Here is a 115343-nt window from a genome sequence, read left to right as displayed (position 1 = left end):
GATCGGGTCGTCACCCAGCACCGACAGGTGATGGATACGCGCCCTGGGGGTGAGGTTGTAGCGCTTGAGTGCCGTGTGCGAAACCACCAGCATCGCCGCCGAGGCATCGCAGGTCTGGCTCGACACCGCGGCGGTGATCGATGGGAATTGGTCGCTGACCGGTTCCAGGCTGGCCATCTTCTCCAGGCTGCTGACCCGCGGCGTTTCGTCAAACGCCAGGCCTTCGCACGCGACGATCTCGCGGGCGAAATAACCGGCGTCAGCGGCCGCCAGGGCACGTCGATGGCTTTCCAGCGCGAACACTTCCATGTCCTGGCGGCTGAGCTGCCAGTGATCGGCGATACGCTGGGCGGCGTAAAACTGATTGACCGGCTGGTTGCCAAAGCGCGCCTGCCAGCCTTTGCTGCCGGAAAACGGGTCGCTGAAACCCAAGGGCTGGCCGGCCAGCATCGCCGAGGCGATCGGTATCTGGGTCATGGTCTGCACCCCGCCCACCGCCACCACGTCCTGCATGCCGCTCATCACCGCCTGGGCGGCAAAGTGCAGCGCTTGCTGGGACGAACCGCACTGGCGGTCGACCGTGGTGCCGGGTACGTTCAAGGGCAAACCGGCCGCCAGCCAACTGGTGCGGGCGATATCGCCCGCTTGCGAGCCGATGGCGTCGACGCAGCCAAAAATCACGTCGTCATAGTCTTCGGCGGGGATGCCATTGCGCTCGACCAGCGCCTTGAGCACATGGGCGCCCAGGTCAATGGCATGCACGTGGGCCAGGCCGCCCTTGCGCTTACCGGTGGGGCTGCGAAGGGCATCGACAATATACGCTTGGGGCATGGCTCAGTCCTCGAAGGTGGCGCCCGGCCCAAGCCGAGCTTCATCGCTGAGCACGTAGGCGGCGACGCGGGATTTGTGCAGGGCGCGGTCGCCCCATGACGGGTCCAGCGACCAGACGCGTTTCATGAACATTTGCAGGTCGACTTCCCAGGTGTAGCCCATGGCGCCATGCACCTGGATGCCCTGGCGCGCCGCCAACCAACTGGCGTCGCAGCACGCCAACCGGGCTTGCGAGACGTAGACATCGACGTTGCGATCGCCCTGGGCCAAGGCGTAGGCGGCGCGATACAGCGCAGGCTTGGCGAACTCGATCTTGCTGGCGACATCGGCCAGGTGATGCTTGACCGCCTGGAAGCTGCCGATCGGCTTGCCAAACTGCTTGCGCTGGGCCACGTAGTCCACCGACAGGTCAAGCATGCGCTGGGCCAGCCCGAGCAGTTGACCGGCCACCGACAAGGCGCCGCGGTTCAGGGTTTGCGCCCATAAGGCGCGCCCTTGCTCGCCGCCGACCAGCAGGGTGCCAGGGCCGGGCTGCCAGCTCACCCGGCCCAGGCGCCGCGACGCATCGATACTGGCATTGGCTTGCACGTCTACCTGCGAGCGTGGCACCGCGTGCACTTCATCGCCATGGCTGAGGATCAGCCACTCGGCCAGCGGCGCATCGGGCACCAGCGGGTTGATCGGGTGGCCGATGGCCAGGCGCACGCTGCCATCGGCAATGCGCGGCAACAGGCTGGCCTTCATCGGGCTTGCGTCCGGCAGGCCGTTGAGCAGGCCGGTGATCACGTATGCGGTGTCGGCCAGCGAGTCGGGGATGGCGTAGTAGCCAAGCTCCTGGGTCATCAGCGACCAGGCCACGTCGTCCATGCCCAGGCCGCCGAACGCTTCGGGCACCGACAAGGCGGTCAGGCCTTGCTCGGCGATCTTGCCGCGCAACTCGGCGCTGCGACCGGCATCGGTTTCCCAGATCTCGCGGAGCATCTCGGGCGCGGCCTCGGTCATCAGGAATCGACTGATGGCCTCGCGAAACGTGAGCTGATCATCGGTAAAGGTAAAGTCCATGGCCGGCTCCTATTTCGGCAGGCCGAGCATCCGCTCGGCGATGATGTTGCGCTGGATTTCGTTGGTGCCGGCGTAGATCGGCCCGGCCTGAGCGAACAGGAAGCCGTCCAGCCAGCCGCCCTCGATCGCCTGCGGGGCGCTGCTTAACAACTCGCCGCGGGCGCCAAGGATGCGCATGGCCGTCTCATGCATCTTCAGGTCCAGCTCCGACCAGACAACCTTGTTGATGCTCGACTCGGCGCCAATCTGCGCGCCGCGGCTCAGGCGCCCCACGGTGTGATAGGAAGACAGCGCATACGCTTCGGTACCCAACCAGGCATCGACCACCGCCTCGCGAATGCCGGGGTCACGATCGGCGCTTTCGCGGTGGGCGTGGTACAGCTGTATCAACTTGCGTGCCGTGGCCTGGAACCGCGCCGGCGAGCGCAGCAGCAAGCCCCGTTCAAACCCCGCGGTGGCCATCGCCACGTGCCAGCCCTGGCCTTGGGCGCCAATGCAGTTGTCCACCGGCACGCGCACATCGTCGAAAAACACTTCGGCGAAACTGTTCTTGCCGTTGAGCGCCCTGATCGGACGAATGCTCACCCCCGGGGTATCCAGCGCCACCATCACGAACGACAAGCCGTGGTGCCGGGTGGATGCCGGGTCGCTGCGAAACAGGCCGAACAGCCAGTCGGCAAACAGGGCTCGGCTGGACCAGGTTTTCTGCCCATTGAGCACATAGTGATCGCCATCGCGGATGGCCTTACAGCTGATGGCAGCCATGTCGGAGCCGGCGTTGGGCTCTGACCAGCCTTGGGCCCACATGTCGACGCTTGCGGCCATGCGCGGCAAGAACCGTTGCTTCTGCGCCTCGGTGCCGAACTCCATCAGCGTCGGGCCCAGCAGCAGTTGGCCGTTCTGGTTGATGCGCATCGGCGCGTCGGCACCGTAGTACTCTTCTTCGAAAATCAGCCACTCGATCAGGTCGCAGCCACGTCCGCCGTATTCCTTGGGCCACATGACCATCGACAGGCGTTGCTCGAACAGCTTCGCCTCCCAGGCCCGGTGCTGCTCGAAGCCTTCACGGGTGTCGTAGTTGGCCAGGGGCGCGGTCGGCTGATTGGCCGCCAGCCATTCGCGGACTTCCATGCGGAAGGCCTTTTGCTTGGGGGTATAAGCGAGTTCCATGGCGTTCCCTCAGAACTTCACGTCGCGTTTTTCGACGAACGCGCGGCGGGTTTCCGCAGAATCCGGACTGGTGTAGGCCTGCAGGGTGAAGCCCTGCTCCCAGCGGTACTTGTCTTCCAGGTTGCCGTCTTCGATGCCATTGAGGGCTTCCTTGGCGATACGGATCATCGCCGGGCTCTTGGCGGCGATCCTGGCGGCGATTTGCAGCGCGGTTTCGCGCAGTTGTTCCTTGGGCACCACACGCTCGATAAAACCGTACTGTGCAGCTTCGGCGGCGCCGATCTTGTCACCGGTAAAAAACAGATAGCGCACCTTTTGCACCGGGAATAAACGCTGCAAATGCGCGCCGCCACCCATGGCCCCGCGGTCCACTTCCGGCAAGGCGAAGGTGGCGCACTCGCTGGCCACGACAATGTCGGCAGCGCCGGTAAGGCCGATGCCACCACCGAGCACAAAGCCATGCACCGCGATGATCACCGGCACCGGCGTGCGGTGCACGGCCTTGAACGCCGCGTAGTTACCGGCGTTCACTGCAATGATGCGCTCGGGGTGGGCGTCCAGTTCCTTGATGTCGACCCCGGCGCAGAAGCCGCGCCCTTCGGCCCGAATCACGATGACTCGCACCTGGGGGTTGGCGCCAAGCGCCTCGACCTGGTGGGCAAGGTCCATCCACTCCTGGCTGTCCAGGGCGTTGACCGGTGGCTTGGCGAGCACCAACTCGGCAATGCCCGCGTCGATCTGTGTAGTAAATGCTTGACTCACGATGGTCTTCTCCAAGGGTCAGCGGGCCCGTTCAATAAAGGGTGCAGGTGTATGTTCCTCCTGCGCAGGCGTTCGCGCGTCGTGACGGGCCATCAGCGCGTCCAGGCAGTGCTCGGCTTGCCGGGCAATGTCTTCGATCACCTGCTGGCAACTTTTGAGTTCAGCGATGGCCGCGGCGACCTGGCCGCTGGGCAAGATGCCCTCGTCCGGCACGCCATCGATCATCGAGCGCTGCAACAGCACCGGCTGGTTGGCCGCCATCAGCGTTTGCGACACCGCGCCGGGATCCTCCTTGAGGGCCTGGCGCAACACCGTGAACAGGTGGCCCAGGCTCATGCCGGTCTGCTGTTTCCATTTCCAGGCGCTGCGCAAGGCGATGCTCAGGCGCCCCAGCGAGCCGGCCTGCTCCAGGCGGTTGATAAACGGGTTCTCGATCATCCGGTGGCGCATGCCATCGACCGCCAGGGTCACGCGCACCAACTGCGGGTCGGTGACCTTGAGGTAATGCACCAGGGTGGCCGAGGGCGTGGGCGAGTCACGGGTCATCAAGAACCGCGTGCCCATGGCGATGCCCACGGCACCGGCGGCCAGTGCAGCGGCCAGGCCCCGACCGGTGGAATAGCCTCCGGCGGCAATCACCGGCACCGACACCGCGTCCAGTACCTGCGGCAAGAGGATCGAACTGGGCACGCCACCGGTATGCCCGCCGCCCTCGCCGCCCTGGATAGTGATCATGTCCGCGCCCAACTCCACCGCCTTGAGGGCGTGCTTGAGCGCCCCCACCGTGGGGATGCACAGCACGCCAGCGGCCTTGAAACGGGCAATGGTCTGTTTGTCCGGGCCACGCCCATAGCTCACTGCGCGCAAGCGGTAGCGAATCGCGAGGTCGACGCACTGCCCGGCGTTTTCCTGGAACATGTGGAAGTTCAGGCCGAAATTGCTGCCCCCGGTGGCGGCGATCACCTTGTTGATCTCGCCTTCCAGGGCATCGGCGGCAAGGGTGGCGCCCGCCAGGAAACCAAAGCCACCGGCCTGGGTCGTGGCGATCACCAGGTTGGCGTCGGCGACCCACCCCATGGCGGTCTGCACGATCGGGTAGCGGCAACCCAGGGCCTGGGTCAGCGGCGTATTCATCCAGCGGCTCATGTCGGTTTTCCGCTGGCGGCGGCTTTATTGGCCTGGGCCATGGCCTTGGCATCGAAGCCGCCGAGCTTGTCGCCCGACAACAGTTCGCTGTGCACATGAGCAAACTGGTGCCAGGCAAAGGCGGCGTCCATGGCCGTGCGTTTGCCCTGCAGGTCTTCGACGTGGTTGATTGCCTGCTTGGTCAGGGCCAGGCCCATGCGCGGCTGCCGGGCGATCGTGGCGGCCAGCGCGTAGGTGCCCTCTTCAAGCATCGCGCGTGGCAGTACCCGATTGACCATGCCCATCTGGTAAGCGCGCTCGGCGCCCATGCGATCGCCGGTAAACAGAAACTCCTTGGCGATACGCGGGTTCAGCTCATAAGGGTGGGCGAAATACTCCACCCCCGGAATCCCCATGCGCACCACCGGGTCCTGGAAGAACGCGTCGTCGCTGGCCACGATCAAATCGCACACCCACGCCAGCATCAGCCCGCCGGCCACGCAAGCGCCCTGAACCATGGCAATGGTCGGCTTGGGCAGCTCGCGCCAGCGCCGGCACATGCCCAGGTACACCTCTTGCTCACGGGCATACAACTGCTCGCCGCCGGGCTTGTTGGTGTGGTCCCACCACAGGTGCGCACGCTCGAAGGGTTTGTTGATATCACGGCCCGGCGTGCCAATGTCGTGGCCGGCGCTAAAGTGCTTGCCAGCCCCTCGCAGGACGATGACCTTGACTGCGTCATCGTTGACCGCCTGGCGCAGCGCGGCATCCAGCGCATAGGTCATCTGCGAGTTCTGCGCGTTGTTGAAGCCTGGCCGGTTCATGGTCAGCGTGGCGATACCTTCGGCCACGCTGTACACCACCGGTTCCTGCGTTTCGTAGACCGAGTGGTCTTCACGCTGGACGAACTCACTGTCAGCGCTGTTCATGCTGGCTACCCTCGCCTTGCGCCACGCGAATACCGGTCGGGTTGCCCTTGATCGCCGAACTGCGGTAATCATGGGGGTCGAGCCGACGGATCAATGCCAGTTGTTCAGCCGTGGGGTGCACGGTTTCCTTGAGCGCTGGCGACTTGAGCAACGGGAAGCCGGTGCTCTGCTGCACCTGTTCAAAGCTCACCCCCGGGTGCAGGCTGCGCACCTGAACCGCGCGCTGCGGGCCGTCGAAATCCATCACGCACAAGTCGGTGACGATCAGACGGATGTCCATCAAGTCGCGGCGCACCCCTTCAGGCCAACGCTCGGCCTTGAAGCCGACGCCGGAGACCATGTCCACTTCGCCGCTGACAAACACGCGGGGGTTGTGGTTGGGCACGAAGAAGGAGTTGATATGGTTGATGCTGTTGCCGGGCAATCCGCGAACACCGAGCATCGCGGCCTTGGGCTTGTGGTAGTCGCCCACGCACGACAGGTTGCTCTGGCCCCAGCGGTCGATCTGGGTCGGGCCGATCATGGCGTGGCGGCGGCCGCCCCAGACGCACTCAAACACCCGCTCGAAGTTCAGCGAACCCGAATACTTGGGCACGTAGTCGCCACGCGGGCCCAAGGGGATCGGTTCTTCGACCAGGTAGGCTTCACTGTCGCTCATCAGCAGCTGCGGGCTGTGGCTGAGCTTGGCCAGGCTTGCGCCCAACCGCGGGATCACGCCCAGGCCCGAGGCGATCAACTCGCCATTGCCGCGCCAGGCTTCGCTGGCGGCGACGATCATCAGTTCGGCGAGGGTAAACTCACAGGCAGTCGACATTTTCATCCTCCTCAGAACACTGGCAGGGCCAGGGAGCCCATGCGTTCGGCACCGCCGTTTTGGTCTTGATAAGCCAGTTCGCCCGGCGCTATGTATTGCTCGACATAGGCTTGCCAGCCACCCTCCTCGCCCGCGCTGGCGGCATAGCGCTTGAGGTGGCTCAGGTCCCAGCCGTACTCGGGCTGGCAGGCGGTCGGGTGGGCGCCGTGCGGGGCATGGATCACGCCACTGACCAGGTAGCGCTCAAAGGTGTTGCAGCGCGCCTGGTCGGCGGTCAGCTCAAGGCGTTCGTGCAACTGCTCGCAGGACACGAAGCACTGCTGCGCGGCGCGGGCGAACAGATGATCGAAGTAGGGGTCCGGGCCGGTCAGCAGGGTGTTGCCCAGACGGTCGGCGACGTTGACGTGAATAAAGGCCACATCCAGGTTCAGCGCCGGCATGGCCAGCAGCACCTCGCCGTCGTCATAGGGTGATCGGATGGTTTTCAGCTCAGGGTTCAGCCGGGTGACATCGGTGGCCAGGCCGCAGCGGGTCGGCAGGAACGGCAAGCGCATGGCCGCCGCGCGCAGGCCCCACTGGAACATGCCTTCATCGACCTCCATCAACTGCAGCCCACCGGCTTCGCGCGCCTTGCGGTAGTAGGGCTCCAACGGGATGGCGTCGAGGGTGGCAAAACCGAACACCAGCTTCTTGACCTTGCCCGCAGCGCAGAGCATGCCCACTTCCGGCCCACCGTACGCGACCACGGTCAGGTCCTTGACCGCCGAGCGCAGGATTTCGCGGACCACCGCCATGGGTTTGCGCCGCGGCCCCCAACCGCCGAAGCCGATGGTCATGCCATCGCGCAGTTGCGCCACGGCATCGGCCGCCGTCATTTGCTTGTTCATTGCACATCTCCTTGCTGTTGGCCGACGGAAAAGTCATGCCCCCACAGGCTTACCCGGGTAAATTCGAAGGCTGAATGCTCAGCCCAATCCACTTGCAGGCCGCCGTAGCCGTACTCCAGGTCGAAGCCGGACGGGGTCTTCATGTAAAACGAGGTCATCTTGTCGTTGAGGTGCTGGCCGAGGGTGGCCGACAGCGGCACCTGATGCGCCTGGCGACGGTCATGGGCACGCCCCACTTCAGTCATCGAATCGACCTCGACCATCACGTGCACGCACCCCGACGGCACCGCGAACTCCGCCAGCGCCAGCGAGTGGTGGCGGCTATTGCGGCAATGCAGGAAATGGATACGGATGGGCGGCGCCGCAGGGTCCGGGCGAAAGTTGAAAATGTCCGAGAGTTCAAAGCCCAGCACAGTCTTGGCGAACGCCAGGGTCGCGTCGAAGTCGGGGGCCGGCAGCACGGTATGGCCCAGGCCCATGTCGCCGGTGAGAAAGCCCGGCACGCCTTGCGGGGACACAAACGGCTGGCAGTCGGAGCGATGGCCCCAGCTCAGTTCGTGACGGTTGCCGGAAGGGTCCGTGACGCTGACCAGTGCCTGCACGCCACGCTGTTCGATCTGCTCGGCGGTGCCCGCCTGCCAGCGCACGTCGTTTTGCGTCAGGGTGTGCAACGCATCGTTGAAGGCCCGCTCGCTGGCCAACTCCCAGCCTGAGGCCAGGTAACCGGCCTGGTCCCCCTCGACGATCAACATGCGAAACGGCCGCTCGTCCATCTTTACGTAGAGGCCGCCACCCGGTGCCGGCAGCACCATCATGCCCAGCACGTCCTCGGCATAACGTTGCCACTGACTGAGGTTGTTGATTTGAGCGACGAAGTAGCTCAGCCCGCGGATTTCCATCATGCCCTGCTCCTCAATGACTGGACCTTGGTTGGCCTTCATTGTGCTGAGCGCGGGCAGTGGCCTCATCGTCCGTTGAGACTAAACACCTGATGGATCTGGGAAAGAGAAAAGCTGGGGCGTGGGCAACAGGTAAGTAGCGGCGCCCCTTTCGTGGGTAAATCCGCTCCTACAGGGGATCAATGTAGGAGCGGATTCACCCGCGAAAAGGGCGCCGCGGTAAAGCGGGTGTTACATGTACAACATCACCAGGTCATTGATCACCGACGGCCGATCACTGCCCACCACATGGGTATTGACCTCCAGGGTCAACTGCATGCCGCGCTTGACCTGCGCCACCTGCTTGACCCTGGCCCGGGCGTGAATCCGCGCACCGGACGGCACTGGCGCGGGGAAACGCAAACGGTCGGACCCGTAGTTGACCAGGGTGCTGAAACCAGTGATCTCATAGCCCAGCGCCAGCTTGAACCGCGACTGCAACACCTGCACCAGGGCACCGTGGGCGATGGTGCCGCCAAACGGGCTTTGCTTGCGTGCACGCTCAGGGTCGGTGTGAATCCAGTAGTCATCGCCGGACAGCACGGCGAAGGCGTCGATCAACGCTTGGTCGACCACGATCTCGTTGCTCCAGCCACTGAAGGTTTCGCTGACCAGGCCCTGCAAGGCCACCTCATCATCCATGGCGATCAAACGCACCGGTGGCGCGTCAGGCGGCACTATCGGTTGCGCCTGGGGTGCACTGGCCCAACGCTGCAGCGCCGGGGCATCTTGCTCCAGGCCGGTAAAGCGCAGCAGCCGCGTGCCCTTGGCATCCACCTCGGCGAACACCGGCTTGAGGCGCATGCCGATGTGAACCTGATCTTCTTCAAGCCCCACCAGCGTGGTATTGATGCGCACGCCTTCATCCAGCTGGATGACCGCCAACATCTGCGGCATTTCATCGGCAAAGTCCGGCAGCGTGGCGATCCGCGCCACCGTGTAGCTGTACAGGCTGGCTGCACCGCTGACCTCGCGCCACGTCAGCGCGTGCGCCAGGCAGCGCGGGCAGTGCCTGCGCGGGTAGAACACCCAGTGATCGCACGCATCGCACTGCTGGATCAACAGCCGCTGTGCCTTCAGGCCTTCCCAGAAAGGTGCCGAGATCTCGGTCGGCACCGGCATTGGCTTATTGTTCGACATGCAGGTCAGGCTCCTTGAAGAATCAACGCGGCTTGCTCACTCATCACCCCACCGGTGCCGGAGACGTAGACGCTGTCGCAACGTTCAAGCTGACGCTCGCCCGCCTCGCCGCTGATCTGCGTCACCGCCTCGATCACCTGTGACATGCCCCCGGCAGCACCGGCCTGGCCGAAGCTGAGCTGGCCGCCGTGGGTGTTCATCGGGAAGTCGCCACGAAAGGTCAGGTCATGCTCGCGCACGAAGCGCATGCCTTCGCCCTTGGCACAAAACCCGGCGTCTTCCAGCGTCAGCAACGCGGTGATGGTGTAGCAATCGTAGATCTGCGCGGCATCGACATCGGCAGGCTTGACCCCGGCCATCTCGAAGGCGCGGCGCGAGGCGGGGCCAATCGGGGTGTTGAGCATGTCTTGGGCATACGAGGGTGACTTGAACGCCAAGTGTTCGCCAAAACCTGTGATGTACGCCGGGCGCTTGCGAGCACGCGCCGCGACTTCCTTGGAGGCAATGATCATGGCCGCGCCACCGGCCACCGGCATGACGATTTCAAGGATGTGCAACGGATCGGCAACCCGCTTGCTCGCCAGCACCTGCTCGACCGTCAACGGCTGGCCGTAGAACATGGCCTGCGGGTTGGCCAGCGCGTTGGTGCGCTGGTCCACCGCGATCTTGGCCATGGCCATCGGGTCGTAACCATACTGCGCGGCATAGCGCTGGGCGATCATGGCGTAGCCGGTGTTCTGGCCCATGTGCCCGTAAGGCAGGTCGAATTCGGCCTCCGGTGCGCCAAACGCCGTGCTGTGGCCGCCATAGCGCATGGCCCGGGCCATCGCGCCGGGGTCTTCCTCGGGGCCCATCGGCGCCAAGCGGGCCGGCAGCACGCACAGCACCGCCTGGCACAACCCCAGCTCGATGGCTGCGGCGGCGCGCCAGACCATCCCCACCGAGGTGCACCCCCCCAGGTCGACCACTTCGGCAAAGTTCAGGGTCAAGCCCAGGTATTCGGCGGCCATGGCCGGGACGAACACCGAAGCCTCATGAAAATGCGGGCCATTGATCACCAGACCGTCGAGGTCTTCGGCGCGCAATCCGGCATCGCGCAGCGCGCGCGCCGCCAGGTCAGCCACTTGCTCCAGGTGGAACATCCTCGGCGCCGTGGCGTACTTTTCCGGTTTGTATTGAGCGGCACCGACAATCGCCGCGTGACCTTTAAGACCCATGTATCCCCCACTCGAAGGTTTTTTATTGTCGTGCGAACATGCCACAGTTGTGGCCGCGCGTAATCGTTCATTTGACTCACTGCAAGCGCCGGCCGTGCCGGCGCCCGCCGGGTGATCAGAAACTGTATTTCACCGAGAACGTGCCGTAGTCACGGTCAGCCAGCAAACGCTTGACCGGGTCGGCATCCCCCAGGTAGCCGGTCACCCGCAGGGCAACCTCCAGGTTGCCCAGGTATTTGAAGGTGGTGCCCAGGCTCAGTCGACGGTCGCCTTGCATGCCCGAGATGGTCCCGGCCATCGGCGTGGAACCGCTGAACACGTTGGAGAAGTTGACCGGCACTTCCAGGTCCCAGCCCTGGAACACGCCTGGGTAGCTGAACGACGCCCCCAAGGTGTAGGCGCTGGAAGTTTTGCTGCGATAGCCCGACGCGTTGTTGTAGGTGTAGTCATCGGAGCTCTGCACCAGCGGGCGCATCTGTGCGATCAGGCTGTTGCCCAGTGCCTGCAGGTTCGGTGCCCCCGAGGTTTCCTCAACGCTGTCCACGCGCACTGACACGATCTCGGCGGTCAGCGAAGTCTGGTTGGCCCAAGGGCGGTCACCGAGGATGCGGATGGCTGAAAGCTGCATCTGCTGGCCTTTGCCCCGCGCAGGCGTGGGGCCCAGGCCGGTATTGACCATCACCGGGGCACCATCGCGATAGGACCACTCGGCACCGAACTGGGTCTCGCCGATCTTGGTCGAGGCACTGACCCCGGTCAGTTTGATGTCTTCAAAGTAAGTAATGCGGTAGCCATCGGGCGTACCGGCGAACACCCCCGGCGCGACCTGCGTGGCCTGGTACCCGACCAATGCGGTGGCCGGGTTCTTGTCATGATAATTGACGTGAAACAGTGACAGCTCCAGGGCCGGGACCGGACGGAAGCGTACCTGTACCCCCCACTGGCCACTGTCGCGGGGCTCATCGGTGCCTCGGTAGTTGATGCGCGAGCCATTGGCATTGAGGATAAATTCGCGCCCCGGGCCGACCACGTCGCTGGTGGACAGGTAGCTGCCCACTGGCGGCAGTTCGGTGCCCATCCATTCATATTGCACATAGGCACCAAAGGTCAGTTGCGGGTTCAACCGGTAAGACCCCGACACTTGCCCGACCGGCAACAGCACCTCCTTGACCTCGACCCCAGGTTGGGCCGCCTTGACCGCATCGGAGGGGTTCTGCACGCCGCTGACACCCGGGTAAAAAAGGCTTTCACCCCACGACTCGATATGCCGCCCGGCCTTCACGTCGAGCATCGAGTCATTCTCGAAGCGCCAGCCACTGAACACGTAGGCGTCGAGGAACTTGCTGCGCCCACCACTGTAATACCGGGTATCGCTGGTGAATTCGTTGTTATCGCCGTTCTTGTTGACCGTGCCCGGCGAGTCGTTGTCATTGGAGCGATGGTAGGCATCATCGTAAAACGTACTGGCGCGCAGCACGGCACCGTAGTTGTCCTTGCGCACAATCATCTCGGCCAGGGCGCCCATCCGGTTGGTCACCAGGCTGCCCTTGTCGAAGTTGCGGTCGCCATCATCGGCATTGCGCGTCAACAGCTTGCTGTCGGGGTTGGACAAGCGCACCCCCAGGCCGTAACTGGTGGTCACGGTCCAGTCGATGGTCGTGCCGTTGTCAAGTTCAATGGTTTCCCCTGACCAGGCAGGTGTCGACACCAATGCCAAGGCCCCCACCAGCGCCGATAATTCGAAGCCCGGAACCCCTGGGCCAGCAGCGTTTTTTTTGTTTTTATTAGTCATGTTGCCTCTCCGATTAACGACCCAATGGCCGCGCAAAAGTGCAAGAACCTCCAACTCCCCGCTCAAAGCTGCCCTAGCACAGAGCAAGCCGTGACACCGTGTGGCGTGCCTGTGTAACGGAACACGCCGGCTGTTTCTTCACGCACCAACCGCCCGCAGGCGATCAGGTAGTTGAGGTGCGCGAGCGTTTCGCCCAGCGCCATCAATTCATCGAACCGGCCGTTGACCTTGGGAAACAGCACGGCCATCAATTGCACGGCACTGCGCGGCGTCGCACAGGCCTCCAGCACCCGTTGCAAGTGCGCCAGGTGGTGGTCGCGCAACTGGTCCAGGCGCTGATGCAAGTTAAAAAACGGCCGCTCATGGGCCGGCAGCACCAGCACGTCGTCGGGAACCGCCCGCAGGTGTTCCACTGATTCGAGCCAGCCGCGCAGCGGGTCGGCATCAGGTTCGGTGACCTGCACGCAGACACTGGAGGTGATGCGTGGCAGCACCTGGTCGCCGGAAATCAGCAAACCGTCTTCGGCGCAATACAGGCAGGCATGCTCCGGGGAGTGCCCACGACCAATCACCACCTGCCAGCGTCGCCCGCCGATGGTCAACTGGCCACCTTCGCTCAGCCGCTGAAAGCTGGTGGGCACTTGCGGGCGAAAATGCGCGCTGCTGAGCAGTGGGAACAACGCCTCGGTCTGCTCGGTGCTGAAACCGGCCCGCTGGTAATGCTGGAAGAACGCCCAACTGCTGCTGACGTCGCTCTGGGCGCCCAACTGGTGCATGGCCTGGTATTCACTGGCACTCATGAACACCGGGCAGCGGAAACGCTCGGTCAGCCAGCCGAGCACGCCGACATGGTCAGAATGAAAATGCGTGCAGATCACCGCCACCAGCGGCAAGCCACCCAATATCGTGTCGAACAGGGCTTCCCAGACCTCACGGGTTTGCTCGGTGTTCAGCCCGGTGTCGATGGCGACCCAGCCCTGGCCATGGCGCAACAGGTACAGGTTGATGTGATCAAGCCCGAACGGCAGCGGCATGCGCAGCCACAGCAGGCCTTCGGCAATGTGTTCGACGGCGCCGTTGGCGGGCGGCTGTGGCCAGGGGAAACGCAAGCCTGCGCGCCATTCGTGGCCTTGGGCATCGAGGTTACTCATGGGCATCACCGGCAAAGGCTGGCAAGCCCACCCGGGCCAGCACCTCAGGGCTGTACGGCAGGTAGCTGCGGCGGCTTTCGTCGCGGATAAACAGCGGGTCGCTGAAAGCGCCCGGCGCATAGCCTTGGCGCTGCAGGTCGACCTTGCGCAACTTGAAGGTGCTGGTCAGGTCGGCCGCTGCGCAGACGCGCACGAACAGTGGCGCCGCATAGCGGGGCAAGCGCGCTTCGGTCAGGGCGTAGAAGGCCTCGGGATCGAAGCGCTGCCCCGGCTGCATCAACACCGCCGCCATTCCCGCGCGGCCCTCCTGGCCGGGCACCTGTACGCCGTAGATGTTGATCAGTTCAAGCCCCTGGAGGTCGCCCAGCGCCGCAGCCACCTCTTGGGTCGAGACGTTCTCGCTCTTCCAGCGGAAGGTGTCGCCGATGCGGTCGATAAAGTAGAGGTAGCCGTCCTCGTCATAACGCAGCAGGTCACCGGAGCTCCAATAGGCATCGCCTTCCTTGAAGACATTGCGGCGGATCTTGCTGTCGGTTGCCTCGGCCGAGGTGTAGCCCTCGAAGCGCCCGCCGCCGATGTTGGGGTGGTTGATGATAAAGCCCAGTGCTTCGCCCACCTCGCCCACCGCGCACCGTTGGTAAAAACCCTGTTCGTCGCGTGGATGGCTGTCGGTTTCCACGTCATAACGCACCAGGCGCAGGTTGCTCTTGTCCCAGAACGGCACGCGCCCACAGGCACCCAGGTAGTTGTCGACATTGACCAGGTTGGCATTGGACTCGGTCGACCCCCAGCCCTCGAACACTTGGATGGGCCCGAAGCGCTGCAGCCAGTTTTGCCAGATCTCCCGGGACAGCCCGGCACCGAGCATGCAGCGCAGCCCATGCTCCCGCTCACCGGCCACCGGTGGCTGATTGAGCAGGTAGCGGCAGATTTCGCCGATGTACTGGAACACGCTGATCCGGTGTTCGCGCACGTCTTTCCAGAACTCGCGCACACTGAACTTGCGGCGCACCACAATCGCGGCACCGGCTTTCAGTGCCGTGGACGTCACCGAGGTGGCGGCGGCGCCGTGGTACAGCGGCAGGCAGCAATAAAACACGTCCTGCGGCGTGGTCTGCAGGGTCACTTCCATGACGTCGCCCGTGCACATCCAGCGCATGTGGCTGTAGCGCGCCGCTTTCGGCAGGCCGGTGGTGCCCGAGGTAAAAATCAGCAGGCTGGGTGTCTCGGCGGCAAGGTCGGCGCGCAAGTCCCGCGGGAACGGCGTGTTCGGCGCTGCGGCCCGCGCTTGCGTCAAGCGGTTGTCGACCTCTGTGGGCAAGGCGTGCGGCCAAGGGTTTTCGGCGTCTTCGACCAACCACAGCGGCACCTCTGGCAGGCCCTCGGTGGCGAGGAAGTTACCCACCACCTCTTCACCAACGATCACCGCCTTGGCGCCGATCGCCTGCAAGGCATGCACCAGCGGCCTGCCGCTGACCTGAGTGTTGACGAAGCCCACCACCACCCCAAGCTTGACCAGGCCGAACCAGCAGCAGAAAAACGCCGGGCGGTTCTCCATGGCCAGCGCGCACACATCGCCAGGGCGCAGGCCACGGGCATAAAAGACATGGGCCAACTGGTCGGCCTGGGCGTTGACCTGGGCGTAGCTCAAGCGCTGCCCGCCGTAGAGCACAAACGGCCGCTCACCATGGCGCCGGGCCTGCTCTTCGAGGCGGTCGGCAATGGTGTAGCGATCCGCCGGTTTGATCCGTGCGCTGGCCTCGGCCCGCAGGTCGAGGATGGCCTGGGTCTGTTCGCGCGGCACCACCGCGCGGCCTGCACTGGACAGCCGGCTGGCGTTATTGAAATCGTTCATCCCTACCTCCGATAAATCCGGCTGTTCATGTCGGCGCCAGGCTGCGGTTCGGGTAGTCCGAATAGCCCCGTGCGCCTTTCGTATAAAGGGTCTTGCGGTCGAAAGCGGCCAGTGGCAAGCCTGCGTGCAAGCGCTCGACCAGGTCCGGGTTGGCGATAAAGTGCCGGGCGAACGACACCGCGGCGCCCTGCCCGGCCTCCAGCGCGGCAGCCGCCGAGGGGCCATCGAAACCGTCATTGAGGATCAGCGGGCTTGCGCAATGGCGCCGGGCCAGGGCAAAGGCATCCAGTTCACTCATGGGCGAGCGCATGATGTGCAGGTAGGCCAGGCCCAGGGGCTCGACCTGCGCGCACAGGGCTTGCGCCGTGGCGACCGGGTCGGCATCGCTGATGTCGTTGTAAGGGTTGCCCGGGCACAGGCGAAAGCCCACGCGCCCTGGCCCGATGGCGTCGGCCATCGCCGCCAGCACCTGGGCGGGAAAGCGCACGCGATTTTCGACCGTGCCACCATAGCCGTCGCGGCGCTGGTTACTCCCCGACGCCATGAACTGCATGGGCAGATAGCCGCTGGTGCAATGCAGCTCGACGCCTTCGAAACCGGCTTCGCGCGCATTCTCGGCGGCCTGCCGGTAGTGCCCGATCACTTCGCCGATCTGCTCAAGGCTCAGTGCCTGAGGGTGATCGGTATCGACCATGCCCGCGCCATCACTGAACAACTGGGTGCGTGCGCGCAACGCCGACGGCGCCACGGTACGGGCCCCGACAGGTTTATTCTGCCAACTGGCGGCGCGGCCCACGTGCATCAGTTGCAGGACCATCCGCCCACCGGCATCGCGCACCGCACGGGTGACCTGGCGCCAACCTTCGATCTGCGCGCGGTCATAAATCGCCGGGGTGCGGCAATAGCCCAGGCCATCGGCCGACGGTGCGGTGCCTTCGGCAATGATCAGCCCGGCACCGGCGCGCTGGCGGTAGTAGTCGACCATTTCGGCGGTGGGCACCGCCTGGGTGCTGGCACGGCTGCGGGTCATCGGCGCCATGACGATGCGATTGCTCAGCTGCAACTCGCCCAGGCGCAACGGTTCAAACAAAATACTCATCGCGATTCCTCAGCGCACACGAATCTTGGGGGCCACGGCACCGCGTCGCAGGGTGGCTAGAAAATGCTCCAGCGGCGCCGCCGGGGCGACGTCGGGCAGTTGCGCCTTGTCCGGGCGATGGGCCCAGAACTCGGCCCAGGAGGGGAACAGGTCGTGGAAGCTGCCCGCATAGGGTTCACGCCCCGGCCAGCGTATTTTTCGCTCGCCAATGGGCGGCTTGTTGAGGTCGCTGGCGTACCAGTAGCACGGCAGGCGACGGCGGAAGTACCAGCGGCCGTCGATGCGCTCGTAGTCATCCCAATAGAGCATTTGCATGGTCACCCACTCGGGGCCGGTCTCATGCTCGTTCTTGGAATACACCACGCCTACGGCATGATCGGCATCGAGCATCTCGATCAGGTGCTGGCCCAGGTGGTGCGACGTGCCGCTGAACTGATCACGCAGCGTTGCATCGACCCAAGCCTTGAGGTGCGCGCGCCCGGTCTTTTCCCGACCCACGCGGATGTCCTCGGCAAACAGATTGACGTGGGCGTCCAGGTCACGCATGTCCAGTGACAACGAATATTTGGCGGCCAACTGACGGATTTCTTCGATCGACTCAAGCCGGTCGATACGGGTTTGCAAGGTGTTCTGCTCCATGCTCATCACTCCAGCACCGTGTAGAGTTCCGCGCTGCGCCCACCGTCCACCGGCACGCAAGCGCCGGTGATGTAGGACGCCTCGTCACTGGCCAGGAACAGAATCGCGTTGGCCACTTCCAGCGCCTGGCCGATGCGCCGCAGCGGTATCAGCTTCTCGGTGTTGCCGCGCGCCTTTGCATCAGCCAGCATGCCGGCGGTGGCCGGGGTGTCGATCACCCCAGGCACCACCACATTGCACCGCACCTTGCTGCCGGCGCCTTCGCTGGCGGCTGCGCGGCTGAAGTTGATGACTGCCGCCTTGGCCGCCGAATAGCCCGCCATGCCCGGCGTGCCGAACAGCCCGCAAATCGAGGCCATATTGATGATCGCCCCGCCACCCTGGGCTTTCATCAGCACCATGGCCGTGCGTGTACCCCAGAAGGTGCCGTCCACCGTGGTGCTGAAATTGGCCTGCCAGTCAGCCGTTGAGGTGCTGTCGATGGCGCCCCAGGTGTAGGCCATGGCGTTGTTGACGAGGATGTCCAGACGCCCGTGGCGCTGGGCCGCCGCTTGGATCGCGCAGACAATAGCCTGTTCGTCACTGACGTCGGCGACACTGCAGTCGGCCTTGCCACCCGCCTGGCGAATGGCGCTTGCCACTGCCTCCAGCGGCGCCGGGTTCCGCCCGCAGAGCACCACGGTGGCGCCCTCCTCGGCAAAGCGCCGCGCGGTGGCGGCGCCAATGCCGGAACCGGCACCGGTAATCAACGCGATCTTGCCTTGCAGTCGTGTACTCATGCCCTGCTCCGGGTTCAAATGAAGGCCATGCCGCCGTTGACGGCGAGGTTTTGACCGGTGATGAAGCTGGCGTCTTCGCTGGCCAGGAACACCGCGGCGCGGGCGACCTCGGCGGCTTCACCCAGGCGGCCCATGGGGATGGCCTTGAGCATGCTTTGCATCCACTGTTCGGGGATGTCAGCCATCATCGGCGTGTTGGTCGGGCCCGGTACCAGGGTGTTGACGCGGATACCGCTGGCGGCCAATTCGCGGGCCATGCTGCGGGTCAAGCCCATCACCCCGGCCTTGGCCGCGCAGTAGTGGCTGGGGCCTTCGCCGGTCATTGCCGCGGTGCTGGAAATATTGATCACGACGCCTTGGGTGCCATGCTTTTGCATCAGGCGCACAGCCTCGCGGCTGCACAAGAAAGTGCCCGTGAGATTGACGCCGATGACCCGCTGCCAGTGTTCATCGGGGGTGTCGACAAAGGCATCGACCGAGCCGACGCCGGCGTTGTTGACCAGGATATCGAGGCTGCCGAAGCGCGCTTCGAGCATTACCATCGCAGCCGCCACCGAGGCGCTGTCGGCGACATTGCAGCTCAGCGCAAGGGTGTGTTCACCGAGGCCTTCCAGGGTTTGTTCGGCCGCCTGCAGGTTGAGGTCGACCGCCACCACCCGCGCACCGGCCTGGGCAAAATGCCGGGCAATCGCCCGGCCCATGCCTTGGCCGGCACCGGTGACCAGGGCCACTTTGTTCGCTAACTTCATCGTTGATCTCCCGCACGCCTTGGCTACCCCGACCCCAGCACACTTGGCGTTGGGATCGAGCACGGGACAGATCATTAACCCTGTACAAAAACGCAACATCGTCCGATAAGACTACGCCCCTGCCGTTGGCGTGCGCGCCGACACCGGGTGGTCTGAATGGACGATGTGCCTGACCACAGGATTGGCCACGCTCCTGCCTACTAGAACAAAACCGGGAGCACCCGTTGTGAACTCTTCGATCCGCGTTACCTGGCGTAGCCACTACGCACTGTTCGTATTGGCCGTGATCTACATCTTCAATTACATCGACCGGCAGTTGATGGCGATCCTGATCGAGCCGGTCAAGGCAGAGTTCGGCATCTCCGACACTGGCATCGGCATGCTCTCGGGCGTGACCTTCGCGGTGTTCTACACCCTGTTCGGGTTCCCGCTGGGGCGGCTCTCCGACCGCATCGGCCCCAAGCCTGTGATCGCCGCCTGCTGCATCGCCTGGAGCGTGATGACCATGGCCTGTGGCCTGGTCACCAGCTTCGGTTTGCTGGTGATGGCACGGGTCGGCGTGGCGGTCGGTGAAGCCGGGGGTACCGCCCCCTCGGTGGCGATGATTTCGCAGCTGTACCCGGCAAAACATCGCTCCACCGCACTGTCGATCCTGATGTTGGGCTCCAGCTTCGGCGCAATTTTCGGCCTCGGCTTCGGCGGCTGGATTGCCCAGCATTACGGCTGGCGTTCGGCGTTCCTGATCATTGGCGTGCCGGGCATTGTGCTAGGGCTGCTGCTGTGGCTGACGGTGCGCGCACCCACGCTTGCCAGCCAAGCGCAAGCCAAGGTCCTGGTGGCCGACAAAGGCTGGGCCAACACCGTGGCCACGCTGATGGAGACACCGTCGTTTCTGTGGCTGGTACTGACCGGCGCCTCCAGTGCCATCGCCGGCTACGCGATTGGCACCTGGAGCCCGAGCTTTCTGATCCGCTCCCACGGTTTGAATATGCAGGACGCCGGCTTTCTCGTCGGTGTGGTCGGAGGCACCGGAGCCACGTTCGGTACCCTGGCCTGCGGGATCATTTCCGACCGCATGGCCCGCCGCGACGCTGGCTGGCAGATCGGCGTGCCCTTGCTGGCGACCGTGGTCAGCATTCCCTTTGGCCTGGCGTACTTCCTTTGGCCAACCGGCACGCTGTTCCACCTGGGGAGCACCCCGGTACCGACCGCCTTCATGTTCTACGCCGGCTTTGCCTTTTTCGGCACCTGGTGGGCGACCCCGTGCCTTGGCGCCGTCACCCATTTGTTCCCTGCCGCGCGCCTGGCCCAGGCCACCTCGATCTTCGTCATGGCCATGACCTTGCTGGGTGTCGGTGTTGGCCCACTGTTGATCGGCGTGCTCAGCGATCTATTTGCACCGACCCTGGGCACCGAAGCCTTGCGCTATGCACTGGCCGCCTCGATCTCGATGTTGATGCTCTCGACCGTCTTCCTTGGCATGGCCCTGCCCCGCTACCGCGCCCAATTGATGCGAACGGCACCTCCCGTTGCCGCCCCTGAAACAGCAGTCACCGCTTGATGAATGGAGATTCGAAGATGTCAGAACAAGACCTACCGTTGCCCATTGGCCACTTTGTCACCCTCGACAATGGCCTGCGCCTGCATTACCTGGATGAAGGCAGCGGCCCCGTGGTGCTTTGGCTGCACGGCAGTGGCCCGGGCGCCAGTGGCTACAGCAACTTCAAGGGTAACTACTCTGAATTTGTCGCCGCAGGCTTTCGCAACCTGGTGATCGACCTGCCCGGCTTTGGCCGCTCGGACAAGCCTGACAATATTCAGTACAACCTGGACTTTTTCGTCGAGGCCGTGTCCGGTTTGCTCAAGGCCCTTGAGGTACAGCGTTGCACGATACTGGGCAACTCGCTGGGCGGCGCCATCGCCATCGGCCTGGCCCTGGCACAACCCGCGCTCATCGAAAAACTGATCCTGATGGCTCCGGGCGGGGTCGAGGAGCGGGCCACCTACTTCGAGAAGATCGGTATTCAACGCATGGTCGAGCTGTTCAATGCCGGCCCGCTGACCGTCGACACCATGCGCCAGATCATGAGCCTGCAATTGTTCGACCCCTCGCAACTGCCGGACAGCTTGCTGGCCGAGCGCGTCGCGGTGTCACTGCACCAGCCGCACTGCCTGTTCTCGACCATGATGGTGCCGAACATGACCGAGCGCCTGCATGAACTGCACGTACCGATTCTCGGCTTCTGGGGCACCAACGACAATTTCAACCCGGTCGGCGGCGCGATGAAAATCCTCGACAATGCCCCCGATGCCCGCTTTATTGTGCTCAACCGCTGTGGGCATTGGGTTCAGGTGGAACATCGCGAGCTGTTCAATCGCTCCTGCCTTGAGTTCCTCCAAGGCTAAGCACCCTGCGCCAGCGGCAGACGGGCCGCTGGCGCGCTCAGGCCGCCACCAAGGGCAGAAATAACAATGACAAAAATGTCCCACTTGCTTGCACCTGGCCGCATCGGCCCCCTTCACTTGCGCAACCGCATCATCATGGCGCCCATGGGCTCCAACTTTGCCGAAGCCGATGGCCACTGTGGCGAGCGTATACAGGCGTACTACGAAGCCCGCGCCGCCGGCGGTGCCGGGCTGTTGATCATGGGCGTGTGCGCCATCGCCTTTCCGGCCGGCACCGCCGAACCGTACCAGGTCGGCGTGTCCAGCGACGAGTTCCTCCCCGGCTTGACCCGCCTGGCCGAGCGCGTGCACTCGCACGGCGCGAAAATCGCCATGCAATTGCAGCACGCCGGCAAAAATGCAATTCGCGACATGGCCGCCGGCCGACCATTGTGGGTGCCGTCGACACCACCGGCCAGCAGCTCGGACATGATGCAAGCCTTGACCCCGGAAGAACTGGCCTCGTTTGTCAGCGCCGTGCGCGGTCGCAAAGGTGGCATAGAACTGCGCGTGATGGACCACGACGACATCGCCCAGATGGTCGAATGGTTCGCCGCCGCCGCGCACCGTGCGCAACGTGCCGGTTTCGACGGGGTGGAGATCCATGCCGCGCATAACTACATTATCGCCGGCTTCCTGTCGCCCTATTACAACCAGCGTGACGACGAATACGGCGCAAGCCTGGAAAACCGTGCGCGGTTGCTGCTGGAAGTGCTGGCGGCGGTGCGTGCGCGGGTAGGTGCCGACTTTGGCGTGTGGCTGCGCCTGGATGCGCAAGAGCTGGGTACCCCCGGGGGTATCAGCCTTGATGATGCCAAGGCCGTGGCGCGTTTGGCAGAAGGTGCCGGGGCCGATGCGGTCAGCGTCTCGGCGTATGCCGCGACCACCAGCGGCGTGGCCTTTACCGAAGCGCCGCTGGTGCAAAAGCCCAGTGGCTTCCTCGAATGGACCGCAGCCATCAAGCAGTGCGTGAACATTCCGGTGATCGCGGTCGGGCGCATCGAGCCCGATGCCGGTGACACGGCCATTGCCGCCGACCATTGCGATTTCATCGCCATGGGCCGCAAATTGCTGGCCGACCCACAGCTACCGAACAAACTGGCCGCAAGCCAGCCCGGGGCAATTCGGCCCTGCATCTACTGCTATGTGTGCGTCAGCCAGATCTTTATCAATGAGCGGGTCAAGTGCGCGGTTAACCCGCAAACCGGTCATGAGGCCGAGCGGGTCATCACGCCGGCGGCCAACGCGCAGCACATCGCCGTGGTCGGCGGCGGCCCGGCGGGCCTGGAGGCTGCACGGGTGGCGGCGTTACGCGGCCATCGGGTCACGCTGCTTGAGCGCAGCGAGCGCCTGGGCGGCACGCTGTTCTTTGCAGCCCTGGCCTACCCCGAGAACGGTCGGCTGCTCGACAACCTGCTGTACCAGGTGCAGCAGTTGCCCATCGAGGTGCGCCTGGGTGCCCTCGTCGACGCCGCCCTGTTGCGCGACCTGGCCGTCGACCAGGTGATTGTCGCCACGGGCGCACAGCGCGCCGCACCGAACATTCCCGGCGCGCAGCAGAACCACGTGTGGAGCGGTGACGAGTTGCGACGCCTGATGACCGGGGATCACGCGCACGACATCGCCAAACGCAAACTCTCGCTGGCCCAGCGCACCTTGATGAAAGCCGGCAACCTGATCGGCGTCACCGACAGCACCGAGGCCATGCAAAAGCTCTCTCACGTCTGGATGCCCCTGGGCAAGCGCGTGACCATTGTCGGTGGTGGGCTGGTGGGCCTTGAACTGGCCGAGTTCCTGATCGCCCGTGGTCGCCAGGTCTGTGTGTTGGAAAGCACGCTTCACCTGGGCCGGGAACTGGCGATCGTGCGCCGCTGGCGGGTACTGCACGGCATTCGCGAGCATGGCGGGCAATTGCTGGCCGGGGTCACCGTGACCGCGATCGAAGGTAACCGCGTGCGCTACCAAACCGCCGAGGGTGAAAGCGCCGAAGTGGGTTGCGACTCGGTGGTGCTGGCCAGTGGCGCGACCCCGGACACCACGCTGGGGGATGCCTTGAGCCGTGCGGGGCTTAAGGTCGCGAGCATTGGCGACTGCCAGAGCTTGGGCTATATCGAAGGGGCCATTGCCGCAGGCCACCGTGCCGGGCTGCAAGCGTGAAGCCGAGGGGCCGCGCGGCTAGCGGGAAATAACCCATAAAAAAACCCCAGGTTTTCACCTGGGGTTTTTTACGCTCGACGACTCAGCCCAATCAGCGCCCCATCGCACGCGCCGCATCGGCGGTATACATGTCCGGGGTGAACTTCGATTCGTTGAGAATCGGCCCTTTCTTCGCTTCGTTGGTCATGCCGTAGCCGGTGTACTGGCCGGAGTTCAGGTCCATGAAGAATTGCGAACCGGCTTGCCAGGCACTCATGTCCGGGTGGTAGTAATAATTGATCATCGCGTGCTTCCACAGCGCGCCACGGATGTCGTAGTTGTCGGCGAGTACCGAATGCCAGGTGTCTTCGTCAAGAAACAGCACACGCTTGCCGTACACGTGGCGGTAGCCCTCTTTCAACGTGGCCTGAAGTACCCAGACACGGCGCAGCTCATAGCGCATGTAAGCCGGGTTGGGGTGGTTGGGGGTCAGGATGTCGGCGTATTTGACGTCACCGGCGTTGGCCTTGTAGGCGTTGGCCGGCACATAGATTTCACGCTTGCCGATCAGCGTCCAGTTGAAGCGTTCGGGCGAGCCGTTGTAAAGGCGGTCTTCGTCCACCGTCATGGTGCCGTTGGTGCCAATCATCGGCTGATCGTAACCGTAGCCCGGTAGCTGCCGTACACGGCGGGTAGACGGGCTGTAGCTCCAGGCCTGACGCGGGTTGGTGAGGAAGTTATAGGGTTCTTGGGAAATACTCACCACGCCGTTGTCGCGCGCAGGCTTCAACGTGGTGTTCCAGCTCATGGCCTGGATAGCGTTTTCGGTTTTTGGCTCCACGGTCGGCGAGTTGGCTTGCGACAGGTTGCGCGCGTAGGCACGCCCCCAGCCGATGCTGCCGTTGGGCAGTACCGAGGCCAGGTCACTGACTTTTTCTTCGGTGTAGGAGCGCGCCGGCAACTGATGGTTCCACAGCAGCTCCATGCCGTTTTTCGGAATCGGGAACGGGACCTGGCCAATCCCCACGATCCCCATGCCATCATCCACCAGCTTTGCGTTCAGGGCGTTTTTCATCACCCGTTCGCAAACATAATCCGGGTAACGGAAGTCACGGTGTCCTGGGTAGATGTTCATCTTGTAGGTGGTGGGGTAACGCTTGAGCAGTGCTTTCTGACCTTCGGTCAAATGGCTGTCGTACTGGCTCATGTTCTGCGCGGTAATCACCAGGATGGGCTTTTCAGCCGCGTAGGGATCGACCGGTTGGTCGCCGGAAAATTTCACATGATTCCAGCCCGGCACTTCGCCCAAGTACTTACCGGTGTAGGGCGGGATGGTGCCCTCGGCGTTGCCGGCTTTTTCGGCACCCACACAGGTCAATTCCTTGCCAAGCTTGGCGGCTTCTTGAGGCGAGACTTGCGCCAGTGCGCTGCCTTGCAGGCCGGCATTGACGGCCACTGCAGCTACGAACATCACGCCTTTTGTTGTTATTCTCATCGATTGGCTCCTTCGCAGACCAGGACTTCTGGGGTACTCCATTGTTCCTGATCTGCCGGGGAGCACATCGTCCGGAAAGACTAATCAGTCAGACACTGACCAACAATTGCTTGATCTGCGCCTTGATCAATTTGCCCGACGCATTGCGCGGCAGCGGCGCGTGCAGGGTGTGCACCTGGGCCGGTACCTTGTAGGCCGCAAGGCGCTGGCCGATAAAGGCACACACCTGCTCCTGGCTGGGCGGTGGCTGACACTCGCTGCGCAACACCAGGGCCAGGCGCTCGCCCAACGCCTCATCGGCCACGGCAAAGGCTGCCGCCTCGAGCACGCCGGGCATTTCGCAGATGCACGACTCCACCTCACTGGCCGAGATCTTTTCGCCCGCGCGGTTGATCAGGTCCTTGGCGCGGTCGGTGATGTAGAGAAAGCCCTCCTCGTCCAGGTGGCCAATGTCACCGGTGTCCAGCCAGCCGTCGCGCAGGGTTTGGGCACTGACCTGCGGCAACCTCCAGTAGGCGTCCATCAAGGTTGGCGAACGCAGCCAGATCAAGCCGCTGTGCCCGGCCGGCAACGGCGCGTGCGGGTCGGGCCCGATGCGCACGTCCACGATCGGCAGTGGCCAGCCCACCGAATCGGGCTTGTAGACGAACTGGTCGCCGCCCACCGCGGCACCGATGCCGTTACTTTCGGTCAGGCCGTAGCCACTGCCACTGATGGCGTGCGGCTTGCGCTTGGTGATGTGCGCCAACAGCCGGCTGGAGGCCATCGCGCCGCCCAGGCCCAGGCCGAACAGGCTGGCGCTGTCGCTGCTGTCGAAGCGTGGCGAACCCAGCAACTGCTGCATCATCACCGGCGCGCCATTGAACTGGGTGCAGCGTTCGTCGCGAATCAGGTCGAAGGCCTTGTCCACATCCCATTTGTACATCAACAGCAAACGTCGGCCGTTGCGCAATGCCAACAGGAACTGCGCGTGCAGGCCGCTGACATGGAACAGCGGCACCGCCATCAGGTTGGTCGGGGCCAGGCCGCTGTCGATCACCACCTGGACCCGTTCGGGCGAACTCATGGCGCAAAAAGCCGTCTGGAACTCCAGCGCCGCCAGCGCCTGGCAAATTGCACCATGGCTGGACAGCACGCCCTTGGCGCGGCTGGTGGTGCCTGAGGTGTAGAGGATCAGCGCCGGATCGTCGGGGCCGATGGTGATGCTGGGCAGCGCCAGCGCCGGGGCCTGGACCAACGCCTCTAAACGCTGGCAATTGGACGCCAGCGGCTGCCCCTCGTGCAGCCCCACCACCAGGCTGATCATGCGCTGTTGCAGCAAGTCGCCCGCCAGCAGTGCCAGGCGCTGTTCATCACAGATCAGCACGTGCGCGCCGCAGTCCTGCAGGCCATGGAACAATTCGTCGCGCAGGCCCCAACTGTTGAGCGGCACGCACACCGCGCCGCAGCGTTGAATGGCAACGAAGGCCACCAGCCAGGCCGGCTGGTTGCGCATGGCGATGGCCACCCGGTCGCCCTGGCGTACGCCAAAGCGTTGCGACAGTTGCCCGGCCAGGCGGTCGACCTGATCGAAAAATGCAGCGAACGTCAGGCGTTGCTGCTCCCACACCAGGAATTCACGTTCACCGTGCGCACGCCCGGCATCGATCGCGTCCAGCAGCGTGGGGGCTGCATGGCGAAAATACCGCAGGCCCGTGTCAGGTGCCGTTACCACCTCGAACGGTGAGCCCGCTGCGATCAACTGCTGCCAGGCGTTGCGCCACTGTTGCAACTTCATGGTCATTTCTCCAAAGACTCGCAGGCGGCGTAGCGCACGCAGTGGAAATCACTGTCACCCAGGCACGCCTGGGCCACGCGAATCCGCTTGAGGTAAAGGCCGACATCCAGCTCGTCGGTCACGCCGATGCCGCCGTGCATCTGCACCGCTTCGTTACTGGCCAGGGCCGCGACTTCGCCGGCTTTCCATTTTGCCAGGCTCACCAGGCGGCCACGCTGCGCCGCGCTCAAGGTGCTGTCGTCCAGTGACGACAAGCCTGCCATCACTGCGCTGCGCGCCAATTGCAGTTCCACGTGCAAACGCGCCGCACGATGCTGCAAGGCCTGGAACGAGCCGATCGGCACATCAAATTGCACACGGGTCTTGAGGTAGTCCAGGGTCAGGGCAAACAGCTGTTCGGCGGCGCCGAGCAGCTCCGCGGCCAAACAGGCGCGGCCACGATCGAGCGCCTCATCCAGGGCCGGCCACGCCGCACCCGCGACACCGAGCAAAGCATCACGCCCCAGTTGCACGGCATTGAGGCGCAACCGCGCACAATTGCGCGAGTCGATCAACGCCAGCGCGCTGACCTCAAGGCCCGGGGTGTTGGCCGGGACCAGGAACAGGCTGATGCCCTGCTCGGCCCCGGCCTGACCTGCGGTGCGGGCAGCCACCAGGTAGGCATCGGCGCCAAGGCCATCGACGACGAAAAACTTCTCGCCATCGAGGCGATAACCGCCGTGCTCGGCCGCTGCCACCAGCGCGGTGTCCGCCGGCCCATGGCGCGGCCGTTCATCCAGGGCCAGGGCCAGGCGACGCTCGCCGCTGATCAAGGCCGCAAGCCACTGATCCTGCTGGCCAGCAGACCCCGCCAGGTGCACCAGGGAACCTGCGAGCACCACGCTGGACAACAACGGTGAAGCCGACAGGTGTTTGCCCATGGACTCGAAAATAGGCCCCAGGCCCATGCACCCAAAATCCAGCCCGCCCAACGCTTCGGGAAACGGGATGGCGCTCCAGCCAAGTTGCACGGCGTGTTGCCATAACTGCGGGTCGTAACCCGGCGCCACGCCGTGGTCACGCAGCTGACGCTGCGCCGCTACCGGGCTGCGGGCGGCCAAAAACTCGCGGGCGCTATCCGCCAACAGGCGTTGCTCTTCGCTATACACCAGACTCATGGTCCAACTCCCCTTAAGCGCTTGGCAGGTTCAAGACCCGCTTGGCGATGACATTCAACTGCACCTCGGACGAACCACCGGAGATGGTCAAGGCAAAGCTGTTGAGCCAGCCCCGGGTGATCGCCAGTTCCTGATCGCTGAACGGCTCGCCCTCCAGGCCCAAGGCGCGGTAACCGAGGGCATCGAGGAGCACCTCGAACTTGTCGCGCTCCTGTTCGGTGTGCACCAGTTTCATGATTGCCATCACAGCGCTGGTATCCAGCCCCGCCCTGGCCTCCTCGCCCATGCGCTGCACGGTCAGGTTGTAGGCATGCTCATTCATCGCGCAGGCCTGGGCGCGGGTGCGCAGGGCCTGGTCAGCGGGCGACTGGCTGTCGGGCAGGTAATGACGAATCAGCGGCAGCAAATGAAAGTGCGTGGGCAAGCTGAACTCGCCGAACTTGGACATTGCCTTGCGCTCGTGCTGCAACAGGCTCTTGCCCAGGTTCCAGCCACCGTTGAGCGGCCCGATCAACTGGCTTCGCGGAACCCGGACGTTGTCAAAAAACACCTGGCAGAAGGCTGATTTGCCGCTGATCAAGTCAATCGGCGAGACGCTGACGCCTGGGCTATTCATGTCCAGCACGATCAGGCTGATGCCCAGGTGCTTGGGCGCCTTGGGGTCGGTGCGCACCAGGGCGTACATCCAATCGGACTTGTCGCCGTAGGAGGTCCAGATCTTGGTGCCGTTGATCACGAAGTCATCGCCATCGGCCACTGCCGAGGTTTTCAGGCTGGCCAGGTCGGAGCCGGCATTGGGCTCGGAAAAGCCCTGGCACCAGCGCACTTCACCCCGGCACATCGGTGGCAGCAGCGCTTGCTTTTGCGCATGGCTGCCGAACTCGAGCAGCACCGGGCCGAGCATCCAGATGCCCAGGTTGATCTGCGCTGGTCGGCATTTGAGCCGGCGCAATTCACTTTCCAATACCGCGTTGTACTCAGCGCTCAGCCCGCCGCCACCGTATTCACTGGGCCATTGCGGGCAGAACCAGCCTTTATCGCGCATACGCTCAAACCACAGGCGCGCATCTTCGCTGGGAAAGGCGACTTCGCGCCCCCCCCAGACTATTTCGCCATCGGGGGTTGCAATGCGCAGCGACGGCGGGCAATTGGCCTGCAGCCAATCGCGCGTCGCTTGCCTGAATTGCTCGATTGCGCTCATTCGTTCACCTGAAAGGGCTGTTATTGTTATTCGCTTCAAGGGTGCAGCGTGACTCAGCGTTGGGTGCGCGGCATGCCCAAGCCGAACTGCGCGATCAATTCGCGCTGGATTTCATTGGTGCCACCGCCAAAGGTCAGGTTCACCGACGCACGCACTTCATACTCCAGTTCGCCAAGCAGATACGCCGCGGCAGAGTCGGCGCGGGTCAGGCCGCTGGCGCCGACGATGGCCGACAACCTGCGCAGGATTTCGATCGCCGATTCCGAGCCATACACCTTGGTGGTCGAGGCCAGCGCGACATCCACGCGGTCACGCTCAAGGTCCGCGGCGATCCGAAAGTTGATCAAGCGCATGGCTTCCAACCGGGCATAACACTCGGCCAGGTCGCGCCGCACCCAGGCATGGTCAGTGGCGCGCTGGCCCTGTTCATCGGCGCAGCGCGCCCACAGGTAGACCCGCGTGAACAGGCTGACGACCTTGTCCGACCAGGCCCCCAGCCCCAAGCGTTCATGATTGAGCTGCGCGGTGATGAGCTTCCAGCCACCGTTCAGCTCGCCCACCAACATGGAGCGCGGCACGCGTACGTTATCGTAATACGTGGCCGCCGTGGGGTTTCCCGAGGTCGGGATCAAGGTGCTGGAAAACCCTTTGGCCTGAGTATCGAGAATCAGGATTGAAATGCCTTTGTGGCGCGGCAGCTCGGGGTCGGTACGGGCCGCCAGCCAAATGTAGTCGGCCGAGTCGGCGCCCGAGGTCCACAGCTTGCTGCCATTGACCACAAAGCCGTCGGCGTCTTCGCGCGCCGTGGTTTTCAACACCGCCAGGTCGCTGCCTGCGCTCGCTTCGGAGTAACCGATGGCAAAGTTGATCTCGCCAGCGGCGATGCCGGGCAAGAATTTTTCTTTTTGCAGGGCCGAACCGTGGGCCATCAGCGCCGGGCCGACGGTACTGATGGTCACGAAGGGCAGCGGTGCACCGGCGATGTTGGCCTCTTCGAAAAAGATCAATTGCTCGGTGGCGGCGTAACCCTGGCCACCGTAAGCCTTCGGCCAACCCACCGCCAGCCAGCCGTCACGACCGATCTGGGCGATGGTGCGGCGGAACAGTTCACCGCCTTCGGTGCCGCGCATTTGCTGGCGCAGCTGGGGGGTCATCAGGTTCTGGAAATAGTCGCGAACCTTGAGCCTCAGGGCACGCTGCTCGGGGGTGAGATCGACAAACATGGGACGCTCCTTATACCGCGCCGAGAATCAGGCCACTGGTGGGCACGCCGGTACCGGCAGTGACCAGCACGTTTTCCACACTGGCCACCTGGTTGACCGCCGTGCCACGCACCTGGCGCACGGCTTCGGCAATGCCGTTCATGCCGTGGATGTAGGCTTCGCCCAACTGCCCGCCATGGGTGTTGATCGGCAGTTTGCCGCCACGGGCATGGTGGCCTTCGCGGATGAACTCCTTGGCCTCGCCGCGCTTGGCAAAGCCAAACTCTTCCAGTTGCGGCAGCACGAAGGGCGTGAAGTGGTCATAGATAATCGCCGTCTGGAAGGCCTCGGGGCCCAGGCCCGACTGGCCGTACAGCTCTTTGGCGACCACACCCATCTCCGGCAGGCCGGTGATGTCGTCACGGTAATACGAGGTCATCACTTGCTGCCCGGCGCTGATGCCTTGGGCGCCGGCCTTGATGATCACGGGCTTTTGCGGCAAGTCGCGGGCACGCTCCGCCGACGTGATGACCATGGCCACCGCGCCATCGGACTCCTGGCAGCAATCAAGCAGGTGCAGCGGCTCACAGATCCAGCGAGAGGCCTGGTGCTCTTGCAGGGTGATCGGTTTTGCATGGAAGAACGCCTGCGGGTTGCTGGCCGCGAAGTCACGCGCCGCCACCGCTACCCGGCCGAAGTCTTCGCTGGTGGCGCCATAGGTGTGCATGTAGCGCTGGGCAAACATCCCGACCCACGCCGCCGGCGTGTGAAAGCCGTGGGGCATGTACCAGCCGTAATTGACGTTCTCGAACGTTGGCGTCGAGGCAAAGCCATAATTGCCGGTGCCGAAGCGGTACCAGGAGCGTTCGTTCATCGCCCGGTACACCACCACCACCTTGGCCACGCCCGTGGCCACCGCCATTGCCGCGTGCATCACCGGCCCACACGCAGCACCGCCACCATGGGGCACCTGGGAGAAGAACTTGACGTCCTTGCAACCCAGCAAGCGGGCAATCTCATACTCCGGCACCTTGTCCACCGAATAGGAGCTGAAGCCCTCGACTTCGCTGGGGTCGATCCCGGCGTCCTTGAGTGCTGCCAGCGTCGCTTCCATGGCCAGGCGCAGCTCGGTGCGCCCGGAATTCTTGGAAAACTCGGTCGCGCCCAAACCGACAATGGCGGCGCGCCCGGAAATCGACGAATTCGTCATCTGTGTTGTCTCCCGCGAATTAAGGCAGAACCAGCGCGACCGTGCCGGTCACGTGGTTGCCCATGGAGTTTTTGCCCTTGAGGGTGACTTCCAGGCTGCGCGTCGCGGCATCCTGATGAGTGACTTCCCCACTGAACGTCATGCTGTCGCCGGGGTAGTTCGGTGCGCCCAACTTGATTTTCAGCGAACGAAACTGCACCTCGGGGCCGGCCCATTGCTCGATGAAGCGTTGTACCAGGCCGTTGGTGGTGAGGATGTTCATGAAGACATGCGGCGAACCCAGTTCGCGAGCCGCCTCCAGGTCATGGTGGCCGGGGAAATAATCGCGGGTGGCAATCGCGCCGCCGGCAATCAGGCCGACCGTGATGGGAATCGTCAGAGGCGGCAGTTGCTCGCCCGGGCTCACGGTTTCAAAGCGCTTGGTGTTCTTCAAGGTCATATTTCCATCCCAAGGTGTCGTTATCGCTCAGCCACTCGCCGAGACGCTCCAGGATCGCCGACGATCCGCCCAATGCGCTGCCCAAGGCCCGGCTCCAGTACAGGAACCGGTGGATCGGGTAGGTCAGGTCCACGCCGATGCCACCGTGCACGTGCTGGGCGACATGGCCGATACGGTGCCCGGCCTCGCAGGCCAGGTAAGCCGTGGCCAGGGCCTCGCAAGGCACCGGCAGGCCGGCATCGAGGCGGTAGCACAATTGCCACAGGGCACTGCGCAGCACTTCCAGGTGTACGTGGGTGTCGGCCATGCTCATTTGCACGGCCTGGAAACTGCCGATGCTGCGCTCGAACTGCCGACGTTCGCTGACATAAGCCACCGTGCGGTGCACCTGCTCTGCGCTGACGCCCAGTTGCAAGGCCGACAACGCGGCAATCGCCCGGGGTACCAGCCAGTCCAGCGCCGCGGCGGGCAGTAGTTGCTGGTGGCTCAGGCTGACGCCGTTGAAATGCAGGTCCGCGAAGGCTTCGCCGTGGGTCATGACCCCGGCCACACGACGGATACCCGCCTGGCTCAGGTCAACCAGCAACAAGCGCGGCTGCCCTTGCACCAAGGCCGGCACCAGCGCTGCCGCCGATTGCTCGGCCAGCGGCAGTGCCAGGACTCGCCCCTGCAGGCGCCAGCCATCTGCCTGGGGGCTGGCCTGCAACTCGATGCCGCGCACGTGGGTCAGGCTGTCGAGCGTCAAGGTCAGCAGGCCACTGCCTGCCGCAGCCTGTTCCACCCACGGGCTCAAGGCCGGGTCGCCGAACTCTGCCAAGGTGGCCGCGGCCAGTTGGTGGCGCCACAACGGTACCTGTGCCAGCGCCCCGCCTTGGGCGTCGAGTACCTGCACCAGTTCAGTCATGCCCAGCCCGCTGCCACCGGCCGCCTCGGGAATCGCCAAGGCATGCAGGCCGGTTGCCACGCAGTTGGCCCACAGCGGCTGCATGTAGGCCTGCCCCGACGCGTCCCAGTCACGCAGGCGCTCGTCAGTGCAGTAGTCGCTCATCAGGCTGCCGGCCATCTCGGCAATCGCCCGCTGGTCTTCGTTGAGTTCAAAATCCATACCGCCCCCTACTCGGCCAACGGCCGGAACAACGGCAATGCAAGGTCATCGTCGAAGGTCTGGAACTCGACCTGCAAACGCTGCCCGATGCGCATGTCTTCATGGTTGACGCCGACCAGGCCTGCGATCAGGCGCACCCCCTCGTCCAACTCGATCAAGCCGATCGGGTTGGGGTGGTCGAACGGCGCCACCTGCGGGTAGTGCATCACCACGAAGGAATACAGCTGGCCTGCGCCGCTGGCCTGCAACGTGTCCCAATCAAAGGAGTGGCACTGGATGCACACCGGCGCAGGCGGGTGGCGCAACGTGGCGCACTGGGTGCAACGCTGAATCAGCAACTGGCCTTGCTTGCAGCCCTCCCAGAAAAACCGGGTGTCGTCGCTGACCCCTGGGGTTGGGCGCTTGGTCGCCAGCGGCGGAGCGGTTGCCGGGGCCGCTGCTGCGGTTTTTTGCACGTTGGCAGGGCGGAACTTGAACACCCGGAACAACAGCTCGCCGACTTTTTCATCACCGCTGGCCTGTTGCGAGAAATAGCTCATGACCAGGGTGACGAAAAAGCCGGTACCAAGCCCGGTGGTTTTTTCGTCGCCCACCGATTCCAGGCGCGTGGTGTAGTAAAGCTTTTCACCCAGGCGCAGGTTGCGCTCGAAGGTCAGCTCGGAGTTCACCGCCACCACCGACGGGTAGCCGTACGTCTCGATCAGGCCAAGCACCTCATAGGGGTTCTCGGTGGTGGAGCCTGGGGCGTAGTTGTTGATATGGAAGCCTTCCATGCACCAGACCTGCAGCATGGGCGGCGGCGCGATGAGGCCGTCGTTGCAGCTGTTGGCCGCCGCGACAGGGTCGGTGTACAGCGGGTTTTCCAGGCCCATGACTTCGCACCACTGGCGAATCATCGGTGCGTTGACCTCGTCCCAGGCGTTCACCCGCCCGTATTCGCGCCCTACCAGGGCGCGCACTTTGGTTAGCAATTGTGGATCAGCCAAGTTCGTCTCCTGCATGTTCAAAGCGGCGCTCGCAATTGCAACGCCGAGGTGGGTCGATCAGTGCGGCGCAACCTGCGCCGCGCCAAGGTAAGCCGGGCGTTCACCGCCGCCGTGCAGCAACAGATTGCAACCACTGGCGTAACCGGCCAGCGGGGATGCGATGTACAGGCAGGCGTTGCCGATGTCCTCGGGCAGCGCCATGCGCCCCGCCGGGATACCGGCGCTGACCGCGGCAATGCCGGCCTCATCGCCGTAGTGCAGGTGCGCAAGTTCGGTGCGCACCAGGCCGGGGCTTACCGCGACCACCCGCACTTTGGGCGCCCATTCGGCTGCCAGCGACTGCACCAAGGCCAACACCCCGGCCTTGGCCGCGCCGTAGGCCGCGGTGCCTGGCGAGGCACGCAGGCCACTGATGCTGCCGATAAAGACGATGCAGCCGCCGCCGGCTTGGGCTTGCATCAGCCGGTTGGCCTGCTGGGCGACGTTAAGCGGGGCAATCAGGTTGAGGCGAATGATCCCCTCGTGAAACCGCGGCGAGGCGCTGGCGGCATCCGCCGAAGGGCTGCCGCCAGCGTTGTTGATCAGCACGTCGAGGCGCCCGTACGCCTCACGGATGCGATCGAACACACCTTGGAGGCAGGCCTGGTCACGCACATCCGCCGCGATAAAGTCCGCCTGCGCCTGGCCGACGCTGGGCAGGCGCTCAGGGACGTTGCGCCCACAGACGATCACGCGGGCCCCGGCGGCCAGAAAGCTGCGCGCGATACCCGCGCCAATGCCCTTGGTCCCGCCGGTCACCACTACCACTTTGCCGCTGTAATCCAGCCCCGAGTGACCACTCATGGCACGCTCCTTTTACTTGTGTTGGGAGCCACTCTAGGGACAAAGCCGCTCGCCCTCGTCGTCTGAACGGACGATGAAGGCCTGCACCGCGCTCGCAACAATCGGCACACTGGCGCCCGCAGGGGGCCTTTTGCTTGAGGTTGACCATGTCTGATTCGCTTACCGCGCCGGTACTGCTGGAGCACCCGGCCCCAGGGGTCGCGCTGCTGCGGCTCAATCGCCCGCACGCCACCAATGCCCTGAGCCTGGACCTGCAGGCGCTGCTGTCGCAGTTGTTCAGTGAACTGGGCAGCAACCCCGAGGTGCGTTGTATCGTGTTGACCGGTGGCGACGCGGTGTTTGCCGCCGGCGGCGACATCAACAGCCTGGCCGGGGTGGGCCCGATTGATATTTATCAGCGCCATACCGAGCGGGTCTGGGCACCGATCCAGCACTGCCCCAAGCCTGTGATTGCGGCAGTGTGCGGTTATGCCTATGGCGGTGGCTGCGAGTTGGCGATGCTCGCCGATATTATTGTGGCCGGGCACAGCGCACGCTTTTGCCAGCCGGAGATCCGCATCGGGATCATGCCCGGCATCGGCGGTACCCAACGGCTGGTGCGGGCGGTGGGCAAGGCCAAGGCGATGCGCATGGCGTTGACGGGCCAGCCGATCACCGCGCAAGAGGCCTGGGTTTCGGGGTTGGTCAGCGAGGTGGTGGCCGATGACCAGGTGCAATCCCATGCCCTGAAGTTGGCCGGGGTGATTGCCGCCATGCCGCCGTTGGCTGCCGAGCAGATCAAGGAGGTGATCCTGGCGGGCATGGATGCGCCGCTGGAGGCGGGCTTGGCGCTGGAGCGCAAGGCCAATGCGTTGTTGTTCGCCTCGCGGGACCAGAAAGAAGGGATGCAGGCGTTTATCGAGAAACGGCCGGCGCGGTTCGAAGGGAGGTAGGCGTACGTTGCGTCATGCTCACCCGTACCGCAAGAGCACCCCCATACGGTGCTCTTTTTCTGAATAGCGTTAACCTGCCAGCGCTTCGCGCAGCTCCCCCTTGAGCACTTTGTTGGAGGCATTGACCGGCAGCGCCGTGAAAAAGTGCACCTGGCGCGGCACTTTGTAATTGGCCATGCGCTCACGTGCCCAGGCGATGAGTGACGCCTCGTCCAGTTGCCGGCCTTGGCGCAGCACCACGCACGCGCACCCCACCTCGCCCATGCGCTCGTCGGCAATGCCAATGACCGCCACTTGGGCGATGGCCGGGTGTTCGATCAGCCCGGCCTCGATCTCGGCCGGGTAGCAGTTGAAGCCACCGACGATGAACATATCCTTGAGGCGATCGGTGATTTGCAGGTTGCCCTGGGCATCCAGATTGCCGATGTCACCGGTGTGCAGCCAGCCGTCGGCATCGATGGCCTGGGCGGTGGCTTGGGGGTCATTGAAGTAGCCGCGCATCACGTGGAAGCCGCGCAGGCAAATCTCGCCCGCCTCACCTTGGGCCACCGGCTGATTATCTGCCGAGCGGATGCACACTTCGCTGCCTTCGATCGCGCGGCCACTGGTAGCGGCGACGATGCCCGCGGGGTCGTCCGGGTTGCAGATCGTGGCCAGGCCGCCACACTCGGTCAGGCCATAGGCGGTGGTGACCACGGCGAAACCCAGCTCCTTGCGCATCCGTTCGATCAGTACCGGCGGGATCGTCGATGAGCCGGTGACGGCGATGCGCAAGCTCGACAGGTCGGTTTCGGCCAGGCGTGGGTGGGCCAGCATCGACAGGTACAGGGTCGGCGGCCCTGGCAACACGCTGATGCGTTCGGCGGCGATGCGCTGGAACACAGCCTCGGCATCGAACACCGCATGCGGCAGGATGGTTGCCCCGGCCAGCAGGCAGGTCAGCCAACCGGCCTTGTAGCCAAACGCATGGAAAAACGGGTTGATGATCAGGTAACGATCACCCGGGCGCAGGCCAATGACCGAGACATATTCGTTGTAGGCGCGCAGGTTTTGCCCGTGGGCACTCATCACGCCCTTGGGTTTGCCAGTAGTGCCGGAGGTAAACAACAGGTCGGACAAGTCCTGTGGGCCAACCGCCAGCGCGCGCTGGCGGGCTTGCAGTTCGCTCACCGCCTCGCCCTTGGCGAGAAACGCAGCCCAGCCCAGGTCGCAGGGGGTGCGTGGCGCCGTGGCACCGAACACCACCCACTGTTCCAGGCTGGGCGGGCGCAGCGGCGCCAGCATCGCCTGGTAGTCCTGGCCCAGGAAGTCCCCTTGCAGCAGCAGCACCCGCGCTTGGCTGCGCAGCAGGATATCGGCCGCTTCAGCACCTTTCATGCGGGTGTTGATCGGCACCAGCACCGCCCCTGCGCACTGCACGCCCAAAGCGGCAATCACCCAGTCACGGCAATTGGGCGCCCAGATCGCCACGCGGTCACCGGGCGCGATGCCCAGCGCCATCAGGCTGCGGCACACGCCCAGGGCCAGTGCGGGCAGGTCACGGTAGTCGGTGGCCACGCCGTGTTCTTCGATGGCAGCCCGGCCGGCAAAGCGCTCGGCACTGGCCAATAGCATGGCGGGGATCGACAACGGCACTGGGTGGCAGGCAGGCAAGGTGCCCGGTGAAGCAGAACATGCAGTCATGGTGACACACTCGGCAGTCGGGTTATTCGGGAAAGCACACGCGCAGGTGCGCGCTAAGGGCCAACGACTGGCACGCCAGCGTCCAACCCTCTTCGATTTCTTGTGGGTCCAGGGCATCGTTGCGCAGCAGGTGCACCTCGCCACGCTGCACGGTGCACATGCAGGTGGCACAGGAGCCGACCAGGCACGAGCTCGGTGGCTGCAGGCCAGCCCGGCGCATAGCGTCGAGCAGGGTCTCGCCTGGGGCGCAGGGCACCTCGAACTCTTCACCGTCCAGACGCACGGACAGCTGGCTGCCGGGCCGGCTTGTATCGACCGCAACGGGCGCGCTGACCTCGCCCTCTTCAGGCAGTGAGACGAAACGCTCGACGTGCACCTGCGCGGCCGGCATGCCCAACGCTTGCAGGGCGCTGACGGCAGCCTCCATGAACGGCCCGGGGCCGCAGATAAAGGCCTCGGCGCCGGCAAAGGGCCTGGCCAACTCGGCCAACTGACTCACCGATGGGATGCCTTGCACCGAATCAAGCCAGTGGATCACCTGCAGGCGCTGGGGGTGCGCATTGGCCAGGGCGTTGAGTTGATCACGGAAAATCACCGAGTTTTCGTCACGGTTGGCGTAGATCAGCCGTATCCGCCCGCTGCCAGCCAGCAGCGCCGAGCGCAGGATCGACAGCATCGGGGTCACCCCGCTGCCTGCGCCCAACAGCAGCAGGTCGGTGTCCAGTTGACGCGGCACAAACACCCCGGCCGGCACCCGTACCTGCAGGCTGTCGCCCGCTTGCACGGTGTCGCACAGCCAGTTCGAGGCGCGCCCATCGCGCACCCGCTTGATGGTGACCCGCAGCGGCTCGTCGAGCAGCGGCGTGCTCGACAGCGAGTAGCAGCGTGGCAGCCAGCCGCCGTCGTGGGGCACCCGCAACGTCAGGAACTGTCCGGGTTTGTAATGGAACTGCGCCACCAGCTCCGCAGGCAATTGGAACTCCAGCGAGCGGCTGTCGGCGGTCTCTTCTATCACGCGGGTCACGCGTACGCTCAAATAGTCCTGGCTCATGTCAATGGCTCGCTGGTTTGAAGGCCTGAGGGGGCCGTTGCAGCCACCAGCGAGCGCCCTGCACGCCGTCCGGAAAACACGCAATCGGCCAGCGACAAGCCGCTGATGTACAGGTGCGAAGGAATGCCGATGGCCGCGCGCCCGGCCGCGTAGAGGCCGCGGATCGGCTGGCCGTGCTCATCCAATACGGCACCACTGCGTTCATCGACCTTTAGCCCGCCAAGGGTCAAGGCGCCTAGGGGGAACAGCGGGTTGCCCACGGAGATGTCACAGGCGTAGTACGGCCCCTGATCCAGTGCCTGGCGGCTCTCCCGGGACTTGCCAAAGGCATCGGCGGCGTCGCCACGGGCGGCCGCGTTGTTGGCTTGCACGGCGCTGCGCAACGCCTCGGCCTGCATGCCGCTGACCTGGGCCAACTGCTCGAGGCTCTGGCCCTTGCGCACCCGCCACAGCATCAACACCAGTGCCGGCAGGCTCTGGAACCACCAGTAACCGCCAAACAACGCTTGCTTGATCGCCTGCTTGCGCAAGCGCGCGTCCAGCACCAGCCAGGCCTTGCCGCCCTGCTCTTCGCACAGCGGTTGGCCGAGCGTTGCACCGTAGACTTCTTCGTTGACGAAGCGCTGGCCGAGGGTGTTGACCACAATGCCCTTGGGCCAGCAGAGCGGCGGGTTGATAAAGCGCCAGGCCGAGACCCGCTGCAAGCGATCGGCCGCCGCGCCGACGCTCAGGCCCAGGCGCACGCCGCTCCCATCACAGCCGGTGGCGCCGACTTTGAAGTTGCGGCGAAAGGTCGGCGCATGCTCGCGGATCATCTCGCGGTTGAAGATAAAGCCGCCGGTGCTCAGCACCACCCCACGCCGGGCGCGCACACGGCACGGTCGGGCAAAATCGTGCTCCAGCTGGTAGAGGCGCTGGCGCAGGGTGTCGCTGTAGCGCGGCGCGAAGTTCTGCAAACGCTCGGCGCGCGCCGCCCATTTGGCATGCAGCCGCGCCTGCGCACTGCCGGCAGGCAAGCACCACAGCTCGGCGCCCACCACCGTGCCACTGGCATCGACCACCAGGCGCCGGGCGGCAGACTGAAGCTGGGTGCGCACGCCATTGCGCAGGCAAGCAGCCTTGAGGTGCGAATACAGCACCGCGCCACATTGGCCCTTGCCGACCGTGCGATGCCCGCGTGGTGCCGGTGGCGACTCGTTGCGATGCGAGGGCACGAGTTCGTTGCCCGAGTAATACAGAAAGTAGCCATCGCCTGGATAGGAGGTCTTGCCGCCGGGCGGCATGCTGTGGGCATAGGGCGCGCCATGGCTTTCCAGCCACTCCAGGTTGGCGGCGCTGTCCTGGCAAAAACGCTGCAAGGTGGCATCACTGACCACGCCTTGGGTTTCATGCTGCAGGTAACTGAACATTGCCTGGGGCGTGTCGGCGAAGCCGGCGCTGCGCTGCTGGCGGGTGCCACCGCCGGCGTAGACCACGCCACCGCTCTTGGCACTGGCGCCGCCCCCGGTAAACCGGTCGGCCACCAGCACATCGGCGCCCTGCGCCTGGGCTTCGAGCGCGGCGCAGGCACCGGCCGCGCCCCAGCCGATCACCAATACGTCACAGTGATCATCCCAGCGCAGCGCGTCGGCATCCGCCACCCGCAGTGCCGGCCCAATGGGGGTACAGGTTGAGTTGACTGCAGCAGGCATGGCGACTCCTCAGCCTTGGGCGGCAATGTGATGGGCGGCGATGTAACCGAACGTCATGGCCGGGCCCAACGTACCGCCGGCACCGGGATAGCTGGTGCCCATGACAGACGAGGAGCAGTTGCCAATGGCATACAGGCCCGGGATGGCCTGGCCATCCTGGCGCAACACCTGGGCGTGCTCGTTGGTCAACAGCCCACCCTTGGTGCCGATGTCGCCCGCATCCAGGCGCATCGCGTAATAAGGGCCCTTGCTCAGCGGCGCCAGGCACGGGTTGGGTTTGACGTTGCTGTCGCCGTAATAACGATCGAAGACGTTGCCACCCCGACCGAAGTCGGCATCGACGCCGCTGCGGGCGAACCCATTCATGCGTTGCACCGTGCGTTCAAGGCCTGCGCCGTCGACGCCGATCTGCGCTGCCAGCGCCGCCAGGCTGTCGGCCTTGAAGTACAACGCATTGAGCCATTCCTTGCGCAAGCGGCTGTCGGGCATCACCTGCGCCGGCATCAAAGGGCCCATGGCGTAGTTGAAACGGAAGTGGCCGTCGAAGATCACCCAGGCCGGGATCGACTGGCCGCCAGAAGGCTGGTTGTCACGGTACATGGCGTCAACAAACTCCAGGTACGGTGCGGCTTCGTTGACAAAACGCTGGCCCTGGCGGTTGACCACGATGGCGCCGGGGAACGCTCGCTCGGCAAACACCCCGCGCGGCTTGTCTTCCCCCGGCACGGCAATGGTCGGCGCCCACCAGGCCCAGTCCATCAAGGCCGTGGCCGCGCCCAAGGCGATGCCGGCCTGCAGGCCCGCACCGGTGTTATTACCCGGTGGCGTGGCGCTCCAGCCACGCTGGGTGGGCTGCGGCAAGTACTGCTCGCGCAGCGCCTGGTTCTGCTCAAAGCCACCAGACCCCAGGATCACCGCGCACCGCGCCTTGAGCTGCAGCACCTGGCCGTCGCGGCAAACCTGCACGCCACAAACGCGGCCCTCCTCGTCGGTCAGCAGCATCTGGAAATCGGTGTTCAACCATAGCGGGATATCGCGGTCCATCAGCGAGCGGCGCAGCGAGGCCACCAGGGCACTGCCCAAGGCGGCGCGACGGTCGCGGCGGCCCTTGCGCCGCCACTTGAAATCGGTTTTGTAGCGCAGCATCAGGCCGAGAATCAGCATGCGCCAGCCAAACGAGCGGGACATGGCCTTGTGCGCATGCCGGGCCGTCCAGGCAATACGCCCCATCAACAGGGTCGAAGGCGAAGGCGAGCGCAGGTTGCCCAGTTCTTCACCGAGCAGGCTGGTGTCGAACAGCTCCGGGTCCAGGGTGCGACCGCCTTCCAGTGAACCGGGCAGTTGCGGGTAGTAGTCCGGGTATTTTTCGGCCACGGCATAGCGCACATGACTCTTGTGCTCCAGGGCCTGAATCATCTGCGGGGCGTGCTTGAGGTAGGCGCGCAGGCGCAGTTCATCGCCATGCCCACCGGTGGCCGCCTTGAGGTACTGCAGGGCCAGCTCGAAGCTGTCGTGCCCGCCTTTGGCAGCAAAATAATGGTTGTTGGGGATCCAGATGCCGCCGCCGGAAATCGCCGAGGTGCCGCCGAACTTGTCGCTTTTCTCGACAACCAGTGCCGAAAGACCCTGCTCGGCGGCAAACAGCGCCGAGGTCATTGCACCGGCGCCGGAGCCGACGACGATCACGTCGTAGTGGGAAGTGGACTGAGCGTTAGCTGTCATTGTTATTGTGCCTTGGCTGTGATCGGAAGGCCCGGGCCTGCTGGCAGGCCCGGGCACGGCTCAAACGTAGGGGTCCGGGTTGGGCAGGCCCAACTGCACGGCGCCAAGGCTGCGGCTGAAGGCCATGTAGTTGTTGGCGATATGCCCACGCGCCTGGTGCAGGTCACGAAACAGCCGCGCGACCGGGTTGGTGTTGTACAGCCCGGAAGCGGCCATGCAGCGCAGCAGCTCGTTGACCTTCTCGGCACAGATGTTGGTGACATAGGAGGACTGGTAGCGGTACAGCAAGCGGGTTTCCACGTCGGGGTACTCGCCCGCCTCGGCCAGCGCCATCAAATGCGCGTAGTTGCGCTCCAGCACCAGGCGCAGGCTGTCGACGGTGATCGTTGCCTCGGCCACGGTGGTTTGTGCCACCGGATCGTCAGCGGTTTTCATCCCGTGCTTGCCGATGTGCGCCGCGGCATTGGCGCGAAACTCGTTGATCGCCCCTTGCAAGGCGCCAATGGCCGACGAAGAGACGGCGCGGGTGAACAACTGGGCGAAGGGAATGGCGTAGATCGGATTGGTGTTGACCAATCGTCCCGGGGTGGCCTCAATCGTGCAGTTGTTGGTGCGCTGCACGCGGTGCGCCGGCACGAAGGCATCCTCCACGATAATGTCGTGGCTGCCGGTGCCACGCAGGCCCAGTACATCCCAGTTGTGTTCGATACGGTAGTCGCTGCGAGGGATCAGAAAGGTGCCGTGCTCGGCGGCCTGCTCACCGTCGGCGGGCAGCACGCCGCCCAAAAAGCACCATTGGCAGTGCTCGCTGCCGCTGGAAAAGCCCCAGCGGCCGCTGATGTGATAGCCACCCTCGACCGGTACCACCTTGGCCACCGGCATGTAGGTGGACGAGATCAAGGTCGAGGGGTCCTGGCCCCAGACATCGCGCTGGGCCTCGATCGGGTAGCGTGCCAGTTGCCAAGGGTGCACGCCCATCACGCCATAGATCCACGCCGTGGACATACAGCCCTCGGCAAGGATCATCTGGATTTCGAAGAAGGTGCGTGGGTCGACCTCAAAGCCACCGAAAGCCCGTGGTTGCAGTGCTCGCAACAAGCCGGCCTGCTGCAGTTCGAAGAGGGTTTCTTCCGGCACCTTGAACTCGCGATCAGCGCGCGCGGTGCGGCTTTTGAGGGCCGGCACCAGGCGCCGAGCGTGTTCCAGCAGTTTGATTTCTTCCGGCGTTTTTACTCGCATGCTGTCCATCCGTTCGTTCTCCCGATCTCGTTGCGCCAATGCGCGAGCCTTGATGGATGATCGAACGCAGCAGACGATTATTCATCGTCAAAGCGGACTAGAGGTGCCGATTGCAGCGCCGCCCGTGGCACCTCTGATGGCTTAAACCGATGCGCGCCTGGCGGCCCATGGACGGTCCTGCTCCAGTTGCGAGGCCAGGCGCAGCAGCACGTCCTCACCGCCCAGGCGCGCGGTGAACATCATGCCCACCGGCAGGCCAGTGTCGCTCATGCCCAACGGCAGGGTGATCGCCGGTTGCCCGCTGACGTTGGCCAGCACGGTGAAACCGGCGCTGCCCATGGCTTTTTGCATATAGGTTTCCCACGGCTGGTTGAGCGACAGCTCTCCCAATGCCGGGGTCAAACTGGAGGTGACTGGCGAGAGCAACACATCGAAGCGCTCGAACGTCTGCTCCATGGCCTGGGTGATGTTTTCGAACGCCAAGCGGGCACGGACAATCCCCTCGCCGCTGACCTTGCCCGCGCGCTCGAGGATGGCATAGGTGATGAGCTCCAGGTCTTGCGGCCCCAAGGCCCGGCCCAGTGCTTTCTCGCGGTCGTTGACGGTGGCCAGCACGGCGTTGCCGGTGACCGCGCCGTGGGCACCGAATACCTGCTGGGGTTGAACGGGCAAGCGCAGTTCATCCACCTCGTGGCCCAGGCCGAGCAACTGCTGCACGGTGGCCTCCAGCACCTTGGCAATCGCCGGGGCCAGCGGCGCACCGGTCATGGAGTCGCGCACCAGGCCTACCCGCAGGCGCCCAGGCTCGCGCCCCAGTTCTTCCACATAAGGCCGTTGCAACGGTTGCGCCCAGTACGGGCTACCGGGTTCGTGGCCCTGCCCGGCATCGAGGAACAAAGCCGTGTCGCGCACACTGCGCGATACCACGTTTGCCACACTGGTACCGAACGCGCCTTCCTGGCGCAGCGGCCCGCTGGGGGTACGGTAGCGCGTGGGTTTCAGGCCGACCAGCCCGCAATAGGAGGCAGGGATGCGGATCGAACCTCCGCCGTCGGTGGCATGCGCGACCGGTACGATGCCTGCGGCCACGGCGGCAGCCGAGCCGCCGGAAGAACCACCGGCGCTCATCGCCAGGTTCCACGGGTTGCGGGTTTGCCCCCAGGCCAGCGACTCGGTGGTGGTGGTCAGGCCAAATTCCGGGCAGGCCGCTTTACCGAAAGGCACCGCCCCGGCCGCTTCGTAGCGCAGCACCAAGGTACTGGTGACACTGGCCGGCGGTGCATCCTTGAACAGTCGGCTGCCGTTGCTGGTGGTGGTGCCTTGCAGGTAGGTATTGAGATCCTTGAGCAGTATCGGCACCCCTGCCAGCGCGCCCTGGGCCTGGGTGCCGGCCTTGCGCCGGGCGGCCAGCAGCGCCCGGGCATAATCGTCATGGCGCATGTTGACGGCATTGATCTTCGGGTTGACCAGGTCACAACGGGCCATCGCGGCGGCGAGCAGGTCCTGGGCACTGAACTGGCCGGCCTGCAGCCCCTTGGCCATGGCCCAGGCGTCCAACCCCTGGTAGTCGCTGGCCGACAGGCCGGCGGCGCGGGCATCTGCAAAGCGCCCGAGCATACCCACCCCCAGGGCCAGTGCGCCGGCCTTGAGTACCTGGCGTCGAGGCCAGCCGTCCACGTCGCCAGGCGCTGCAAGCGCAGTGTCGCCCAGTGGCAATGCGTTATGTTCCATGTGTTCAATTCCTTATTTTTATTAAGTTGTTCAGATCGGCTGGCGCGCTCAGTTCGCGGTGACCTGTGCCAGCATCGCGGCCAGGAAATGTTCGCCGTAGGGTGGCAGCAAGCCCCATTCGCGACGCGGATCGTGTTCGGGGGCCTTGAGCACCGTGCGCATGTGACTGAATTCGATGAAGCCTTCACGGCCGTGGTAATGCCCCATGCCCGAGGCACCGACGCCGCCAAAAGGCGCGTCATGCAAGGCGGCATGCATCATCACGTCATTGAGGGTGACGCCGCCCGACACGGTGTGGCTCAGCACGTGGCGCTGCTCCTGGGCATCATCGCCAAAGTAATAAAGGGCCAGGGGCCGCGGGCGGGCGTTGATCTGGGCGATCACCTGATCAACCTCGTCATAAGGCAACAGCACCATCGCCGGGCCGAAGATCTCCTCGTGCAGGATCAGGCTGTCCTGCGGCGGGTCGATCACCAGTTGCAATGGCCGTCGGCGGTTTTGCCCATCGGCGGGTTGCGCATAGGGCAAGCTCACCACCCGGGCACCCGCACGCGCGGCCTGCTGCACCAGGTTCTCGACGCGGCTCAGGTGCTGGGCATTGACCACCGCGACCACATCCGGGTTGTCGCTCACCTGGGGGACAAACTCGCGGTAGGCGCTGGCGAAAGCCTGCACAAAGTGTTCGAGTTGCTCACGTGGCACGTAGACCAGATCCGGATTGATGCAGACCTGGCCGCTGTTGGTGGTCTTGGACAGTGCAAGGCGAAACGCTGCGGTGCCAAGGGTTGCGCTGCGCCCAACGATCACCGGCGATTTGCCGCCCAGCTCCAGGGTCACCGGCACCAGGTTTTGCGCCGCGTTACGCATCACCGATTTGCCCACCGCGGTACTGCCGGTGAACACCAGGTGATCGAACGGCTGCGCGGTAAACACCTGGGCCAGATCAGCGCCGCCGGTAACCACGGCCACCTCGAGTGGGTCGAACAGCTGCGCAAACAACTGCGCCAACAGCGCCGCCGTGCGTGGCGTCACTTCCGAGGGTTTGAGAATGGCCCGATTACCCGCCGCCAACGCCGAGGCCAAGGGGCTGAGCAAGGTATACAGCGGCGCGTTCCAGGTGCCGAGAATGCCCACCGTGCCCTTGGCCTGGTACATCACCCAGGCCTGGGCGCCGAGTTGATCGTAGGGGCTGAAGACCGGCCGCGGCTCATCCTGCATCCAGCCTTCGAGGTGATCGCGTGCATGCTTGAGCGAGCCCAACGAGCCCAGCACATCATTCATCAACGAAAACCCCTGGGGGCGACCACCGAAATCGGCATCCATGGCCTCGGTCAGCGCCGGGTGGTGCGCCACCAGCAGGTCGATCACCCGCTGGATTCGCGCGCGACGCTGCGGCGCACTGGCAGCGCCTTGCGCGTTGAACGCGGCTTTTTGTTCAGACAACAGGGCCGACAGCTCGTCGGTGGAAGATATTGCACAACCCATGGGTACCTCCTCAACTGTAAAAGGGCCAGCGTTTCTCGCTGTGCCCACCCAGGCCGTCGCTCGCCAACGCCCTGACCCGCAACTTGCCGCAGACCACCGGCCGGGCGCCTCGTCCAAGTGGACGAGTGGGCCAACAACGTTAGTCCGTTGAGACGATGCAACGCCCCGTTTTGCTGGGAATACTGCCGGCACGCACACTCAATCCATGAGGCCCATCATGGCAATGCCCGCCTGTTTCGACCCTCAAGCCTTTCGCGCCGCGCTCGGCACCTTCACCACGGGGGTGACGATCATCACCACCCAGGCCGAAGATGGCACGCCGGTCGGCATCACGGCCAACAGTTTCAACTCGGTTTCGCTCAACCCACCGCTGGTGCTCTGGAGCCTGTCCAAGAACGCCCACAGCCTACCGGTGTTCAGCAATGGCCGGCACTGGAACGTGCACGTGCTGTCGACCGAGCAGGAGCTGCTGTCCGGTCGTTTCGCCCGGCAGGGTGAAGATAAGTTTGCCGAAATACAGCTGGATACCGGGATCAGCGCCGCGCCCCTGCTGCAAGACTGCACCGCACGCTTTCAGTGCCGCACGGCCTTCCAATACGAAGGCGGCGACCATGTGATTTTCGTTGGCGAAGTGCTTGCCTTCGACCATAGCGACCGTGCACCGCTGGCCTTCCAGAGCGGCCAATACGCCTTGGCGATGCGCAAGCCACGCAGCGAACTGCGCCTGGCCACCACCCCGCCGCCGCCTGAATGCAGTTACACCGAAGATTTGCTGGGTTACCTGCTGGGCCGCGCGCACTACCAGATGCTGCATGCGTTACGCCGGTTGCTGAAGAACCAGCAGTTGGATGAGCACGCGTTTTTTATCCTCTCCACCCTGTGCATACGCGACAACTTGAGCCTTGAGGAAATCAATAAATTCGTGAGCTACACCGGCCATGTGGTCAGTGATTCGAGTATGCGCTTCCTGGAACGCCAGCACCTGGTGGCCCGTGAACTGGGGCATGACCAGGTGCGTTACGTGCTGACCGCCGACGGCCGCGAGGCTTCGCTGCAAGAAGTGGCATTGGCCAAGGCCGTCGAGGAGGATATTTCCGCGCGCCTGGGTGCCGGTGACGCGCAAGCGCTCAAGGTGCTGCTCAAGCGCTTGATCGCCAGCTCCGACCCCGGCCTGCCCGACCTTTGGGCGCCGCGCTGAGCGCCGCATCCGCTAGCCCCATCCAAACAATAAGGACCGCCATGAGCCTATTGCAACGCTTCAACCTTGCCGGCAGTGTCGCCATTGTCACCGGCAGCAGCCGCGGCATTGGCCGTGCCATCGCCCTGGCCTACGCCGATGCCGGCGCCGACGTGGTGTGCAGCGCCCGTTCGCTGGCCGACGTGGAGGCCGTCGCCCAAGCAGTGCGCAGCCGTGGCCGCCGTGCCTTGGCCTTGAGTTGCGATGTGACCGACAGCGAACAACGCATCGCCCTGGTCCGCAACGCCTGCGAGCACATGGGCCGCATCACCCACCTGGTCAATAACGCCGGCGGCGGCGGGCCGAACGACCCGCTGCAGATGACCCCGCAGGCCTTCGAGCAGGTGATGAGTTTCAACGTGACCGCCGCCTATGCCCTGACCCAGTTATGCGTACCCCTGATGCGCGAGGCCGGCGGCGGCAACATCGTCAACATCACCTCGGTCGCCGCCCGCTATGCCCAGCGGCACTTCAGTGCCTATGGCAGCGCCAAGGCCGCATTGACCCACCTGACGCGGCTGCTGGCGCAGGAGTTCGCGCCACAGATTCGGGTCAATGCGGTGTCGCCCGGGCCGATCCTGACCGACGCCCTGGCCGGGGTGATGCCTGCGGCCATGCGCGACACCATGCAAGCCAACACCCCACTCAAGTGCCTGGGTACCCCCGAAGACATTGCCGCCGCGGCGCTTTACCTGGCCTGCCCGGCCTCGGCCTGGGTCACCGGCAAGGTCATCGAGGTCGATGGCGGTGCCGACTCTACCGTCTGGCCGGGCTAGGCCCTGGGTTGCAAGCAGCCGGTATCCCTTTCATTTGCCACGCAGCGAGCTTTTTTTATGGATACGCAGTTGATTGAAGCCTTGGGCGACGAACTGTTCAACGCCCTGCAAACACGCCAGAGCCTGGCACCGCTGACCCAGCGTTATCCGGCCATCAGCCTGGACGACGCCTACCGTATTTCCCTGCGGTTCCTGGCGCGCCGTGAAGCCTTGGGCGACCAGGTGATTGGCAAGAAAATCGGCGTGACCAGCCGCGCCGTGCAAGAAATGCTCGATGTGCACCAGCCCGACTTTGGCTTTTTGACCGACCGCATGCAGGTGGCCAACAACAGCACTGTCAGCTTCGCAGCCCACACGCTGGTGCAACCGCGGGCCGAGGGCGAAATTGCCTTTGTGCTGGGTGAAGACCTGCACGGTGTCGACGTTACCGCTGACGATGTGCTGGCCGCCAGCGAATGGGTGCTGCCGTGCTTCGAGATCGTCGATTCGCGGATCGAAAACTGGCAGATCCGCATTCAGGACACCGTGGCCGACAACGCCTCCTGCGGGGTGTTTGCCTTGGGCGCCGAGCGCGTCAACCCACGTGAACTGGACCTGGCCAAGGTTTGCCTGCAGATGTTCAAGAACGGCCAACCTGCCGGGAGCGGCCTGGGCTCGGCGGTACAAGGCCACCCCTGCGCCGCCGTGGCCTGGCTGGCCAATACCCTGGGCAAACTGGGCATCCCGTTTCGCAAGGGCGAAATCATTTTGTCTGGAGCACTGGCGCCACTGGTACCGGTCGCCCCGGGCGACGCCATCAGTTTGTCGTTGAGTGGCCTGGGCGAGTTGCACTTGAATTTCGTGCCTTGAACCGCGGCCCTTTCTTCCTCTGATCGAGACCACTGCCATGAGCAAAAAGATCAAATGCGCCCTCATCGGGCCGGGCAACATCGGCACCGACCTGCTGTACAAGCTCAAGCGCAGCGAGGTGTTGGAGCCGGTCTGGATGGTGGGCATCGATGCCACGTCCGAAGGCCTGGCGCGCGCCGCTGAACTGGGCCTCAAGACCACCAGCGAGGGTGTCGACGGGTTGCTGCCCCATGTGCTGGAAGATGGCATCCAGATCGCCTTCGATGCGACCTCCGCCTACGTCCACGCCGAGAACAGTCGCAAGCTCAATGCCCTGGGGGTGTTGATGATCGATCTGACCCCGGCCGCCATCGGCCCTTACTGCGTGCCGCCGGTCAACCTCAAGCACAATCTGGGCCTGGGCGCGATGAACGTCAACATGGTCACCTGCGGCGGCCAGGCGACCATCCCGCTGGTGGCGGCGGTGTCCAGCGTGCAACCGGTGGCCTACGCCGAGATCATCGCCACTGCCGCGTCCAAATCGGTTGGCCCCGGCACCCGCAAGAATATCGACGAGTTCACCCGCACCACTGCCGCCGCCGTTGAGCAGGTGGGCGGCGCGAAAAAAGGCAAGGCGATCATCATCGTCAACCCCGCCGAGCCGCCACTGATGATGCGTGACACCGTGCATTGCCTGACCGAAACCGAACCGGACCAGGCCGCCATCGGCGCCGCGATCGGCGCCATGATCCAAGAGGTTCAGCGTTATGTACCCGGCTACCGCCTGGTCAACGGCCCGGTATTCGACGGCAACCGCGTGTCGATCTTCATGGAAGTCGAAGGCCTGGGCGACTACCTGCCCAAGTACGCCGGCAACCTCGACATCATGACCGCCGCCGCCGCGCGCACCGCCGAGCTGTTCGCCGAAGCCATTCTCCAGGGCTCACTGAGCCTCACCCCACCACAGGCCATCGCCTAAGGAGCGCACCATGGATCTTCAGGGCAAACGCATCACCGTCCACGACATGTGCCTGCGTGACGGCATGCACCCCAAGCGCCACCAGATCACCCTTGAGCAGATGAAAAGCATCGCCTGTGGCCTGGACGCCGCCGGCGTGCCGCTGATCGAGGTGACCCATGGCGATGGCCTGGGCGGCAGTTCACTGAACTACGGTTTTCCAGCGCACAGCGACGAAGAGTACTTGTCGGCCGTGATCCCCTTGATGAAAAACGCCAAGGTGTCCGCCCTGCTGCTGCCAGGCATCGGCACGGTCGATCACCTGCAGATGGCCTTCGAGCTGGGCGTCAATACCCTTCGCGTCGCCACCCACTGCACCGAGGCGGACGTTTCCGAGCAGCACTTGCGCGCAGCGCGCAAGCTGGGCATGGACACCGTCGGTTTTATGATGATGGCCCACATGAACAGCCCGCAAGGCCTGGCCAGCCAAGGCAAGTTGATGGAAAGCTACGGCGCCAATTGCATCTACATCACTGACTCCGCAGGCTACCTGCTGCCCCATGACGTGGCCGCACGGGTGGCCGCGCTGCGGGAAGCGCTCAAGCCGGACACCGAGATCGGCTTTCATGGCCACCATAACCTGGCCATGGGCGTGGCCAACTCGATCGCTGCCATCGCCGCCGGTGCCACGCGCATCGACGCAGCCTGCGCGGGCTTGGGCGCCGGTGCCGGCAACACGCCGATGGAAGTGCTGGTTGCGGTGTGCGACCGCATGGGCATCGAAACCGGGGTCAGCGTATTTGGCATCCAGGACGTGGCCGAGGACCTGGTGGTGCCGATCATGGACTTCCCGATCCGCAGCGACCGCGACGCACTGACCATGGGCTATGCCGGTGTCTACGGCTCGTTCCTGCTGTTCGCCAAGCGGGCCGAGAAGAAGTACGGCGTCCCGGCGCGCGAAATCCTCGTGGAGATGGGCCGGCGCGGCATGGTCGGCGGCCAGGAAGACATGATCGAAGACACCGCCATGACCTTGGCCAGGCAACGCCAGGCCCGCGCCTGAGCGCACCACGGGCCCGGGCGCTGCCTGGGCCCTTGCCCATTATCCCGGAGCCCTCCATGAGCAGTATACCTGCCGCACCCATTGGCTGGCGCAGCCATGGCCTGTTGTTTCTGCTCGCGATGATGTATGCCGGCAACTTTGTCGGCCGGCAGATCATTGCGGTGATGATCGAGCCGATCAAACAGGAATTCGGCGTCAGCGATACTGCCATGGGCCTGGTTTCGGGCCTGGCGTTCGCCGCCGTCTATGTGCTGTTGGGGTTACCGGCCGGGCGCTTGGCCGATCGCCTGTCGCGCACGCGCTTGCTGGCCGCCTGCTCACTGCTGTGGGCGATGGCCACGCTGGCCTGCGGTGTGTCCGCAAGCTTCGCCATGCTGGTGATCGCGCGCATGGCGGTGGCCGTTTTCGAATCGCCCAGCACCTCGACCTCCCTGTCGATCATCGCCGACATTTACCCCCCGCATCGGCGCTCTTTTGCGATCAGTTGCTACACCGCGGCGCCGACCTTCTCCACCATCATCGCCTTGTGCGTGGGCGCCTGGATGGTGGAGGAATACGGCTGGCGCAGTGCGTTTTTTGCCGTCGCCCTGCCCGCCCTGCTGATCAGTGCGGTGTTCGCTTTAATCACGCGCGACCCGCCGCGCGGGCGCTTTGACCTCAGCCAAACGCACGCCGCACACCCGGTGTCGAGCCTGCTGGGCAGCGCGCGCGAGCTGATGGCGCAGCCAGCCTACCGCTGCCTGGTGCTGGCTTGTGGCATCACCACCTTCAGTGCCTACGCCTATGCCATGTGGAACGCCAGCTTCCTGGTACGCTCCCATGGCCTGCCCCTGCAGTATGCCGGCATGCTCGCGGGCCTGATCGGCGGCACCTGTGCCGGGCTCGGGGCGTTGTTCAGCGGCTGGTTGACCGACCACCTGGCGCTTAAAAACCCGCATTGGCAGATCGGCATCCCGCTGCTCGGCCATGTGCTTGGCAGCACGGCGCTGATCACCTACCTGCTGTGGCCACAGGGCATCCTCCTGTCGGTAGGCCCGGTCCCGGTGCCCAGCGCGATGCTCTGGTGCGCGTTGAGCAGTTTTTTCTCGGTGTGGTGGGTAGGTCCTTCGTTTTCGCTGTTGACCCAACTGGTACCCGCCCACCGCCGGGCCACCGCCGTGGCGTTGCAGACGATTATCTCGACCTTGTTCGGCGTGGGCATTGGCCCGCTGGCCGCCGGCTTGCTCAGCGATACGCTGCTGCCGGTGTTCGGCGAACAATCGTTGCGCTATGCGTTGTTGTTGATCAGTTGCACGATTGTGCTACCGATCGGGTTGCTGTGGCGTACTTACTACCATTTAATGGGATTGCGTGAGCTCCTTCGGCAGGCAGCAGTTCACGGCCGGTGATGGTTTCATCATTGCCAACGACGGCATCAACTATGGCAAGGGCGTGACCGATGGTGCCTACCATCGCCTCAGGCATGCACAATAGCCGCCGATAATATGCTTCGACTCCTTGGGACTGAGCTCAAAGGGATGTCGCACATCAGAAACCGCCAATACGGCAAAACGTCGAGCAAAGAAGAGATCGTCAACGTGGGTAGCGATAGCAGGAAACGGAAGCAAAAACAGAGCTGGGAGCTGTTTTTCGAGGAGCTTGGGGCCGCCGCGAAGCTGGCAAAAAGCAACTTCGGCTCAATCAGCTGGCTGGGCGCACTTATCAGCGCCATCTTGAGCTTCGGGATTCTCATGACCTATGCCAAGGCAATCGGACGGATTGATCTGCTACCGCTTGTGCTTGAGAAGAAGTTTGCAGCACTTTTACCGTGGATGGGGTTGGCCGGCCTACTGCTGTTGCTCTACATGGTCATCATGCTGACCACGACCATCATCTATGCAATGGCTGTATCAACCTTCGGCAGTGCCTCCTCCCTCCAGGCTCACATAGCCAGACTGCTATTGGCGCCGGCGATCGTAGGCTCATCCGCGTTCATGATCGTGGTGTTTCGCTTCCCCACGGCAGAACATTGGCTTACCGCACCGATCATCATGCTATTTAGCCTGTTAGCAATGCTGCTTGCGCTTCGCTCCGTGCGATTTCGCACGGGCCTGCAAATAGTCGCCCTGGCAAGCTTTCCAAGAGATTTAGCATCATGGCGCAGCCAGACTACCATCTTTATATCTGCCTATCTGGTCGTGGCGTTCGCCGTTTTTGCGGCCGCCTTTCCCATGAGTCTGCTCCTGCGTTCCTACATTGGGGCTGACACGCCGGACGCGGCCAACACACTGATGATTCTTTCGATACTGGCCATGGCCCTGCTGTTTTTGCCGGCACTCATATTCTTCGTTAGCCGAAGAAACATAGCCTCCCGGATGTTGCGGTCGTTCGCCGCTGCATTGGCGATTATCGTTGGCGTGGTTATCGTTTTCCCTGGTGCAAGCTCCACCATCGTCTACACCGCAGCCGGAATGATGGGGGTGCGAGAGCAAACCGTCTCTCAGTACAGGATCATGAAAGGGTTCGAGCTCAAGGATTTCGATGAAGTTGCTTGGGGAGTGCAGCCGAAAACGGGATTGCCTGTAGTGGCTGCGTTTCCGCTGTTTTCGCTCGGCGATGTACTGCTTCTTTGCCCCGGCAGCCTGCTGAAAACCCCGCTGGGCGATTGGCCGAAATACTCGCACGCCTGCGTGTCGACGCAGAGCAGCGATGTCGTGAAGTTGCCGAAAGCCACCGCTGCGAGTTGATGCTTTGAAAGGCGTTGTGGCGTGCCAAGCATGGCCTGTTTGTGTTGGTAATTTTCAAGCGGAGTCGGAATAGATCCGCTTAGGGGCTTGCCGAGCGGGGCAATCACGCTTACGTCGTGCAATAAAGAATGTTTCATGTGCAGAGCCAAACTGCCACCTGCACGGGTGGGAGACCTGCGTGCTACCCAAGCCGGAAGCACAAACCCCAGAAACGAAAAAGCCCTGAATAATCAGGGCTTTAACGTAGAAATGATGGCGGAAGCGTAGTCATTATCGGCACTTTCCACATCCGACCATTGGCGTCCATAGATAGACGTAAGGACGCTTTATCCCGGCTATTTTTGGGCACTTTTAAGACTCAAAAGGTCTTCCATGTCCCACTGATTTCCGCCCGAATCCGAGTCTCAGTGGGGGACCAAATGGGGGACCAGATATTCACGTTGGAAGGTCGCCACCATGCCCAAGCTCACCGCGAAACTGCTTGAAGCTCTTACGGATTTTTGGCAAGTACGACGACGGCGACGGTATGCGCCTGATTATTCGCCAGTCCGGAAAAGCCTGGGTATTGCGCTACCAACTGGCGGGCGAGCGAAAGGAAATCGGCCTGGGCCCCTACTCTCGCTACGGGTTGAAGGAAGCTCGCTCCCGCGCCGATGTACAACGCGCCCTGATCCGCGAAGGCATCGATCCACTGGAACAGAAAGCCAAAGCACTCCGACTGGCAGAAGCGGCACGCATCGCCCGGGAGAAAAGCCTGGGGAACACCTTCCGTACCTGTGCCCTCGACTACATCGAAGCGCACCCCCGGGCTGGAAAAATGCCAAGCATGCCCAACAGTGGACGAACACCCTGACCACCTACGTGTTTCCGATGTCCGGAAAATGACCCGGAATAGGCTTCGGGTCATTTCTAAATCGGCGCCAACAGACCTGATTCTGCTTCGCGAGACGCGCGTGGTGGATGATGAGGGCAACGGCTGGGTCTTCGACTCACCGGTCTATCTCGGACGGCCGATAAACCCGACCCCCATGCTCAAATCGTTTTAGAAGATCTGGCCCGAGTACGACATGTCCGCCCATGGATTCAGGGCCACCTACCGCACCATTACCCATGAACCTGGGCATCGATCCCATCGTGTTGGAACTGTCTCTGTCACACCGCATGCCGGGCGAGAAGCTCGAGCTTGTTCAAGGATGATCGGCTGGGCAGGGGTGATCTCTTACGGAGTCCACCGCCGCCCAAGACGACACGCGCCTTACGGTTCATGCTTCAGGGATGCGATTCGGACAGTCCCATGATCCCTGAGCAGTTTGCGGAGCTTTCCGTCTAGCTGGTAGGCGTATTGGTTCGCACCAGAATCATCGACCCATTTTGGATCTGCTATCTCGTCAAAGTGCCTGGGTAATTCTGAATGATCTATCTTCTTGGCAGCCATATCTTTAACAAACGCCTCCAGCTGGACGCGGAGGCGGCGCCCGAGAGCTTCCACGAATTCGTTGCTATTGATTCCTGCCGACACCTTCGCGGCATCCTGCCGGGCGGCTTGAACGGCTCGAACAATGTATTGGCTCGCCTTCTCCTTGTCACGGCTGCCATTAACGACCCCACCTGGCGCCTTGACGTTCCACCGCGTCAGCTGCGCCATGAGCAACTCGCTACTGAATGCATTACCCATTTTGATCACGGTCGGCGGCTCCCCTTCTGCGGCGGAAGGAAGCTCGATGGGCACACCAGCAAGTCGATATAGCCGTCTTAACGCCATGCGCCAGGTGCCAAGACCAATTTGCTGGTGACGACGTCCTATTTGTACCCAGCGATAAAATGACCTCCAGCTTGGGATCATGGATCGCACCCCATCCGAGGTCATGGCGCGAGGCTTGGCTCGGTCATCGAGGAAGCAGAGTTGGCTGTAATAGGCGGCTCCGGCCGTCAACCGGGCAATGGATGACGCATCATTGTCCTGGCCGATCCAAGCCGCAATACCCTGAGGGAGAAACACGTCAGCTTCCGGAGCGATACCTTCGCGTTCAAGATAGCGCAGATAGGCTGCAAAGCCGCCCAGTTCGGTCGCCCCTTTTGGATCCCCTACCGCCCCCGCCATTGCCCAATGGCAGGGGCCGTAGGAAACACCCGCATTGTCATATGCATTGATTTGGTCGAGATACCCTAGGTTTTCACACTCGGAGACTGCCCGAATGATCTTGAAGCTCGAGGCAATATCCGCCAACTCCTTGCTTCCGCCGGGAGTCATGGCCTTGATGAGATCCGCCTGATCGAGTGAGAGTAAACGTTCCGGTGTGACCTCAGCCAAGTCGACCCACAGGTTGGCATTCGGCTTTAGCGTGTCCGGACCACCCGAACCAAACGAGGCATAGTAGCCAATGGCCTCGAGTGCGCTTTCGGGAAAACCGGAGCCATCCGGTCGGCGAGTGAAATCGGCCGCGAACATCCGCAGCTTGCTGTTCTTGACCTCCTGTCTTGACCAAATGTCGTTGAAGGCAGGCTCCGCTCCAAACTTTGGGCGTCCCTTCGCATCGAGGTCTTCATCCTTGTAGGCGACAATCAGCAGTGGAGACCTGAACTCGTCGCGGTGCCACTGGTCGACCAACTCTCTCGTCCTCTGGTTCGCACGGCCAGTGACCACCCCAAGGTAGCTGTCAATGTGCTCGACTGCGACGAGGTCATCGAAATGACGCAAGGCAAGCTGTGACTCCGTTATGGGAATCTCCGGCGCGGGATTTGTCCTTGCGCGCGCGGCGATGGGGCTCGCAGCAGAAATCTGAAACTCCCGAATGGTCTGCTCGAGAGGAAGGCTGTCATCCAGCGCTCCAAATCCCATTTTCTTAAGCTTGGCCTTGAGGCGATTAACCCAAGGCTCGCTGGATCCCTCTCCCTCGAACAATTTCTCGATCAGCGAATCTCCGGTGATGGGCTCTCGAATGCCCTTGGCCCCGATATGCCGCATGAAAGGCAACGCGGGAATGATTTCAAGGTCCTTGGATTTCGGGGAAAACAGTTCAGCTGCTGGCTCACGCGTCCAAGCCAGGGCGATATTAAGCGTGAATTTGTTGTAGGTCAGGGGCAATTGCGGCATGGGAAGCCGTTCGGCATCGTCGCTTGACAATGCGGCCCCTGCTCTCAGCACCGGCTCGTAGTTACCGCTTAGGAAGTAAAAAAGAGCGCGCGCTTCCCAGGCCGTATCACCAGGATTGATCGGTGACAGTCCCTCGTTCAACGATGCCGCGAGCAGCCCAGTATTGAAATCCAAGAGAGCCTTTCGCAGAAAATCGCTGCTCAACTGCACTGGTCCGTACATCGCAAGGGTCGGGCACTCCCCGATAGCATCGATCGTTCCCGCCGACGCAATGTCTGTCAAATGCTTGGCGTGCTGAGCGCGGACCAGCAGCGTGCCAGACAACTGCAACGTAGCCAGATAAGCATCGTTGACCCGCCCGTCCTTTGTGTTCGCTTCGACCTGCGAGAGCGTGGGCACTTCGCCGGGATTGAAGGCGATGAAACGCATAGCTCCGGGAAAGATTGGGCGAACGGCCGGCAGGTTTTTGAAAGCCCCTCCGGGCCAGGTTCCGGAAATGGCCGCGGTTTCGCGCGGCCAACTTGTCCCGTCACCGGGTTCGACTTTGGGGTCGGCGATGTTGGCGCGGTCCGCCTTGCTTATCGGTACTCGAAACGCCATTGGGCCAAATTTGATTGTCATGCATCACCCCAAATCGCAATCGCCCGTTGCGAGGTGGCGCGGCGCCCGACACCGATCCCGACGAGCTCATACGTCCACGCTCCCCTGGATAGGAGAGGTTCGGGCTCTTGGAATGTCTCCGTATCACCGCCAACAAGCCGGCGCTCGAATCCACTGCCGCCGGGCGCACGTCGCCTGAGCTCCAGCTGTTCATACTCGTCTTCATTGCGCCAGTTCAGCACAACCCTGCCCTCGTGCGAAACTGAGGTGCGAAGGTCCGCGGGTGCATGAAGCTCACCGTTGGCGCGCGCTCGCATGGGATTCGATGGTTCTCCCTCGATACGTCTCGTCAGGATCGCGCGCGGGTCATCCGGATCCAGCGCATGACGCGCGGGTATGATGCGCACCTCCTGCCAACGTCCAGGCGGGCGCCGGCCAACGGCCGCGGTAAATCGGCCAGCAAGGTCCGCCGCGATACCATTCGGAAAAAAATCAACGACACGCTCCCAACGGCTTTCATCTTCGCCGACCAGGGCAACGTCGCGGAGCTCGACAGCAAAGCCGATCCCTGCGGGCGCCCCTGCCTGTGTCCACGTGCAAATGAAAGTCCTTTCCTCTGTCGGGTGCGGTCGAACCCCGAGCAAGACAGACTTCGCCGGAATACGTACGTCCGTCACGCGAACAAGTGCGACAAGAATCCAGCCACCGAGCGTGCCAGCGGCCGAAACACCTCTTACACGGTAAATCGCGCGTGTCGGCGCACGCCCGGGCAGGTAGTCGACATGTCGAGGCAGGAATGCGCTGCTGGTGATCCGACTGAACGCTCCGTGGTTTGCTATGACTCGAGCTGCCGATACAAGTAGATCGTCGGAACTGAGCGGCGTGCATCCAAGGGCGGCTTCCAATGCTCGCTCAAGGTCGTAACGAACAGCATTCGGGATCGCCGGCCATGCAAGCGAGACGGAAGCCTGGTCTATATATTCGGCAGAGTCCTTGGCCCAAAGCCGCTCGACCCACTCGGGGCCAGTTGGCTCCACGTGTGCCGAAGCAACGACGATCGCTTCTGCTTTTGTGCTCTCATTTCCGTAGCCATCCACGGCATGAGCGGAAATCTCCAATGTACCGGTCATGAAGCCAGCTGGCGGGTACAGAGCCGCATTATTCACCTGGCTTGGCAGGAAAAGACCTGGTGAGCCATTAAGAAACGCTTCAGTTTCGCCTGCTGGCAGTGACATCAGTGCGATGAACACCGCGATCGCCGAGACCTCCGTTGGCCCCGGGGGGCGAACCGCGAACTGTTGCCTGGATCCCTCCGGCTCAACGGCGAAGCTCTCGTTCAGCAGATGGAAATGAATGCGTCCGACGCCGGGCACTATCAGGTTGTCGCTCTCGTCCAACAACTCGACGACGAGGGGCGAAACGGTCACGACGCGAACACCGCCAACCCTTGTCGGGCGGCGTTGGAAGAATTGAGGGGGCCCCTCTATTGCTGCGTCGGCATAGCGAAGCGAGCCGTCGCCGACGGTTGGCTCACGCCCCCCCGAACGGCGGACCCTTAACGTATTGTGTCCCTGGATGCCTAGCACCGCATATTCGCCATCGGCGGTTAGCAAGGAGCCACCGACGAACCTCTTAAGGAGAGATTGATCGATTGCCGTTCCCTGGCCGTCCGCCAGGCTAATGTCGACCTGGACGCAGTTGAGCGCGGTCTGGCTTCCCGTGATCGGCATGACCGCAGTAACCGCCAGCGCAAAATATCTGACCGCAATCCAGGTCTGGTGAAGCCTGAACTGTGCCGTATCGGGGGCCATGTGTTCCCGCAGCCCATCCCATTCCATGCCCACCATGACCGAACCTGGATTTCCCGCGGGAAATTCCACCCGTTCTGCGGCGATACGAACCATCGGCGGCGGCGGCGCATATTTGTCCAGCAACCGTACCGGCGCAGGATCGGACATTGGTCCTGCAATCCCAAAGAGATCGATTCCAGCGACACGATACCAATTCCAGCCTTCAAGCGGGCCCTCGCCGTAAGGCAAATCGACATCGTCCTCGAAGAACAGGTCCGTTGTTCGCAGAACCATCTCGCCGTCGTGGCAAACCTCAATTTTGGGCCCTGACGGATCGAAGGCAGGCGCGAACTCTTCGACGGCGGTGTGCTTTCCGAGGACCTGCCGCTCGATGCGCCACGCATGAGCATCCTTGGTCAGAAGTGGAGCGGGCTCATCAGGGTTACCTTCCGATTTCTGCGCATCCCAAACGATGCGGGCCAAGGGGGCAGGATAGACGCGCGGCCCCCTCATGGCGTTGTTCACGAGGTGGCTAAACAGGGTCTCGTCATCTGGAGATGTCGCTGCGATGTCGGAAGCGGGACGTACGGGCTTCCATTTGGCAAGTGCGCCGTAGAACCGACCATATGGTGGATATCCGATCGTGGTATCAGCCTGGTCTATCCGAAGGCGAATTGGCTCGGCGGGCCATCCCGAACCGGGATCATCAGCTCGCGTGCTGCTGCTTTCCGATTTCGGCCAATTTGCGGTCACCACGTAATCAACAATTCCGCCCATCCCGTTTGGCAGGACATCTTCTATGCCTAGCCCCAGGAATTTCGCCATGCCAAAATGAGTTGCAACATAGGCAAGGTAAGCCTTCGTTCGATCTTGATAGTAATGGACGACCGCCTCGTAGATATCTCGTTCGTCGGGCGTCCCGTTGGTCATCGCCAGGAGTTCCGTGTAGTCCGGGACCGGATTGCCGTGCCAATGGTCCTGATCAAGTTCCACGTCTCTTAGGTGTGGCTCGCCCAACATCTTGGCGACGGCTTCGAGCTGCAACGAAAGAAACTGCGGATCCGGATTGGCCAATGCGAAGGCAAGGGCCGGCAAGAGGCTGGCGGCACCTGGCTTATACGGCAGCGCTGGGCCATAGGGGATTGCCGAGCGCTTGACCCGGTCCTTTTCCAATTTCTGGAGGTCAATCTGCCAAGTACCACCTGTCGTCTGGATCGCGCCGGGCAGCTTGAGATCTTTGGCGACAATCTCGGCATTGCCCATGTTGGTGCGTGTCAGCGTGAATCCATGTTCTGGAAAATCACGTTCCGCATGAAATGCCCACCGCACGGCGGCAACCGGGGGATCCCCGGAAACCGGCTCGCGAAATCGGGCAAGAACCTGGAGATCGTTTGACATCAGAACAATCCTCCAAGCGAGATTTTCCATCCGATTGTTTCGCTCCAGGCTTTCCCGGAAATCGTACGCCTCAGGTGGCGCGGCGCGTCCTGGGGTTCAGCCACCCATATCAGGGACAGGTCGACCTTTTGATCGGGATCGGTAAGGACCACAGGCGTCGGGAGTTCGGCGATTAGCCGGGTTTTGTCGAGATTGAAAACAGGAGGCTTGGCAAGAAGGACATGATCGATCTTGATCGAAAGCCTGCCGGCTTCATCATCCATCGGCTCGGGTGCTTCAATCAGCAGATACACCAGCCTGTTCCCAATCAACATGGGCGTTGCGCTTGCCTGAAGGGGTAGGTGAATGACCGGGAAGGAGAACGCCTTGGCTAGGTCCTCGAATCTCTGGGAGACGCTCGGATAGAGCTGCGTCACGCCAATCGGCGTCGAGGACGGCAACGGAGTGAACATATCCGTGAACGTCTTGAAGCGAGAGGTCGTGAAACTCCAGCTGGCCAAGGGTGGCGTTGCGTTTGCACTGTCAGGGCCATCGTCGACAGCGACCAATTCCGCAAAGTAGCGGATCTGCGGCCGCAGATTCAGGTCCTTCAAGGCAATCGGAAGGCAAGTCTCGCCCTGCTCTGGCTCGGGAACACCGACTTCACACGGGTGTGCTTGGTCATCCCGCCGGCTTTCGAGCCACCATTCCTCGACAGGAGAGCGCTGGGCTTTTCCCAATTCCCATTGAGTTGGGAGGAGTACGCCGCCATCGGCAGTGGAAACCAATTCGCCATCTGTGTTTCGAAGGCGAACGCCAAGCCGGCGCTTATCCAGCTTGTAGAGAGCGTTGAAAAAGGTGTCCTTGAACAGGACGACCAGATCATAGTCCCGATAAATCGGACGAACCCCGTCATCCGGATAGCGAGCATCGATTGCTCGGCCTAGTCCGTTCAACCAGTCAGGAGCCCGATCTGCGGTAAACGTGTAGGTCCGATGGTAGGCCGACGGCGCGCCGGAATTGCCGCTTCCCCGCAGTAGTTGCCCGGACATCTGAAGATCCAGTTGATATCGATGGCCGGGAATGAGCAGGCGAGCCTCGGGATCGACATTCCATTCCTCCTTGCCGGAAGACCCCTCCCAGACTTGGTGTCCCTGGCTGGCATCGGCAACGAGCTCGCTCAAGCAAAGCTCGAGTAATATCTTCCTATTTTCCCCCCAGAACCGAAGTGGCTCGGGCGATGTATTGGGAAAAGGGCGCTTCTTCTCGGTCCCGGGAACTGGCGGTTGCTTCGGGACATAATCCGCCAAGGCAACGGTGACCTCGTCGATTTCAATGGGAATCCAGATTTCGAAGATGTCGCCAATCGCCATCCCGACACCGTAGCGATTGTCTCTCGTTTGGCTCCCTTTCCTGTCCGGCCTCCAATGGTAGAGCCATCCGTTGGCCAGGAATCCATATCCGACCTGGAGATCCACCAGCTTGATACACTTGGTGACAATCGTAGGCTTGGGCGCGCAGTCGATCGGCGAGGAGTTTTCGGCGCCACCTCCTCCCAGTGAGCCGTCAGAACCGAAGCGACGCGAGGAAAGCAGCCGGAGCTCCGTGTTGGGAGGCCGCGGCGTATAATTCTTGTCCGTATTGGTGAGTGGCGAGCGCGAGAATGTTCCAAAAAGATCGACGGGACGCCCCTTGGACACGTCGAGCAGCTCCATTTTTTCAAGCGTCCATTTCGCCAACCAGCCAGACGTCGAACCGATCTTTTGGGGAAAGGGCGTGGCCAAGTCGTTAAGACTTGCAGCCGCCGTAACTGCCGGGCTTACGAACATGCTCTTGGAAAATTCGAGGACAAGCTCGCTGTGGGGCGGGACTATTCCCAGGTCGAACGAGCCGAAGTTTTCCTCCGAGAGATGGTGGGAAATGCCACTGCCTACGGGATTATCGGTGCCGAGCCGGGGCCGTGGTTCCCAAAAACGGGGTAGCGTGGTCAATCCATGGATGAGCGCAGGCAGCTCGGGCGCCTGCTCGTTGCGCCAAAGGAACGTGAAAGCCAGACAGATTTCGAAGCTCGTGAATCCGAGATCGATTTCGATACAGGCTCTCAAGGGAATCTCAAGCCGCCGTGGGCGATCGAGCTGCAGGTTGAACCCAGCCGACAAGCTTATGCCCAGTGACAGTCCACCTGCCACGAGCCTTGCCCTTCCACGCAAGGCGAGGCTTCCTTCAAACTGCAAGGGTCGCCAGGCGAGAATGGCCTCGCCACCGGTAGATGCCACGATCTCAGCATAGAGTCCCCCGCTCCCGGCTTTCAGCTCAATGCGGGAGCGAATGCCGATGTCGGCTTGCCGCCTGGCATCGAGACCAAACCAGAATTCGGAGTTGATCAGCCACTGCGACCCGAGCTTGATGGCGCGGGCGGAAACGGGGGCACCTATGGATGGCCGCTGGCCGAGCCACACTTTGAAGTCGAATGGCTTGTCGCCGCGAAACTCGCCGCCACCGCTGCCTTGGACCTCAAAGAGCGGAGGGCTGCTCCACTGCGCAGTAAAATCAAGCCGGAGTAGCTGCTCGGCTGGATACACCGCAAGCAAGGCGGCAAGCTTGCCCTCTTCGGTTTCGTTGAGGGGCTGGCGTTCCTTGAGCAGTTCACCCGTGGCGGTCAACAAGATCGCAAGATCCGGGAACGTGACCATGAGCGCGCCGCGCGCGGAAAATAGCCAGCCGTCGTCCGCCGTACCGATCACCACGCCGAGACCAAGGGCGTTCGACCCTGCAGATGTTATCCATTTGCGGCGGGCGGCAAAACTGCCTGCCGGTGGCGCCATAAATGCATCGAAGAACCGACGTGGACCGGTGTGCGGAAGGTACAATGCTAGATTGTAGGCCAAAAAGCCCGAAACCGCGTATAGGGACATGCCCGTGGTCCCAATCGGGATGCCGCCCGGTACGAGGTCCGCCTCGGCAGCCAGGAAGAACGTGTTGATCCCGTTTTCCCGAGCCGCCTCCACGACGACGTCCAGGCGCATGTCGATCGATGGAATGTCGAGATGACCGGTGCCGGACAGGGCGTACCGGGTCTCGTCCCAAGATATGCTTGCGGCAAATGCAAAGCCTCCAGGCGTCCCATACTTTAGCCGGATGCCGTTGAAGCTCACGGCGACGTCGCCTTTGCTCTTGCCAGCGGGCGACAAGGCCATCGACCGACGCTCCGGCCGGCATGCCTGAGATGATGTCCACGGCCGCACTGATCCGAAGCTCTAGGTCATCGGGTGCATCCAAGGGGCGCTGGAGACTGAAGGCCGTGACTGTCAGCTTGAGGAAGTTCCAGGACAACACGAATGGTTGCGTCGTCGCGACCGTGGCGCCCTTTGCCAATCGCAATCCACCATTCGGACCAATGCCGATTTCATCGAACGCCAAGGTCGGCCAATTACCGTTGACGCCTCTGAACCTCGGCGTCACGTTGCCCGATAGCCAAAGGGTTCCATCACCCCCCTGCCCTGCGCCATCCAATCTTATTGCATCGACTGCGAGATCGAGCAAGCTATCGACCTTCATGTCGACGATTGGTTCATCACGCGAAAGTGCCGCAACCAAGCCGCCAGGTCCGATCGAGAATTCGATGCCGACCCAACCGGTGTCTCTCCCGGGAGCAAGGAACTTACCAAGATCGATGCGTCCACCAAGTGCGACACCTACCAATTGCCCGTGGTCGAGCGAAACGCGCGCATCGTCGATCTCGCAGGCAAAACCATGCAGGTTCAGGGATAGCGGTGCTCCTGGCGTGCGCTCGAAAACTCCGCTAGGACCGTCCAGGCTAATGGAGATTTTTTGTCCCTGAAGTACGAGCGGATTGCCGGCGCTATCTGAGAGCATGGGCAAGGAAATGCTGCCGCTCTTGACGCTCAAAAAATCTTCGGAGCTCGGATCGAAGTGAATGCCATTGAGCGTCAGGGCAATGTCGGTCCCGGCAATCCGGGCATCGTTCAGCGATGCGTCCTTGAACGGGAGGAAATTAAAGCCCGTGCTATCATCAAAGTGTAGACCGCAATTCGCGGAAATGGTTGCGCCGTTGCCATGGGCGTCGCGCAGTATTTCCGGTGCGATGTGCAGGGTAACTTCGACATCCTCAAGCTTGAGGTATGACTTTTCTCCGCAAAAGAGGATGCCCTTAGCCATACTGTTGTTGTTGAACGAAAGCTTGAGTTGTTCTAATCCGGGCAGGCACAGAGTGCCCAGCTTGCCGAGATAGAACTCGGCACCAAGGGTAAACCCACTCTCGTCCTGATCACTCCAAACACTGGATACCAGGATCTGCGACAAGATCTGATCATGAGTAGCGAGACTGTCGCTCGGTAGAAATTCACCGAGTGCAATGTCAATCGGATCGACATAGTCGACCAATGGCCTGATAGACGAAAGCGCCCCACCCGACATGTTCGTGCCCTCAACGTTGAGGAACGCTACCACAACGAGCAGCAAAGCAACAATGGCACAATTTAAGAAATATTAACTTTTAGGTTACTGCCGAAAACTCCAGATCGCCAAGAACAACAGTACTTCCGTATCGACATGTCGAAGCTTTGACCTCCGGGAACGCAATTACAAAGTTGCAAGTGCAATGCCGGATATGTTCCAAGACGGGACGATCGCAAGGGAGCTGTATCAGCGGCTATTGGGAAAATCCGCTTTTCCACCGGCATTTGGCTGGTAACCAGCATCGAGCGGTTGCCGTAGCTGTCGTCCAGCAGTTCGAGCATTTCGCGGCGTCGCGCAGCGGTAAACGGTTCCAAGCCCCCAGTCGTCCAGGATCAGCAGGTCAGTCTTAGCGTAGCAGGCCATCAATTTGGCGAAGCGGCCGTCGCCGTGAGCCAAGCCCAGTTCTTCCATCAGACGCGGTAGGCGCAGGTATCGCACGCTGTAACCTGCCGGCAAGCCTTGTGGGCCAGCGCGCAGGCGAGCCAGGTTTTGCCTACACCCGTCGGCCCGCCGATGATCAGGTTCAGGCCAGCGCGCAGCCACTGGCCGCTGCTCAGTTGCTGGATCAAGGCCTTGGGGCATAACGTTTAACACGATCGGCGCCAAGTCGGCGAACGTACCGGTGTGGTGGTTCCTCGTGCATGCGTTGAGCAAGGGCATTACCGCCGCTGCCACGGCCACCATACCCTGCGCACCCGATATCCGCGAAATGCGCATGTAGATCGACAGCTCCCGCATCAGCAATCAGGTATTGCTGCAGGAGGTCGCGGACTTCACTCGAGACTGCTACGGCTACTCGCGGTCGCGGCTGTTTACCAATCGGCCAGAGCTCGACAAGGCGCAAAGCTACGACGCGTCCTGGATTGGCTCGAGTTACCTCCTCAATACGGCGGGCTACTACGATACCGACCGATCGCGAACGCCGAGGGTCGCATGGCCCTACGACGAGGCTCGCGACACGTCGTTGCCTCAGTTGGCCAACGGGGCGGGCTACCCCAATTGCAAGCAATGGTGGAGCGATGCCAATGTGGGTCTGCGAGCACGCCTGCTTGCCGAAGTTGACCCCTCGCTGATCTCTCACCTGGAGGGCTGGTTGACCGGATGTACCAACACCGAGGTTGAAGATGCCACGCTACGCGAATTGGTCAGCCCGCGGCAGCAGCCCATCAGCATGTCCCCCGGCCTGCTCCAGGACTATTGCAGTAACGCCCGAGGCGGTTCGATCACCAAGGGCTTGAACAACCTGGCCACGAATACTGGCCTGGCGCTTGGCTCATTCAGCAATTTTCCGGCGATGAATGCGTTACGGGCGGCACTGCCGATGGTGCAAGCGTTCCTGATCCTGGGTGCAATCATCAGCCTGCCACTGGTGTTGCTGATCAGCACCTACCAGTTGAAGGCGTTGATGACAGTCACGTTCGCGCTATTCACTTTGCACATGCTGACGTTTTGGTGGGAGCTGGCTCGGTGGGTGGATTCGAGCATGCTGGACACCTTGTATAACCAGGTGTCTGCGACTGACCAGACGCTATTGTCGCTTCCAACCTCCGGTTTCATAGACGGGACTGTGACAGCGCAGGTTATTGAATACGTGATGGGGGCGATGTTTGTCGTGTTACCGATGTTGTTCCTAGGTTCGATGAGTCCAGCAGTTGCCGGCCAGTGAAAGCTACCACCATGCCTACCCGGCGGCATGCTCGATCATGGCCTGGAATTGGTGGCCTGTAGCCTCAAGCCGCGCCAGTCCTACCTGCTGCCCAGCGGTGCCGCCCCGGAATACCAAGCGGCCCAAGCCGATGCATGGAGTGCCAGGGTTGCCTACGGCGCCCTGCTCCACGACATCGGCAAGATCGCCGTCGACCTGCAGGTCGAATACCAGGACGGCCAACCCTGGCACCCCTGGCATGGCCTCCTGGATCAGCCTTATCGTTTTCGCTACCTGAAGGGCGGCGATTACCAGTTGCACGGCGTCGCTGCCGGTCTGCTGTACACCCAGGTGCTGGACCGCGCCATCCTCGATTGGCTCAGTGGTTATCCAGCGCTATGGGGCAAGTTGCTGTACCTGCTGTCCAACCACTACGAGCACGCCGGCATCCTCGGCGAGCTGGTACTGCAGGCCGATCGCGTCTCGACGGCACAGAACACATCGGCGCCAACCCCAGCAAGGCCCTGCAGGCACCCATACACTCCCTGCAGCACCACCTCTCAGCGGCCTGCGTAACCTGGTGAAAAACGAGTTCAAGCTCAATCAGCCTGGCGCCGCCGGCTGGCTCACCGCTGAGCACTTGTGGTTGGTAAGCAAAACCGCCACGGACAAGCTGCGGGCCTACCTGCTGGCCCAGCCCGTGGATGGCATCCCCTCCTCCAACATCGCCATGTTCGATGAACTGCAGTCGCACGGTTTGGTCGAGGCTACGCCCGATGGCAAGGCGATCTGGATCGCCGCGGTCACCGATGAAGATTGGCAGCAACAGTTCACCTTCCTGCGCCTTCAGCCCTCATTGATCTGGGCGGATGAAATCCGGCCGCCCATTTTCACCGGCACCCTCGAGACAGTCCTTGAGGTCACCTCCGACTCCGCAGAACCGCCAACCTCGCCCGGTACCGGTAACGCCACACCGACAGCGGCCGACCCTGCATCAGCCAATGCGAACCGGCCCAAACATCCGGTGCCCTGTCCTTCCGACACCGATGACAGTGACTATCTAGGGCCTCTCCTGGAGCTATTTGAAACGCCCGAGCTCGAGCTTAGTGACACACCTTCCAGCGAGCCGGTGACAACCCCAGAGAACAATGACAATCTTGGTCACCAGTTCGTGGATTGGCTGCGAACCGGATTGCAGAACCACTCGCTGATCATCAATGACAGCCAAGCGAAAGTGCATACCGTCAACGCCACGTACTTTCTGGTGACAGGAATCTTCCAGCGCTACACCTCGGAGCGCCTACCGGAATGTAACCACGGTGAAGGTCGGAAGCCTGGTTAAGAGTGCAAAAGCACTTTGAAAAACTGAATCTTCACCAGCGCAGAGCTGATGGCCAGAATATCTGGACGTGCCACGTGCAGGGGCCTCGCAAGCGTGGAAAACTCAACGGATATCTGCTGAAGGACTCACAGGTGCTCAGCGATAACCTGCTGGAGAACAATCCGTTTCTGAGACTGACAGCACATTAACTCTCAACCGTAGTGAGCATCGATTTCGAGAAGCGGCAATGCTATCGCGGGGCTTCAGGGCCCCGCTTGGTTAGACAGCGAGCAGATGAGATTAAAGCGACTGCAAACATCGCGATTGACATTGAATCTCAAGCGCTTTTTGGTCCAATCGATTAGCTCTGTGACCTCGATATATGGAGACCCGCCATGGTACAGGCCCACTCCACTTTAATCTGACGTGGCACTTACCCTTAAAAGCTAGCGACGACTGAAGCCATCCGGGAGATGAAAACTTAGCCCATCGTAAATTGAATCCGCAAACTCCAAATTCACCAACGGGTCGACAGGCTTGATATTTGAGCGAATGGGCATTTTGAATATTGCTCGATAATTATCAGGATTAGAATATAGCCGATTCACTTTATCCAAGCTGTCAGACCCTTCGAGCTTTCCAATATCTGTTGTTCTTTGAGTCACCGCACGCGCCCGCTCTAGTATAGTGACAGCCCATTCAGCCTTTGCCAATAATGCTTCCCGCGCATGGTAAATAGTGCACAGCACTGGATCTCGGTAGCTTTCAGCCTGACAGACTTTCTCGGCAGCCTCGTAGTACTTTCTACCCTCTCCGAGCATACCCATTCTATAGCAAAGCATCCCGTAGTTGGCCAATGCTTGTGCGTGGTGTGAGCCACCCTCTCTCAACTCTTCATTAAATAGTGAAATCCACCCATCAAGCTTTGCACTATCTTCTTCCACTGGGTGCAACGGGGTAATCATTGCCAATTCCGCGTATGCACGATTCAGTTTTAAAAGTGAATTATTTGGGTTCGCTACCAACCCCTGCTTCGTTATTTCTATAATTTGCTCGTATCGATCATCCAACGATGCGATATAACTTGCCAACACCGGCGGCTTGCTTGAAAACGGCTCGGCGGCCAACCAATCTAAAGCGTGTGCGATCGCTGGTTCAGCGTCACCTTGAATATAGCTTTCTCTTGCTTTAGCTTCGTACGCAATTTCTAAACTCTGGACTTGTAAGTGATGATCCGACTTAATGTCATGCCTCTGTTCAGCCCATAATGCTTGGGCGAGGGTGTTTCGATTCGGATGCAAAAGCGAGTCGCGAATATACATCTTTGCGCGTTTGATTGCGCCACTTTCGATCTCCAACGTTCCTAACGAACTAGCGAGTTCGGTGGTATGCTTAGGGTGTAACCCCAGTTCATGAATTCTCCGAGCGGAGGATAGATTTCGGCTAACTTTTCCGATCATTTGAGAGACTGATAATTCGGCCGAAGCGATCCAGGGATCGCTCCTAACCGCTGGATGGCGAGCCAACAAAAAATGTGATCGTTCGACATCCCCGAGATGGATGAATAGCCTGGACGCAACCCGTGAGACCCACCGATGAGTTGGGGCCAAACCAAGTGCTACACTCATAGCCCGCTCAGCAGGTTCACCTTGTCCTAGAGAAATATATTCACGCGCCAAATCCACCCACGCCAGCGTATTCTTAGGGCTAGCTACAAGGCATTTTCGAAGAGCTTTTATACGATCTCTAGGCTTCGCCGTCTGCCCGGGATCCTGTTCATTTTCGAGTGTGCTCCGCGCCAAAGAAAGGACGGACGCTGGCAAGCTCCCGTCCTCAATGACTCGCCGAGACGCAATTAGCGCTCCTTGGTTATTATTCTCAAGCTTGGCAGAGTTCAGAAGCTCGATGGCTGTACCCAGTTTCGAAGAACTCGAGAACTCCGCCATCAGTCTTTTAGATTCCGAAACATCCGAAGTTTGATGTTTAGGAGACCGAATTGCTGAATTTTCGGCCAGAGATGAGGCCAGTTTCGACTGATCCCAAAGCGGTATGACTTTCCTGTCAGACTCTTCCTTGCCAAAGCTCATAGTTTTTTCTGCCTTTTTTCTTCAAGGATCGCTTGCTTTTTTGCTTCTGTTCGCAGATTTTCCAAAGCGCTCACAAAACGATTCAGGCCCAACCCCAACTGATCCCCTTTTCCAAGGATCTGCTTTGCGCCGCGTTTTGTGTAGTCAGGATGCGAACATTGAGTGATTAGGCCAATCACCTTGTCGGCGGCCCAGGCGGGTAACGCCTCTTTAATGTTTTGCAAACCTTCAAAAAAAGCAGCCTCCTGATAGGGTAACGCCTGGGCATAACTACTGCTTCCCCCTTCACTGGGAAACCAGTGCTTCGGGCCCACAGCAGGCGGCAGAAGCTCTTTAACGATCGTGTTAACTGTTACCCCAAACAGGAGGAACGCAACTAGTGAACCGAACTGGTAGAGGTCTGCTCTTTGCCTACGATCAATCCACTCAGTAGGCACACTGCCATAAAGTTGCTCAGGGGGAGCGTAGCTGAAATCACCCGCAACACTGGAATGCTCAAACGCGCTGTTACCATACCCCTGGACAGCCGCACGCCCTAGATCGCCAATCTTTGCTCCTGCAAGGCTAAACACCATTACGTTCGAAGGCTTGAGGTCTTGATGGCTTATCCCCTCGCTGTGAAGCTGCCCAATACCTAAAAGCACATCCTTCAAATAGCTGAATTTTTTTGCGTAGTCGTCGCTTGAGATCTTAGCGACATGGCTCCGGACATCACCGCCGTCGGCAAGCTCAAGTATTAAGTAAGCCACGCGAGGCATGTGGTCTTCCGGCTTTCGGTCAATTTTTACATCTCCATGTCCTAGGATCGTGACCACTTGGCGCATCCGGCTTTTTGCACATAGTTCGTTAAGCGTTTTTTCATCGCCAAACGCTTGGGTAGCACGCTTGATGCTGCCTAAGAAATCATCGTCCCCGTCGTCCCTAATGACACTATCCAAATCTAGGGCCTTAAGAAAAGCCACCGAGTTTCCTCTTCGAACGCGATAGGAAATGGAGTAGGTACCGCCGGAGCTGTCCGAGCTGGCTCTCCCACAGGCCAGAAGCTCCTCGACAATCCATCCGTCTACCAACTCCATGCCTATTAGGCGGGTAGCGGGGGTATCCAGCACCTCTGGTTTTTGCATATTTCCACCACGGACAAGTTTTTAGGGAGGGCGCAACCGATCAAGAGCTCCAACTCGCGTATTCAGGCGACCGTCGAAACATCTAAATCTATAGCAGATCGCCAGCACATAGAATACAATTTTGCATCCTCAAGACAGATGCCGAACACCCAAGCGCCGCGTAAACCTAGCTTCCTGGCAGGCGCGCGCGCCATCTCGAGCAAAGTTGCCTTCTATTGGAATGAACCAAGGTTGAAGCTATGGAAAGTAGATATCCCGTTTTTCTCGCTTTTCAAGGTGGTGGAGCGAAAGGGGTAGTCCATGCAGGAGCGTTGCTCGCTATCAACGACCTTAACCTGGATATCAAGGGTGTTGCCGGCACGTCTGCTGGGTCTATGATCGCTGCACTCATCGCGGCCGGTTATACCGGTGCGGAACTGGTGGATCCTGAGAGTAAAACGCATCTTTTTCAGTCCATTACCCCTCGTTTTGGCATCTACAGAGCGACAGACATCTTCTCCAAAAAAGCTTGGCGGATCCTGACTATTGGCCGGGCGCTTCCGGATCGTCTGCGGGAATTAAAAAGCTATTACCTCAAAAAAATTTCCCATCACGTTAGCCGCCTACCCAAAGCACCATATCCGCTCATCGTGTTGATGTGCTTCTTTGGAATACTGACGACATGTCCAACCATCGCCCAGATTGTTGCGATTTGCTCAACAATCGGGGTCCTAGCCATGTGCTGGGGGATTCGATGGATGTCTCAAGGAATTTCAACGGTTGAAGCGGTTCGCCGGCTCATTGACGGCGCGATTCGAGTTAAGTTGGGCGTAGAAAAAGAGAACATCACCTTCCGGGACCTCAAGGATCATGGCGGGCTACCCCTCAAAATTATCTCCACGAACATTCTTGGAGAATGCTTGGAGCTATTTTGCTACGAACGCACCCCAGACACACCAGTGGCTGACGCCGTTGCCGCTTCGATTTGCCTCCCAGTCATTTTCCGTCCTTGGGGATTAAAATTTCGACGCAGTACGGAGAATTTGGAACGCTACGTTTCAGGCCGCTTTTTCGACGGTGGACTAATGTCCAACCTTCCTGCATGGCCTTTTGACGAGGAGCGGTTGATCTATCCTGGAACAACAACCATCGCGTTGGGAATCAGTCCTGAGGTCGCTCCCGGCCCGCGCAAGCCGAAGCATTGGTTTGGCTCAATCATCAATGCCATTGTCTCTGGCACTGGCGAGATCCACACGCGAGCTGTTGGCCGGATAATAAAAATCCCGCTCAGATGTCGTTTAAACCTTCTGGAATTCGACGCACCAATCGAAAAAATTTACGAAGAGGTGCGGAGATCACGCAGCCAGGTGACGCATCAGCTAAGAAAGGAGCTCACAACATACCCGGCGCTGATCGATGACGCCACGGAGGTTCTCCATGCTGGTGTCAAGGCGAAGCTGGCGGAATATCAAGGTCGTTGGTACACCGCCCCCCTCGAGGATCACACCATTCGGGTAGCAATCGGCGCACAACGCTCAGGAACGATGAATAGCTTGTCGCTGGTATCGGGGGCAGGTTTTACAGATCAGCATCCTGATAGCAAGATCACACTCCCTCTTAGCGGATCGGCTGCTGGCATTGCTTGGACTGACGGAGCGATAGCAGCAACGCTTCCTTGGGACCAAAGCATTTCCCTGCATGCTTTGGATAGAATGTGGTCTTCGGTCAAGTGGTTCATGTGCTTTCGGCTGACGCCTCGCGTAGGATTCCCAATCGCCAAGGTAGTGACGCCTCGGCCCAGAGCACCGTTCCTCGACAAGGTTCATGGGGAGATGGCTAAAATTCGGCCAATCGTTATAATTATCGATGGCACAATGCCGTTCGATGGTGCCCTGGACCACGCTTACGAAGACATTCTGGAATGCCTAGAACGCATCCAGGAATCGGCGGTCGAATATTTAAGGCAGAGAGATCTCGATTTCATCCTGCAAGGATCAAACTCATGGCTATAACCCTCTACGTTGGCGGTAAGTCGGTCTACGCGAAGAAGGAAAAACCTTCCGACAAGTATGTGCTAGACCCGACGTTTGAAGCTGCAGCCTTGGCTAGCGAAGAACATCAGAGCCACCTTCGAGAATTTCTGAGCGAGCGAGACAACGAACGCGCGGAGAAGAAACGTAAGATGGAAGAGGCTGGTCGTGAACGTACAGCCTGCGGCTCTTAGCTCACGACCGCTATCTCTACGTTTGAGAACCGTCGCCTACGCGGCGGTTTTTTTACCTCGCCGTTAGAAGCCTTAACGAAGTGCAGCCGGGCCGGCGCCCTTCCTATCAAATGAGCTTGTTACCCTCAGCGCCTCAGATTTCACGAGCGGCCCCAGCATGGAGGGCCGCCGAGGTTGCGGCTCCTCAATCCCAGGAATATTAGAGCACCTACACTCAGTCACGATCAGCGAAATAGCGCTTGCGATGCATCGCGTCACTGATGTTTTTCCCGCTCACCGTATGCAGGTCTCTCGCACCAACTGAGTTGGCTCGAGGTCGAGCAAGCGTTTTCAAGTTCCTCCTACTAGGTAGGGGGCACCCCGCCTCACTTAACGCGCCTGAGCAGATGGGACGAAGAAATCATCGGTGGGGCAAAAAGTGGGGGCAAAGTTCTGATTATTGGAAAAACTATCGACCATAAAAAATCCAGCCACTGCTAAGTGATTGGATTTTCTCAAGAAATATGGTCAGGACGAAGTGATTCGAACACTCGACTTCTAGCACCCCATGCAATCGGTCGAAAGTCAGCTTTTAACTGGAATCACATCAGGTAAAGCCCCCCGACGCCATCGGGCCTAACGCGTATCGAGCATAGAGACGGAGTGACATACCCGTGGGTGGCAAACCCAAGGTCTTGGACGACCACAAGCTGCATCCACAAAATTCCGTGGGTTACCAGTGAAAGCCATTACCAAAGTGGGGGACCAGTCGACCCCAGAAACGACAAAGCCCGTCTAGGACGGGCTCTGCAGAAGAATTTTTGGCGGAAGCGTAGAGATTCGAACTCTAGGATAGTTGCCCATCGACGGTTTTCAAGACCGTTGCCTTAAACCACTCGGCCACGCTTCCAGCTTTGTTGCGGGCGCCATAATACCGGAATGAAACACACTGTCAAACTCTCGTTGTGGCCTGATGCAGCCGCTCTGTTATGATCTTTGCATCTGAACGTTTCAGAGCCAGTTTCAACCCCAGAGGAGAGTCGCCATGCGCGAACAGGATTACGCAGTTAACAGCAGCCAGCAGGCTCAGCAGCTGGAAGTCAGCCGCGTCCTGCGCAATACCTACGGTCTGCTCGCCCTTACCTTGGCTTTCAGCGGCGTAATGGCCTTTGTTGCCCAGCAGATGCACGTGGGCTACCCGAACATTTTCGTGGTGCTGATCGGCTTCTACGGTTTGTTCTTTCTTACCAACAAACTGCGCGATTCGGCGTGGGGCCTGGTGTCGGCGTTTGCCCTGACCGGCTTCATGGGTTTCCTGCTTGGCCCAATCCTTAACCGTTACCTGGGCATGCAGGGCGGCGCGGAAGTGGTTAGCTCGGCGTTCGCCATGACCGCACTGGTGTTCGGCGGCCTGTCGGCCTACGTGTTGATTACCCGTAAAGACATGAGCTTCCTGGGCGGCTTCATCACCGCAGGCTTCTTTGTGTTGCTGGGTGCAACCCTGGCGGGCATGTTCTTCCAGATCAGCGGCCTGCAGCTGGCGATCAGCGCCGGTTTCGTGCTGTTCTCGTCGGTGTGCATCCTGTTCCAGACCAGCGCGATCATCCAAGGGGGTGAGCGTAACTACATCATGGCGACCATCAGCCTGTATGTGTCGATCTACAACCTGTTTATCAGCCTGTTGCAGATCTTCGGCATCATGGGTCGTGATGACTGATGGGTAGGTAGTCAGGGAAAGCCCGCTTCGGCGGGCTTTTTTACGCCCGTTGTCTTTGCGGTGTGCCAGGTTGACCGCAGGTCGGCCTTCGCGGATGAGTCCTCCTAGGGGCGGTTGCGTTTGTCTGGCGCGCGCGCGGGGGGTTGCAGGAGTATCCGCGAAAGGGTCGCTGCGGTGATTTTCGCGGATAAATCCGCGCCTACAGGATGTTCAACGGCATGAACCTAAGTAGAATCACGCTCTTTTTTCGCAAGGCACTGCCATGAGCTCCCACGAACAGCCTGTTGCCCCGCCCGCTACCAGTGAACTGGTGCTGGGCCTTGAAGACCGGCCCAAGCCGTTGATTGCGATGTTGGCCGCGCTCCAGCACTTGCTGGCGATCATTGTGCCGATCGTCACGCCCGGGCTGTTGATTTGCCAAGCGCTGGGGGTGTCGGCGCGCGATACCAACCTGATCGTGTCGATGTCGTTGGTGATCTCAGGGATCGCGACCTTTGTGCAGTGCCGTCGTTTCGGGCCCTTTGGTGCCGGTTTGCTGATTGTGCAGGGCACCAGTTTCAACTTTGTCGGGCCGCTGATTGCCGGTGGCGCGTTGATGGTGAAACAGGGCACGCCGGTGGAAGGCGTGATGGCGGCGATTTTTGGCGTGGTGATAGCCGGCTCGTTCGTGGAGATGGGCATTTCGCGCATCTTGCCGTTTGTTAAAAAGCTCATCACCCCGCTGGTGACCGGCATCGTAGTGTTGATGATCGGCCTGACCCTGATCAAGGTCGGCCTGATCAGCATGGGTGGCGGTTTCTCGGCGATGGCCAACGGCACCTTCGCCAACGGCGAGAACCTGCTGCTGTCGGGCGTGGTGCTGGGGATCATTGTGCTGCTCAACCGTATCCCGGTGGCGTGGATGCGCAGTTGCGCCATCGTGATTGCCTTGGCAGTGGGTTATGCCCTGGCGGGCTACCTGGGCCGTTTGAATTTCACCGGCATGCACGAGGCGGCTTTCTTCCAGGTGCCAGTGCCGCTGCATTTCGGCCTGAGTTTCTCGTGGGCGCTGTTTGTTCCGATGCTGGTGATTTACCTGGTGACCTCGCTGGAATCGATCGGTGACGTGACCGCCACCAGCAAGGTGTCCCGCGAGCCGGTGGAAGGCCCGGTGTGGATGCGCCGCATCAAGGGCGGCGTGCTGGTGAACGGCGCCAACTCGCTGCTGGCGGGGGTGTTCAATACCTTCCCCAGCTCGATCTTCGCGCAAAACAACGGCGTGATTCAGCTCACCGGCATTGCCAGCCGCCATATCGGTGTGTGGATCGCCCTGATGCTGGTGATCCTGGGGCTGTTCCCCAGCGTGGCCGGGGTGATACAGGCGGTGCCGGAGCCCGTGCTTGGCGGCGCGGCCATGGTGATGTTTGGTGCAGTAGCCGCCTCCGGCATCAATATCCTGGCCAGCACCACCCTGGACCGCCGCGCGCTGCTGATCATCGCCGTGTCGTTGGCCCTGGGCCTGGGGGTGGCGCAGGTGCCGGAGTTTTTGGCGCACATGCCCACCGCACTGCGTGACGTGCTGGAATCGGGCGTGGCCACCGGTGGTATCTGTGCACTGGTGCTGAACTGGTTCCTGCCGCCTGCCAAGTAAACGCTCGGTGGCGGGCTTTTTTGGGCTCAAGGCTTTATCATTCCAGCAGATTTGCTGAAAGAGCCGACCATGAAGTTCGCCATTGCCGTATTCGCCCCTGCCCACTCGCCCGCCTCGCGCCGCGCCTTGCGTTTTGCCGAAGCGGCGTTGGCCGGCGGCCATCAGATTGCCCGCCTGTTTTTTTACCAGGACGGCGTGCACAGCACCTCCGCCAACGTGGTGGCGCCCCAGGACGAACTGGACGTGGCCGCGCAGTGGCGCGACTTTGTCAGCCAGCACGGCCTGGACGCCGTGGTGTGCATCGCCGCCGCCCTGCGCCGTGGCGTGCTCAATGCCGAAGAAGCCCAACGCTACCAGCGCCCGGCGGCCAACCTGCCGGCGCCCTGGGAGCTGTCGGGCTTGGGGCAATTGCATGAGGCTGCGCAAATGGCCGATCGCCTCGTGACCTTTGGAGACGCCTGACATGAGCCAGTCCCTGTTGATCATCACCCGTTCAGGCGCCGTGGTCGGGCACCGGCCCGCGCGAGGCGCTGGACATCGCCCTGGCCGGCGGTGCCTTCGACCTGCCGCTGGGCATGCTGTTTCTCGATGACGGCGTGTTCCAGTTGCTCGGCGAGCAGCAACCCACCCAGGTGCAGCAAAAAAACCTCGGCGCCAACCTGCAGGCCTTGCCAATGTTCGGCGTGGACGAGCTGTTTGTGTCAAGCAGCGACCTGGCCGCACGGGGCTTGAGTGAAAGCAGCCTGGCCCTGCCCGCCCAGCCCCTGGGCGATGCAGAGCTTAGCGCCCTCGTCGACCGTTTTGACCAGGTGATTACCCTCTGATGGCTACCCTGCATGTACTCTCGCATTCGCCCTTTGCCGACAACCGTTTGGCCAGTTGCCTGCGCCTGTTGGGCGACAACGATGCAATCCTGCTGACCGGCGATGCCGTCTATGCCCTGCTGCCGGGCACTGCGCCACGACAGCAATTGGAGGGCAAGAAGGTCTTCGCTTTGGACGAAGACCTGCAAGCCCGCGCCATCGATACCGATGTGCCGCATGTGGACTACCCCGGGTTCGTGCAACTGACCCTGGACTACGACAAGGTCAATACCTGGCTATGAGCGAATTGAACGTCGAAGGGCGCCGCATCGCCTTGGACAAGGACGGCTTCCTACTTGACCTGACGGACTGGTCGCACCCGGTGGCCCAAGCCCTGGCCGCGCGCGAAAGCATTGCCTTGAGCGCAGACCACTGGGAAATCCTCGAATTGCTGCGCCAGTTCTACCAGGAGTTCGAGCTGTCGCCGGCCACCCGCCCCCTTATCAAGTACACCGCGCTGAAACTGGGCGTGGAAAAAGGCAACAGCCCGCACCTGAACCGCCTGTTCAACGGCACTCCCGCCAAACTTGCCGCGAAACTCGCGGGCCTGCCCAAGCCGACCAATTGCATATGACCACTCATGCCCCGCTGCTGCTGCAAACCCCTGCCGAACACCCCTTCGCCCAGTTCGTCCGTGCCTTGGGCAAGGGCAAGCGCGGCGCGCGCAACCTGACCCGCGAAGAGGCCCGCGAGGCCATGGGCATGTTGCTCGATGAGAAGGTCGAGCAAACCCAACTGGGCGCCTTCCTGATGCTGTTGCGGCACAAGGAAGAAAGCGCAGAGGAGCTGGCCGGTTTTACCGAAGCCCTGCGCGAGCGCCTGAAAGCCCCGGCCCTGCAGGTCGACATTGACTGGCCCACCTACGCCGGCAAAAAGCGCCACCTGCCCTGGTACCTGCTGGCGGCCAAGTGCCTGGCGGGCAACGGCGTGCGCATCCTGATCCACGGCGGCGGCGCACACACCGCCGGGCGCCTGTATACCGAACAATTGCTCGGCACCCTAGGCATCCCGTTGTGCCGTGACTGGCAGGCGGTCGGCAGCGCGCTGGACGATCAGGGCCTGGCCTTCGCCCCGCTGATGGACTGGGCGCCGCAACTGCAGCGCATGATCGATTTGCGCAACACCCTGGGCCTGCGCTCGCCGATCCACTCCCTGGCGCGCATCCTCAACCCGCTGGGCGCGCGCTGCGGTTTGCAGAGCATTTTCCACCCCGGCTACCAGGCCGTGCACCGCGATGCCAGCGGCCTGCTGGGTGACCACGCCATCGTGATCAAAGGTGATGGCGGCGAGATCGAGGTGAACCCCGACAGCATCAGCCATCTGTACGCCACCACCGGCGGCCAGAGCTGGGACGAAGAATGGCCGGCCCTGTCGGCCCAGCGCCACGTCAAACCAGCCAGCCTGGAACCTGCGCACCTCTTGGCCGTGTGGCGCGGCGACGTCGAAGACAGCTATGGCGAGATGGCCCTGATCTCGACCATGGCCCTGGCCCTGCGCGGGCTGGATAAAACCCGCGATGAGGCCTTCACCTTGGCCCGGGAATATTGGGCCACGCGCGACCGATCGATTTAACCGATCATTCCTGCCGGGGTTTTGCGCTTTTTGTTCGAACTGTTCTCCGTACACTGAACTCCTATGCTTATACGGTTTAGCGAGGAGTTCAGGATATGGGCCTGTTGATCGAAGGGCGCTGGCACGACCAGTGGTACGAAAGCAGCAAGGACGGTGCCTTCCAGCGCGAAGCGGCCAAGCGCCGCAACTGGATCACCGCCGATGGCCGCCCAGGCCCCAGCGGGGACGGCGGCTTCAAGGCCGAGGCTGGCCGTTATCACTTGTACGTCTCGCTGGCCTGCCCCTGGGCCCACCGCACGCTGATCCTGCGCAAACTCAAGGGCCTGGAAAGCCTGATCGACGTGTCGGTGGTCAGTTGGCTGATGCGCGAAAACGGCTGGACCTTTGATAAAAGCACCGGCTCCAGCGGCGATGCCCTGGACGGCCTGGAATACCTGCACCAGCGCTACACCGCCGAAACCCCGGACTACACCGGCCGCGTGACCGTGCCGCTGTTGTGGGATAAACAGCAGCAACGCATCGTCAGCAACGAGTCCTCGGAAATCATCCGCATGTTCAACTCGGCCTTTGACGAGTTGACCGGCAACCGCCTGGACTTCTACCCCGAGCCCCTGCAGCCCTCGATCGATGCGCTTAACGACGCCATTTACCCGGCCGTAAACAACGGCGTGTACCGCGCAGGCTTCGCCACCTCCCAAGGCGCCTATGAACAGGCGTTTGACGAGGTGTTTGCCGAACTGGACAAGCTGGAATCATTGCTGGGCGAAAAACGTTATTTGGCGGGCGAATACATTACCGAGGCCGACTGGCGGCTGTTCACCACCATTGTGCGCTTTGATCCGGTGTATTTCGGGCACTTCAAGTGCAACCTGCGGCGGATCGTGGATTACCCGAACCTGCACAATTGGTTGCTGGAGTTGTATCAGTGGCCGGGCGTGGCCCAGACGGTGGATTTCGAGCACATCAAGCATCATTACTATGCGAGCCATGCCACGATCAACCCGACGGGTGTGGTGCCGAAGGGGCCGTTGCAGGACTTGACCTTGGCGCACGATCGCAACCGCTTGCCTGGCGCCGGCGCATGGCGCAGATGAGTAATCAGTAGGAGCGGATTCATCCGCGAAAAGAGCGCCGCAGTCCATTTTAAATACCGCGGTGTTGTTTTCGCGGATGAATCCGCGCCTACAGGCATCGTGTTTACACGGTGCTTTGCGCACCCTCGAACCACGCCAACTTCTCGCGCAACTTCACCACCTCACCCACGATCACCAGCGTCGGCGCATGCACTTCATGCTCCGCAACCAGCCGTGGCAAGTCGGCCAAGGTGCCGGTAAACACCCGCTGGTTGACCGTGGTGCCCTGCTGGATCAACGCGGCCGGGGTATCGGCACCGCGGCCATGCCTGATCAACTGCTCGCAGATGGTCGGCAATCCCACCAGCCCCATGTAGAACACCAAGGTCTGCGCCGGTGCGACCAGGTCGCTCCAAGGCAAGTCGCTGGTGCCATCCTTGAGGTGGCCGGTAATGAAACGCACCGACTGGGCATAATCACGATGGGTCAGCGGAATGCCGCCATAGGCCGCGCAACCACTGGCAGCGGTGATGCCCGGTACCACTTGGAAGGGTATACCGTGGGCTGCCAGTTCTTCGATCTCTTCGCCGCCCCGGCCGAAGATGAACGGGTCGCCGCCCTTGAGCCGCACCACGCGTTTGCCTTGCTTGGCCAGGTCTACCAGTTGCTGGTTGATCTGGTCTTGCGGTACGGCATGGTCGGCGCGGCGTTTGCCGACGTAAATGCGCTCGGCGTCACGGCGGCACAGCTCCAAAATAGCCGGGGCCACCAGGCGGTCGTACAGCACCACGTCGGCCTGCTGCATCAGGCGCAGGGCCTTGAAGGTCAACAGGTCGGGGTCACCGGGGCCCGCCCCTACCAGGTAGACTTCACCCGGTGCGTGGGGCGGTTCGCCGTTGATCTTGGCGACCAGCAGGCGTTCGGCTTCGGCACCCTGCCCGGCCAATTGGCGGTCGGCGATGGGGCCTTGGAACACCTCTTCCCAGAACGCACGACGTTGCTGCACGTTCGGGTAAAGGCCTTTGACCTGCTGGCGAAAACGCGCGGCCAGGCCGGCCAGTTCGCCATAGGTGGACGGTATCCAGCTTTCCATCTTGGCCCGGATCAGCCGCGCCAGCACCGGCGCATCGCCGCCGCTGGACACCGCCACCACCAAGGGTGAGCGGTCGACAATGGCCGGGAAAATCACGCTGCACAAGGCTGGCGCATCCACCACGTTGACCGGTACGCAACGGCGCTTGGCGTCGGCGGACACCTGGGCATTGAGTGGCTCATCGTCGGTGGCGGCGATGATCAGCTGGCAACCGTCCAGGTCGCTTTCCAGGTAGCCACGGCGCACAGCTTGGCCACCGCTGCTCTCGATCAACGCCAGCAACTGCGCTTCGATCTCGGGGGCCACCACGCGCAGCAACGCGCCGGCATCGGCCAGCAAACGCGACTTGCGCAGGGCAATTTCGCCCCCGCCCACGACCAGCACATGGCTGCCCTTGAGATTATGGAACAGCGGCAGGAATTCCATTTAGCCGATGACCTCAAGGCCGCCCATGTAAGGCTTGAGCACGTCCGGCACACGAATCGAACCGTCGGCCTGCTGGTAGTTTTCCAGCACCGCGACCAGGGTACGGCCTACTGCCAGGCCCGAGCCGTTCAAGGTGTGCACCAGTTCCGGCTTGCCGGTTTCCGGGTTGCGGAAGCGCGCTTGCATGCGGCGGGCCTGGAAGTCGCCGGTGTTGGAGCACGACGAAATCTCGCGGTACTTGTCCTGGCTCGGCACCCACACTTCCAGGTCGTAGGTTTTCACGGCGCTGAAGCCCATGTCGCCGGTGCACAGGGCCAACACGCGGTACGGCAGTTCCAGGGCCTGGAGGATGCGTTCGGCGTTGGCGGTCAGGCCTTCAAGGGCTTCCATGGACTTGGACGGCTCGACCACTTGCACCATCTCGACCTTGTCGAACTGGTGCTGGCGGATCATGCCGCGGGTGTCGCGGCCCGACGCACCGGCTTCGCTACGGAAGCACGGGGTGTGGGCGACCAGCTTGAGCGGCAGTTGCTTGTAGTCGAGGATCTCGCCGGCCACGATGTTGGTCAGCGACACTTCGGCGGTCGGGATCAGGTACAGGTCAGCCTCGCCTTCGCGGGTGATCTTGAACAGGTCCTCTTCGAACTTCGGCAGTTGGCCAGTGCCTTGCAGCGCCGGCGCCTGCACCAGGTAAGGGGTGTAGGCCTCTTCGTAGCCGTGCTCGCTGACGTGCAGGTTGATCATGAACTGCGCCAGGGCGCGGTGCAGGCGGGCAATCGGACCGCGCAGCAGGGCGAACCGGGCGCCCGACAACTTGGCGGCGGTCTCGAAATCCAGCCAGCCGAATTTCTCGCCCAGGGCCACGTGGTCCTGGATCGGAAAATCGAAGGCGGTCGGGGTGCCCCAGCGGCGCACTTCGACGTTGCCCTCTTCGTCGGCACCCACCGGCACGCTTTCGTGCGGCAGGTTCGGCAAGCCCAGCAGGATCGAGTCCAGATCGGCCTGGATGGCGTCCAGCTCGACCTTGCCGCTGGCAAGCTCGGCGGCCATGCGATCGACGTCAGCCATCAGCGGCGCGATGTCTTCACCGCGCTGCTTGGCCTGCCCGATGGATTTGGAGCGCGCGTTACGTTCGGCCTGCAGTTGCTCGGTGCGGGTCTGGACGTTCTTGCGCTGGGCTTCCAGCGCTTCGATGCGCGCTACATCCAGGCTGAAGCCACGGGTAGCCAGGCGGTCCGCTACGTTTTGAAGCTCGCTACGTAACAGTTTGGAATCGAGCATGTCGGTCTCTCGTTTATCAGAATTTGGTCAGGGTCAGGCCGGCCCAGGTCGCAAGCAGGCCGCCGAATACACTGAGGGCGGCATAGCCAATGGCGATGCCCACCTGCCCGCTTTCCAGCAAGCGCACGGTATCCAGCGAAAAGGATGAAAACGTGGTCAGGCCGCCCAAAAAGCCCACCATCAAGCCGGCACGCATCTGGATAGGCACGTCCGGGCGAATCAGGAACAGGCCGTACAGGAAGCCGATCAACAGGCAGCCGACGATATTAACGGCCAGCGTACCGGTATAGAAGTGCCGAGGCCAGTGGACGTTGACCCAATTGGCGGTGAAAAAACGCAACAACGTGCCAACGATGCCGCCCAGCATGACGGCGATAACGGTAGTGATCATTCTTTCCTGCGCCTGCGGGGGCTGTTTTCGTCCAGGGCCGCCAGGTGCTTGAGCTTCTCGCCGATTTTCAACTCCAGGCCCCGTGGTACGGGCTGGTAGTAGTGGCGCGGCGCAAGTTGCTCGGGAAAGTAATCTTCACCGGCGGCGTAGGCATCGGGCTCGTCGTGGGCATAGCGGTACTCTTCGCCATAGCCCAGTTGCTTCATCAATTTGGTCGGTGCGTTGCGCAAATGCAGCGGCACTTCCAGCGAGCCGTGTTCGGTGGCTTCGCGCATGGCCTGCTTGAAGCCCATGTACACCGCATTGCTTTTAGGCGCACAGGCCAGGTAGACGATGGCCTGGGCCACCGCCAACTCGCCCTCGGGGCTGCCCAGGCGCTCTTGCACGTCCCACGCCGACAGGCACAGGGCCAGGGCGCGCGGGTCGGCGTTACCGATGTCTTCGCTGGCCATGCGCACCACGCGCCGGGCCAGGTACAACGGGTCGCAGCCGCCGTCGATCATGCGCGCGTACCAGTACAGCGCGGCATCGGGGTTGGAGCCGCGCACCGACTTGTGCAGCGCCGATATCTGGTCGTAGAACGCCTCGCCGCCCTTGTCGAAACGCCGGCGGGTGTCACCCAGCAAGCTTTGCAGCAGCTCGGTGCCGATCTCTTCGCCGTCTTCGGCCAGATCCGAGGCGTTCTCCAGCAGGTTCAGCATGCGCCGGCCATCGCCGTCGGCGGCCGCCAGCAGCATCGCGAAGCCTTCGTCGCCCAGGCGCAGGTTGCGCTGGCCCAGGCCACGCTCTTCGGTGAGGGCACGATCGACCAGGCGGCGCAGGGCCGCCTCGTCCAAGCTCTTGAGCACGTAAACCCGGGCACGGGACAGCAACGCGTTGTTCAGTTCGAACGAAGGGTTTTCGGTGGTCGCGCCGATAAAAATCAGCGTGCCGTCTTCCACATACGGCAAAAACGCATCCTGCTGGGACTTGTTGAAGCGGTGCACTTCGTCGACGAACAGGATGGTGCGCCGGCCGTATTGGCCGGCCTGCTGCTTGGCCACTTCAACGGCCTGGCGGATCTCTTTGACGCCGGCCAGCACCGCCGACACGGTTTCGAAATGTGCGTCGGACACTTCGGCCAGCAACCGCGCCAGGGTGGTCTTGCCCACCCCGGGCGGGCCCCAGAAGATCATCGAATGCAGGGCGCCCTGCTCCAGCGCTTCGCGCAGGGGCTTGCCGCGAGCCAGCAGGTGCTCCTGGCCCACGTACTCGTCCAGGTTGCGCGCACGCAGGCGCGCGGCCAGGGGCTGGGCGATGGGGTCACTGCGAAACAGGTCCATGGCGGGCGTAAGGGCCTCTTATTCCTGGATCACGTCGGCGCCTTTGGGGGCCACGAAGGTGAACTTGCTCTTGTCGACCGGCTCGTTGGCTTTAACGCCGGTGAACAGGATGTTGGTGCGCTGGCCGACGCTGTCGATCAGTTGCATGTCATTGATCAAGCCCTTGCGAAACGACAGGCGCAGGGAGTCGAACAAGGTGTCCTTGGTTTTGGGCTTGAGCATGAAATCGATCACGTCACCCGCTTCCTTGGCCGTGATGTCGAAGCTCTGGTTGATCTTGGACACGTCACCCGACAGCAGCAGCGCTGGGGTCTGGGTCAGGCGCTGGTCGAGCTTCTTGATGGTCACTTGTTGCAGGTCCGGGTCATACAGCGACACCTTCTGGCCGTCGGACACCATCAATTGCTCTTGCGGCGCGTCGGTGTGCCAGTAGAACAGGCCCGGGCGTTGCAGGGTCATTTCACCGGCGGTTTCCTGCAGCTGGGTGCCGCCACCGTCAAGGGTCAACTGGGAGAAACGTGCGCTCAGGGTCTGGGACTTTTCCAGCAACTGAGTCAGGCGTGCCACGTCCTTGTCATCGGCGTGGGCCGCGACGCAGGAGAAAGCCAGAGCAGAAACCAACAGCATGCGAATCAGGCGCATGGGAATCCTCGTACAAAGAAAAGGGACCGGCCGCTGCACACCAGCGGCCAGGGTGTTCAATCAGTCGCGCATCGGCCCGGGCGCGATGACTTCGCGCGAGCCATTGGTGTTCATCGGGGTGACCACGCCGGCCATTTCCATCGCCTCGATCATCCGCGCGGCGCGGTTGTAGCCGATCTTCAGCTTGCGCTGCACGGCCGAGATGGACGCCCGGCGGCTTTCCAGCACGAAGTTGACGGCCTCGTCGTACAGGGCGTCAGATTCGCTGTCGTCGCCGTCACCGCCACCACCGCCGCCTTCGAAACCACTGCCGGCCTCTTCGACGCCGGCCAGGATGTCTTCGTTGTAGTCCGGGGCGCCGCGCAGTTTCCAGGCCTCGACCACGCGATGCACCTCGTCATCGGAGACGAACGCGCCGTGCACGCGGATCGGCAGGCTGGTACCTGGTGGCATGTAGAGCATGTCGCCGTGGCCGAGCAGTTGTTCGGCGCCGCCTTGGTCGATGATGGTGCGCGAGTCGATCTTGCTCGATACCTGGAACGCCATGCGGGTCGGAATGTTGGCCTTGATCAGGCCGGTGATCACGTCCACCGACGGGCGCTGGGTTGCCAAAATCAGGTGGATACCAGCGGCACGGGCCTTTTGCGCGATACGGGCGATCAGTTCTTCGACCTTTTTGCCGACGATCATCATCATGTCGGCGAACTCGTCCACCACAACCACGATGGTCGGCAGGGTTTTGAGCAGAGGCGCTTCGTCGTGCATGGTGTCGCGGCGAAACAGCGGGTCGCTCAGCGGGTGGCCCTCTTCCTCGGCGTCTTTTACCTTGCGGTTGAAGCCGGCCAGGTTACGCACGCCCATGGCCGCCATCAGCTTGTAGCGGCGCTCCATCTCGGCCACGCTCCAACGCAGGGCGTTGGCCGCATCCTTCATGTCGGTGACCACCGGGCACAGCAGGTGCGGGATGCCTTCGTAGATCGACAGCTCGAGCATTTTCGGGTCGATCATGATCAGCTTGGCGTCTTCGGGGCCAGACTTGAACAGGATCGACAGGATCATCGCGTTCACGCCCACCGACTTACCGGAACCGGTGGTACCGGCCACCAGCAAGTGCGGCATCTTGGCCAGGTCGACGATGATCGGCTTGCCGCCAATATCGTGGCCCAGGGCCATGGTGACGGGCGACTTGGCCTCGTCGTATTGCGGCGACGACAGCACTTCGGAGAAGCGCACGATTTGCCGGTCTTCGTTGGGGATCTCGATACCCACGGTGGTCTTGCCCGGGATCACTTCCACCACGCGCACGCTGGTCACGGCCAGCGAACGCGCCAAATCCTTGGCCAGGTTGGAAATGCGGCTGACCTTGACGCCTGCCGCCGGCTGGATTTCGTAACGGGTAATGACCGGGCCTGGGTGGATGGAGTCCACCGAGACTTCGACGCCGAACTCCTTGAGCTTGATTTCCAGCAGGTGGCCGACGGCCGCCAGGGACTCGGGCGAGTAATTGACCTTTTTCTTTTCCGCAGGATCGAGGATCGAAATCGGCGGCAAGGTGCCTTCCACGGCACTGTCGACGAACAGCGGCGCTTGTTTTTCCTTTTGCACGCGCTTGCTCGGCTCAGGCGGCTTGGCCATGGCCGGTGCCGGCATGATCACCGGGGCCACGTGCTTCTCGCGCTCGCTCATGTGCTTGGTCAGCGACTGCTCGCGCTCGACGATGCGCTCCTTGGCCTTGGCCTGCTCGCGCTTGTCGGCCACCGGGGCCACCACGTCGTGCACGCGGTCATCCACCTCGCGCAGTTGGGCCACCAGTTGCTTGCGTTCGTTGCGCGCCGTCCACCAGCGGTTGGCGGCGCCCTGGAACAGCTCCAGCAGGTCGAGGGTGATCTTGCCGGTCAGGTCCATCACCTTGAACCACGACAGGTCGGTGAACACCGTGAGGCCGAACAGAAACAGCGCGATGAACATCAGGGTGCTGCCCTGGATATTGAACGCGCGCAGGGCCAGGTCGCCCAGGCTTTCGCCCAGGGCACCACCGGCAGACGCCGGCAGGGCCGGGGCCGAGTGGAAATGGATATGGGCCAGGGCCGCGCCGGACAGCACCAGGAACACCAGGCCGATCAGGCGCCAGCTGAACAGCCAGCCGCTCCACTGCCACGGCTCGTGGCGCTGGCGGAAGATCTGCCAGGTTTTCACGGCCAGCAGCAACGGGAAGATGTAGGCGAAGTAGCCCAGCACCATGAACAGGATGTCGGAGGCGAAGGCCCCGGCGCGGCCTGCGGCGTTCTGCACCTGCAGGGCGTTGCTGGTGTGGCTCCAGCCAGGGTCGGTCTGATCGTAGGTGAGCAGCGCCATCCACAGGTACAGGCACAGGGCGCCCATGGCGATCAGGGCGCCTTCCTTGAGGCGATAGTGCAGTTGCTGGCGCCACAGGGGCACCGGCAGCGGAGTCGGGGTAGCGGTGGATTTCTTCAAAACGCGTCTTTTCCTGCGCTGGTTAGCGCGGCCAACAAATGAATGACTGCAAAAAAGTGACCGAACCCTGCGGATCGGCTAAAAAAATTAACGCATCGGCGGCAGTTTACACCATAGCCCAATGCGGCCCGACAGGTCTTTCAATTTGAGCACGCATTGTGTTGCGTGACAAAGGGTTATGTGCAAAGTCGAGGGTTTCGGCGAGCCGATTGTCTACGACCGCGTTTGGGGGGCAGAGTTGCACGGTCGGGGTGCGTTGTTAATACTGGCCTCTTCACGGATAAATCCGCCCCTACAGGGCTACGGTATCTGTAGGCGCGGATTTATCCGCGAAGCAAGCATCCCCTCCCCCGCCGCTACCGATAGGTACCCATGCTCACCTGGCTGAAGAAAAACGACCTGACCTTCCCCCCACTGGAAAAGGCCCTGCACGACCCCAACGGCCTGCTCGCCGCTGGCGGTGACCTGAGCGCCGAGCGGCTGGTGCAGGCGTACCGCCATGGCTGCTTCCCGTGGTATCAGGACGGCCAGCCGATCCTGTGGTGGTCGCCCGACCCGCGCACCGTGCTGTTCCCTGAAGAGCTGCACGTGTCGCGCAGCCTGCGCAAGCTGCTGCGCCAACAACGCTACCGAGTCACCTTTGACCAGGACTTTGCCGCCGTCATCCTCGCCTGTGCAGGCCCCAGGGCCTATGCCGACGGCACCTGGATCACCGACAGCATGCAGGCGGCGTACATCCAGTTGCATGAACAGGGCCTGGCGCATTCGGTCGAAGTCTGGGAGGGCGACGATTTGGTGGGCGGCCTGTACGGCCTGGCCATGGGCCGGCTGTTTTTCGGCGAGTCGATGTTCAGCCGCGCCGACAACGCCTCCAAGGTCGGCTTCGCAACATTGGTCGAACACCTGCGCGGTGCCGGTTTCGTGATGATCGACTGCCAGATGCCCACCGAGCACCTGCACAGCCTGGGCGCCCGCGCCATCAGCCGTCAGCAGTTCGCCGAGCATTTGCGCCACTACCTGGACGCACCCAATACAGCCAGTTGGGTTTGCTAGGCGAGTTCGGTGGGGCTGGCTTACACTTAACCAAAGGTTTCATTGCGAGGGTTGATCATGACTGAGCTGGCGCGATTGAAGTTTTATGCCACTCAACCCCATTCGTGCAGCTACCTGCCAGAAGAACAGGCCACTACCCTGTTTCTCGACCCGAGCCAGCCGATGGACGTTAACGTCTACGCCGACCTTTCGGAAATGGGGTTTCGGCGCAGCGGCGATCACCTGTACCGCCCCCACTGCCAACGCTGCAATGCGTGCGTGCCGGCGCGCATCCCCGTGGCCAGCTTTACTCCCAGCCGCCAGCAAAAACGCATCATCAAGCGTAACGCCGACCTGACCGTCTCCAGCGCCAAGCCCAAATTCAGCGAAGAATACTTCGACCTGTACCAGCGCTACATCGAGCAGCGCCACGCCGACGGCGACATGTTCCCGCCCAGCCGCGACCAGTTCTCCACCTTCCTGGTGCGCGACCTGCCGTTCTCGCGCTTCTTCGAGTTTCGCCTGGAGGGCAAATTGCTCGCCGTGGCCGTGACCGACCTGCTGCCCAACGGCCTGTCGGCGGTATACACCTTTTACGAACCGAGCGAGGAACGCCGCAGCCTGGGGCGCTTCGCCATCCTCTGGCAGATCAGCGAGGCGCTGCGCCTGGAACTGGACGCGGTGTACCTGGGCTACTGGATCAAGAACTGTAAAAAGATGAATTATAAAACCCAATACCGCCCCATCGAGCTGCTGATCAACCAGCGCTGGGTCACCCTTAACTGAAGCCCTTGGCGTTTTGCCCCGTTTTCAGGCACAATGCACGCCGCTTTTGCCTGGCGCAGTTGCACCGGGCCATTAACTGGACACCGAGGGCTTTACTGCATGTCGAAAGAAGACAGCTTCGAAATGGAAGGCACTGTCGTCGACACCCTACCCAACACCATGTTTCGCGTGGAATTGGAAAATGGGCACGTCGTAACCGCGCATATCTCCGGCAAGATGCGCAAGAATTACATTCGTATTCTGACCGGTGACAAGGTGCGCGTTGAATTGACGCCCTATGATTTGAGCAAAGGGCGCATTACTTACCGCGCTCGCTAAGCGACACAAACGAAAACGCCCGGCGGTTGCCGGGCGTTTTTGTGTGGGCGATGTAAAAGCTTCAGGGCCCCTTCGTGGATAAATCCGCCCCTACACAGGAGCGGATCCGCCCATGAACCTAGGCCATCTCTGCCGTGGTTTCGAACTCGAACGTCATCTCGCCGTCGACCACGTCGATGTGCACCACCCCACCATGGTCGGCCAACTCGCCGAACAGGATCTCTTCGGCCAACGGCCGCTTGATCTTGTCCTGAATCAACCGCGCCATCGGGCGGGCGCCCATGGTTGCGTCGTAACCACCGGCCGCCAGCCAACTGCGCGCCGCGTCGGTGACTTCCAGCAACACGCGCTTGTCTTCCAACTGCGCCTGCAACTCGGTGAGGAACTTGTCCACCACGCTTTTGATCACCTCGGTACTGAGGCGACCGAACTGGATAATGGTGTCCAGGCGGTTGCGGAACTCGGGCGTGAAGCTCTTCTTGATCACTTCCATCGCATCAGACGAGTGGTCCTGATGGGTGAAGCCGATTGAAGCACGCGCCGCCGTTTCTGCACCGGCGTTGGTGGTCATGATCACGATCACGTTGCGGAAGTCCGCCTTGCGCCCGTTGTTGTCGGTCAGGGTGCCGTGGTCCATCACCTGCAGCAGCAGGTTGAAGACTTCCGGGTGCGCCTTTTCGATTTCATCGAGCAACAACACGCAGTGCGGCTGTTTGGTGATGGCCTCGGTGAGCAAACCGCCCTGGTCGAAGCCCACGTAGCCCGGCGGTGCACCGATGAGGCGCGACACCGTGTGACGCTCCATGTACTCGGACATGTCGAAGCGCAACAGCTCGACCCCCAGCGCCTTGGCCAGCTGCCGCGCCGCTTCGGTTTTGCCCACGCCCGTAGGCCCGGCAAACAGGAACGACCCAACCGGCTTGTCCGGCGACTTGAGGCCGGCGCGGGACAGCTTGATGGCGGTGGCCAGGGAATCGATGGCGGCGTCCTGACCAAACACGGTCAGTTTCAGGTCACGCTCCAGGTTACGCAGCAGCTCCTTGTCGGAACTGGTGACGTGCTTTGGCGGAATCCGCGCGATCTTGGCGACGATGTCTTCGACTTGCGGCACTTCGATGCGCTTGACGCGGTTTTCGACCGGCTGCAGGCGCTGGTAGGCACCGGCTTCGTCGATCACATCGATGGCTTTGTCCGGCATGTGCCGGTCATTGATGTAGCGCGAGGCCAGTTCAGCCGCTGCACGCAGGGCCTCATCGCTGTACTCGATGTTGTGGTGCTGCTCGAAACGCCCTTTCAGGCCGCGCAGGATACCGATGGTGTCTTCCACCGAAGGCTCGCTGACGTCGACTTTCTGGAAACGCCGCGCCAAAGCACGGTCCTTCTCGAAAATACCGCGGAATTCCTGGAAGGTGGTGGAGCCGATGCAGCGGATGTCACCGGAACTCAGCAGTGGCTTGAGCAGGTTGGAAGCATCCATGACCCCGCCCGAGGCCGCGCCTGCACCAATGATGGTGTGGATCTCGTCGATGAACAGAATCGCCTGCGGGCGTTTTTTCAGCTCGCCGAGCAACGCCTTGAAGCGCTTCTCGAAATCGCCGCGGTACTTGGTACCGGCCAGCAAGGCCCCAAGATCCAGGGAGTAGACAACGCTGTTGGCCAACAGGTCCGGGACCTGGTTGTCGACGATGCGCTTGGCCAGGCCTTCGGCGATGGCGGTTTTACCCACCCCGGCCTCACCTACCAACAACGGGTTGTTCTTGCGACGGCGCGCCAAAATTTGCGCCACGCGCTCCACTTCGTTCTCGCGGCCTACCAACGGGTCGATACGGCCCTGGCGTGCAAGTTCGTTGAGGTTGCTGGCGTAGGCGTCCAAAGGGTTGCTGGAAGAAGAAGACTCGCCGCCCTCCTCGTCCTGCATGTCCTGTTCGCCTTCGCTGTGATCGCCGTGCCCGGGCACCTTGGAGATACCGTGGGCGATGTAGTTGACCACGTCGATGCGGGCAACGCTCTGCTGCTTGAGCAGAAACACTGCCTGGCTTTCCTGCTCGCTGAAGATGGCGACCAGCACGTTGGCGCCGGTGACTTCGCGCTTGCCGGAGCTTTGCACGTGGAACACGGCACGCTGCAGTACACGCTGGAAGCCCAGGGTTGGCTGGGTTTCACGGTCCTCGTCATGCACGGGGATCAACGGCGTGGTGGAGTCGATGAACTCCTGCAGATCGTGTTTGAGTTTGTCGAGGTTTGCGCCACAAGCACGCAAAACGGTGGCGGCGGCCTCATTATCCAATAGAGCCAGCAGGAGGTGCTCCACAGTCATGAATTCATGACGTTTGGAACGCGCCTCCTTGAAGGCGAGATTGAGGGTGACTTCGAGCTCGCGGTTTAACATAGCTTCACCTCATACCCAAGTGGTCGGCGATTAACCGTCCTTCTCGATTTCACAGAGTAGCGGATGCTGGCTTTCCCTGGCGTACTGATTGACCTGCATGGCCTTGGTTTCGGCGATGTCGCGGGTAAACAATCCGCAGACTGCCCGTCCTTCTGTATGGACGGCCAGCATGACCTTGGTCGCCAGCTCACGGTTCAGGTTAAAAAACACCTCGAGCACTTCGACGACGAAATCCATCGGTGTGTAGTCATCGTTAAACAAAACCACCTTATACATGGGTGGAGCCTGGAGGGCCGGCTTGGCCTCCTGTACGGCCAGGCCCGCGGCATCGTCCTCATGCGACTGCGGGCGATCCTGATTGAATGTTAGTCGAATCTGGCTGATTGCATGCATGGAAAGAAGGTTCATCGTTGAGCGAATAGGGTTGTGGGTTGACCTTGTGGCCGATTTCTTAACCGACCGCCGCATGACCTTGACTATCGGCAAAACGGTGTTACAAACAATAGAACCCACATTGGGGAATAAAGGTCCGCGCAGTCAACCAAATTTTTCAAATCGGTCCGATAGCGGATGAAGTGGATGATACTCCAGAGATGGGGTCCTTTGCAGAGGGATATGAGCATGGCAATCGGTAAAGTCAAGTGGTTCAACAATGCCAAGGGCTATGGCTTCATCGTTGAAGATGGCAAAAGCGAAGACCTTTTCGCGCACTACTCGGCCATCAAGATGGAGGGCTACAAGACCCTCAAGGCCGGGCAGCCCGTCAATTTCGAGATCATCCAGGGCCCCAAGGGGCTGCATGCCGTCGAAATCAAGGCCGCCGAGAACCTGCAACCTGCCGCCACCCCTGCCCACCAGCCGCAAGCCGTCACCGCATAACACGCCCAGACATTGCAGGGGCGGATTTATCCGCGAACGCCACGACGCAGCCTTGCAGCTACACCGCGGCATGGCTTTCGCGGATAAATCCGCTCCTACAGTGGAGGGGTACGTTAATAAAAAACCGGCCGCGCAGGCCGGTTTTTTTGGTTACTGCATGTTTACATGTGTGAAATCAGCGCATCGCCGAAGCCCGAGCTCGACACCAAGGTGGCGCCGTCCATCAGCCGCTCGAAGTCGTAGGTCACGGTCTTGGCCTTGATGGCGCCATTGGTGCCCTTGATGATCAGGTCGGCCGCTTCCAGCCAGCCCAGGTGGCGCAGCATCATCTCGGCCGAGAGGATCACCGACCCCGGGTTGACCTGGTCCTTGCCCGCGTACTTGGGCGCGGTGCCGTGGGTGGCTTCGAACATCGCCACGGTGTCGGACAGGTTGGCGCCCGGCGCGATGCCGATACCGCCCACTTCCGCCGCCAACGCGTCGGACAGGTAGTCACCGTTCAGGTTGAGGGTGGCAATCACGTCGTATTCAGCCGGGCGCAACAGGATCTGCTGCAGCATCGCATCAGCGATGGCATCCTTCACGATTACGTTCTTGCCGGTTTTCGGGTTCTTGAGCTGCATCCAAGGCCCGCCGTCGAGCAAGGTCGCGCCAAACTCGTCCTTGGCGATCTCGTAGCCCCAGTCCTTGAAGGCCCCCTCGGTGAACTTCATGATGTTGCCTTTATGCACGATGGTCAGCGAGTCGCGATCGTTGTCGATCACGTACTGCAAGGCCTTGCGCACCAGGCGCTGGGTACCCTCCTTGGACACCGGCTTGATACCGATGCCGCAATCCTGGTCGAAACGGATCTTGGTGACGCCCATTTCCTCCTTCAAAAACTTGATCACCTTTTGCGCTTCGGGCGAGCCGGCTTTCCATTCGATGCCGGCATAGATGTCCTCGGAGTTCTCCCTGAAGATCACCATGTCCACGTCGCCAGGCTTTTTGACCGGGCTGGGCACACCTTCGAACCACACAACGGGTCGCAGGCACACATACAAATCGAGCTGTTGGCGCAGGGCCACGTTGAGTGAGCGGATACCGCCACCGACCGGGGTGGTCAGCGGCCCCTTGATGGACACCACGTAGTCTTTCACGGCATCCAGGGTTTCCTGGGGCAGCCAGGTGTCCTGGTCATAGACCTGGGTGGCCTTCTCGCCCGCGTACACTTCCATCCAGGAGATCTTGCGCTTGCCGCCGTAGGCCTTGGCCACCGCTGCGTCGACGACTTTGATCATCACCGGGGTGACATCGATGCCGATGCCGTCGCCCTCGATGTAGGGAATGATGGGTTGGTCAGGAACGTTGAGAGAATGGTCCGCGTTGACGGTGATCTTCTCGCCGACCGCTGGAACCTTGATTTTCTGGTATCCCATGCTGCACTCCGTTGTGTGATTAAACATCATGGTCTACCCCGAGCGTAACCCAGTTGCACGGGGGCGCAAATGCAATGTTCGACGCCATAGCGGCCAGACCAACGGATCGTGCAGCGAACGAGCCGGGAAAATAGGGCAAACACGCCAAAACCTGACGATACCTGGCCAACCTGGCCGGCCGTAAAAACCCTTCTTTAGACCAATGGACGACGACCGGCCTACGCCTAACAGCTTAGTAATGGCCGCGACCAGTGGTATACTGTCGCAGTGACCACAGAGTCACCACGGTCGACCTGTCAAAAACGAGACCCTCGGCCCTAGCAAAAGCCGGGCTGCTACCGCAGCCCACCCGCTTGACGCTCTACTGATGCATCCAACATCACCGCGACGAACCTCGACTTTCGGCTCATTGATGACTTTGAACGAAAGCGCCTACCCTGCGCATCTCGAGATTCTGTGCACGCTCAGCAAAGAAGAGAGTTAATCCGAATATGTCAACCCGCTCGAAGATCATCTACACCTTCACTGACGAAGCCCCCGCCCTCGCGACCTATTCGCTTCTCCCGATCATTGAAGCTTTCACCGCTTCTGCAGCTATTTCCGTTGAAACCCGTGACATCTCCCTGGCCGCCCGCATCCTTGCCGGCTTCCCGGAGCGTCTGGGCGCCAAGGCCGTAGCGGACCACCTCGCCGAACTGGGCGACCTGGCCGTCACCCCTGAAGCCAACATCATCAAGCTGCCGAACATCAGCGCCTCGGTGCCACAACTCAAGGCCGCGATCAAGGAACTGCAAGCGCAGGGCTTCGATCTGCCGGACTACCCGGAAAACCCGAGCACCGCCGAAGACCACGCCGCCAAGGCCCATTACGACAAAGTGAAGGGCAGCGCCGTGAACCCGGTGCTGCGTGAAGGCAACTCCGACCGCCGCGCACCGCTGTCGGTCAAGAACTACGCGCGCAAGCACCCGCACAAGATGGGTGCCTGGGCACAAGACTCCAAGTCCCACGTGGCTCACATGAGCAGCGGCGACTTCTACGGCAGCGAGAAATCCGCGCTGATCGACGCGAACGACAGCGTCAAGATCGAACTGATCGCCCGTGATGGCAGCAGCACCGTACTGAAAGAGAAAACCACCGTCGAAACCGGTGAAATCATCGACTGCGCGGTGATGAGCACCAAGGCCCTGCGCCGCTTCGTCGCCGAGCAGATCGAAGACGCCAAGAAGCAAGGCGTGCTGCTGTCGGTTCACCTCAAGGCCACCATGATGAAGGTCTCCGACCCGATCATGTTCGGCCAGATCGTTGCCGAGTACTACGACGCCGCGCTGACCAAGCACGCTGCCGTGCTGAAGCAGATCGGCTTCAACCTGAACAACGGCATCGGCGACCTGTACAGCCGCATCAAGGCGCTGCCGGCCGAGCAACAAGCTGAAATCGAAGCCGACATCCAGGCCGTGTACGCCGTGCGCCCAGCGCTGGCCATGGTCAATTCGGACAAGGGCATCACCAACCTGCACGTGCCGAGCGACGTCATCGTCGACGCCTCGATGCCGGCCATGATCCGTGACTCCGGCAAAATGTGGGGCACCGATGGCCAACTGCACGACACCAAGGCCCTGATCCCGGACCGCTGCTACGCCACCATCTACCAGACCGTTCTGGAAGACTGCAAAAAGCACGGCGCCTTCGATCCGACCACCATGGGCAGCGTGCCTAACGTGGGCCTGATGGCGAAAAAAGCCGAAGAGTACGGCTCGCACAACAAAACCTTCGAAATCCAGGCTGACGGCGTGGTTCGCGTGACCGACGGCAAGGGCAACCTGCTGCTGGAACAAGCCGTGGAAGCAGGCGACATCTGGCGCATGTGCCAGACCAAGGACGCACCGATCCAGGACTGGGTCAAGCTGGCCGTCAACCGTGCTCGCGCAAGCGACACTCCGGCCGTGTTCTGGCTCGACCCACAACGCGCCCATGACGGCGTGGTGATCGAAAAGGTCCAGAAGTACCTGAAGGATCACGACACCGCAGGCCTGGACATCCGCGTGATGTCCCCGGTCGACGCCATGAAGTTCTCGCTGGATCGCATCCGCGCGGGCAAAGACACCATCTCCGTCACCGGCAACGTGCTGCGCGACTACCTGACCGACCTGTTCCCGATCATGGAACTGGGCACCAGCGCCAAGATGCTGTCCATCGTGCCGCTGATGAACGGCGGTGGCCTGTTCGAAACCGGCGCCGGCGGCTCGGCACCCAAGCACGTGCAGCAACTGGTGGAAGAGAACTTCCTGCGCTGGGACTCGCTGGGCGAATTCCTGGCCCTGGCCGCCTCCCTTGAGCACCTGGGCGTCACCTACGACAACCCTAAAGCCAAGGTATTGGCCAAGACCCTGGACCAGGCCACCGGCCAGTTCCTGGACAACAACAAGTCGCCATCGCGCAAAGTCGGCAACATCGACAACCGCGGCAGCCACTTCTACCTGGCGCTGTACTGGGCACAAGCCCTGGCCGCCCAGACCGAAGACACTGCCCTGCAAGCGCAGTTTGCCCAACTGGCCAAGACCCTGACCGAGAACGAGGCGACCATCGTTGCCGAGCTCAACGCCGTACAGGGCAAGCCGGTGGACATCGGTGGCTACTACTACGCCAACCCAGAGCTGACCGCCAAGGCCATGCGCCCTAGCGCCACGCTGAACGCAGCGATTGCCGCGCTGGTGTAAGCACACCCGGTAACAAACAAGAGCCCCGGCCACGCACCGGGGCTTTTGCTTTGTCAAAACGATATTTGCACCCTGCCCTTCCCCCTGTAGCAGCGGATTTATCCGCGAAAAGGCCGCCAAGGTGTATCAGTTGATACCCGACACACCATTGGCGGATAAATCCGCCCCTGCAGGGATGCGTCACAACCATGGAGAAACCCCATGCAATGGCAACCCCACATCACCGTCGCCACGGTGGTTGAACACGAAGGCCGCTTTCTGCTGGTCGAAGAGTTCAAAAACAACCAGGCCGTGCTCAACCAGCCCGCCGGCCATCTGGACCCAAACGAAAGCCTGACCGAAGCCGCCATCCGCGAAACCCTGGAAGAAACCGGCTATGACGTCGAACTGACGGGTGTGGTGGGCATTTACCTGTACACCGCCCCCAGCAATGGCGTGACCTACCAGCGCATCTGTTTTGCCGGCAAGGCACTCAAGCACCACCCGGAACGCGCCTTGGACGAGGGCATCATGGGGGCGCTGTGGCTGACCCGCGAGCAGATCATCGAACAGCAACACCGCTGGCGCAGCGAGCTGCTGCTGCGCTGCGTGGACGATTTTCTGCAAGGCCCACTGCACAGCCTGTCACTGATCCGCGAGCGCTAAGCTTCGCAGCCTGTTAGAATCTCGTCCTTTTTCCAGAACACTCATCGAATCCCTATGCGTGATCCAGCGGCTCTTGACCCAGCAACGCAACGCGTGATCGTCGGCATGTCCGGCGGCGTTGACTCTTCCGTTTCCGCCCTCCTGCTGCTTGAGCAGGGCTACCAGGTGGAAGGTCTGTTCATGAAGAACTGGGAAGAAGACGACGGCACCGAATACTGCACCGCCCGCGAAGACCTGGCCGACGCCCAGGCCGTGTGCGACCGCATCGGCATCAAACTGCACACCGCCAACTTCGCCGCCGAGTACTGGGACCACGTGTTCGAGCACTTTTTGGAGGAGTACAAGGCCGGTCGCACGCCCAATCCGGACATCCTCTGCAACCGCGAGATCAAGTTCAAGGCCTTCCTGGACTACGCGCTGTCGCTGGGTGCCGACCTGATCGCCACCGGCCACTATGTGCGCCGCCGCGACATTGACGGGCGCACGGAACTGCTCAAGGGCCTGGACCCCAACAAGGACCAGAGCTACTTTTTGCACGCCGTGGGCGGCGAACAGATCGCCCGCACGCTGTTCCCGGTGGGCGAACTGGAAAAACCCGAAGTGCGCGCCATCGCCGAGAGACACGGCCTGGCCACCGCCAAGAAAAAGGACTCCACGGGTATCTGCTTCATTGGCGAACGCCGTTTCAGCGATTTCCTCAAGCAGTACCTGCCGGCGCAACCGGGTGAGATCCAGACCACCGAAGGTGAAGTGATCGGCCGCCACCATGGCCTGATGTACCACACCATCGGCCAGCGCCAAGGCCTGGGTATCGGGGGCCTGAAGGACGCCAGCGACGAGCCGTGGTACGTGCTGGAAAAAGACCTGGAGCGCAACGTGCTGGTGGTCGGCCAAGGCAATGACCACCCGTGGCTATTCTCCCGCGCCCTGCTTGCCTCGCAAATCTGGTGGGTGAACCCGGTGGACCTGGGCAGCCCGCGCCGGCTGACCGCCAAGGTGCGCTACCGCCAAAGCGACCAGGCCTGCACCCTGGAGCAAACCGCAAACGGCTACCGCGCCGTGTTCCAGGAGCCGCAACGCGCCGTCACGCCCGGCCAGTCGGTGGTGTTCTACGACGGTGAAATCTGCCTGGGTGGCGGCGTCATCGAGATTGCCGAACCGTGGCGCAGCCAGGATTCGCGCCCATGAGCCCGTTGCAGGAGCAACTGGTCGCCCTGGGCGGCGTGTTCGAAGCCGCGGTGCTGGTGGATCGCATCGCCAAGACCGGCCAGGTCAGCGAGGCCAGCCTTGGCTGCATGCTCGGCAGCCTGCTGATCCGCGACCCCAAGGACACCCTGGAGGTGTTCGGCGGCGACGACCTGAACCTGCGCGACGGCTACAAGGCCTTGGTCAGCGCCCTGGAGCGCGACCCGGCGACCCTGCAGCGCGAACCACTGCGCTACGCCTTGTCCATGCTGGGCCTTGAACGCCAACTGGCCAAGCGCGACGACATGCTCGAAACCATCGGTCGGCGCCTGCCGCAGATCCAGTCCCAGGTGGAACACTTTGGCCTGGTGCATGAGAACGTCATCGCCGCCAGCGGCGCGCTGTACCAGGACACCCTGAGCACCCTGCGCCAGCGCATCCAGGTGCAGGGCGACATGCGCCACCTGCAGCAGCCCAGCAACGCCTCCAAGATTCGCGCCCTGCTGCTGGCCGGCATCCGTTCGGCCCGCCTGTGGCGCCAGCTGGGTGGCCACCGCTGGCAACTGGTGATCAGCCGGCGCAAGCTATTGAAAGAGCTGTACCCCCTCATGCGCGGTTAAGTTCTGCATGCTCGTTCGGCGGTTTAACCAAGACCGCCGAGCATTTTCATGTATGATACGCGCCCCATTTCGTTGCCCGACTGTCCGAGAACACCCCATGCAGCTTTCTTCGCTCACTGCGGTTTCCCCTGTTGACGGCCGCTACGCCGGCAAAACCCAGGCCCTGCGCCCTATTTTCAGCGAATACGGCCTGATCCGTTTCCGCGCACTGGTAGAAGTTCGCTGGTTGCAGCGCCTCGCCGCTCACCCGCAAATCGCTGAAGTACCGGCGTTTTCCGCCGAAGCCAACGCCATCCTCGATGCCCTGGCCAACGACTTCGCCCTTGAGCACGCCGAGCGTGTGAAAGAGATCGAGCGCACCACCAACCACGACGTCAAGGCCATTGAGTACCTGCTTAAAGAGCAGGCTGCCAAGCTGCCGGAACTGGCCAAGGTGAGTGAATTCATCCACTTCGCCTGCACCAGTGAAGACATCAACAACCTGTCCCACGCCTTGATGCTGCGCGAAGGCCGTGACACCGTGCTGCTGCCGCTGATGCGCCAGATCGCTGAAAACATTCGCGAACTGGCCCACCGCTTCGCCGACGTGCCAATGCTCTCGCGCACCCACGGCCAGCCGGCCTCCCCCACCACCCTGGGCAAGGAACTGGCTAACGTGGTGTACCGCCTGGAGCGCCAGATCGCCCAGGTGGCCGCCGTGCCGCTGCTGGGCAAGATCAACGGCGCCGTGGGCAACTACAACGCCCACCTGTCGGCTTACCCTGCCATCGACTGGGAAGAGAACGCCCGCGCCTTCATCGAAGACGAATTGGGCCTGGGCTTCAACCCGTACACCACGCAGATCGAGCCGCACGACTACATCGCCGAGCTGTTCGACGCCATCGCGCGCTACAACACCATCCTGATCGACTTCGATCGCGATATCTGGGGCTACATCTCCCTGGGCTACTTCAAACAGCGCACCATTGCCGGCGAAATCGGTTCTTCGACCATGCCACACAAGGTCAACCCGATCGACTTCGAAAACTCCGAAGGCAACCTGGGCATTGCCAACGCACTGCTCCAGCACCTGGCCAGCAAGTTGCCGATCTCCCGCTGGCAGCGCGACCTGACCGACTCCACCGTGCTGCGCAACCTGGGCGTCGGTTTCGCCCACAGCGTGATCGCCTACGAGGCAAGCCTGAAGGGCATCAGCAAGCTGGAAATCAACGAAGTCAAGATCGCCGCCGACCTGGACGCCTGCTGGGAAGTGCTGGCCGAGCCGATCCAGACCGTGATGCGCCGTTACGACATCGAAAACCCGTACGAAAAGCTCAAAGAACTGACCCGTGGCAAGGGCATCAGCCCACAAGCCCTGCAAACGTTCATCGACGGCCTGGACATGCCAGCCGAGGCCCGTGCCGAGCTGAAACTGCTCACCCCGGCCTCGTACATCGGCAACGCAGCGGCGCAAGCCAAACGCGTGTGACACTCAGCCTGCAGCGTAGACGCCCGGCTTAGGCCGGGCGTTTTTATTCCTGACATAAAAGCGCATTTTTTCAATAGGTTACACATGAAATCTGACACTCCACTTCAGCTCCTGGGCGGTTTGACTGCACGCGAATTTCTGCGCGACTACTGGCAGAAAAAACCGCTCCTGATCCGTCAGGCCTTCACCGATTTCGAAAACCCCATCAGCCCGGACGAACTGGCCGGCCTGGCGCTGGAAGAAGAAGTCGAATCGCGCATCGTCATCGAGAACGGTGAGCGCCCGTGGGAACTGCGTCGTGGCCCGTTTGCCGAAGACGAGTTCAGCAAGCTGCCAGAAACCGAATGGACCCTGCTGGTGCAGGCCGTCGACCAGTTCGTGCCGGAAGTGGCCGAGTTGCTCGAGCCATTCCGCTTTCTGCCGAGCTGGCGCATCGACGACGTGATGATCAGCTACGCCACCGCAGGCGGTAGCGTGGGCGCGCATTTTGACAACTACGACGTATTCCTGCTGCAAGGCTATGGCAGCCGCACCTGGAAAGTCGGCCAGATGTGCAACTCCGAAAGCCCCCTGCTCGATCACGCCGACCTGCGCATCCTGGCCGACTTCCAACAGACCGACGAGTGGACCCTTGAGCCTGGCGACATGCTTTACCTGCCGCCGCGCCTGGCCCACCACGGCGTGGCCGTGGACGACTGCATGACCTACTCGGTGGGCTTCCGTGCACCGAGCGCCGCTGAAGTGCTGACCCACTTCACCGACTTCCTAAGCCAGTTCCTGCCCGACGAAGAGCGCTACACCGACGCCGACGCAGAACCTGTGGCAGACCCGCACCAGATCCAGCACGACGCCCTGGACCGCCTCAAGCGCTTGCTGGCCGAGCACATGAGCGACGAACGCCTGCTGCTGACCTGGTTCGGCCAGTTCATGACCGAGCCGCGCTACCCGGAAATGGTCGCAGGCCAAGAGCTGGAAGAAGAAGACCTGCTGGCCGGCCTGCAGGATGGCGCCATCCTGATCCGCAACCCGAGTGCGCGCCTGGCCTGGTCGGAAGTGGACGACGACCTGTTGCTGTTCGCCAGCGGCCAGAGCCGCTTGCTGCCGGGCGAGTTGCGCGACCTGCTGAAGCTGATCTGCGCTGCAGAATCGCTGCACATCGAAAACCTGGGCCCGTGGCTGGACGACGAGCAAGGCCGCCTGTTGCTGTGCGAACTGATCAAGCAGGGCAGCCTGGGGTTCGCCGATGAATAAGATCCGCGTACGCGTCGCCGACTGGCACAAGGACATCGCCGAGATTCGCCGCATCCGCGAGGCCGTGTTCATTGCCGAGCAATCGGTACCACCCGAGCTTGAGTGGGACGCCGACGACCAGGATGCCGTGCATTTCCTGGCCTTCGAAGGCGATTTCGCCATCGGCACCGCTCGCCTGCTGGCCGACGGCCAGATCGGCCGCGTGTCGGTGCTCAAGGACTGGCGCGGGCTGAAAGTGGGCGACGCCCTGCTGCAAGCCGCCATCGAGCAAGCCGAGCAGCAGGACCTCAAGCACCAAAGCCTGAGCGCCCAGGTGCATGCCACAGCGTTCTACGAGCGCCACGGCTTCAAGGTGGTGAGCGAGGAATTCCTCGAAGCGGGTATACCGCACGTCGACATGGTGCGCGCCAGCTGACGCCCACCCCTCTGTAGGAGCGGATTTATCCGCGAAAAAATCGCTGCGGTTTGCCTGATACACCACAGCGCTCATTTCGCGGATAAATCCGCTCCTACAGGCTCGGCTGGCAGTCCATAATGATCTCTCCACCCGCGGAGATATCGGACATGCCGCTACGCCCCCTGCTCGCCTCCCTCGCCCTGCTGATGTGCTTCACGGCCAACGCGGCCACCGAAGTGCTGCCCCTCAATTACCACACCAGTGACGAACTGCTGCCCGTCGCGCAGAACTTCATTGGCAAGGACGGCCAGGTCAGCGCCTACGGCAACCAGTTGATCGTCAACGCCGACCCTCTGAAGATCGAAGCCCTGCGCGACCTGCTTACCCAGCTCGACAAACCGTCACGGCGCCTGCTGATCAGCGTGGATACCAGCGACAGCAACGACGCCAACCGCAACGGTTACTCGGTCAACGGCGGCGGCAACACCCGGATCATCAGCACCAGCACCGCCAACCGCACCGGTGGCGTGCAACAAGTACAGGCCAGCGAAGGCGTGCCGGCGCTGATCCAGGTCGGCCAGAGCGTGCCTTTCACCACCGGCCAGACCGACAGCTACGGCGGCGTGCAAACGCAAACCCAGTACCGCAACGTGACCCAGGGCTTTTACGTCACGGCCAGCGTGACCGGCGACACCGTGCACCTGGCCATCAGCACCAACAACGACCGCATCAGCCAGCAACGGCCCGATGTAGTGGACGTGCAAAGCACCGACACCCAGGTCAGCGGGCGCCTCGGCGAGTGGATCACGTTGGCGGGGGTGAACGAGCAAAGTGCGCAAAACACCAACGGCTACACGCAAAATTGGTCCACCCAAGGCCGTAACGACATGACGTTGCGGGTAAAGGTCGATTCGCTGCAGTGAACCGTGACCCAATGGTCCCTAAATCGACCTTCAGGTACTGGACCTGAAGGGCCGAAACTGACTGACAAGTCGCTATCAAACAAATATGTAGTGATAAGAAAAAAGCACTACAAAATCGTTGACGACGCAAAAAAGCATTGGCATGATGGCCTCGCTCCCGCTAATCAGGGGCCCTGTAACAAGGGTCTTCGGATCGACGCTCTAACCTACCCACCTGAGCCGATTCGTGTCTGTACCGCCCACAAGGCAGTTTGACGAGGTTGCGACTGGAACGAAGTTGTCCCGAGGGACGAGAGCGTATTCTGGTTTAACGGCAGGTCCTGTAGGTTCGCAAACCGGCATCCACGAGCCACCTTGCAAACCCGCACCCTCGCCCGACCCCCGTCGCTTGCGCCAAGGGCCCCATCGTTCACCCGTCGCCTCCCCCGTCAAGCCCGTACCAGGCAGCCTACGCTTAGGATCTGCGAGCAGTCAGGCGCCCTGGTTTTCAGCCAGCGCCCGGGCGGAGCGAGAATTTTTCATTAAAACCGATGCGACGAGGTTTATTCCCATGGCACTGACACGCGAACAACAAATTGCTGCCCTCGAGAAAGACTGGGCCGAGAACCCACGCTGGAAAGGCGTGACTCGCACCTACAGCGCTGCTGACGTCGTTCGCCTGCGTGGTTCGATCCAGCCTGAGCACACCTTCGCCCGCAACGGCGCCGAGAAGCTCTGGAACCTGGTCACCCAAGGCGCCAAGCCTTCCTTCCGCCCTGATAAAGATTTCGTCAACTGCATGGGCGCCCTTACCGGCGGCCAGGCCGTGCAACAGGTCAAGGCCGGTATCCAGGCGATCTACCTGTCTGGCTGGCAAGTGGCCGCGGACAACAACTCCGCCGAAAGCATGTACCCCGACCAATCGCTGTACCCGGTGGATTCGGTGCCTACCGTGGTCAAGCGCATCAACAACTCGTTCCGTCGCGCCGACCAGATCCAGTGGAAAGCCGGCAAGAACCCGGGTGACGCAGGCTACATCGACTACTTCGCACCGATCGTGGCCGACGCCGAAGCCGGTTTCGGCGGCGTGCTGAACGCCTACGAGCTGATGAAAAGCATGATCGAGGCAGGCGCTGCCGGCGTTCACTTCGAAGACCAGCTGGCCTCGGTTAAAAAATGCGGCCACATGGGCGGCAAGGTACTGGTACCGACCCAGGAAGCGGTGCAAAAGCTGACCGCTGCGCGCCTGGCGGCCGACGTTGCTGGCACCCCGACCATCATTTTGGCCCGTACCGACGCCAACGCCGCTGACCTGTTGACCAGCGACTGCGACCCGTACGACCAACCGTTCGTGACCGGCGAGCGCACCCAGGAAGGCTTCTACAAAGTACGTGCAGGCCTTGACCAGGCAATCGCCCGTGGCCTGGCCTACGCACCGTACGCCGACCTGATCTGGTGCGAAACCGCCAAGCCGGACCTGGACGAAGCGCGCCGCTTTGCCGAAGCCATCAAGAAGGAATACCCCGACCAACTGCTGTCGTACAACTGCTCGCCATCGTTCAACTGGAAGAAGAACCTGGACGACGCAACCATCGCCAAGTTCCAGCGCGAGCTGTCGGCCATGGGCTACAAGCACCAGTTCATCACCCTGGCGGGTATCCATAACATGTGGCACAGCATGTTCAACCTGGCGCACGACTACGCCCGCAACGACATGACCGCCTACGTGAAGCTGCAAGAGCAGGAGTTCGCTGACGCCTCCAAGGGCTACACCTTCGTGGCGCACCAGCAGGAAGTGGGCACCGGCTACTTCGACGACATGACCACCGTGATCCAGGGTGGCAGCTCGTCGGTCACCGCGCTGACCGGCTCTACCGAAGAAGAGCAGTTCCACTGATAGTGGGTTAGCTGCCAGCGTCACCTGCAAACCGCCTTCGGGCGGTTTGTTCGTTTCCGGGGGATAGGCGGCGCGCTTTTCGCGGATAAATCCGCTCCTACAGATACCCGAACTCTTGTAGGAGCGGATTTATCCGCGAAAGCCGCACCGCGGTATGCCTGATTCAACGCGGTGCGCTTTTCGCGGATAAATCCGCTCCTACGCAGGGATCGCGCTCCGGTTCAGCCGCGAAGCCAACACCCACGCCGCCACGTATGTACCCACCCCCTACAACCAAAGTATTGATCCATGCCAACGCTTATAAAGCGACAATAGGGTAAAACGGACGATGCGGTTCATTGCCGCAGGCTGTTACCTCGTTTCCAATAGAAACACCTGTAACAGCCATCTCTAAATGCTAGTAATTATCATTACATATAGAAACCACTATTACCGAACGCACGGAACATATTTCATAAAACCACCTATAATCCCCGTAGCACGGGCGTTTGCGGCACTCAGGGGGTGCGTATGTGCTTAATCCTACGAATAAATTTGCCATAGAAAATTTACTTGCTATCGGTTTACCCATAAAATCACCGCGATAGATTCAGCTGCGACATATCGTCACTGCTTTACTACTTTTCAAGCTCAGAGACCTTTGCTCTCTGTTAAGGATTTCAGATGCCCGATTCGACAGGACTCATGGCCCACAACTGGGGCTTTGCCATCTTCCTTTTGGGCGTAGTCGGCCTCTGTGCCTTCATGCTGGGGCTTTCCAGCCTGCTGGGCAGCAAAGCCTGGGGCCACAGCAAGAACGAACCTTTCGAATCCGGCATGCTGCCGGTCGGTAGCGCCCGCCTGCGCCTGTCTGCCAAATTCTATCTGGTCGCGATGCTGTTCGTGATCTTCGACGTCGAAGCCCTCTTTCTCTTTGCCTGGTCTGTGTCCGTCCGCGAAAGCGGCTGGACCGGATTTGTCGAAGCACTCGTTTTCATAGCAATTCTGTTGGCAGGTCTTGTCTACCTTTGGCGAGTGGGGGCTCTTGACTGGGCTCCGGAAGGTCGTCGCAAGCGGCAAGCGAAGCTGAAACAATGAGGCTTTGGCAATGCAATACAATCTCACCAGGATCGACCCGGATGCTCCCAATGATCAGTATCCAATCGGCGAACGGGAAACCGTTTCCGATCCGCTAGAAGATCAAGTCCACAAAAACATCTACATGGGCAAGCTCGAAGACGTGCTGAACGGTGCGGTCAACTGGGGGCGTAAAAACTCCCTGTGGCCTTACAACTTCGGCCTGTCGTGCTGCTACGTGGAAATGACCACCGCCTTCACGGCGCCCCACGACATCGCCCGCTTCGGCGCCGAGGTTATCCGGGCATCGCCGCGCCAGGCGGATTTCATGGTCATCGCCGGTACGTGCTTCATCAAGATGGCCCCGATCATCCAGCGCCTGTACGAGCAAATGCTGGAGCCCAAGTGGGTGATCTCCATGGGTTCGTGCGCCAACTCCGGTGGCATGTACGACATTTACTCGGTCGTTCAAGGGGTGGACAAGTTCCTGCCCGTGGACGTCTACGTGCCTGGCTGCCCGCCGCGCCCCGAAGCCTTTCTGCAAGGCCTGATGCTGTTGCAGGAATCGATTGGCCAGGAGCGTCGCCCGTTGTCCTGGGTCGTCGGTGATCAAGGCGTTTACCGCGCCGAGATGCCGTCGCAAAAGGAACAGCGTCGCGAACAGCGAATCGCGGTAACCAACCTGCGCAGCCCCGACGAAGTCTGATCCAGACCCAGGCTCCACAAGAGCCCCAAGAACCCTGGCTTCATTCTGCACGTTGACCGAAAGCGACCGAGACCATGACAGCGGACACCGCTCTGTATATCCCGCCTTACAAGGCTGACGACCAAGATGTGGTCGCCGAACTGAACACCCGCTTTGGCCCCGAGGCGTTCACCGCCCAGGCCACCCGCACCGGCATGCCGGTGCTGTGGGTTGCCCGCGCCAAACTGGTGGAAGTGCTGACGTTTCTGCGCCACCTGCCCAAGCCCTACGTCATGCTGTACGACCTGCATGGCGTGGACGAGCGCCTGCGCACCCAGCGCCGTGGCTTGCCGGGCGCCGACTTCACCGTCTTCTATCACCTGATGTCGCTTGAGCGTAACAGCGACGTGATGATCAAGGTGGCGTTGAACGAAGGCGACCTGAACCTGCCCACCATCACCGGTATCTGGCCCAACGCCAACTGGTACGAGCGTGAAGTGTGGGACATGTTCGGCATCGACTTCGCCGGCCACCCGCACCTGTCGCGCATCATGATGCCGCCGACCTGGGAAGGCCATCCGCTGCGCAAGGACTACCCGGCGCGCGCGACCGAGTTCGACCCCTACAGCCTGACCCTGGCCAAACAGAAGCTTGAAGAGGAAGCGGCGCGCTTCAAGCCTGAAGACTGGGGCATGAAGCGTTCGGGCACCAATGAGGACTACATGTTCCTCAACCTGGGCCCCAACCACCCTTCGGCCCACGGTGCCTTCCGTATTATCCTGCAACTCGATGGCGAAGAAATCGTCGACTGCGTGCCCGACATCGGCTACCACCACCGTGGTGCCGAGAAGATGGCCGAGCGCCAGTCCTGGCACAGCTTCATCCCCTACACCGACCGTATCGACTACCTGGGCGGGGTGATGAACAACCTGCCCTACGTGCTCGCGGTCGAGAAGCTGGCCGGCATCAAGGTGCCGCAGAAGGTCGACACCATCCGCATCATGATGGCCGAGTTCTTCCGCATCACCAGCCACCTGCTGTTCCTAGGTACCTATATCCAGGACGTGGGCGCGATGACCCCGGTGTTCTTCACCTTCACCGACCGCCAGAAGGCCTACACGGTGATCGAGGCCATCACCGGTTTCCGCCTGCACCCGGCCTGGTACCGCATCGGTGGCGTGGCACACGACCTGCCGCGCGGCTGGGAAAAACTGGTCAAGGACTTCGTCGACTGGCTGCCCAAGCGCCTGGACGAATACACCAAGGCGGCCCTGCAGAACAGCATCCTCAAGGGCCGTACCATCGGTGTGGCCGCCTACAACACCAAAGAGGCCCTGGAATGGGGCGTCACCGGTGCCGGCCTGCGTTCCACCGGCTGTGATTTCGACCTGCGCAAGGCGCGCCCGTACTCGGGCTACGAGAACTTCGAATTCGAAGTGCCACTGGCCCACAACGGCGATGCCTACGACCGCTGCATGGTGCGCGTGGAAGAAATGCGCCAGAGCATCAAGATCATCGACCAGTGCATGCGCAACATGCCCGAAGGCCCGTACAAGGCGGATCACCCGCTGACCACGCCGCCGCCAAAAGAGCGCACGCTGCAGCACATCGAGACCTTGATCACGCACTTCCTGCAAGTTTCGTGGGGCCCGGTGATGCCGGCCAACGAATCCTTCCAGATGATCGAAGCGACCAAGGGCATCAACAGCTATTACCTGACGAGCGACGGCGGCACCATGAGCTACCGTACCCGGATCCGCACCCCAAGCTACCCGCACCTGCAGCAGATCCCTTCGGTGATCAAAGGCAGCATGGTCGCGGACTTGATCGCGTACCTGGGTAGTATCGACTTCGTTATGGCCGACGTGGACCGCTAAGCATGAACAACACGCTTATCCAGACTGACCGTTTCGCCCTGAGCGAAACCGAGCGCTCGGCCATCGAGCACGAGCTGCACCACTACGAGGACCCGCGCGCGGCGTCCATCGAAGCCTTGAAGATCGTCCAGAAGGAACGTGGCTGGGTGCCTGACGGCGCGCTCTACGCCATTGGCGAGATCCTCGGCATCCCGGCCAGCGACGTCGAAGGCGTGGCCACCTTCTACAGCCAGATCTTCCGCCAGCCGGTGGGTCGTCACATCATTCGCGTCTGCGACTCCATGGTCTGCTACATCGGCGGCCATGAATCGGTAGTCAGCCAGATCCAGAGCACGCTGGGCATCGGCCTTGGCCAAACCACCGCGGACGGGCGTTTCACCCTGCTGCCGGTGTGCTGCCTGGGCAACTGCGACAAGGCCCCGGCGCTGATGATCGACGATGACACCTTCGGCGATGTCCAGCCTGCTGGCGTTGCCCAACTGCTGGAGGGCTACGCATGACCCTTACCTCCTTCGGGCCGGCCAACCGCATCGCGCGCACCGCCCAAACCCACCCCCTGACCTGGCGCCTGCGTGACGACGGCGAAGCCGTGTGGCTGGACGAGTACCAGGCCAAGGACGGCTACGCGGCCGCGCGCAAGGCGTTCGCCGACATGTCCCAGGACGACATCGTCCAGACAGTCAAGGATTCGGGCCTCAAGGGCCGTGGCGGTGCGGGCTTCCCCACCGGCGTCAAATGGGGCCTGATGCCCAAAGACGAATCCATGAACATCCGCTACCTGCTGTGCAACGCGGATGAAATGGAACCCAACACCTGGAAAGACCGCATGCTGATGGAGCAACTGCCCCATCTGCTGATCGAAGGCATGCTGATCAGTGCCCGCGCGCTGAAAGCCTACCGCGGCTACATCTTCCTGCGTGGCGAGTACACCACCGCGGCCAAGCACCTGAACCGCGCCGTGGCCGAAGCCAAGGCCGCAGGCCTGTTGGGCAAGAACATCCTGGGCTCAGGCTTTGACTTCGAGCTGTTCGTGCACACCGGTGCCGGGCGTTACATCTGCGGTGAAGAAACCGCGCTGATCAACTCCCTGGAAGGCCGCCGCGCCAACCCACGCTCCAAGCCGCCGTTCCCGGCCGCCGTGGGCGTGTGGGGCAAGCCGACGTGCGTGAACAACGTCGAGACCCTGTGCAACGTGCCGGCCATCGTCGGCAACGGTATCGACTGGTACAAGTCGCTGGCCCGAGAAGGCAGCGAAGACCACGGCACCAAGCTGATGGGCTTCTCCGGCAAGGTCAAGAACCCGGGCCTGTGGGAGCTGCCGTTCGGTGTGCCCGCCCGCGAGCTGTTCGAAGACTACGCCGGCGGCATGCGCGATGGCTTCAAGCTCAAGTGCTGGCAGCCAGGCGGCGCCGGCACCGGCTTCCTGTTGCCCGAGCACCTGGACGCGCAAATGTACGCCGGTGGCATCGCCAAGGTCGGCACCCGCATGGGTACGGGCCTGGCCATGGCCGTGGACGACAGCGTCAACATGGTGTCGTTGCTGCGCAACATGGAAGAGTTCTTTTCGCGCGAATCGTGCGGCTTCTGCACCCCGTGCCGCGATGGCCTGCCGTGGAGCGTCAAGCTCTTGCGCGCCCTCGAGAATGGCCAGGGCCAGCAAGGCGACATCGAGACGCTGCTGGGCCTGGTCGGTTTCCTGGGCCCAGGCAAGACCTTCTGTGCGCACGCACCCGGTGCCGTGGAGCCCTTGGGCAGCGCGATCAAATACTTCCGCCCGGAATTCGAGGCTGGCATCGCCGCAAGCAGCGGCCTGCGCCCGGACCTGGCGCGCCCCATTGTGGTCGGCGCATAACAAGACTCAAAAGCCTGGGGTCCGTGCCCCAGGCTGCCAGCCCCCTGCCCTGCCACAGGTCCGCCTGTGACGAGCGCCGCGGTTGGCAACACGCTTTCCATTAGCCACGCCCGCCCAACAGCGGGCCAACGAAGAACTTTGAACAATGGCCACTATCCACGTAGACGGCAAAGAGCTCGAAGTCGATGGCGCAGACAACCTCTTGCAGGCATGTCTGTCCCTGGGCCTCGATATTCCGTATTTCTGCTGGCACCCCGCGCTCGGTAGCGTCGGTGCCTGCCGCCAGTGTGCGGTCAAGCAGTACACCGACGAGAACGACACGCGTGGTCGTATCGTGATGTCCTGCATGACCCCTGCCACCGATGGCAGCTGGATCTCCATCGACGACGAAGAGGCCAAGGTGTTCCGTGCCAGCGTCGTCGAATGGCTGATGACCAACCACCCGCACGACTGCCCGGTGTGCGAGGAAGGCGGTCACTGCCACCTGCAAGACATGACGGTGATGACCGGCCACAACGAGCGCCGGTACCGCTTCACCAAGCGCACCCACCAGAACCAGGACCTGGGCCCGTTCATCTCGCACGAGATGAACCGTTGCATCGCCTGCTACCGCTGCGTGCGCTTCTATAAAGACTACGCCGGCGGCACTGACCTGGGCGTATTCGGCGCCCACGACAACGTGTACTTCGGTCGCGTTGAAGACGGCACCCTGGAAAGCGAGTTCTCCGGCAACCTCACCGAGGTCTGCCCGACCGGTGTGTTCACCGACAAGACCCACTCCGAGCGCTACAACCGCAAGTGGGACATGCAGTTCTCGCCGAGCATCTGCCATGGCTGCTCCAGCGGTTGCAACATCAGCCCCGGCGAGCGCTACGGCGAACTGCGGCGCATCGAGAACCGTTACAACGGTTCGGTGAACCAGTACTTCCTATGCGACCGCGGCCGTTTCGGCTACGGCTACGTGAACCGCACCGACCGCCCGCGCCAGCCCCTGCAGGGCCAGCACAAGCTGAGCCTGGACGCTGCGCTGGACAGCGCCGCCGACCTGTTGCGCGGCCGCACCATCGTCGGTATCGGCTCGCCACGTGCCAGCCTTGAAAGCAACTACGCGTTGCTGGAGCTGGTCGGCAAGGAGCACTTCTACTCCGGTATCGAAGCGGCCGAGCTGGAGCGTATTCGCCTGGTGCTGCGCGTGCTGAAAGACAGCCCGCTGCCGATCCCGACGATGCGCGACATCGAAGACCACGACGCCGTGTTCGTGTTGGGTGAAGACCTGACCCAGACCGCCGCGCGCATGGCGCTGAGCGTTCGTCAAACCGTCAAGGGCAAGGCCGAGGCCATGGCCGATGCCATGCGCGTGCAGCCTTGGCTGGACGCGGCGGTGAAGAACATCGGCCAGCACGAACTGCACCCGCTGTTCATTGCCAGCCTGACCGACACCAAGCTCGACGACGTGGCTGAAGAGTGCGTTCACGCAGCGCCGGCGGACCTGGCCCGCATCGGTTTTGCCGTGGCCCACGCCATCGACGCCAGCGCCCCTGCCGTCGCAGGCCTGGACGACGAAGCCCTGGCCCTGGCCCAGCGCATCGCCGCCGCCCTGCTGGCCGGCAAGCGCCCATTGATCATCGCCGGCACCTCGCTGGGCGAAAGCGCCCTGATCGAAGCCGCCGGCAACATCGCCAAGGCCTTGAAGCTGGCCGGTAAAGACGGCTCCCTGAGCCTGATCGTACCGGAAGCCAACAGCCTGGGCCTGGCCATGCTCGGCGGCGAGTCCGTCGACGCGGCACTGGACGCAGTGATCGAAGGCCGTGCCGACGCCCTGGTGGTGCTGGAAAACGACCTGTACACCCGTGTCGATGCCGCCAAGGTGGACGCCGCCATCGCGGCCGCCAAGGTACTGATCGTCGCCGACCACCAGATGACCCGTACCGCCGAGCGCGCCCACCTGGTATTGCCAGCGGCCAGCTTCGCCGAAGGCGACGGCACCCTGGTCAGCCAGGAAGGCCGCGCCCAGCGCTTCTTCCAGGTGTTCGACCCGGCCTACCTGGATGCCAGCATCCTGATCCATGAAGGCTGGCGTTGGCTGCATGCCCTGCGCAGCACCCTTTTGGACCGCCCGGTCGACTGGACCCTGCTGGACCACGCCACCGCCGCCGTCGCCGGCAGCACCCCGCAACTGGCCGCGATCATCAATGCCGCGCCGTCTGCTGCGTTCCGCATCAAGGGTCTTAAACTGGCGCGCGAACCGTTGCGCTACAGCGGCCGCACCGCCATGCGCGCCAACATCAGCGTGCACGAGCCGCGCACTTCGCAAGACGCCGACACCGCGTTCGCCTTCTCCATGGAAGGTTACTCGGGCTCGGTCGAACCGCGCCAACAAGTGCCGTTCGCCTGGTCCCCGGGCTGGAACTCGCCACAAGCGTGGAACAAGTTCCAGGACGAAGTCGGCGGCCACCTGCGCGCTGGCGACCCCGGCGCACGCCTGATCGAAACCAGCGGCGACAACCTCAACTGGTTCGCCGGCGTTCCGGGCGCTTTCGCTCCGGCCCGTGGCACCTGGACAGCGGTGCCGGTGCATCACCTGTTCGGCAGCGAAGAGAACTCCTCGCGCGCAGCCCCGGTGCAAGAACGCATCCCGGCCGCCTACGTGAGCATCGCCAAGTCCGAGGCCGACCGCCTGGGCGTCAACGACGGCGCGCTGCTGAGCCTGAACGTTGCAGGCGTGAACCTGCGCTTGCCGCTGCGCATCAACGAAGCATTGGGCGCAGGCCTGGTGGCGTTGCCCGCAGGCCTTGCAGGTATCCCGCCCGCATTCGCCGGCGCGTCGGTTGAAGGCTTGCAGGAGGCAGCACAATGACTTGGTTTACCCCTGAAGTCGTCGACGTGATCATCTCTGTGGTCAAGGCCCTGGTGATCATGCTGGCCGTGGTGGTGTGCGGGGCGCTGCTCAGCTTCGTGGAGCGCCGCTTGCTGGGCTGGTGGCAGGACCGCTACGGCCCTAACCGCGTGGGCCCGTTCGGCATGTTCCAGATCGCTGCCGACATGTTGAAAATGTTCTTCAAGGAAGACTGGAACCCACCCTTCGTCGACAAGGTGATCTTCACCCTGGCGCCGGTGGTGGCCATGAGCGCCTTGCTGATTGCCTTCGCGATCATCCCGATCACCCCGACCTGGGGCGTGGCAGACCTGAACATCGGCCTGCTGTTCTTCTTCGCCATGGCCGGTTTGTCGGTGTACGCCGTGCTGTTCGCCGGCTGGTCCTCGAACAACAAGTACGCCTTGCTCGGCTCCCTGCGGGCCTCAGCGCAAACCGTGTCGTACGAAGTGTTCATGGGCCTGGCGCTGATGGGCATCGTGATCCAGGTGGGCTCGTTCAACATGCGCGACATCGTTGAATACCAGTCCCAGCACCTGTGGTTCATCATCCCGCAGTTCTTCGGCTTCTGTACCTTCTTCGTCGCAGGCGTGGCCGTGACTCACCGTCACCCCTTCGACCAGCCGGAAGCCGAACAGGAACTGGCGGACGGTTACCACATTGAATATGCCGGCATGAAATGGGGCATGTTCTTCGTCGGCGAGTACATCGGCATCATCATGATCTCGGCGCTGTTGGTCACCCTGTTCTTCGGTGGCTGGCATGGCCCGTTCAACATCCTGCCGCAACTGTCGTTCATCTGGTTCGCCCTGAAGACCGCGTTCTTCATCATGCTGTTCATCTTGCTGCGCGC

91 protein-coding genes, 1 tRNA gene and 5 pseudogenes (2 of these 97 only partly in view) are annotated in these 115343 nt (G+C 62.0%); 45 read left to right on the top strand and 52 right to left on the bottom strand.

What is annotated here, in order from left to right; genetic code table 11:
• The 18 genes from L9B60_RS23585 to L9B60_RS23500 all read right to left on the bottom strand — a co-directional run.
• Window positions 1-831, bottom strand: partial view of an acetyl-CoA C-acetyltransferase gene (locus L9B60_RS23585; protein ID WP_249673378.1) — the 5' portion only. Its footprint begins 321 nt before the window's first position; only the first 831 of its 1152 coding nucleotides appear in the window; it begins with the start codon at window positions 829-831; its stop codon lies off the left edge, out of view.
• A 3-nt stretch (window positions 832-834) separates the two neighbouring features.
• On the bottom strand, window positions 835-1893 hold the full coding sequence (locus L9B60_RS23580) for an acyl-CoA dehydrogenase family protein (protein WP_249673377.1): 1059 nt from the start codon (window positions 1891-1893) through the stop codon (window positions 835-837).
• Window positions 1894-1902: 9 nt separating this feature from the next.
• The gene (locus tag L9B60_RS23575; protein WP_249673376.1) at window positions 1903-3063 is read right to left on the bottom strand and encodes an acyl-CoA dehydrogenase family protein; all 1161 of its coding nucleotides are present in this window, start codon (window positions 3061-3063) and stop codon (window positions 1903-1905) included.
• Between the two features lie 9 nt (window positions 3064-3072).
• Window positions 3073-3825 carry an enoyl-CoA hydratase family protein gene (locus L9B60_RS23570; protein WP_249673375.1) on the bottom strand — a complete coding sequence of 251 codons (753 nt, stop codon included), beginning with the start codon at window positions 3823-3825 and terminating at the stop codon, window positions 3073-3075.
• An 18-nt stretch (window positions 3826-3843) separates the two neighbouring features.
• Window positions 3844-4971, bottom strand: a complete 1128-nt coding sequence (locus L9B60_RS23565; RefSeq protein WP_249673374.1) for an NAD(P)H-dependent flavin oxidoreductase — start codon at window positions 4969-4971, stop codon at window positions 3844-3846.
• Complete coding sequence (locus tag L9B60_RS23560) at window positions 4968-5879, bottom strand: enoyl-CoA hydratase (RefSeq protein ID WP_249673373.1); 912 nt, start codon at window positions 5877-5879, stop codon at window positions 4968-4970. Before L9B60_RS23560 ends, L9B60_RS23565 begins: the two co-directional genes overlap by 4 nt.
• Window positions 5866-6693, bottom strand: a complete 828-nt coding sequence (locus L9B60_RS23555; RefSeq protein ID WP_249673372.1) for a CoA-transferase subunit beta — start codon at window positions 6691-6693, stop codon at window positions 5866-5868. Before L9B60_RS23555 ends, L9B60_RS23560 begins: the two co-directional genes overlap by 14 nt.
• Before the next feature lie 11 nt (window positions 6694-6704).
• Window positions 6705-7580: a CoA transferase subunit A gene (locus L9B60_RS23550; RefSeq protein WP_249673371.1), complete on the bottom strand. Its 876-nt coding sequence runs from the start codon at window positions 7578-7580 to the stop codon at window positions 6705-6707.
• Window positions 7577-8482, bottom strand: a complete 906-nt coding sequence (locus tag L9B60_RS23545) for a VOC family protein (RefSeq protein WP_249673370.1) — start codon at window positions 8480-8482, stop codon at window positions 7577-7579. The genes L9B60_RS23550 and L9B60_RS23545 overlap by 4 nt, the downstream gene beginning before the upstream one ends.
• 228 nt (window positions 8483-8710) lie before the next feature.
• Complete coding sequence (locus tag L9B60_RS23540; protein WP_249673369.1) at window positions 8711-9658, bottom strand: bifunctional OB-fold nucleic acid binding domain-containing protein/MaoC family dehydratase; 948 nt, start codon at window positions 9656-9658, stop codon at window positions 8711-8713.
• Between the two features lie 5 nt (window positions 9659-9663).
• Entirely contained in the window at window positions 9664-10875 is a 1212-nt protein-coding gene (locus tag L9B60_RS23535) for a thiolase family protein (RefSeq protein ID WP_249673368.1), read from the bottom strand.
• 115 nt (window positions 10876-10990) lie between these two features.
• Window positions 10991-12667 carry a DUF1302 domain-containing protein gene (locus tag L9B60_RS23530; RefSeq protein ID WP_249673367.1) on the bottom strand — a complete coding sequence of 559 codons (1677 nt, stop codon included), beginning with the start codon at window positions 12665-12667 and terminating at the stop codon, window positions 10991-10993.
• A 62-nt stretch (window positions 12668-12729) separates the two neighbouring features.
• Window positions 12730-13818 (bottom strand): MBL fold metallo-hydrolase, encoded by a 1089-nt coding sequence (locus L9B60_RS23525; RefSeq protein WP_249673366.1) that lies wholly within the window; start codon window positions 13816-13818, stop codon window positions 12730-12732.
• On the bottom strand, window positions 13811-15673 hold the full coding sequence (locus L9B60_RS23520) for a long-chain-acyl-CoA synthetase (RefSeq protein ID WP_249673365.1): 1863 nt from the start codon (window positions 15671-15673) through the stop codon (window positions 13811-13813). The genes L9B60_RS23525 and L9B60_RS23520 overlap by 8 nt, the downstream gene beginning before the upstream one ends.
• Window positions 15674-15698: 25 nt before the next feature.
• Window positions 15699-16772, bottom strand: coding sequence for an alkene reductase (locus L9B60_RS23515; RefSeq protein ID WP_249673364.1), 1074 nt, complete (start codon window positions 16770-16772; stop codon window positions 15699-15701).
• Between the two features lie 9 nt (window positions 16773-16781).
• Window positions 16782-17411, bottom strand: coding sequence for a nuclear transport factor 2 family protein (locus L9B60_RS23510; protein ID WP_249673363.1), 630 nt, complete (start codon window positions 17409-17411; stop codon window positions 16782-16784).
• Between the two features lie 5 nt (window positions 17412-17416).
• On the bottom strand, window positions 17417-18190 hold the full coding sequence (locus tag L9B60_RS23505; RefSeq protein ID WP_249673362.1) for an SDR family NAD(P)-dependent oxidoreductase: 774 nt from the start codon (window positions 18188-18190) through the stop codon (window positions 17417-17419).
• Between the two features lie 14 nt (window positions 18191-18204).
• Window positions 18205-18939, bottom strand: coding sequence for an SDR family NAD(P)-dependent oxidoreductase (locus L9B60_RS23500; RefSeq protein WP_249673361.1), 735 nt, complete (start codon window positions 18937-18939; stop codon window positions 18205-18207).
• A 226-nt stretch (window positions 18940-19165) separates the two neighbouring features.
• Between L9B60_RS23500 and L9B60_RS23495 the strand changes: the two genes are divergently transcribed.
• The 3 genes from L9B60_RS23495 (at window position 19166) to L9B60_RS23485 (ending at window position 23541) form a co-directional block, all read left to right on the top strand.
• Window positions 19166-20500, top strand: coding sequence for a spinster family MFS transporter (locus L9B60_RS23495; RefSeq protein ID WP_249673360.1), 1335 nt, complete (start codon window positions 19166-19168; stop codon window positions 20498-20500).
• A gap of 17 nt (window positions 20501-20517) precedes the next feature.
• Window positions 20518-21345 (top strand): alpha/beta fold hydrolase, encoded by an 828-nt coding sequence (locus L9B60_RS23490; RefSeq protein WP_249673359.1) that lies wholly within the window; start codon window positions 20518-20520, stop codon window positions 21343-21345.
• Window positions 21346-21411: 66 nt separating this feature from the next.
• A complete protein-coding gene (locus tag L9B60_RS23485; protein ID WP_249673358.1) occupies window positions 21412-23541 on the top strand; it encodes an oxidoreductase in 2130 nt (709 codons plus the stop codon).
• Window positions 23542-23632: 91 nt separating this feature from the next.
• On the opposite strand, the gene L9B60_RS23480 is transcribed toward L9B60_RS23485, so the two are convergent.
• The 10 genes from L9B60_RS23480 to L9B60_RS23435 form a co-directional block, all read right to left on the bottom strand.
• Complete coding sequence (locus L9B60_RS23480; RefSeq protein ID WP_249673357.1) at window positions 23633-25015, bottom strand: DUF1329 domain-containing protein; 1383 nt, start codon at window positions 25013-25015, stop codon at window positions 23633-23635.
• An 88-nt stretch (window positions 25016-25103) separates the two neighbouring features.
• Window positions 25104-26792 carry a class I adenylate-forming enzyme family protein gene (locus L9B60_RS23475; RefSeq protein ID WP_249673356.1) on the bottom strand — a complete coding sequence of 563 codons (1689 nt, stop codon included), beginning with the start codon at window positions 26790-26792 and terminating at the stop codon, window positions 25104-25106.
• Window positions 26793-26794: 2 nt separating this feature from the next.
• Window positions 26795-27949: an acyl-CoA dehydrogenase family protein gene (locus tag L9B60_RS23470; RefSeq protein WP_249673355.1), complete on the bottom strand. Its 1155-nt coding sequence runs from the start codon at window positions 27947-27949 to the stop codon at window positions 26795-26797.
• Between the two features lie 13 nt (window positions 27950-27962).
• Window positions 27963-29150, bottom strand: coding sequence for an acyl-CoA dehydrogenase family protein (locus L9B60_RS23465; RefSeq protein ID WP_249673354.1), 1188 nt, complete (start codon window positions 29148-29150; stop codon window positions 27963-27965).
• Window positions 29151-29203: 53 nt separating this feature from the next.
• Window positions 29204-30373, bottom strand: a complete 1170-nt coding sequence (locus L9B60_RS23460; RefSeq protein ID WP_249673353.1) for an acyl-CoA dehydrogenase family protein — start codon at window positions 30371-30373, stop codon at window positions 29204-29206.
• Between the two features lie 10 nt (window positions 30374-30383).
• Window positions 30384-31562 (bottom strand): lipid-transfer protein, encoded by a 1179-nt coding sequence (locus L9B60_RS23455; protein ID WP_249673352.1) that lies wholly within the window; start codon window positions 31560-31562, stop codon window positions 30384-30386.
• 19 nt (window positions 31563-31581) lie between these two features.
• Window positions 31582-32001, bottom strand: coding sequence for a MaoC family dehydratase (locus tag L9B60_RS23450; RefSeq protein WP_249673351.1), 420 nt, complete (start codon window positions 31999-32001; stop codon window positions 31582-31584).
• Window positions 31973-33106, bottom strand: coding sequence for an acyl-CoA dehydrogenase family protein (locus tag L9B60_RS23445; protein ID WP_249673350.1), 1134 nt, complete (start codon window positions 33104-33106; stop codon window positions 31973-31975). The genes L9B60_RS23450 and L9B60_RS23445 overlap by 29 nt, the downstream gene beginning before the upstream one ends.
• Before the next feature lie 8 nt (window positions 33107-33114).
• Entirely contained in the window at window positions 33115-34092 is a 978-nt protein-coding gene (locus L9B60_RS23440; protein ID WP_249673349.1) for a bifunctional MaoC family dehydratase N-terminal/OB-fold nucleic acid binding domain-containing protein, read from the bottom strand.
• Window positions 34093-34149: 57 nt separating this feature from the next.
• On the bottom strand, window positions 34150-34935 hold the full coding sequence (locus L9B60_RS23435) for an SDR family oxidoreductase (RefSeq protein WP_249673348.1): 786 nt from the start codon (window positions 34933-34935) through the stop codon (window positions 34150-34152).
• Window positions 34936-35081: 146 nt separating this feature from the next.
• Between L9B60_RS23435 and L9B60_RS23430 the strand changes: the two genes are divergently transcribed.
• Window positions 35082-35867: an enoyl-CoA hydratase gene (locus L9B60_RS23430; RefSeq protein ID WP_249673347.1), complete on the top strand. Its 786-nt coding sequence runs from the start codon at window positions 35082-35084 to the stop codon at window positions 35865-35867.
• Window positions 35868-35936: 69 nt separating this feature from the next.
• Here L9B60_RS23430 and L9B60_RS23425 read toward each other — a convergent pair whose 3' ends face one another.
• The 7 genes from L9B60_RS23425 to L9B60_RS23395 all read right to left on the bottom strand — a co-directional run bounded on the left by L9B60_RS23425 (window position 35937) and on the right by L9B60_RS23395 (window position 46469).
• Entirely contained in the window at window positions 35937-37481 is a 1545-nt protein-coding gene (locus L9B60_RS23425; protein ID WP_438866151.1) for a FadD3 family acyl-CoA ligase, read from the bottom strand.
• A gap of 91 nt (window positions 37482-37572) precedes the next feature.
• Window positions 37573-38601, bottom strand: a complete 1029-nt coding sequence (locus L9B60_RS23420; RefSeq protein ID WP_249673345.1) for a ferredoxin--NADP reductase — start codon at window positions 38599-38601, stop codon at window positions 37573-37575.
• Complete coding sequence (locus L9B60_RS23415) at window positions 38598-40292, bottom strand: FAD-binding protein (protein WP_249673344.1); 1695 nt, start codon at window positions 40290-40292, stop codon at window positions 38598-38600. The genes L9B60_RS23420 and L9B60_RS23415 overlap by 4 nt, the downstream gene beginning before the upstream one ends.
• A 9-nt stretch (window positions 40293-40301) precedes the next feature.
• Window positions 40302-42014: an FAD-dependent oxidoreductase gene (locus L9B60_RS23410; protein ID WP_249673343.1), complete on the bottom strand. Its 1713-nt coding sequence runs from the start codon at window positions 42012-42014 to the stop codon at window positions 40302-40304.
• A gap of 60 nt (window positions 42015-42074) precedes the next feature.
• On the bottom strand, window positions 42075-43262 hold the full coding sequence (locus tag L9B60_RS23405) for an acyl-CoA dehydrogenase family protein (protein ID WP_249673342.1): 1188 nt from the start codon (window positions 43260-43262) through the stop codon (window positions 42075-42077).
• A gap of 132 nt (window positions 43263-43394) precedes the next feature.
• A complete protein-coding gene (locus L9B60_RS23400; RefSeq protein WP_249673341.1) occupies window positions 43395-44984 on the bottom strand; it encodes an amidase in 1590 nt (529 codons plus the stop codon).
• A 48-nt stretch (window positions 44985-45032) separates the two neighbouring features.
• On the bottom strand, window positions 45033-46469 hold the full coding sequence (locus L9B60_RS23395; RefSeq protein ID WP_249673340.1) for a coniferyl aldehyde dehydrogenase: 1437 nt from the start codon (window positions 46467-46469) through the stop codon (window positions 45033-45035).
• Window positions 46470-46686: 217 nt separating this feature from the next.
• Between L9B60_RS23395 and L9B60_RS23390 the strand changes: the two genes are divergently transcribed.
• The 9 genes and pseudogenes from L9B60_RS23390 to L9B60_RS23350 all read left to right on the top strand — a co-directional run.
• Entirely contained in the window at window positions 46687-47667 is a 981-nt protein-coding gene (locus tag L9B60_RS23390; RefSeq protein ID WP_249673339.1) for a flavin reductase, read from the top strand.
• A 41-nt stretch (window positions 47668-47708) separates the two neighbouring features.
• Window positions 47709-48482 carry a glucose 1-dehydrogenase gene (locus L9B60_RS23385; protein WP_249673338.1) on the top strand — a complete coding sequence of 258 codons (774 nt, stop codon included), beginning with the start codon at window positions 47709-47711 and terminating at the stop codon, window positions 48480-48482.
• A 57-nt stretch (window positions 48483-48539) separates the two neighbouring features.
• Entirely contained in the window at window positions 48540-49331 is a 792-nt protein-coding gene (locus L9B60_RS23380) for a fumarylacetoacetate hydrolase family protein (RefSeq protein ID WP_249673337.1), read from the top strand.
• Between the two features lie 37 nt (window positions 49332-49368).
• Window positions 49369-50289: an acetaldehyde dehydrogenase (acetylating) gene (locus L9B60_RS23375; protein WP_249673336.1), complete on the top strand. Its 921-nt coding sequence runs from the start codon at window positions 49369-49371 to the stop codon at window positions 50287-50289.
• Window positions 50290-50299: 10 nt separating this feature from the next.
• On the top strand, window positions 50300-51331 hold the full coding sequence (gene dmpG / locus L9B60_RS23370; RefSeq protein WP_249673335.1) for a 4-hydroxy-2-oxovalerate aldolase: 1032 nt from the start codon (window positions 50300-50302) through the stop codon (window positions 51329-51331).
• 56 nt (window positions 51332-51387) lie between these two features.
• Complete coding sequence (locus tag L9B60_RS23365) at window positions 51388-52719, top strand: spinster family MFS transporter (protein WP_249673334.1); 1332 nt, start codon at window positions 51388-51390, stop codon at window positions 52717-52719.
• A 129-nt stretch (window positions 52720-52848) separates the two neighbouring features.
• Window positions 52849-54057, top strand: coding sequence for a hypothetical protein (locus tag L9B60_RS23360; RefSeq protein ID WP_249673333.1), 1209 nt, complete (start codon window positions 52849-52851; stop codon window positions 54055-54057).
• Between the two features lie 526 nt (window positions 54058-54583).
• Window positions 54584-54910 carry an Arm DNA-binding domain-containing protein gene (locus L9B60_RS23355; RefSeq protein ID WP_249673332.1) on the top strand — a complete coding sequence of 109 codons (327 nt, stop codon included), beginning with the start codon at window positions 54584-54586 and terminating at the stop codon, window positions 54908-54910.
• Between the two features lie 76 nt (window positions 54911-54986).
• A pseudogene (locus tag L9B60_RS23350) lies at window positions 54987-55227 on the top strand (tyrosine-type recombinase/integrase); the annotation flags it as partial.
• A gap of 85 nt (window positions 55228-55312) precedes the next feature.
• Here the strand turns inward: L9B60_RS23350 and L9B60_RS23345 are convergent.
• The 5 genes and pseudogenes from L9B60_RS23345 to L9B60_RS23325 all read right to left on the bottom strand — a co-directional run.
• The gene (locus L9B60_RS23345; RefSeq protein WP_249673331.1) at window positions 55313-57772 is read right to left on the bottom strand and encodes a hypothetical protein; all 2460 of its coding nucleotides are present in this window, start codon (window positions 57770-57772) and stop codon (window positions 55313-55315) included.
• Window positions 57769-60939: a hypothetical protein gene (locus L9B60_RS23340; RefSeq protein ID WP_249673330.1), complete on the bottom strand. Its 3171-nt coding sequence runs from the start codon at window positions 60937-60939 to the stop codon at window positions 57769-57771. Before L9B60_RS23340 ends, L9B60_RS23345 begins: the two co-directional genes overlap by 4 nt.
• Window positions 60939-63611, bottom strand: a complete 2673-nt coding sequence (locus L9B60_RS23335; protein WP_249673329.1) for a hypothetical protein — start codon at window positions 63609-63611, stop codon at window positions 60939-60941. The genes L9B60_RS23340 and L9B60_RS23335 overlap by 1 nt, the downstream gene beginning before the upstream one ends.
• On the bottom strand, window positions 63565-65241 hold the full coding sequence (locus tag L9B60_RS23330; protein WP_249673328.1) for a hypothetical protein: 1677 nt from the start codon (window positions 65239-65241) through the stop codon (window positions 63565-63567). Before L9B60_RS23330 ends, L9B60_RS23335 begins: the two co-directional genes overlap by 47 nt.
• A 368-nt stretch (window positions 65242-65609) precedes the next feature.
• Window positions 65610-65972, bottom strand: a pseudogene (locus L9B60_RS23325) (ATP-binding protein); the annotation flags it as partial.
• On the opposite strand from L9B60_RS23325, the pseudogene L9B60_RS23320 reads away from it, so the two are divergent.
• A pseudogene (locus tag L9B60_RS23320) lies at window positions 65933-67042 on the top strand (conjugal transfer protein TraG N-terminal domain-containing protein); the annotation flags it as partial. The pseudogenes L9B60_RS23325 and L9B60_RS23320 overlap by 40 nt on opposite strands.
• Window positions 67041-68572: pseudogene (mobH, locus tag L9B60_RS23315) on the top strand (MobH family relaxase); the annotation flags it as partial. The pseudogenes L9B60_RS23320 and mobH, both read left to right, overlap by 2 nt.
• Before the next feature lie 237 nt (window positions 68573-68809).
• Here mobH and L9B60_RS23310 read toward each other — a convergent pair.
• Together L9B60_RS23310 and L9B60_RS23305 are read right to left on the bottom strand one after the other, a co-directional pair.
• Window positions 68810-70450 carry a tetratricopeptide repeat protein gene (locus L9B60_RS23310; protein ID WP_249673327.1) on the bottom strand — a complete coding sequence of 547 codons (1641 nt, stop codon included), beginning with the start codon at window positions 70448-70450 and terminating at the stop codon, window positions 68810-68812.
• Window positions 70447-71574: a protein kinase domain-containing protein gene (locus tag L9B60_RS23305; RefSeq protein ID WP_249673326.1), complete on the bottom strand. Its 1128-nt coding sequence runs from the start codon at window positions 71572-71574 to the stop codon at window positions 70447-70449. Before L9B60_RS23305 ends, L9B60_RS23310 begins: the two co-directional genes overlap by 4 nt.
• A gap of 239 nt (window positions 71575-71813) precedes the next feature.
• On the opposite strand from L9B60_RS23305, the gene L9B60_RS23300 reads away from it, so the two are divergent.
• Both L9B60_RS23300 and L9B60_RS23295 read left to right on the top strand, forming a co-directional pair.
• Window positions 71814-73565, top strand: coding sequence for a patatin-like phospholipase family protein (locus L9B60_RS23300; RefSeq protein WP_249673325.1), 1752 nt, complete (start codon window positions 71814-71816; stop codon window positions 73563-73565).
• Entirely contained in the window at window positions 73556-73777 is a 222-nt protein-coding gene (locus L9B60_RS23295; RefSeq protein WP_249673324.1) for a hypothetical protein, read from the top strand. Before L9B60_RS23300 ends, L9B60_RS23295 begins: the two co-directional genes overlap by 10 nt.
• Before the next feature lie 801 nt (window positions 73778-74578).
• On the opposite strand, the gene L9B60_RS23290 is transcribed toward L9B60_RS23295, so the two are convergent.
• Window positions 74579-74666 (bottom strand) — tRNA-Ser (locus tag L9B60_RS23290).
• Between the two features lie 135 nt (window positions 74667-74801).
• Here L9B60_RS23290 and L9B60_RS23285 point away from each other — a divergent pair.
• The 8 genes and pseudogenes from L9B60_RS23285 (at window position 74802) to L9B60_RS23250 (ending at window position 80632) form a co-directional block, all read left to right on the top strand.
• Window positions 74802-75473 carry a Bax inhibitor-1/YccA family protein gene (locus L9B60_RS23285; RefSeq protein WP_249673323.1) on the top strand — a complete coding sequence of 224 codons (672 nt, stop codon included), beginning with the start codon at window positions 74802-74804 and terminating at the stop codon, window positions 75471-75473.
• Window positions 75474-75735: 262 nt separating this feature from the next.
• Complete coding sequence (locus L9B60_RS23280; protein WP_249673322.1) at window positions 75736-77103, top strand: nucleobase:cation symporter-2 family protein; 1368 nt, start codon at window positions 75736-75738, stop codon at window positions 77101-77103.
• 69 nt (window positions 77104-77172) lie between these two features.
• A complete protein-coding gene (gene tusD / locus L9B60_RS23275; RefSeq protein WP_249673321.1) occupies window positions 77173-77565 on the top strand; it encodes a sulfurtransferase complex subunit TusD in 393 nt (130 codons plus the stop codon).
• Between the two features lies 1 nt (window position 77566).
• Window positions 77567-77927, top strand: a pseudogene (gene tusC, locus L9B60_RS23270) (sulfurtransferase complex subunit TusC).
• Window positions 77927-78208 (top strand): sulfurtransferase complex subunit TusB, encoded by a 282-nt coding sequence (gene tusB / locus L9B60_RS23265; RefSeq protein ID WP_249673320.1) that lies wholly within the window; start codon window positions 77927-77929, stop codon window positions 78206-78208. Before tusC ends, tusB begins: the two are co-directional and overlap by 1 nt.
• On the top strand, window positions 78205-78540 hold the full coding sequence (locus L9B60_RS23260; protein ID WP_249673319.1) for a TusE/DsrC/DsvC family sulfur relay protein: 336 nt from the start codon (window positions 78205-78207) through the stop codon (window positions 78538-78540). Before tusB ends, L9B60_RS23260 begins: the two co-directional genes overlap by 4 nt.
• Window positions 78537-79538: a glycosyl transferase family protein gene (locus L9B60_RS23255; protein ID WP_249673318.1), complete on the top strand. Its 1002-nt coding sequence runs from the start codon at window positions 78537-78539 to the stop codon at window positions 79536-79538. The genes L9B60_RS23260 and L9B60_RS23255 overlap by 4 nt, the downstream gene beginning before the upstream one ends.
• Before the next feature lie 95 nt (window positions 79539-79633).
• Window positions 79634-80632: a glutathione S-transferase family protein gene (locus tag L9B60_RS23250; protein ID WP_249673317.1), complete on the top strand. Its 999-nt coding sequence runs from the start codon at window positions 79634-79636 to the stop codon at window positions 80630-80632.
• 103 nt (window positions 80633-80735) lie between these two features.
• Here L9B60_RS23250 and cysG read toward each other — a convergent pair whose 3' ends face one another.
• Genes cysG through ftsK form a run of 6 tightly spaced genes read right to left on the bottom strand, consistent with a single transcriptional unit; the run spans window position 80736 to window position 88241 of the window.
• Window positions 80736-82130: a siroheme synthase CysG gene (gene cysG, locus L9B60_RS23245; protein WP_249673316.1), complete on the bottom strand. Its 1395-nt coding sequence runs from the start codon at window positions 82128-82130 to the stop codon at window positions 80736-80738.
• A complete protein-coding gene (serS, locus tag L9B60_RS23240) occupies window positions 82131-83411 on the bottom strand; it encodes a serine--tRNA ligase (RefSeq protein ID WP_249673315.1) in 1281 nt (426 codons plus the stop codon). It abuts the gene before it with no gap.
• A gap of 16 nt (window positions 83412-83427) precedes the next feature.
• Complete coding sequence (gene crcB / locus L9B60_RS23235) at window positions 83428-83802, bottom strand: fluoride efflux transporter CrcB (RefSeq protein ID WP_249673314.1); 375 nt, start codon at window positions 83800-83802, stop codon at window positions 83428-83430.
• Window positions 83799-85124: a replication-associated recombination protein A gene (locus tag L9B60_RS23230; protein WP_249673313.1), complete on the bottom strand. Its 1326-nt coding sequence runs from the start codon at window positions 85122-85124 to the stop codon at window positions 83799-83801. The genes crcB and L9B60_RS23230 overlap by 4 nt, the downstream gene beginning before the upstream one ends.
• Window positions 85125-85142: 18 nt before the next feature.
• The gene (gene lolA / locus L9B60_RS23225) at window positions 85143-85766 is read right to left on the bottom strand and encodes an outer membrane lipoprotein periplasmic chaperone LolA (protein WP_249673312.1); all 624 of its coding nucleotides are present in this window, start codon (window positions 85764-85766) and stop codon (window positions 85143-85145) included.
• 60 nt (window positions 85767-85826) lie between these two features.
• Window positions 85827-88241 carry a DNA translocase FtsK gene (gene ftsK, locus L9B60_RS23220; RefSeq protein ID WP_283780530.1) on the bottom strand — a complete coding sequence of 805 codons (2415 nt, stop codon included), beginning with the start codon at window positions 88239-88241 and terminating at the stop codon, window positions 85827-85829.
• 372 nt (window positions 88242-88613) lie between these two features.
• Here ftsK and aat point away from each other — a divergent pair, with 372 nt between their 5' ends.
• The 3 genes from aat (at window position 88614) to infA (ending at window position 90377) form a co-directional block, all read left to right on the top strand.
• A complete protein-coding gene (gene aat, locus L9B60_RS23215; protein ID WP_249673311.1) occupies window positions 88614-89294 on the top strand; it encodes a leucyl/phenylalanyl-tRNA--protein transferase in 681 nt (226 codons plus the stop codon).
• Between the two features lie 57 nt (window positions 89295-89351).
• A complete protein-coding gene (locus tag L9B60_RS23210; protein ID WP_249673310.1) occupies window positions 89352-90059 on the top strand; it encodes an arginyltransferase in 708 nt (235 codons plus the stop codon).
• A gap of 99 nt (window positions 90060-90158) precedes the next feature.
• Window positions 90159-90377, top strand: coding sequence for a translation initiation factor IF-1 (gene infA / locus L9B60_RS23205; protein ID WP_002553999.1), 219 nt, complete (start codon window positions 90159-90161; stop codon window positions 90375-90377).
• Between the two features lie 118 nt (window positions 90378-90495).
• On the opposite strand, the gene clpA is transcribed toward infA, so the two are convergent.
• Together clpA and clpS are read right to left on the bottom strand one after the other, a co-directional pair.
• Complete coding sequence (gene clpA / locus L9B60_RS23200) at window positions 90496-92766, bottom strand: ATP-dependent Clp protease ATP-binding subunit ClpA (RefSeq protein WP_249673309.1); 2271 nt, start codon at window positions 92764-92766, stop codon at window positions 90496-90498.
• A 30-nt stretch (window positions 92767-92796) separates the two neighbouring features.
• Window positions 92797-93159: an ATP-dependent Clp protease adapter ClpS gene (clpS, locus tag L9B60_RS23195; RefSeq protein ID WP_249673308.1), complete on the bottom strand. Its 363-nt coding sequence runs from the start codon at window positions 93157-93159 to the stop codon at window positions 92797-92799.
• Window positions 93160-93387: 228 nt separating this feature from the next.
• On the opposite strand from clpS, the gene cspD reads away from it, so the two are divergent.
• Window positions 93388-93645: a cold shock domain-containing protein CspD gene (gene cspD, locus L9B60_RS23190; protein ID WP_438866004.1), complete on the top strand. Its 258-nt coding sequence runs from the start codon at window positions 93388-93390 to the stop codon at window positions 93643-93645.
• Window positions 93646-93806: 161 nt separating this feature from the next.
• Here cspD and icd read toward each other — a convergent pair whose 3' ends face one another.
• On the bottom strand, window positions 93807-95063 hold the full coding sequence (icd, locus tag L9B60_RS23185; RefSeq protein ID WP_249673307.1) for an NADP-dependent isocitrate dehydrogenase: 1257 nt from the start codon (window positions 95061-95063) through the stop codon (window positions 93807-93809).
• Between the two features lie 491 nt (window positions 95064-95554).
• Between icd and L9B60_RS23180 the strand changes: the two genes are divergently transcribed.
• The 16 genes from L9B60_RS23180 to nuoH all read left to right on the top strand — a co-directional run.
• Complete coding sequence (locus L9B60_RS23180) at window positions 95555-97780, top strand: NADP-dependent isocitrate dehydrogenase (protein WP_249673306.1); 2226 nt, start codon at window positions 95555-95557, stop codon at window positions 97778-97780.
• A 201-nt stretch (window positions 97781-97981) separates the two neighbouring features.
• On the top strand, window positions 97982-98425 hold the full coding sequence (locus tag L9B60_RS23175) for an NUDIX hydrolase (protein ID WP_249673305.1): 444 nt from the start codon (window positions 97982-97984) through the stop codon (window positions 98423-98425).
• 54 nt (window positions 98426-98479) lie between these two features.
• The gene (mnmA, locus tag L9B60_RS23170) at window positions 98480-99613 is read left to right on the top strand and encodes a tRNA 2-thiouridine(34) synthase MnmA (protein ID WP_249673304.1); all 1134 of its coding nucleotides are present in this window, start codon (window positions 98480-98482) and stop codon (window positions 99611-99613) included.
• Complete coding sequence (gene hflD, locus L9B60_RS23165) at window positions 99610-100230, top strand: high frequency lysogenization protein HflD (protein ID WP_249673303.1); 621 nt, start codon at window positions 99610-99612, stop codon at window positions 100228-100230. Before mnmA ends, hflD begins: the two co-directional genes overlap by 4 nt.
• Before the next feature lie 97 nt (window positions 100231-100327).
• Complete coding sequence (purB, locus tag L9B60_RS23160; protein WP_249673302.1) at window positions 100328-101698, top strand: adenylosuccinate lyase; 1371 nt, start codon at window positions 100328-100330, stop codon at window positions 101696-101698.
• Between the two features lie 84 nt (window positions 101699-101782).
• The gene (locus L9B60_RS23155; RefSeq protein WP_249673301.1) at window positions 101783-102949 is read left to right on the top strand and encodes a ribosomal protein uL16 3-hydroxylase; all 1167 of its coding nucleotides are present in this window, start codon (window positions 101783-101785) and stop codon (window positions 102947-102949) included.
• Entirely contained in the window at window positions 102942-103364 is a 423-nt protein-coding gene (locus L9B60_RS23150) for a GNAT family N-acetyltransferase (protein ID WP_249673300.1), read from the top strand. The genes L9B60_RS23155 and L9B60_RS23150 overlap by 8 nt, the downstream gene beginning before the upstream one ends.
• A 149-nt stretch (window positions 103365-103513) precedes the next feature.
• Window positions 103514-104269 (top strand): secretin N-terminal domain-containing protein, encoded by a 756-nt coding sequence (locus L9B60_RS23145; RefSeq protein ID WP_249673299.1) that lies wholly within the window; start codon window positions 103514-103516, stop codon window positions 104267-104269.
• 550 nt (window positions 104270-104819) lie between these two features.
• Window positions 104820-106145, top strand: a complete 1326-nt coding sequence (aceA, locus tag L9B60_RS23140; RefSeq protein ID WP_249673298.1) for an isocitrate lyase — start codon at window positions 104820-104822, stop codon at window positions 106143-106145.
• A gap of 663 nt (window positions 106146-106808) precedes the next feature.
• Window positions 106809-107222 carry an NADH-quinone oxidoreductase subunit A gene (locus tag L9B60_RS23135; RefSeq protein WP_249673297.1) on the top strand — a complete coding sequence of 138 codons (414 nt, stop codon included), beginning with the start codon at window positions 106809-106811 and terminating at the stop codon, window positions 107220-107222.
• Between the two features lie 10 nt (window positions 107223-107232).
• Window positions 107233-107907, top strand: coding sequence for a NuoB/complex I 20 kDa subunit family protein (locus L9B60_RS23130; protein ID WP_249673296.1), 675 nt, complete (start codon window positions 107233-107235; stop codon window positions 107905-107907).
• Between the two features lie 74 nt (window positions 107908-107981).
• Window positions 107982-109763, top strand: coding sequence for an NADH-quinone oxidoreductase subunit C/D (gene nuoC, locus L9B60_RS23125; protein WP_249673295.1), 1782 nt, complete (start codon window positions 107982-107984; stop codon window positions 109761-109763).
• Window positions 109764-109765: 2 nt separating this feature from the next.
• Entirely contained in the window at window positions 109766-110263 is a 498-nt protein-coding gene (gene nuoE / locus L9B60_RS23120; RefSeq protein WP_249673294.1) for an NADH-quinone oxidoreductase subunit NuoE, read from the top strand.
• Window positions 110260-111615, top strand: coding sequence for an NADH-quinone oxidoreductase subunit NuoF (gene nuoF, locus L9B60_RS23115; RefSeq protein ID WP_249673293.1), 1356 nt, complete (start codon window positions 110260-110262; stop codon window positions 111613-111615). The genes nuoE and nuoF overlap by 4 nt, the downstream gene beginning before the upstream one ends.
• 145 nt (window positions 111616-111760) lie before the next feature.
• Window positions 111761-114472 (top strand): NADH-quinone oxidoreductase subunit NuoG, encoded by a 2712-nt coding sequence (gene nuoG, locus L9B60_RS23110; RefSeq protein ID WP_249673292.1) that lies wholly within the window; start codon window positions 111761-111763, stop codon window positions 114470-114472.
• Window positions 114469-115343, top strand: the 5' portion of a protein-coding gene (gene nuoH, locus L9B60_RS23105) for an NADH-quinone oxidoreductase subunit NuoH (RefSeq protein WP_249673291.1). Its footprint extends 133 nt past the window's final position; 875 of the gene's 1008 nt are visible here — the first part of the coding sequence; its start codon is at window positions 114469-114471; its stop codon lies beyond the right edge, outside the window. The genes nuoG and nuoH overlap by 4 nt, the downstream gene beginning before the upstream one ends.

Origin of the sequence: Pseudomonas abieticivorans (genome assembly GCF_023509015.1) — a bacterium.
Classification (GTDB): Bacteria; Pseudomonadota; Gammaproteobacteria; order Pseudomonadales; family Pseudomonadaceae; genus Aquipseudomonas; species Aquipseudomonas abieticivorans.
Note: the sequence above shows the minus strand (reverse complement) of the source record. Positions and strands in the feature narration are given on the sequence as shown.

What these genes read in the sequence shown, in the direction of transcription:
- L9B60_RS23465 (WP_249673354.1), bottom strand. Translation starts at nt 29,150, where the DNA reads ATGAGCGCAATCGAGCAATTCAGGCAAGCGACGCGCGATTGGCTGCAG.
- L9B60_RS23425 (WP_438866151.1), bottom strand. Translation starts at nt 37,481, where the DNA reads ATGCTATTGGCCAGTGCCGAGCGCTTTGCCGGCCGGGCTGCCATCGAA.
- L9B60_RS23435 (WP_249673348.1), bottom strand. Translation starts at nt 34,935, where the DNA reads ATGAGTGGTCACTCGGGGCTGGATTACAGCGGCAAAGTGGTAGTGGTG.
- L9B60_RS23540 (WP_249673369.1), bottom strand. Translation starts at nt 9,658, where the DNA reads ATGTCGAACAATAAGCCAATGCCGGTGCCGACCGAGATCTCGGCACCT.
- L9B60_RS23510 (WP_249673363.1), bottom strand. Translation starts at nt 17,411, where the DNA reads ATGGAGCAGAACACCTTGCAAACCCGTATCGACCGGCTTGAGTCGATC.
- L9B60_RS23485 (WP_249673358.1), top strand. Translation starts at nt 21,412, where the DNA reads ATGACAAAAATGTCCCACTTGCTTGCACCTGGCCGCATCGGCCCCCTT.
- L9B60_RS23260 (WP_249673319.1), top strand. Translation starts at nt 78,205, where the DNA reads ATGAGCGAATTGAACGTCGAAGGGCGCCGCATCGCCTTGGACAAGGAC.
- L9B60_RS23575 (WP_249673376.1), bottom strand. Translation starts at nt 3,063, where the DNA reads ATGGAACTCGCTTATACCCCCAAGCAAAAGGCCTTCCGCATGGAAGTC.
- L9B60_RS23305 (WP_249673326.1), bottom strand. Translation starts at nt 71,574, where the DNA reads ATGCAAAAACCAGAGGTGCTGGATACCCCCGCTACCCGCCTAATAGGC.
- L9B60_RS23345 (WP_249673331.1), bottom strand. Translation starts at nt 57,772, where the DNA reads ATGACAATCAAATTTGGCCCAATGGCGTTTCGAGTACCGATAAGCAAG.
- L9B60_RS23335 (WP_249673329.1), bottom strand. Translation starts at nt 63,611, where the DNA reads ATGGTCACGTTCCCGGATCTTGCGATCTTGTTGACCGCCACGGGTGAA.
- L9B60_RS23550 (WP_249673371.1), bottom strand. Translation starts at nt 7,580, where the DNA reads ATGAACAAGCAAATGACGGCGGCCGATGCCGTGGCGCAACTGCGCGAT.
- L9B60_RS23380 (WP_249673337.1), top strand. Translation starts at nt 48,540, where the DNA reads ATGGATACGCAGTTGATTGAAGCCTTGGGCGACGAACTGTTCAACGCC.
- clpS (WP_249673308.1), bottom strand. Translation starts at nt 93,159, where the DNA reads ATGCATGCAATCAGCCAGATTCGACTAACATTCAATCAGGATCGCCCG.
- L9B60_RS23250 (WP_249673317.1), top strand. Translation starts at nt 79,634, where the DNA reads ATGGGCCTGTTGATCGAAGGGCGCTGGCACGACCAGTGGTACGAAAGC.
- L9B60_RS23530 (WP_249673367.1), bottom strand. Translation starts at nt 12,667, where the DNA reads ATGACTAATAAAAACAAAAAAAACGCTGCTGGCCCAGGGGTTCCGGGC.
- L9B60_RS23480 (WP_249673357.1), bottom strand. Translation starts at nt 25,015, where the DNA reads ATGAGAATAACAACAAAAGGCGTGATGTTCGTAGCTGCAGTGGCCGTC.
- L9B60_RS23145 (WP_249673299.1), top strand. Translation starts at nt 103,514, where the DNA reads ATGCCGCTACGCCCCCTGCTCGCCTCCCTCGCCCTGCTGATGTGCTTC.
- L9B60_RS23135 (WP_249673297.1), top strand. Translation starts at nt 106,809, where the DNA reads ATGCCCGATTCGACAGGACTCATGGCCCACAACTGGGGCTTTGCCATC.
- purB (WP_249673302.1), top strand. Translation starts at nt 100,328, where the DNA reads ATGCAGCTTTCTTCGCTCACTGCGGTTTCCCCTGTTGACGGCCGCTAC.
- L9B60_RS23545 (WP_249673370.1), bottom strand. Translation starts at nt 8,482, where the DNA reads ATGATGGAAATCCGCGGGCTGAGCTACTTCGTCGCTCAAATCAACAAC.
- L9B60_RS23460 (WP_249673353.1), bottom strand. Translation starts at nt 30,373, where the DNA reads ATGTTTGTCGATCTCACCCCCGAGCAGCGTGCCCTGAGGCTCAAGGTT.
- L9B60_RS23280 (WP_249673322.1), top strand. Translation starts at nt 75,736, where the DNA reads ATGAGCTCCCACGAACAGCCTGTTGCCCCGCCCGCTACCAGTGAACTG.
- L9B60_RS23490 (WP_249673359.1), top strand. Translation starts at nt 20,518, where the DNA reads ATGTCAGAACAAGACCTACCGTTGCCCATTGGCCACTTTGTCACCCTC.
- L9B60_RS23520 (WP_249673365.1), bottom strand. Translation starts at nt 15,673, where the DNA reads ATGAACGATTTCAATAACGCCAGCCGGCTGTCCAGTGCAGGCCGCGCG.
- L9B60_RS23390 (WP_249673339.1), top strand. Translation starts at nt 46,687, where the DNA reads ATGGCAATGCCCGCCTGTTTCGACCCTCAAGCCTTTCGCGCCGCGCTC.
- L9B60_RS23155 (WP_249673301.1), top strand. Translation starts at nt 101,783, where the DNA reads ATGAAATCTGACACTCCACTTCAGCTCCTGGGCGGTTTGACTGCACGC.
- L9B60_RS23385 (WP_249673338.1), top strand. Translation starts at nt 47,709, where the DNA reads ATGAGCCTATTGCAACGCTTCAACCTTGCCGGCAGTGTCGCCATTGTC.
- nuoE (WP_249673294.1), top strand. Translation starts at nt 109,766, where the DNA reads ATGAACAACACGCTTATCCAGACTGACCGTTTCGCCCTGAGCGAAACC.
- L9B60_RS23340 (WP_249673330.1), bottom strand. Translation starts at nt 60,939, where the DNA reads ATGTCAAACGATCTCCAGGTTCTTGCCCGATTTCGCGAGCCGGTTTCC.
- L9B60_RS23515 (WP_249673364.1), bottom strand. Translation starts at nt 16,772, where the DNA reads ATGAGTATTTTGTTTGAACCGTTGCGCCTGGGCGAGTTGCAGCTGAGC.
- L9B60_RS23230 (WP_249673313.1), bottom strand. Translation starts at nt 85,124, where the DNA reads ATGGACCTGTTTCGCAGTGACCCCATCGCCCAGCCCCTGGCCGCGCGC.
- lolA (WP_249673312.1), bottom strand. Translation starts at nt 85,766, where the DNA reads ATGCGCCTGATTCGCATGCTGTTGGTTTCTGCTCTGGCTTTCTCCTGC.
- L9B60_RS23505 (WP_249673362.1), bottom strand. Translation starts at nt 18,190, where the DNA reads ATGAGTACACGACTGCAAGGCAAGATCGCGTTGATTACCGGTGCCGGT.
- nuoF (WP_249673293.1), top strand. Translation starts at nt 110,260, where the DNA reads ATGACCCTTACCTCCTTCGGGCCGGCCAACCGCATCGCGCGCACCGCC.
- L9B60_RS23130 (WP_249673296.1), top strand. Translation starts at nt 107,233, where the DNA reads ATGCAATACAATCTCACCAGGATCGACCCGGATGCTCCCAATGATCAG.
- tusB (WP_249673320.1), top strand. Translation starts at nt 77,927, where the DNA reads ATGGCTACCCTGCATGTACTCTCGCATTCGCCCTTTGCCGACAACCGT.
- L9B60_RS23255 (WP_249673318.1), top strand. Translation starts at nt 78,537, where the DNA reads ATGACCACTCATGCCCCGCTGCTGCTGCAAACCCCTGCCGAACACCCC.
- dmpG (WP_249673335.1), top strand. Translation starts at nt 50,300, where the DNA reads ATGGATCTTCAGGGCAAACGCATCACCGTCCACGACATGTGCCTGCGT.
- L9B60_RS23500 (WP_249673361.1), bottom strand. Translation starts at nt 18,939, where the DNA reads ATGAAGTTAGCGAACAAAGTGGCCCTGGTCACCGGTGCCGGCCAAGGC.
- L9B60_RS23470 (WP_249673355.1), bottom strand. Translation starts at nt 27,949, where the DNA reads ATGAGTCTGGTGTATAGCGAAGAGCAACGCCTGTTGGCGGATAGCGCC.
- cspD (WP_438866004.1), top strand. Translation starts at nt 93,388, where the DNA reads ATGGCAATCGGTAAAGTCAAGTGGTTCAACAATGCCAAGGGCTATGGC.
- L9B60_RS23525 (WP_249673366.1), bottom strand. Translation starts at nt 13,818, where the DNA reads ATGAGTAACCTCGATGCCCAAGGCCACGAATGGCGCGCAGGCTTGCGT.
- infA (WP_002553999.1), top strand. Translation starts at nt 90,159, where the DNA reads ATGTCGAAAGAAGACAGCTTCGAAATGGAAGGCACTGTCGTCGACACC.
- L9B60_RS23580 (WP_249673377.1), bottom strand. Translation starts at nt 1,893, where the DNA reads ATGGACTTTACCTTTACCGATGATCAGCTCACGTTTCGCGAGGCCATC.
- L9B60_RS23180 (WP_249673306.1), top strand. Translation starts at nt 95,555, where the DNA reads ATGTCAACCCGCTCGAAGATCATCTACACCTTCACTGACGAAGCCCCC.
- serS (WP_249673315.1), bottom strand. Translation starts at nt 83,411, where the DNA reads ATGCTCGATTCCAAACTGTTACGTAGCGAGCTTCAAAACGTAGCGGAC.
- L9B60_RS23445 (WP_249673350.1), bottom strand. Translation starts at nt 33,106, where the DNA reads ATGGATTTTGAACTCAACGAAGACCAGCGGGCGATTGCCGAGATGGCC.
- L9B60_RS23295 (WP_249673324.1), top strand. Translation starts at nt 73,556, where the DNA reads ATGGCTATAACCCTCTACGTTGGCGGTAAGTCGGTCTACGCGAAGAAG.
- L9B60_RS23455 (WP_249673352.1), bottom strand. Translation starts at nt 31,562, where the DNA reads ATGACGAATTCGTCGATTTCCGGGCGCGCCGCCATTGTCGGTTTGGGC.
- L9B60_RS23365 (WP_249673334.1), top strand. Translation starts at nt 51,388, where the DNA reads ATGAGCAGTATACCTGCCGCACCCATTGGCTGGCGCAGCCATGGCCTG.
- clpA (WP_249673309.1), bottom strand. Translation starts at nt 92,766, where the DNA reads ATGTTAAACCGCGAGCTCGAAGTCACCCTCAATCTCGCCTTCAAGGAG.
- L9B60_RS23210 (WP_249673310.1), top strand. Translation starts at nt 89,352, where the DNA reads ATGACTGAGCTGGCGCGATTGAAGTTTTATGCCACTCAACCCCATTCG.
- mnmA (WP_249673304.1), top strand. Translation starts at nt 98,480, where the DNA reads ATGCGTGATCCAGCGGCTCTTGACCCAGCAACGCAACGCGTGATCGTC.
- hflD (WP_249673303.1), top strand. Translation starts at nt 99,610, where the DNA reads ATGAGCCCGTTGCAGGAGCAACTGGTCGCCCTGGGCGGCGTGTTCGAA.
- icd (WP_249673307.1), bottom strand. Translation starts at nt 95,063, where the DNA reads ATGGGATACCAGAAAATCAAGGTTCCAGCGGTCGGCGAGAAGATCACC.
- nuoG (WP_249673292.1), top strand. Translation starts at nt 111,761, where the DNA reads ATGGCCACTATCCACGTAGACGGCAAAGAGCTCGAAGTCGATGGCGCA.
- L9B60_RS23395 (WP_249673340.1), bottom strand. Translation starts at nt 46,469, where the DNA reads ATGGGTTGTGCAATATCTTCCACCGACGAGCTGTCGGCCCTGTTGTCT.
- L9B60_RS23535 (WP_249673368.1), bottom strand. Translation starts at nt 10,875, where the DNA reads ATGGGTCTTAAAGGTCACGCGGCGATTGTCGGTGCCGCTCAATACAAA.
- L9B60_RS23555 (WP_249673372.1), bottom strand. Translation starts at nt 6,693, where the DNA reads ATGTCGACTGCCTGTGAGTTTACCCTCGCCGAACTGATGATCGTCGCC.
- L9B60_RS23430 (WP_249673347.1), top strand. Translation starts at nt 35,082, where the DNA reads ATGTCTGATTCGCTTACCGCGCCGGTACTGCTGGAGCACCCGGCCCCA.
- L9B60_RS23475 (WP_249673356.1), bottom strand. Translation starts at nt 26,792, where the DNA reads ATGAAGTTGCAACAGTGGCGCAACGCCTGGCAGCAGTTGATCGCAGCG.
- crcB (WP_249673314.1), bottom strand. Translation starts at nt 83,802, where the DNA reads ATGATCACTACCGTTATCGCCGTCATGCTGGGCGGCATCGTTGGCACG.
- L9B60_RS23410 (WP_249673343.1), bottom strand. Translation starts at nt 42,014, where the DNA reads ATGACAGCTAACGCTCAGTCCACTTCCCACTACGACGTGATCGTCGTC.
- L9B60_RS23300 (WP_249673325.1), top strand. Translation starts at nt 71,814, where the DNA reads ATGGAAAGTAGATATCCCGTTTTTCTCGCTTTTCAAGGTGGTGGAGCG.
- L9B60_RS23560 (WP_249673373.1), bottom strand. Translation starts at nt 5,879, where the DNA reads ATGAACAGCGCTGACAGTGAGTTCGTCCAGCGTGAAGACCACTCGGTC.
- L9B60_RS23420 (WP_249673345.1), bottom strand. Translation starts at nt 38,601, where the DNA reads ATGAGCCAGGACTATTTGAGCGTACGCGTGACCCGCGTGATAGAAGAG.
- L9B60_RS23400 (WP_249673341.1), bottom strand. Translation starts at nt 44,984, where the DNA reads ATGGAACATAACGCATTGCCACTGGGCGACACTGCGCTTGCAGCGCCT.
- tusD (WP_249673321.1), top strand. Translation starts at nt 77,173, where the DNA reads ATGAAGTTCGCCATTGCCGTATTCGCCCCTGCCCACTCGCCCGCCTCG.
- L9B60_RS23565 (WP_249673374.1), bottom strand. Translation starts at nt 4,971, where the DNA reads ATGAGCCGCTGGATGAATACGCCGCTGACCCAGGCCCTGGGTTGCCGC.
- L9B60_RS23150 (WP_249673300.1), top strand. Translation starts at nt 102,942, where the DNA reads ATGAATAAGATCCGCGTACGCGTCGCCGACTGGCACAAGGACATCGCC.
- L9B60_RS23450 (WP_249673351.1), bottom strand. Translation starts at nt 32,001, where the DNA reads ATGACCTTGAAGAACACCAAGCGCTTTGAAACCGTGAGCCCGGGCGAG.
- aat (WP_249673311.1), top strand. Translation starts at nt 88,614, where the DNA reads ATGCTCACCTGGCTGAAGAAAAACGACCTGACCTTCCCCCCACTGGAA.
- cysG (WP_249673316.1), bottom strand. Translation starts at nt 82,130, where the DNA reads ATGGAATTCCTGCCGCTGTTCCATAATCTCAAGGGCAGCCATGTGCTG.
- L9B60_RS23285 (WP_249673323.1), top strand. Translation starts at nt 74,802, where the DNA reads ATGCGCGAACAGGATTACGCAGTTAACAGCAGCCAGCAGGCTCAGCAG.
- L9B60_RS23360 (WP_249673333.1), top strand. Translation starts at nt 52,849, where the DNA reads ATGTCGCACATCAGAAACCGCCAATACGGCAAAACGTCGAGCAAAGAA.
- nuoC (WP_249673295.1), top strand. Translation starts at nt 107,982, where the DNA reads ATGACAGCGGACACCGCTCTGTATATCCCGCCTTACAAGGCTGACGAC.
- L9B60_RS23375 (WP_249673336.1), top strand. Translation starts at nt 49,369, where the DNA reads ATGAGCAAAAAGATCAAATGCGCCCTCATCGGGCCGGGCAACATCGGC.
- L9B60_RS23405 (WP_249673342.1), bottom strand. Translation starts at nt 43,262, where the DNA reads ATGGACAGCATGCGAGTAAAAACGCCGGAAGAAATCAAACTGCTGGAA.
- L9B60_RS23355 (WP_249673332.1), top strand. Translation starts at nt 54,584, where the DNA reads ATGCGCCTGATTATTCGCCAGTCCGGAAAAGCCTGGGTATTGCGCTAC.
- L9B60_RS23415 (WP_249673344.1), bottom strand. Translation starts at nt 40,292, where the DNA reads ATGCCTGCTGCAGTCAACTCAACCTGTACCCCCATTGGGCCGGCACTG.
- L9B60_RS23175 (WP_249673305.1), top strand. Translation starts at nt 97,982, where the DNA reads ATGCAATGGCAACCCCACATCACCGTCGCCACGGTGGTTGAACACGAA.
- L9B60_RS23310 (WP_249673327.1), bottom strand. Translation starts at nt 70,450, where the DNA reads ATGAGCTTTGGCAAGGAAGAGTCTGACAGGAAAGTCATACCGCTTTGG.
- aceA (WP_249673298.1), top strand. Translation starts at nt 104,820, where the DNA reads ATGGCACTGACACGCGAACAACAAATTGCTGCCCTCGAGAAAGACTGG.